At 57.7% G+C, this 112,379-nt stretch carries 111 protein-coding genes and 1 pseudogene (2 of these 112 only partly in view); 62 read left to right on the top strand and 50 right to left on the bottom strand.

The annotated features are described in order from the left end of the window. A protein-coding gene (locus K5K95_RS26060; protein WP_222586757.1) for an SDR family NAD(P)-dependent oxidoreductase crosses the window boundary here: on the top strand, positions 1-177 show its end. 567 nt of this gene lie to the left of the window's left edge; only the last 177 of its 744 coding nucleotides appear in the window; the start codon falls outside the window, past its left edge; it ends in the stop codon at positions 175-177. 184 nt (positions 178-361) lie between these two features. Here K5K95_RS26060 and K5K95_RS26055 read toward each other — a convergent pair whose 3' ends face one another. From K5K95_RS26055 to K5K95_RS26005, 11 genes are all read right to left on the bottom strand, one after another. Next, on the bottom strand, positions 362-1,855 hold the full coding sequence (locus tag K5K95_RS26055) for a nitrite reductase (protein WP_222586756.1): 1,494 nt from the start codon (positions 1,853-1,855) through the stop codon (positions 362-364). Then, positions 1,852-2,691: a uroporphyrinogen-III C-methyltransferase gene (gene cobA / locus K5K95_RS26050; protein WP_222586755.1), complete on the bottom strand. Its 840-nt coding sequence runs from the start codon at positions 2,689-2,691 to the stop codon at positions 1,852-1,854. Before cobA ends, K5K95_RS26055 begins: the two co-directional genes overlap by 4 nt. Before the next feature lie 70 nt (positions 2,692-2,761). Next, positions 2,762-3,940: a heme d1 biosynthesis radical SAM protein NirJ gene (gene nirJ / locus K5K95_RS26045; protein WP_222586754.1), complete on the bottom strand. Its 1,179-nt coding sequence runs from the start codon at positions 3,938-3,940 to the stop codon at positions 2,762-2,764. A gap of 26 nt (positions 3,941-3,966) precedes the next feature. Then, positions 3,967-4,470: an Lrp/AsnC family transcriptional regulator gene (locus K5K95_RS26040; RefSeq protein ID WP_222586753.1), complete on the bottom strand. Its 504-nt coding sequence runs from the start codon at positions 4,468-4,470 to the stop codon at positions 3,967-3,969. Further along, complete coding sequence (locus K5K95_RS26035) at positions 4,445-4,888, bottom strand: Lrp/AsnC family transcriptional regulator (RefSeq protein WP_222586752.1); 444 nt, start codon at positions 4,886-4,888, stop codon at positions 4,445-4,447. Before K5K95_RS26035 ends, K5K95_RS26040 begins: the two co-directional genes overlap by 26 nt. Then, entirely contained in the window at positions 4,881-5,396 is a 516-nt protein-coding gene (locus K5K95_RS26030; protein ID WP_222586751.1) for an Lrp/AsnC family transcriptional regulator, read from the bottom strand. The genes K5K95_RS26035 and K5K95_RS26030 overlap by 8 nt, the downstream gene beginning before the upstream one ends. Continuing rightward, positions 5,393-5,851, bottom strand: a complete 459-nt coding sequence (locus K5K95_RS26025; RefSeq protein ID WP_222586750.1) for an Lrp/AsnC family transcriptional regulator — start codon at positions 5,849-5,851, stop codon at positions 5,393-5,395. Before K5K95_RS26025 ends, K5K95_RS26030 begins: the two co-directional genes overlap by 4 nt. A 1-nt stretch (position 5,852) precedes the next feature. Further along, complete coding sequence (locus tag K5K95_RS26020; RefSeq protein ID WP_222586749.1) at positions 5,853-7,031, bottom strand: cytochrome D1 domain-containing protein; 1,179 nt, start codon at positions 7,029-7,031, stop codon at positions 5,853-5,855. Then, the gene (locus K5K95_RS26015) at positions 7,028-7,351 is read right to left on the bottom strand and encodes a c-type cytochrome (protein ID WP_222586748.1); all 324 of its coding nucleotides are present in this window, start codon (positions 7,349-7,351) and stop codon (positions 7,028-7,030) included. Before K5K95_RS26015 ends, K5K95_RS26020 begins: the two co-directional genes overlap by 4 nt. A gap of 16 nt (positions 7,352-7,367) precedes the next feature. After that, positions 7,368-7,682 carry a c-type cytochrome gene (locus tag K5K95_RS26010; protein WP_222586747.1) on the bottom strand — a complete coding sequence of 105 codons (315 nt, stop codon included), beginning with the start codon at positions 7,680-7,682 and terminating at the stop codon, positions 7,368-7,370. Between the two features lie 24 nt (positions 7,683-7,706). Beyond that, complete coding sequence (locus tag K5K95_RS26005; protein ID WP_222586746.1) at positions 7,707-9,395, bottom strand: nitrite reductase; 1,689 nt, start codon at positions 9,393-9,395, stop codon at positions 7,707-7,709. Positions 9,396-9,594: 199 nt separating this feature from the next. Here K5K95_RS26005 and K5K95_RS26000 point away from each other — a divergent pair, with 199 nt between their 5' ends. The 6 genes from K5K95_RS26000 to K5K95_RS25975 all read left to right on the top strand — a co-directional run bounded on the left by K5K95_RS26000 (position 9,595) and on the right by K5K95_RS25975 (position 15,255). Continuing rightward, the gene (locus K5K95_RS26000) at positions 9,595-10,398 is read left to right on the top strand and encodes a CbbQ/NirQ/NorQ/GpvN family protein (protein ID WP_261398073.1); all 804 of its coding nucleotides are present in this window, start codon (positions 9,595-9,597) and stop codon (positions 10,396-10,398) included. Continuing rightward, positions 10,382-10,969 carry a cytochrome c oxidase subunit 3 gene (locus K5K95_RS25995; protein WP_222586745.1) on the top strand — a complete coding sequence of 196 codons (588 nt, stop codon included), beginning with the start codon at positions 10,382-10,384 and terminating at the stop codon, positions 10,967-10,969. The genes K5K95_RS26000 and K5K95_RS25995 overlap by 17 nt, the downstream gene beginning before the upstream one ends. Positions 10,970-10,979: 10 nt before the next feature. Beyond that, a complete protein-coding gene (locus K5K95_RS25990; RefSeq protein ID WP_222586744.1) occupies positions 10,980-11,237 on the top strand; it encodes a cytochrome C oxidase subunit IV family protein in 258 nt (85 codons plus the stop codon). Positions 11,238-11,462: 225 nt separating this feature from the next. Further along, complete coding sequence (locus K5K95_RS25985; protein WP_033062194.1) at positions 11,463-11,903, top strand: c-type cytochrome; 441 nt, start codon at positions 11,463-11,465, stop codon at positions 11,901-11,903. A gap of 3 nt (positions 11,904-11,906) precedes the next feature. Then, complete coding sequence (locus tag K5K95_RS25980) at positions 11,907-13,334, top strand: cbb3-type cytochrome c oxidase subunit I (protein ID WP_222586743.1); 1,428 nt, start codon at positions 11,907-11,909, stop codon at positions 13,332-13,334. 79 nt (positions 13,335-13,413) lie between these two features. Beyond that, positions 13,414-15,255: a nitric oxide reductase activation protein NorD gene (locus K5K95_RS25975; protein WP_222586742.1), complete on the top strand. Its 1,842-nt coding sequence runs from the start codon at positions 13,414-13,416 to the stop codon at positions 15,253-15,255. Between the two features lie 166 nt (positions 15,256-15,421). Here K5K95_RS25975 and K5K95_RS25970 read toward each other — a convergent pair whose 3' ends face one another. Both K5K95_RS25970 and K5K95_RS25965 read right to left on the bottom strand, forming a co-directional pair. Continuing rightward, positions 15,422-15,622, bottom strand: coding sequence for a protein DnrP (locus tag K5K95_RS25970; RefSeq protein WP_222586741.1), 201 nt, complete (start codon positions 15,620-15,622; stop codon positions 15,422-15,424). Further along, on the bottom strand, positions 15,619-16,302 hold the full coding sequence (locus tag K5K95_RS25965; RefSeq protein ID WP_222586740.1) for a Crp/Fnr family transcriptional regulator: 684 nt from the start codon (positions 16,300-16,302) through the stop codon (positions 15,619-15,621). The genes K5K95_RS25970 and K5K95_RS25965 overlap by 4 nt, the downstream gene beginning before the upstream one ends. Before the next feature lie 483 nt (positions 16,303-16,785). On the opposite strand from K5K95_RS25965, the gene K5K95_RS25960 reads away from it, so the two are divergent. After that, complete coding sequence (locus tag K5K95_RS25960; RefSeq protein WP_222586739.1) at positions 16,786-17,976, top strand: NnrS family protein; 1,191 nt, start codon at positions 16,786-16,788, stop codon at positions 17,974-17,976. 25 nt (positions 17,977-18,001) lie between these two features. Continuing rightward, positions 18,002-18,442: a hypothetical protein gene (locus K5K95_RS25955; RefSeq protein WP_222586738.1), complete on the top strand. Its 441-nt coding sequence runs from the start codon at positions 18,002-18,004 to the stop codon at positions 18,440-18,442. Positions 18,443-18,517: 75 nt separating this feature from the next. Here the strand turns inward: K5K95_RS25955 and ytfE are convergent, their stop codons facing one another. Beyond that, complete coding sequence (gene ytfE / locus K5K95_RS25950) at positions 18,518-19,192, bottom strand: iron-sulfur cluster repair protein YtfE (protein WP_222586737.1); 675 nt, start codon at positions 19,190-19,192, stop codon at positions 18,518-18,520. A gap of 155 nt (positions 19,193-19,347) precedes the next feature. On the opposite strand from ytfE, the gene norR reads away from it, so the two are divergent. From norR to K5K95_RS25915, 7 genes are all read left to right on the top strand, one after another. Then, a complete protein-coding gene (gene norR / locus K5K95_RS25945) occupies positions 19,348-20,877 on the top strand; it encodes a nitric oxide reductase transcriptional regulator NorR (RefSeq protein ID WP_222586736.1) in 1,530 nt (509 codons plus the stop codon). 72 nt (positions 20,878-20,949) lie between these two features. Continuing rightward, the gene (gene pdxH / locus K5K95_RS25940) at positions 20,950-21,597 is read left to right on the top strand and encodes a pyridoxamine 5'-phosphate oxidase (protein WP_222586735.1); all 648 of its coding nucleotides are present in this window, start codon (positions 20,950-20,952) and stop codon (positions 21,595-21,597) included. A gap of 173 nt (positions 21,598-21,770) precedes the next feature. Continuing rightward, on the top strand, positions 21,771-22,325 hold the full coding sequence (gene moaB, locus K5K95_RS25935) for a molybdenum cofactor biosynthesis protein B (RefSeq protein WP_149629722.1): 555 nt from the start codon (positions 21,771-21,773) through the stop codon (positions 22,323-22,325). Beyond that, positions 22,322-23,557, top strand: a complete 1,236-nt coding sequence (gene glp, locus K5K95_RS25930; protein WP_222586734.1) for a gephyrin-like molybdotransferase Glp — start codon at positions 22,322-22,324, stop codon at positions 23,555-23,557. Before moaB ends, glp begins: the two co-directional genes overlap by 4 nt. Positions 23,558-23,633: 76 nt before the next feature. Then, positions 23,634-24,629, top strand: a complete 996-nt coding sequence (locus tag K5K95_RS25925) for a peptidase U32 family protein (RefSeq protein ID WP_149629724.1) — start codon at positions 23,634-23,636, stop codon at positions 24,627-24,629. Between the two features lie 10 nt (positions 24,630-24,639). Beyond that, positions 24,640-25,530 carry a U32 family peptidase gene (locus K5K95_RS25920; protein WP_222586733.1) on the top strand — a complete coding sequence of 297 codons (891 nt, stop codon included), beginning with the start codon at positions 24,640-24,642 and terminating at the stop codon, positions 25,528-25,530. Then, entirely contained in the window at positions 25,524-25,994 is a 471-nt protein-coding gene (locus K5K95_RS25915; protein ID WP_222586732.1) for an SCP2 domain-containing protein, read from the top strand. The genes K5K95_RS25920 and K5K95_RS25915 overlap by 7 nt, the downstream gene beginning before the upstream one ends. A gap of 181 nt (positions 25,995-26,175) precedes the next feature. Here K5K95_RS25915 and K5K95_RS25910 read toward each other — a convergent pair whose 3' ends face one another. The 4 genes from K5K95_RS25910 to K5K95_RS25895 all read right to left on the bottom strand — a co-directional run bounded on the left by K5K95_RS25910 (position 26,176) and on the right by K5K95_RS25895 (position 29,856). Further along, complete coding sequence (locus K5K95_RS25910; RefSeq protein WP_222586731.1) at positions 26,176-26,574, bottom strand: putative zinc-binding protein; 399 nt, start codon at positions 26,572-26,574, stop codon at positions 26,176-26,178. A 74-nt stretch (positions 26,575-26,648) separates the two neighbouring features. Further along, positions 26,649-27,323, bottom strand: a complete 675-nt coding sequence (locus K5K95_RS25905; RefSeq protein ID WP_222586730.1) for a Crp/Fnr family transcriptional regulator — start codon at positions 27,321-27,323, stop codon at positions 26,649-26,651. Between the two features lie 86 nt (positions 27,324-27,409). Then, complete coding sequence (gene narL, locus K5K95_RS25900) at positions 27,410-28,057, bottom strand: two-component system response regulator NarL (protein WP_046047384.1); 648 nt, start codon at positions 28,055-28,057, stop codon at positions 27,410-27,412. Then, positions 28,054-29,856 (bottom strand): HAMP domain-containing protein, encoded by a 1,803-nt coding sequence (locus tag K5K95_RS25895; RefSeq protein ID WP_222586729.1) that lies wholly within the window; start codon positions 29,854-29,856, stop codon positions 28,054-28,056. Before K5K95_RS25895 ends, narL begins: the two co-directional genes overlap by 4 nt. 305 nt (positions 29,857-30,161) lie before the next feature. Between K5K95_RS25895 and K5K95_RS25890 the strand changes: the two genes are divergently transcribed. The 13 genes and pseudogenes from K5K95_RS25890 to K5K95_RS25835 all read left to right on the top strand — a co-directional run bounded on the left by K5K95_RS25890 (position 30,162) and on the right by K5K95_RS25835 (position 46,545). Continuing rightward, positions 30,162-31,466 carry an MFS transporter gene (locus K5K95_RS25890; RefSeq protein WP_222586728.1) on the top strand — a complete coding sequence of 435 codons (1,305 nt, stop codon included), beginning with the start codon at positions 30,162-30,164 and terminating at the stop codon, positions 31,464-31,466. Further along, complete coding sequence (locus K5K95_RS25885) at positions 31,444-32,841, top strand: NarK family nitrate/nitrite MFS transporter (protein ID WP_222586727.1); 1,398 nt, start codon at positions 31,444-31,446, stop codon at positions 32,839-32,841. Before K5K95_RS25890 ends, K5K95_RS25885 begins: the two co-directional genes overlap by 23 nt. A gap of 69 nt (positions 32,842-32,910) precedes the next feature. Then, a complete protein-coding gene (locus K5K95_RS25880; RefSeq protein WP_222586726.1) occupies positions 32,911-36,684 on the top strand; it encodes a nitrate reductase subunit alpha in 3,774 nt (1,257 codons plus the stop codon). Position 36,685: 1 nt separating this feature from the next. Then, positions 36,686-38,224: a nitrate reductase subunit beta gene (gene narH / locus K5K95_RS25875; RefSeq protein WP_046047388.1), complete on the top strand. Its 1,539-nt coding sequence runs from the start codon at positions 36,686-36,688 to the stop codon at positions 38,222-38,224. A 2-nt stretch (positions 38,225-38,226) separates the two neighbouring features. Beyond that, positions 38,227-38,982, top strand: coding sequence for a nitrate reductase molybdenum cofactor assembly chaperone (gene narJ, locus K5K95_RS25870; RefSeq protein WP_222586725.1), 756 nt, complete (start codon positions 38,227-38,229; stop codon positions 38,980-38,982). Then, positions 38,975-39,655, top strand: coding sequence for a respiratory nitrate reductase subunit gamma (gene narI / locus K5K95_RS25865; RefSeq protein ID WP_222586724.1), 681 nt, complete (start codon positions 38,975-38,977; stop codon positions 39,653-39,655). Before narJ ends, narI begins: the two co-directional genes overlap by 8 nt. A 10-nt stretch (positions 39,656-39,665) precedes the next feature. Continuing rightward, complete coding sequence (locus K5K95_RS25860; protein WP_222586723.1) at positions 39,666-40,625, top strand: peptidylprolyl isomerase; 960 nt, start codon at positions 39,666-39,668, stop codon at positions 40,623-40,625. Between the two features lie 25 nt (positions 40,626-40,650). Next, positions 40,651-41,643, top strand: a complete 993-nt coding sequence (gene moaA, locus K5K95_RS25855; protein ID WP_222586722.1) for a GTP 3',8-cyclase MoaA — start codon at positions 40,651-40,653, stop codon at positions 41,641-41,643. 281 nt (positions 41,644-41,924) lie between these two features. Next, positions 41,925-43,940, top strand: a complete 2,016-nt coding sequence (locus K5K95_RS25850) for a ribonucleoside triphosphate reductase (protein WP_222586721.1) — start codon at positions 41,925-41,927, stop codon at positions 43,938-43,940. A 32-nt stretch (positions 43,941-43,972) separates the two neighbouring features. After that, on the top strand, positions 43,973-44,140 hold the full coding sequence (gene nrdD, locus K5K95_RS25845) for an anaerobic ribonucleoside-triphosphate reductase (protein WP_017338867.1): 168 nt from the start codon (positions 43,973-43,975) through the stop codon (positions 44,138-44,140). Beyond that, the gene (locus tag K5K95_RS25840) at positions 44,137-44,832 is read left to right on the top strand and encodes an anaerobic ribonucleoside-triphosphate reductase activating protein (protein ID WP_222586720.1); all 696 of its coding nucleotides are present in this window, start codon (positions 44,137-44,139) and stop codon (positions 44,830-44,832) included. The genes nrdD and K5K95_RS25840 overlap by 4 nt, the downstream gene beginning before the upstream one ends. Positions 44,833-44,883: 51 nt before the next feature. After that, a pseudogene (locus tag K5K95_RS33680) lies at positions 44,884-45,399 on the top strand (MCP four helix bundle domain-containing protein); the annotation flags it as partial. Positions 45,400-45,408: 9 nt separating this feature from the next. Next, positions 45,409-46,545, top strand: coding sequence for a methyl-accepting chemotaxis protein (locus K5K95_RS25835; protein WP_409999738.1), 1,137 nt, complete (start codon positions 45,409-45,411; stop codon positions 46,543-46,545). A gap of 33 nt (positions 46,546-46,578) precedes the next feature. On the opposite strand, the gene K5K95_RS25830 is transcribed toward K5K95_RS25835, so the two are convergent. The 5 genes from K5K95_RS25830 to K5K95_RS25810 form a co-directional block, all read right to left on the bottom strand. Further along, positions 46,579-47,958 carry a 4Fe-4S binding protein gene (locus tag K5K95_RS25830; protein ID WP_222586718.1) on the bottom strand — a complete coding sequence of 460 codons (1,380 nt, stop codon included), beginning with the start codon at positions 47,956-47,958 and terminating at the stop codon, positions 46,579-46,581. Further along, entirely contained in the window at positions 47,946-48,800 is an 855-nt protein-coding gene (locus K5K95_RS25825) for an FTR1 family protein (protein ID WP_222586717.1), read from the bottom strand. Before K5K95_RS25825 ends, K5K95_RS25830 begins: the two co-directional genes overlap by 13 nt. 22 nt (positions 48,801-48,822) lie before the next feature. Beyond that, positions 48,823-49,155, bottom strand: coding sequence for a cupredoxin domain-containing protein (locus K5K95_RS25820; RefSeq protein WP_150636922.1), 333 nt, complete (start codon positions 49,153-49,155; stop codon positions 48,823-48,825). Continuing rightward, a complete protein-coding gene (locus K5K95_RS25815) occupies positions 49,156-49,686 on the bottom strand; it encodes an iron transporter (RefSeq protein WP_222586716.1) in 531 nt (176 codons plus the stop codon). It abuts the gene before it with no gap. Positions 49,687-49,773: 87 nt separating this feature from the next. Further along, positions 49,774-50,121 (bottom strand): hypothetical protein, encoded by a 348-nt coding sequence (locus K5K95_RS25810; protein WP_222586715.1) that lies wholly within the window; start codon positions 50,119-50,121, stop codon positions 49,774-49,776. A gap of 151 nt (positions 50,122-50,272) precedes the next feature. On the opposite strand from K5K95_RS25810, the gene K5K95_RS25805 reads away from it, so the two are divergent. Continuing rightward, positions 50,273-50,512, top strand: a complete 240-nt coding sequence (locus K5K95_RS25805; protein ID WP_222586714.1) for a DUF3079 domain-containing protein — start codon at positions 50,273-50,275, stop codon at positions 50,510-50,512. Here K5K95_RS25805 and K5K95_RS25800 read toward each other — a convergent pair. Continuing rightward, positions 50,500-50,658 (bottom strand): hypothetical protein, encoded by a 159-nt coding sequence (locus K5K95_RS25800; protein WP_222590501.1) that lies wholly within the window; start codon positions 50,656-50,658, stop codon positions 50,500-50,502. The two genes, K5K95_RS25805 and K5K95_RS25800, sit on opposite strands and share 13 nt — an antisense overlap. Positions 50,659-50,708: 50 nt before the next feature. Here K5K95_RS25800 and K5K95_RS25795 point away from each other — a divergent pair, with 50 nt between their 5' ends. Next, positions 50,709-51,143, top strand: coding sequence for a CHAD domain-containing protein (locus K5K95_RS25795; protein WP_261398072.1), 435 nt, complete (start codon positions 50,709-50,711; stop codon positions 51,141-51,143). On the opposite strand, the gene K5K95_RS25790 is transcribed toward K5K95_RS25795, so the two are convergent. The 6 genes from K5K95_RS25790 to K5K95_RS25765 form a co-directional block, all read right to left on the bottom strand. Beyond that, a complete protein-coding gene (locus K5K95_RS25790; RefSeq protein WP_222586713.1) occupies positions 51,075-53,096 on the bottom strand; it encodes a nitric oxide reductase activation protein NorD in 2,022 nt (673 codons plus the stop codon). The genes K5K95_RS25795 and K5K95_RS25790 overlap by 69 nt on opposite strands. Further along, positions 53,097-53,912, bottom strand: a complete 816-nt coding sequence (locus K5K95_RS25785) for a CbbQ/NirQ/NorQ/GpvN family protein (RefSeq protein ID WP_080942983.1) — start codon at positions 53,910-53,912, stop codon at positions 53,097-53,099. Further along, positions 53,912-55,282, bottom strand: a complete 1,371-nt coding sequence (locus tag K5K95_RS25780) for a cbb3-type cytochrome c oxidase subunit I (protein ID WP_046027852.1) — start codon at positions 55,280-55,282, stop codon at positions 53,912-53,914. The genes K5K95_RS25785 and K5K95_RS25780 overlap by 1 nt, the downstream gene beginning before the upstream one ends. Before the next feature lie 15 nt (positions 55,283-55,297). Continuing rightward, positions 55,298-56,158, bottom strand: coding sequence for a c-type cytochrome (locus tag K5K95_RS25775; protein WP_222586712.1), 861 nt, complete (start codon positions 56,156-56,158; stop codon positions 55,298-55,300). A 537-nt stretch (positions 56,159-56,695) separates the two neighbouring features. After that, on the bottom strand, positions 56,696-56,911 hold the full coding sequence (locus K5K95_RS25770; RefSeq protein ID WP_222586711.1) for a hypothetical protein: 216 nt from the start codon (positions 56,909-56,911) through the stop codon (positions 56,696-56,698). 405 nt (positions 56,912-57,316) lie between these two features. Then, the gene (locus K5K95_RS25765) at positions 57,317-57,667 is read right to left on the bottom strand and encodes a hypothetical protein (RefSeq protein ID WP_046027251.1); all 351 of its coding nucleotides are present in this window, start codon (positions 57,665-57,667) and stop codon (positions 57,317-57,319) included. Between the two features lie 102 nt (positions 57,668-57,769). Between K5K95_RS25765 and norW the strand changes: the two genes are divergently transcribed. The 6 genes from norW to K5K95_RS25735 all read left to right on the top strand — a co-directional run bounded on the left by norW (position 57,770) and on the right by K5K95_RS25735 (position 65,695). Then, a complete protein-coding gene (norW, locus tag K5K95_RS25760) occupies positions 57,770-58,597 on the top strand; it encodes an NADH:flavorubredoxin reductase NorW (protein ID WP_315903127.1) in 828 nt (275 codons plus the stop codon). A gap of 589 nt (positions 58,598-59,186) precedes the next feature. Further along, positions 59,187-60,185: a helix-turn-helix domain-containing protein gene (locus K5K95_RS25755; protein WP_222586710.1), complete on the top strand. Its 999-nt coding sequence runs from the start codon at positions 59,187-59,189 to the stop codon at positions 60,183-60,185. 81 nt (positions 60,186-60,266) lie between these two features. Beyond that, a complete protein-coding gene (ucpA, locus tag K5K95_RS25750) occupies positions 60,267-61,061 on the top strand; it encodes an SDR family oxidoreductase UcpA (RefSeq protein ID WP_017338336.1) in 795 nt (264 codons plus the stop codon). 82 nt (positions 61,062-61,143) lie between these two features. After that, positions 61,144-62,550 carry an APC family permease gene (locus K5K95_RS25745; RefSeq protein WP_222586709.1) on the top strand — a complete coding sequence of 469 codons (1,407 nt, stop codon included), beginning with the start codon at positions 61,144-61,146 and terminating at the stop codon, positions 62,548-62,550. Positions 62,551-62,896: 346 nt separating this feature from the next. Continuing rightward, a complete protein-coding gene (locus tag K5K95_RS25740) occupies positions 62,897-64,873 on the top strand; it encodes a primary-amine oxidase (RefSeq protein WP_222586708.1) in 1,977 nt (658 codons plus the stop codon). A 57-nt stretch (positions 64,874-64,930) separates the two neighbouring features. Beyond that, entirely contained in the window at positions 64,931-65,695 is a 765-nt protein-coding gene (locus K5K95_RS25735; protein ID WP_222586707.1) for a cytochrome c oxidase assembly protein, read from the top strand. Here the strand turns inward: K5K95_RS25735 and K5K95_RS25730 are convergent. Next, the gene (locus tag K5K95_RS25730) at positions 65,640-66,557 is read right to left on the bottom strand and encodes an AraC family transcriptional regulator (RefSeq protein WP_222586706.1); all 918 of its coding nucleotides are present in this window, start codon (positions 66,555-66,557) and stop codon (positions 65,640-65,642) included. The genes K5K95_RS25735 and K5K95_RS25730 overlap by 56 nt on opposite strands. A 31-nt stretch (positions 66,558-66,588) precedes the next feature. Beyond that, positions 66,589-67,173 (bottom strand): TetR/AcrR family transcriptional regulator, encoded by a 585-nt coding sequence (locus K5K95_RS25725; protein ID WP_222586705.1) that lies wholly within the window; start codon positions 67,171-67,173, stop codon positions 66,589-66,591. A 160-nt stretch (positions 67,174-67,333) separates the two neighbouring features. Between K5K95_RS25725 and K5K95_RS25720 the strand changes: the two genes are divergently transcribed. The 4 genes from K5K95_RS25720 (at position 67,334) to K5K95_RS25705 (ending at position 73,249) form a co-directional block, all read left to right on the top strand. Further along, a complete protein-coding gene (locus tag K5K95_RS25720) occupies positions 67,334-68,500 on the top strand; it encodes an ATP-NAD kinase family protein (protein WP_222586704.1) in 1,167 nt (388 codons plus the stop codon). A 36-nt stretch (positions 68,501-68,536) separates the two neighbouring features. Next, entirely contained in the window at positions 68,537-69,940 is a 1,404-nt protein-coding gene (gene gcvPA / locus K5K95_RS25715; RefSeq protein ID WP_031318813.1) for an aminomethyl-transferring glycine dehydrogenase subunit GcvPA, read from the top strand. Then, positions 69,937-71,493: an aminomethyl-transferring glycine dehydrogenase subunit GcvPB gene (gcvPB, locus tag K5K95_RS25710; protein ID WP_222586703.1), complete on the top strand. Its 1,557-nt coding sequence runs from the start codon at positions 69,937-69,939 to the stop codon at positions 71,491-71,493. The genes gcvPA and gcvPB overlap by 4 nt, the downstream gene beginning before the upstream one ends. Before the next feature lie 133 nt (positions 71,494-71,626). Then, positions 71,627-73,249: an acyl-CoA synthetase gene (locus K5K95_RS25705; RefSeq protein WP_222586702.1), complete on the top strand. Its 1,623-nt coding sequence runs from the start codon at positions 71,627-71,629 to the stop codon at positions 73,247-73,249. 51 nt (positions 73,250-73,300) lie between these two features. Here K5K95_RS25705 and K5K95_RS25700 read toward each other — a convergent pair whose 3' ends face one another. The 3 genes from K5K95_RS25700 to K5K95_RS25690 all read right to left on the bottom strand — a co-directional run bounded on the left by K5K95_RS25700 (position 73,301) and on the right by K5K95_RS25690 (position 75,442). Beyond that, on the bottom strand, positions 73,301-73,591 hold the full coding sequence (locus tag K5K95_RS25700) for a hypothetical protein (protein ID WP_222586701.1): 291 nt from the start codon (positions 73,589-73,591) through the stop codon (positions 73,301-73,303). A gap of 210 nt (positions 73,592-73,801) precedes the next feature. Then, the gene (locus K5K95_RS25695) at positions 73,802-74,902 is read right to left on the bottom strand and encodes an NADH:flavin oxidoreductase/NADH oxidase (RefSeq protein WP_222586700.1); all 1,101 of its coding nucleotides are present in this window, start codon (positions 74,900-74,902) and stop codon (positions 73,802-73,804) included. Positions 74,903-75,025: 123 nt separating this feature from the next. Continuing rightward, positions 75,026-75,442 carry a winged helix-turn-helix transcriptional regulator gene (locus K5K95_RS25690; RefSeq protein ID WP_222586699.1) on the bottom strand — a complete coding sequence of 139 codons (417 nt, stop codon included), beginning with the start codon at positions 75,440-75,442 and terminating at the stop codon, positions 75,026-75,028. Between the two features lie 101 nt (positions 75,443-75,543). Between K5K95_RS25690 and K5K95_RS25685 the strand changes: the two genes are divergently transcribed. After that, entirely contained in the window at positions 75,544-76,479 is a 936-nt protein-coding gene (locus tag K5K95_RS25685; RefSeq protein ID WP_222590430.1) for an aromatic alcohol reductase, read from the top strand. Between the two features lie 31 nt (positions 76,480-76,510). Here the strand turns inward: K5K95_RS25685 and K5K95_RS25680 are convergent, their stop codons facing one another. Next, positions 76,511-77,458: a LysR family transcriptional regulator gene (locus K5K95_RS25680; protein ID WP_222586698.1), complete on the bottom strand. Its 948-nt coding sequence runs from the start codon at positions 77,456-77,458 to the stop codon at positions 76,511-76,513. Positions 77,459-77,634: 176 nt separating this feature from the next. Between K5K95_RS25680 and K5K95_RS25675 the strand changes: the two genes are divergently transcribed. From K5K95_RS25675 to K5K95_RS25640, 8 genes are all read left to right on the top strand, one after another. After that, positions 77,635-79,161 (top strand): efflux transporter outer membrane subunit, encoded by a 1,527-nt coding sequence (locus K5K95_RS25675; RefSeq protein ID WP_222586697.1) that lies wholly within the window; start codon positions 77,635-77,637, stop codon positions 79,159-79,161. Next, on the top strand, positions 79,161-81,338 hold the full coding sequence (locus K5K95_RS25670; protein ID WP_409999737.1) for an FUSC family protein: 2,178 nt from the start codon (positions 79,161-79,163) through the stop codon (positions 81,336-81,338). Before K5K95_RS25675 ends, K5K95_RS25670 begins: the two co-directional genes overlap by 1 nt. A gap of 3 nt (positions 81,339-81,341) precedes the next feature. Beyond that, the gene (locus K5K95_RS25665) at positions 81,342-81,542 is read left to right on the top strand and encodes a DUF1656 domain-containing protein (RefSeq protein ID WP_222586695.1); all 201 of its coding nucleotides are present in this window, start codon (positions 81,342-81,344) and stop codon (positions 81,540-81,542) included. Between the two features lie 10 nt (positions 81,543-81,552). Then, a complete protein-coding gene (locus K5K95_RS25660) occupies positions 81,553-82,443 on the top strand; it encodes an HlyD family secretion protein (protein WP_222586694.1) in 891 nt (296 codons plus the stop codon). A gap of 11 nt (positions 82,444-82,454) precedes the next feature. Further along, complete coding sequence (locus K5K95_RS25655) at positions 82,455-83,072, top strand: nitroreductase (RefSeq protein WP_222586693.1); 618 nt, start codon at positions 82,455-82,457, stop codon at positions 83,070-83,072. A 59-nt stretch (positions 83,073-83,131) separates the two neighbouring features. Continuing rightward, the gene (gene panB, locus K5K95_RS25650; protein ID WP_222586692.1) at positions 83,132-83,953 is read left to right on the top strand and encodes a 3-methyl-2-oxobutanoate hydroxymethyltransferase; all 822 of its coding nucleotides are present in this window, start codon (positions 83,132-83,134) and stop codon (positions 83,951-83,953) included. A 165-nt stretch (positions 83,954-84,118) separates the two neighbouring features. Beyond that, positions 84,119-84,541, top strand: coding sequence for a hypothetical protein (locus K5K95_RS25645; RefSeq protein ID WP_222586691.1), 423 nt, complete (start codon positions 84,119-84,121; stop codon positions 84,539-84,541). Positions 84,542-84,569: 28 nt separating this feature from the next. Then, entirely contained in the window at positions 84,570-85,052 is a 483-nt protein-coding gene (locus tag K5K95_RS25640; RefSeq protein ID WP_222586690.1) for an MEKHLA domain-containing protein, read from the top strand. Positions 85,053-85,068: 16 nt separating this feature from the next. On the opposite strand, the gene sodC is transcribed toward K5K95_RS25640, so the two are convergent. Next, positions 85,069-85,584, bottom strand: a complete 516-nt coding sequence (sodC, locus tag K5K95_RS25635) for a superoxide dismutase family protein (RefSeq protein ID WP_222586689.1) — start codon at positions 85,582-85,584, stop codon at positions 85,069-85,071. Between the two features lie 40 nt (positions 85,585-85,624). Then, positions 85,625-87,058, bottom strand: coding sequence for a PLP-dependent aminotransferase family protein (locus tag K5K95_RS25630; RefSeq protein WP_222590429.1), 1,434 nt, complete (start codon positions 87,056-87,058; stop codon positions 85,625-85,627). A 251-nt stretch (positions 87,059-87,309) separates the two neighbouring features. Between K5K95_RS25630 and K5K95_RS25625 the strand changes: the two genes are divergently transcribed. After that, positions 87,310-87,750 (top strand): carboxymuconolactone decarboxylase family protein, encoded by a 441-nt coding sequence (locus K5K95_RS25625; protein WP_222586688.1) that lies wholly within the window; start codon positions 87,310-87,312, stop codon positions 87,748-87,750. On the opposite strand, the gene K5K95_RS25620 is transcribed toward K5K95_RS25625, so the two are convergent. The 3 genes from K5K95_RS25620 to K5K95_RS25610 all read right to left on the bottom strand — a co-directional run bounded on the left by K5K95_RS25620 (position 87,715) and on the right by K5K95_RS25610 (position 93,134). Further along, positions 87,715-90,891, bottom strand: a complete 3,177-nt coding sequence (locus K5K95_RS25620; protein ID WP_222586687.1) for an efflux RND transporter permease subunit — start codon at positions 90,889-90,891, stop codon at positions 87,715-87,717. The two genes, K5K95_RS25625 and K5K95_RS25620, sit on opposite strands and share 36 nt — an antisense overlap. Continuing rightward, positions 90,888-92,057 carry an efflux RND transporter periplasmic adaptor subunit gene (locus K5K95_RS25615; protein WP_222586686.1) on the bottom strand — a complete coding sequence of 390 codons (1,170 nt, stop codon included), beginning with the start codon at positions 92,055-92,057 and terminating at the stop codon, positions 90,888-90,890. The genes K5K95_RS25620 and K5K95_RS25615 overlap by 4 nt, the downstream gene beginning before the upstream one ends. Positions 92,058-92,183: 126 nt before the next feature. Beyond that, the gene (locus K5K95_RS25610) at positions 92,184-93,134 is read right to left on the bottom strand and encodes a LysR family transcriptional regulator (RefSeq protein ID WP_222586685.1); all 951 of its coding nucleotides are present in this window, start codon (positions 93,132-93,134) and stop codon (positions 92,184-92,186) included. A gap of 186 nt (positions 93,135-93,320) precedes the next feature. On the opposite strand from K5K95_RS25610, the gene K5K95_RS25605 reads away from it, so the two are divergent. The 4 genes from K5K95_RS25605 (at position 93,321) to K5K95_RS25590 (ending at position 97,074) form a co-directional block, all read left to right on the top strand. Further along, positions 93,321-94,346: a zinc-dependent alcohol dehydrogenase family protein gene (locus K5K95_RS25605; RefSeq protein WP_222586684.1), complete on the top strand. Its 1,026-nt coding sequence runs from the start codon at positions 93,321-93,323 to the stop codon at positions 94,344-94,346. Then, positions 94,343-95,353 (top strand): LLM class oxidoreductase, encoded by a 1,011-nt coding sequence (locus tag K5K95_RS25600; protein ID WP_222586683.1) that lies wholly within the window; start codon positions 94,343-94,345, stop codon positions 95,351-95,353. The genes K5K95_RS25605 and K5K95_RS25600 overlap by 4 nt, the downstream gene beginning before the upstream one ends. Beyond that, positions 95,350-96,549, top strand: coding sequence for an MFS transporter (locus tag K5K95_RS25595; protein ID WP_261398071.1), 1,200 nt, complete (start codon positions 95,350-95,352; stop codon positions 96,547-96,549). The genes K5K95_RS25600 and K5K95_RS25595 overlap by 4 nt, the downstream gene beginning before the upstream one ends. Positions 96,550-96,720: 171 nt before the next feature. Continuing rightward, positions 96,721-97,074, top strand: coding sequence for a transporter (locus K5K95_RS25590; protein WP_222590427.1), 354 nt, complete (start codon positions 96,721-96,723; stop codon positions 97,072-97,074). A gap of 407 nt (positions 97,075-97,481) precedes the next feature. Here the strand turns inward: K5K95_RS25590 and K5K95_RS25585 are convergent, their stop codons facing one another. After that, positions 97,482-97,898, bottom strand: coding sequence for a DUF6010 family protein (locus K5K95_RS25585; protein WP_222586682.1), 417 nt, complete (start codon positions 97,896-97,898; stop codon positions 97,482-97,484). Positions 97,899-98,238: 340 nt separating this feature from the next. Next, the gene (locus tag K5K95_RS25580) at positions 98,239-99,069 is read right to left on the bottom strand and encodes an AraC family transcriptional regulator (RefSeq protein WP_222586681.1); all 831 of its coding nucleotides are present in this window, start codon (positions 99,067-99,069) and stop codon (positions 98,239-98,241) included. 81 nt (positions 99,070-99,150) lie between these two features. Between K5K95_RS25580 and K5K95_RS25575 the strand changes: the two genes are divergently transcribed. Together K5K95_RS25575 and ispC are read left to right on the top strand one after the other, a co-directional pair. Next, the gene (locus K5K95_RS25575) at positions 99,151-99,675 is read left to right on the top strand and encodes an AraC family ligand binding domain-containing protein (protein WP_222586680.1); all 525 of its coding nucleotides are present in this window, start codon (positions 99,151-99,153) and stop codon (positions 99,673-99,675) included. A 34-nt stretch (positions 99,676-99,709) separates the two neighbouring features. Beyond that, positions 99,710-100,933 carry a 1-deoxy-D-xylulose-5-phosphate reductoisomerase gene (ispC, locus tag K5K95_RS25570; protein WP_222586679.1) on the top strand — a complete coding sequence of 408 codons (1,224 nt, stop codon included), beginning with the start codon at positions 99,710-99,712 and terminating at the stop codon, positions 100,931-100,933. Between the two features lie 47 nt (positions 100,934-100,980). Here the strand turns inward: ispC and K5K95_RS25565 are convergent, their stop codons facing one another. Together K5K95_RS25565 and K5K95_RS25560 are read right to left on the bottom strand one after the other, a co-directional pair. After that, on the bottom strand, positions 100,981-101,463 hold the full coding sequence (locus K5K95_RS25565; protein WP_222586678.1) for a hypothetical protein: 483 nt from the start codon (positions 101,461-101,463) through the stop codon (positions 100,981-100,983). A 181-nt stretch (positions 101,464-101,644) separates the two neighbouring features. Next, positions 101,645-102,388, bottom strand: coding sequence for an SDR family NAD(P)-dependent oxidoreductase (locus K5K95_RS25560; protein ID WP_222586677.1), 744 nt, complete (start codon positions 102,386-102,388; stop codon positions 101,645-101,647). A 308-nt stretch (positions 102,389-102,696) separates the two neighbouring features. Here K5K95_RS25560 and K5K95_RS25555 point away from each other — a divergent pair, with 308 nt between their 5' ends. The 5 genes from K5K95_RS25555 to K5K95_RS25535 all read left to right on the top strand — a co-directional run bounded on the left by K5K95_RS25555 (position 102,697) and on the right by K5K95_RS25535 (position 107,887). Beyond that, positions 102,697-103,458, top strand: a complete 762-nt coding sequence (locus K5K95_RS25555) for an SDR family oxidoreductase (RefSeq protein WP_222586676.1) — start codon at positions 102,697-102,699, stop codon at positions 103,456-103,458. A 113-nt stretch (positions 103,459-103,571) separates the two neighbouring features. Continuing rightward, complete coding sequence (locus K5K95_RS25550) at positions 103,572-104,531, top strand: GlxA family transcriptional regulator (protein WP_222586675.1); 960 nt, start codon at positions 103,572-103,574, stop codon at positions 104,529-104,531. 85 nt (positions 104,532-104,616) lie between these two features. After that, the gene (locus tag K5K95_RS25545; protein WP_222586674.1) at positions 104,617-105,774 is read left to right on the top strand and encodes a DJ-1/PfpI family protein; all 1,158 of its coding nucleotides are present in this window, start codon (positions 104,617-104,619) and stop codon (positions 105,772-105,774) included. A 49-nt stretch (positions 105,775-105,823) separates the two neighbouring features. Continuing rightward, positions 105,824-106,744 carry a LysR family transcriptional regulator gene (locus tag K5K95_RS25540; RefSeq protein ID WP_222586673.1) on the top strand — a complete coding sequence of 307 codons (921 nt, stop codon included), beginning with the start codon at positions 105,824-105,826 and terminating at the stop codon, positions 106,742-106,744. A gap of 90 nt (positions 106,745-106,834) precedes the next feature. Then, complete coding sequence (locus K5K95_RS25535; RefSeq protein WP_261398070.1) at positions 106,835-107,887, top strand: hypothetical protein; 1,053 nt, start codon at positions 106,835-106,837, stop codon at positions 107,885-107,887. Between the two features lie 55 nt (positions 107,888-107,942). Here the strand turns inward: K5K95_RS25535 and K5K95_RS25530 are convergent, their stop codons facing one another. The 5 genes from K5K95_RS25530 to K5K95_RS25510 all read right to left on the bottom strand — a co-directional run. Beyond that, a complete protein-coding gene (locus K5K95_RS25530; RefSeq protein ID WP_222586672.1) occupies positions 107,943-109,493 on the bottom strand; it encodes a flavodoxin domain-containing protein in 1,551 nt (516 codons plus the stop codon). Between the two features lie 6 nt (positions 109,494-109,499). After that, positions 109,500-109,919 carry a PAS domain-containing protein gene (locus K5K95_RS25525; protein ID WP_222586671.1) on the bottom strand — a complete coding sequence of 140 codons (420 nt, stop codon included), beginning with the start codon at positions 109,917-109,919 and terminating at the stop codon, positions 109,500-109,502. Between the two features lie 235 nt (positions 109,920-110,154). Next, positions 110,155-111,033 (bottom strand): alpha/beta hydrolase, encoded by an 879-nt coding sequence (locus tag K5K95_RS25520; protein ID WP_222586670.1) that lies wholly within the window; start codon positions 111,031-111,033, stop codon positions 110,155-110,157. A 39-nt stretch (positions 111,034-111,072) separates the two neighbouring features. Beyond that, positions 111,073-112,080 carry an amidohydrolase family protein gene (locus K5K95_RS25515; RefSeq protein WP_222586669.1) on the bottom strand — a complete coding sequence of 336 codons (1,008 nt, stop codon included), beginning with the start codon at positions 112,078-112,080 and terminating at the stop codon, positions 111,073-111,075. Positions 112,081-112,110: 30 nt separating this feature from the next. Continuing rightward, positions 112,111-112,379, bottom strand: the 3' portion of a protein-coding gene (locus K5K95_RS25510) for an outer membrane beta-barrel protein (protein ID WP_222586668.1). Its footprint extends 1,093 nt past the window's final position; the window shows 269 of its 1,362 coding nt (coding positions 1,094-1,362); the start codon falls outside the window, past its right edge; the stop codon is at positions 112,111-112,113.

Here is a 112,379-nt window from a genome sequence, read left to right as displayed (position 1 = left end):
GGGTTGAGCGAGGGGGAGCTTGGCGATGTTGCAGACACGCTTGGTAAACGTCTGTTGCCGGGGCATTTTCTCGATGCGGCGGCAGTGGCCAATGTGATTGTTTTTCAGCTGTCGCAGGGTGCTCGGGGTGTTTACGGGCAGGACTGGAAAGTCGATAACGGATACGCCTTGGGTTAAAGGGCGAAGACAAACCTGTGGCGAGGGAGCTTGCTCCCGATCGGCTGCGTAGCAGTCGTAAAACCAGCGCCTGCGTTTAATCTGAATGTACCCAGTGACGGATTGTAGGGGCGCTGCGCGCCCCAGCGGGAGCAAGCTCCCTCGCCACAAGTGCGATGTATATTTCGGTATTGGGGCACAAGGCCTAATGCGAAGTCCCCTCGGCAAACTCAATCTTGTTCCCCACGTTGTACTTGCCCGAAGGCTTGTTCATTGGAATGCGTTTGATCTCCTTGAGGGTGTCGCTGTCGTACACAATCAGCGCGCCATCGGTGGCCCAGATGCTCAGCAGCAGGTAACGACCATCACGGGTGAACTCAACGTGTGCGGCGGTCTTGCCGGGCATCGGGCGCAAGGTGTGGGCAATTTCCAGGGTCTGTTTGTCGATCAGGTGGATCGCATCGTTGTCGGGCCCGAAGAACACGTCGGTCCAGGCATACCGTGAATTGACGTGACTACGCATGAAGAAACCCGGCCCCAGGGTCGGGATTTCCTTGATCAGTTTCCAGGTCTTGAAGTCGATGACTGAGATCAGCCCCTTGCTGATATTCGGCGTGGCGAACACCCACTCGCCGTTGCGTTTCCAATAAGTCCCCGAGCCCAGATGCGGCATGCCCGGCAGCGGGATGTCGGTGACCACCTTGCCGCTGTCGAGGTCGATGACCTGGCCGCCCTGGGCCTTGCGCGACGTGGCCAGCAGCTGTTTGTAGTCCGGTGAAAAAGAGAAGTCGTCGAGAAAATCCCCGGCCGAGATCCGCCGTGGTTGGATATCCGGTGTGCCGGCCCAGGACAGTTCCCAGACTTCCTTCACGTCCTTGAGCGCCACGATAAAACTGTCGCGCGGCGGGGCGGAGTAGACCGCGCTGACCCGTGACTCGGTACCGTCCTCACCGATGGCGGGAATGGTTTTGACCAGCGACAGATCGCGGGCATCGAGCACTACAAGATTGCCGGGCAAATAGTTGCCCACCAGCACCCAGCGTCCATCCTTGCTCACCGCCAGGTTGCGGGTATTGAGGCCGGCGCGGACTTCGGCGATCAACTTCAGGTTGTGCAAGTCATACAGGCTGATCCAGCCGTCACGGGAGGCGAAGTAGACGAAGCGTCCGTCCGGCGAGAACTTCGGCCCGCCATGCACGGCGAAGTGCGAAGCAAACCGCGCCAGCACTTCAAAGCGGTCGCCGTCGAGGATGTCGATGTGATGGTCGCCGGCTTCCACCACCACGAACAGGTTCAGCGGGTCGGCGCCATGCTGGGGCGTGGTGGGCAGCTTGCTGAGGTCCGCGAGAATCGAGTGACTGCCGCGAATGTCGTCATTGCTCCAGGTGGGCGGGGTGGCGGGCGGTTGCTGAAGGTAGTCCACCAGTGCGTCGATCTGTGCGGGGCTGAACACAGTGGCATACCCGGCCATTTGGCTCGCGGGGCGGCCGTTCTGGATCACGCTGCGGATTTCATCAGGTTTGATCCGGCTGAGGCTCTCCGGCAACAACGCCGGCCCCGCACCGCCGAGACGGTTAATGCCGTGACAGCTCTGACAATGTTGCTCATAGTTTTCCGCCGCTTGTTCAAGCGCCGGAACCACTGCGCCGGCCTGAGCCGCGCTGATCCATAACAGGTGGGCAAGGAGCATGCGCCTCATATCGCCACCTTGGCGCGGCGTTGCAGTGCTTGGGCCGGGTAAAGCCGCGCCGGGTATTCCAGCTGTTCTGCGGCAAACAGATCGACCACTGTGCCGATCACCGTCAGCGTCGGAATCCCCGGCGGACAATCCAGCGCCAGGGTCGGCAATTGGTGCAGCTTGCCACGGGCGACGTGCTGGTCGGGGCGCGTGCCGTTGCTGATCAGCGCCGCGGGTGTATCAGCCGACATCCCTGCTTCGATCAAGCGTTGAGCGATGATCCCCAGGTTCGACAAGCCCATGTAAAACACCAAGGTCTGGCTACTGTCGGCGAGGCTGCTCCAGGGCAGCGACAACTCGCCATCACGCTGCAAATGGCCGGTAATGAACCGGCAGGAATTGACCAGGTCGCGGTGGGTCAACGGTATGCCTGCGTAAGCGCTGCAGCCCGACGCGGCGGTAATGCCCGGCACCACCTGACAGTCGATGCCGCGTTGCAGCAGGTACTCCAGCTCCTCGGCACCGCGACCAAAAATGAACGGGTCGCCGCCCTTGAGCCGGACCACGCGCTGCCCTTGATCGGCGAGGTCGGCCAGCAGTTCGTTAATCTGTTCCTGGGGCAGGCTGTGGCAGCCGCTGGCCTTGCCGACGTAATGGCGGGCGCAGGTCAGGGGAATCAAGGTCAGCAGTTCGGGGCTGATCAGCCGGTCGTAGACCACGGCGTCGGCCTGCATCAACAGGCTCCAGGCGCGCAAGGTCAGCAGGCGTGGGTCGCCGGGGCCGGCGCCGACCAGGGCAACTTCGCCCGGCCGGAACGGTGACTCAAGTGAGGCCGGTATAGCAATCGATGGAGGCATGGGACGTCCTTGGTGCTTCATCAGGTTGCCCGGCTCCAACCTTTGTCAGGTGGTTGGCCGGACGGGCTATTCAGTGGGTGATGCAAGGGATGGTGGGTAATGGCGGCAGACCGATTTCGTCATCGCTGAGATGGCACCCGGGGTCCTGGCCCCATAGATCACCCTCGGCCCAGGCGCGTGTGCGGGTGTTGCCATTGCAGATGGGCAACCAGCGACATTGCGCGCAACGACCGCCGACGGCGCGGGGATGTTCACGCAGGCGCAATAGCAAGGCATCCGGCCGATCCAGCCACAACGCGCGGAACGGCGTGCGCCGGACATTGCCCACCGAGTGCTGCCACCAGTAGGTGTCCGGGTGCACTTCACCGGTGTTGTCGATGTTGGCAATGCCGCTGCCCGACGCGTTGCCACCCCATGCGCGGAGCATTTTTTCCAGTCGTGGGTAATGCTCCGGAAGACGAAGTCCTGCCCATTGCAGCAGCAGAATGGCGTCGGCATCGTTGTTGCCGCTGACAAAATCGCTGTCGCGGCCCTGTTGAATGTCTTCCCAGGCGCGCTCGAAGATCAACGTCATCGCCTCGCGGCTCATCTGCTGGTGCGCGTCGAGTTTGCGGCTGCGTTTACCGCGTCCGCTGTAGTTGAGGTGCGACAGGTAAAACTTTTGCACGTCGTACTCGCGCATCAGCGCGAGCAGTTGGGGCAGTTGCGGGTGGTTCTCCTGGGTGAGGGTGGTGCGCAGCCCGACGCGAATGCCCTGTTCGCGACAGAGCCGGATCGCGTGCATGGAGCGGGCGAAGCTGCCCTTGAGTTGTCGGAAGGCGTCATGGGTGGCTTCCAGGCCATCAATGCTGATTCCGACGTAGTCGAAATTCGCCGCGCTGATCTGTGCGATGTTCTGCTCATCGATCAGCGTGCCGTTGGTGGACAACGCCACAAAGAAACCCTTGGTCCGGGCGTAGGCGCTGAGCACAAACAGATCCTCGCGCAGCAGCGGTTCGCCACCGGAAAGAATCAACACCTTGACCCCAGCATCGTGCAGGTCGTCGATCACGGTCAGCGCGGCGGCCGTATCCAGTTCGTCGCGAAAGACGCTGTCGGCCGAGGTGGCGTAGCAATGTTTGCAGGTCAGGTTGCAGCGTCTGAGCAAGTTCCAGATCACCACCGGCGCCCGATTACTGCCCGGTGGACTGGTTCTCGGCGCAGGCGACTGGCCGGCCAGTGCACGCAGGTATTGGCTGATCCTCAACATGCCACTCTCCTTGAGTCAGGGTGTGTTCAGCGCGAAGCGGGCGGCAGGCGCAAGCCGGTTTTTTTCAGGATGCGGCTGCTCACCAGCATTTCGTCGGCCCCACAGGCGTCGCCCAGCAAGTAGCGCAGGTGCTCGCGGTAGCCGTTGATTTCATCGCTGCTGCGGCCATGAACCATGGCGAACAGGTTGTAGCGCCATTCGGTTCGGCGCGGACGGCGATAGCAGTGGCTGACAAAGGGTTGCGCGCCGATCAGCGCGCCCAGGCGCGGCATGTCGGTGTCGCGCACATCCCAGACCGTCATGCCGTTATGGCGATAGCCCAGCCGGTAGTGATTGGGCACGGCAGCGATACGCCGAATCGCGCCCTCGGCCTGCAAGCGTTTGAGCAGATCCAGGGTGGCTTCGATGTTCAGCCCTAGCTGTTCGGCGAGCCACGCCCACGGGTCGTCCAGCAGCGGCAGACCGGCCTGGGTCAACACGATCAGACGCTGGACGAGGGTATCTTCAGGCCGGGAAATACAGACCAACATGGTAGGTCTCCTCTTTGGGCAGGTTGAGCAGCGGCAGGCCGGTCAGGGTTTCTATGCGAAGAAGGGTCTCGGTCAGGTCATGTTCAGTTGCGCAGGCGAGCACGAACCACATGTTCCAGGCGTGCTCGCGTCGATAGTTGTGCGCCACTTCCGGCAGGCCCTGCAGTTGCTCGGCGACGTCTTCAAAACGTTCTTCCGGGACCGCCAGCGCGGCGAGGGTGAAGGCGCCACCCAGGCGTTCGATGTCGAACATCGGGCCGAAGCGCGTGAGCATTCCGTCATCGAGCAGGCTATGCAGCCGGCCGAGTAGTTCAGTGCTGCTGGTTTCCAGTTCGGCCGCCAATACCCGCCAGGGGTGGCGCACCAGCGGCAGGCCCAGTTGCAAGCGGTTGATCAGGCGACGGTCGAGGTCATCCATGGGTCGGTGCTCCTGTTCGCGACGGCGCAAAGCGGCCGCCGCACTGCTTGAAGACCTGGGTGCTGAACAGCAATTGATGGGGTAGGTCGCTCAGCAGATGCTCTTCAAGCAATGCCTGAATCTGCGCCTCCACCTGGTCACGTTGACGCCCGTGCACCATGCAAAACAGGTTGTATCGCCACTGCGGCAAGCGCCGGGGCCGTTGATAGCAGAGGTTAATACCGGGGGCTTGCCCCAGGCGCTGGCCGACTTCGTCGATCAGCGCATCGGGAATATCCAGCACCAGCATGGCGTTGGCGGTAAAACCCAGCGCGCGATGGTGCAGCACCAGGCCGATACGGCGAAACAGCCCTTGATCGGTCCACTGGCGCATTTGCTCGAGCACCTGGGTTTCGTCAGTCTTTATCCGCTCGGCAAGGGCCTGATAAGGGCGCGGTACCAGCGGCAAACCGGCTTCCAGGTGCCGACGCAACGCCAGCGCTTGTTGGGGGCTCAATCCGGGTTTCATGGGTTGTCTCCAAGGTCAAAGCCCAGGTCGATGCGGTAAGCGGTCAGCATCGGCAGGTCCAGCGGCATGAGACCGGTGTCGTTCTCAAGTTCCTTGAGCACACGGTCGATGTGTTGGCGATCAGGGCCGGTCAGCACAAACCACAGGTTGTAGAAATGCTCCCGTGCGTAATTGTGATTGACCTCGGGGTACTGACTGACACGATCGGCCACCTGTTGCAGACGTTCGGTCGGGACGGCGAGGGCGGCGAGGGTGCTGGCACCGGCGCGGCTGTGTTCGAACACCGGGCCGATCCGGGAAAGGGTGCCGGCCTGATCCATCTCTTGCAGGCAGTCCATCACTTGCGATTCGCGGCAACCGAGGATCCGCGCCATTTCCTTATAGGGAGCCGCGCACAGCGGCATGCCGTGCTGGAAGCGTTCGATGAGTTGGCGGCTGAGCAGTTCAAGGTTCATTTCAGTACCCCATTTTCTGCGCGCGACTGCTGAAGAAGATGCCGCTCGGCGCACTGGCGGGCAGGGTACTTAGCAACTTCAGGCTGTACGGATCCCAAACCTGAACCTGATCGCCGTCGCGTAACGACAGCCACAGTTGGTCACCGCGCGCGGTGAACTCCATGTGCAGCACCGCCGGCCCCGGCTTCAGATCCGCGACCACGGCATGGGTTTCGGTGTCGATGACCTGAACCCGGTCGTTGTCCGGGTAGGCGAAGTTGACCCATAGCTGCCGACCGTCCGGGCGCGACGTGACGAACACCGGTTGACCGGCCACCGGAATCACAGCGGTCTGCTGCCAGGTACGTGAATCCATCACCAATACCTGATGACGGCCGACGGCGGGCACGAAGGCCTGGTTGTCGGCGACGGCCCAGCCCTCCAGGTGCGGCATCTTGTAGACCGGGAGTTTCGCCTGGCCGCGTCCGTAGTCGCCGAGTACTCGCTGCACACCGCGCTCTGGATGCCAGAGGTCGAGTTGCGCCATGCCGTCTTCACCAAACAGGCCGGCCATGTAATAGCGCCCATCGGGGGTAATCAGGGCGTCGTAGGGTTGCTCGCCGATGCCGGTGAAACGGCTGATCTGCGGTGTGTTGCCGTGACTGAAATCGGCGGTCCAGATCTCGCCGGTATCGAACAGGCTGAACACAAAACGTTGTCCCGGCGCGTCGACCAGGCCGACCACCCGGGAGCGCTTGGTGCCATCGGCCAGGGGCGTCGCCGGAATATCGGCCACCTGTTGCAGGGTGTCGGCGTCGAACACCTTGACTCCGCCAGGCACGTAGTTGGACACCGCGATCAACTTGCCGTCCTGACTGATGGCGCCGCCAATGCTGTTGCCACCCTGGATGACTCGATGATCGATACGGCGGGTCAGCAAATCGATTTTGCTCAACCCGCCGTCGCGCCCGAACACATAGGCGAAACGCTGGTCACGGGAGAACACCACCGAGGCATGGGAAAGGTCGCCTAAACCCTTGAGTCGGGCCAGCGCTGTGTGGGTGTCGCTTTCGATGATTTGCACGCTACCGGTGGCGCGCTCCACGACCACGCCCAAGTCGCCGGTGCCGCGCAACGGTGGTTGAACGCAAGCGGACAACAACAGTCCGGTCGCTGCTGACAGCAAGATTGAACGGATCATGGTGCGGGATATCCCTGGAGAAGATCGACCAGCCAACGGATGTCGTCGGGGCTGAGCAACGGAGCCCAACCGGGCATCGCGGTGCCGGGCCGGCCTTGGGTGACGGTGGCAATCAGGCTGTCCCGTGACTTGCCGGCCAGCGCTGCGCGCGTCAGTTCGGGGCCCAGTCCGCCGGTCAGGTGCAGCCCATGGCAGGCGCCGCAGTCCTGGGTCAGCAGGTGTTCGAGTTGCGCCTGACGCTGGGCGTCAGGCGCCGCAACCGCGGTTGCGCAAATGAGGAGGAGGGCCGCCAGAATCACAGCGTGTCGATAAACCATCATGGCGCCCTCCAGGCGGTTATTTGAGTGTCAGTACCCAGGTCGCGAGAATTTTCGCTTCTTCTTCAGTCACCGGGTTTGCCGGCATTGGCATCGGGCCCCAATTGCCTTGTGTGCCGTTCTTGATGTGGCCGGCCAGGGTGTCCACGGCCCCGGGTACGCCACCGTTCTTGGCCGCTACATCCTTGAGCGCCGGGCCGACAATCTTGGTGTCGATGGAGTGACAGGCTGCGCAGGGTTTGCTCTTGAACAGCTCCAGCGCGTCTTGGGCCATGGCCGGCTGCGCGCTCAGCGCAGCGGTCAGGGCGAACAGTGAGAACAGAGTATTTTTCATGGTGTTTCCTTGCATTGATGGAGCTCAATAGATGTCGTGTTGGGTGTTGTAGACGTTGAACTTCCCGGTGGGTGTGATCAGTCGTTTGTCCTTGATGACTGACTTGAGCTTCAGTGTTTTGTCGTCGATCACCACCAGCGCAGATTCGTCTGCCTGACCACTCCAGACGGAGAACCAGACTTCATCGCCGGCCGTGTTGAATTCCGGTTGCACTACGCGCATGGCGCCTTGCTTGATGCCCGCGTATTCAGCGATGGGCAGCACGGTGTAGCCGGCGTCGAGTTTGTCGATGTTGAACACCGCCACCGACTGGCTGAGCTTGGCGTCCGGGTTGAGGGTGGTGTCGACGTACAGGTGACGAGACTTGGGATGGGTTTTGATAAACAGCGATCCGCCGCCCTGGCCCTTGAGTGAGCCGACTTGCTTCCAGGCGTATTGCGGGTGTTTGGTCGGGTCGGTGCCGATCAGCGAGATGCCGTCATCACCCAGATGGCTGGTGGCCCAGACCGGTCCGTAGGTCGGGTGATTAAAGTTGGCGCCGCGACCCGGGTGAGGGGTTTTGCCGACGTCCACCAGCGCGGTCAACTTGCGCTCCTTGGAGTCGATCACGGCGACCTTGTTGGAGTTGTTGGCGGCGGTCATGAAGTAGCGGTGCGTGCTGTCCCAACCGCCGTCATGCAGGAAGGGCGCGGCGTCGATGTAGGTGACGGTGAGGTTTTTGATGTCCTGGTAGTTGACCAGCATCACCTTGCCGGTTTCCTTGACGTTGACGATGAACTCCGGCCATTCGTGGGAGGCGATGATCGCCGCGACCCGGGGTTCCGGGTGGTATTCCTGCTTGTCGACGGTCATGCCGCGGGTCGAGACGATCTGTTTCGGCTCCAGGGTTTCGCCATCCATGATGGTGAATTGCGGAGGCCAGTAAGAGCCGGCGATGGTGTACTTGTCCTCGTAGCCCTTGAACTTCGAGGTCTCGACCGAGCGCGCCTCGATGCCCACTTTGACTTCGGCGACCTTGGTTGGCTCGACCGGCCACAGGTCGATCATGTCGATCCGCGCGTCTCGACCAATCACCAGCAGGTAGCGACCTGAGGCAGAGATCCGCGAGATGTGCACCGCATAACCGGTCTCGATGAGTTTGACGATTTTCTTGCTGTCACCGTCGATCAGGGCGATCTTGCCGTCATCGCGCAACGTCACCGAAAACAGGTTGGGCAGGTTGAGTTTGCTCAGCTGCTTCTTCGGACGGTCCTCGGGTTTGACCAGCACCTTCCAGGTTTTCAGCGTCTCGGCCATGCCCCATTCCGGCGGAGTCGGTGGCGTGTGCTGAATGAACTTGGCCATTGAGGTGATCTGATCCTTGGTCAGCGCATTGGAGGTCCCCCAGTTCGGCATGCCCGCCGGAGAACCGTAGGTAATCAAGGCCTCCAGATACGGCTGTCCGCGGCTCTGGGTGATGTCCTGTGTCAACGGTTTGCCCGTGGCCCCTTTGCGCAGCACACCGTGGCAGCCTGCGCAGCGCTGGAAGTAGATTTCCTTGGATGAGTCGAACTCGGCCTGGCTCATGTCGGGAGCACCCGCGGTTTTGACCATGGGCGGGGTAGCCGCGGCGGCGGGCTCTTCAGCGCTGGCGGCATGACTCACCGACAGGGCCAGTGCCGAACAAAGCGTGGTCAGGGTCAGGGCAAACGTTTTTCTATTGCTGATCAGCATTCCATTTCTCCTCAGGCAAGACCTTTGCGATGTGCTGAAACGGCAGCGCAGAACGCAGGTTCTTAGTGCCGTGCAAGGCTATGCCCGAGCAGGCCAATGTTCGCTTGACGACGATCAAGTTTGCCGGCCATCTCACTTGCCAGGTTGTCGCAGGGGCCCGTAGCGTGTTCCTTGAATCCGCTTTTGGAACAGGCAGCCCATGGACCGTACCCAGTCTTGCGAACACCCGATCGAACCCTTCTACCAACCGCTGAATAATGAGGAGGCGCTGTTCGAACAAGCCTGGAGACATGGCATGCCGGTGCTGATCAAAGGCCCGACGGGCTGCGGCAAAACCCGTTTCGTCCAGCACATGGCCCATCGGCTGAAACTGCCGCTGTACACCGTGGCTTGCCATGACGATCTGAGCGCGGCCGACCTGATCGGCCGTCACCTGATCGGTGCCCAGGGCACCTGGTGGCAGGACGGACCGCTGACCCGCGCGGTGCGTGAAGGCGGCATCTGTTACCTCGACGAAGTGGTCGAGGCGCGCCAGGACACCGTGGTGGTGTTGCATCCACTGGCCGATGATCGTCGCGAGCTGTTTCTGGAACGCACCGGCGAAGTGTTGAAGGCGCCGCCGTCCTTCATGCTCGTGGTGTCTTACAACCCCGGTTACCAGAACCTGCTCAAAGGCATGAAACCCAGCACCCGCCAACGCTTCGTGGCGATGCGTTTCGGCTATCCGCCGGTGGCCGATGAGGAACGCATCGTTGCCCGCGAGGCTCAGGTGGACAGCGCACTGGCGGTGCAAGTGGTGCGGCTGGGCCAGGCACTGCGCCGGCTCGACCAACATGATCTGGAGGAGGTCGCCTCAACGCGACTGCTGATTTTTACCGCGCGCATGATCCGCTCCGGCATGAGCCCCCGTGAAGCGTGCATGGCCTGCCTGGCCGAGCCGCTCAGCGATGATCCGCTGACCGTCGCGGCGCTGATGGACGTGGTTGATGTCCACTTCGGCTGAGTCCACGGGCGTTACGCAACGCCACTTGCCGGGCGATCTGGCGATGTGGTTTTTCATTCTGGCCGAGCTGTCGGTGTTCGCCATCCTGATCCTGGCGTTCGCCGTGACCCAGGCGCTCAAGCCGCAGATGTTCAGTGAAAGCCGTCTGTTGCTGAACACCTCCACCGGGCTGGCGATGACCCTGAGCCTGCTCACCGCGGGCCTGTTCGCCGCGCTGGCGCAGGAGCAAGTCAGGCGCTCACGATCCCGTCACGGCGCCGTCTTCCTGCTGATGGCGTTGCTCGCCGCCAGTGTCTACGTGGTGCTGAAGCTCACGGAATACCGACACTTGCTGGCCTCGGGGCTGGGCATGGAGCACAACACCTTTTTCACCCTGTACTGGATCGTTACCGGTTTTCATTTTCTCCACGTCTTGCTCGGCATGTTCATTCTCGGATGGCTGGCCGAGCGCTGTCGCCGCGGCCTGTACGACGCCAACACGCGCAGCGGGTTTGAATCCGGCGTGCTCTATTGGCACATGGTCGATCTGATCTGGGTCATGTTGTTTCCGCTGGTCTATGTGCTGAGTTGACGAGGTTCTCATGACTGTTTCCAGGGTATTGCTCGTCTGTTGGGCAGCGCTCGCCACGTTAAGCGTGTGCACCGTGGTGCTGGCGCACGTTGGCGCGACATCGCTGCTGTCGATTGCCATTTTGCTGGTGGCGGTGGGCAAGGCCTGGCTGATCACCGACGGTTTCATGGAGATGCGCCACGCGCCGCGGCTGTGGCGCCGGTTGATGTTGAGCTGGGCGCTGGTGTTGGCGACGGTGGTAGGCCTGACGCTGGTGTCGTTCCGTTAACCAATCCCTGTAATTGGATGGACTCGCCCAAGCCGAGGCGTCAATGCGCCACGGTGGCAGTCTAAACAGCCAACGACAGCGAGGGCGAGTCCATCCAATTACATGGACCGAGTAGGGCTCAAGTGTAATACCCGACCAAAACCATCTGACTTTCTTGATCGCCATCAAGCAGGTTTCAACCCTTCGCTTCCTATGATGGACGGGCCTAGCAAAGAGGAAGCGACCATGTCAGACACCTTCACCAAAGGCATGGCCAGGAACATCTACTTCGGAGGAAGCATTTTCTTCTTCCTGATATTCCTGGCTTTGACCTATCACACGGAACAGACCTTTCCAGAGCGCAGCAATGAAGCGCAGCTCACCGAGTCAGTGGTGCGCGGCAAGTTGGTCTGGGAGCAAAACAATTGCATCGGCTGCCACACGCTGCTGGGCGAGGGCGCCTACTTTGCGCCTGAGCTGGGTAACGTGTTCCAGCGGCGCGGCGGGGAGGCGGGCTTCAAACCCTTTCTGCATGCCTGGATGAAAATGCAGCCACTAGGCGTACCAGGCCGGCGCGCGATGCCTCAGTTCAAGTTGAGTGACCAGGAGGTGGATGACATCGCCGAGTTCCTCAAATGGAGCTCAAAAATCAACACCAATGGCTGGCCGCCAAACAAGGAGGGCTAAGCGATGAGCATTGCTAATCCGCATCTGAAATTCGCCTCGCAAGCCGTAGCCAAACCGTACTTCGTATTTGCCCTGATCCTGTTTCTCGGCCAGGTGCTGTTCGGTTTGATCATGGGCCTGCAATACGTGATAGGGGACTTTCTGTTCCCGGTCATTCCTTTCAACGTGGCGCGGATGGTGCACACCAACCTGCTGATCGTCTGGCTGCTGTTCGGGTTCATGGGCGCCGCCTATTACCTGATTCCGGAAGAAGCCGACCGCGAACTGCACAGTCCGAAACTGGCGATCATCCTGTTCTGGGTATTCGCCGCCGCGGGTGTGTTGACGATCCTCGGCTATCTGCTGGTGCCGTATGCCGGCCTGGCCAGGCTGACCCACAACGAACTGTTGCCGACCATGGGCCGGGAGTTCCTGGAGCAGCCGACCATCACCAAGATGGGCATTGTGGTGGTGTGCCTGGGCTTCCTCTACAACATCGGCATGACCCTGCTCAAAGGTCGTAAGACCACCGTCAGCATGGTCATGATGACCGGGTTGATCGGGCTCGCGGTGTTCTTCCTGTTCTCCTTCTATAACCCCGGCAACCTGGCCCGCGACAAGTTTTACTGGTGGTGGGTGGTGCATCTTTGGGTGGAAGGCGTGTGGGAACTGATCATGGGTTCGATGCTCGCTTTCGTCCTGATCAAGATCACCGGGGTAGACCGGGAAGTCGTGGAGAAATGGCTCTACGTGATCATCGCCATGGCGCTGATTACCGGGATCATCGGCACCGGTCACCACTTCTTCTGGATCGGTGCGCCTGAGGTCTGGTTGTGGGTCGGTTCAATCTTCTCGGCCCTCGAACCGCTACCGTTCCTGGCCATGGTGATCTTCGCCTTCAGCATGGTGAAGAAACGTCGGCGGCAACACCCGAACCGCGCCGCGACCCTGTGGGCCAAGGGAACCGTCGTCACAGCATTCTTCGGCGCTGGCGTCTGGGGTTTTCTGCATACCCTGGCTCCGGTCAACTTCTACACCCACGGTTCGCAGCTGACCGCGGCTCACGGTCACCTGGCCTTCTACGGTGCTTACGCGATGATCGTGATGACCTTGATCAGCTACGCCATGCCACGCTTGCGGGGTTTGGGTGAAGCCGGTGACGAGCGTTCGCAGACCCTCGAAATCTGGGGCTTCTGGTTGATGACGCTGTCGATGGTGATGATCACGCTGTTCCTCACCGCTGCCGGTGTCGTGCAGGTCTACCTGCAACGCTGGCAGGTCGATGGGGTTGCTTTGCCGTTCATGTCCACGGTCGAACACCTGCAGGTGCTGTTCTGGGCCCGTTTTGGTGCCGGTCTCGGTTTCCTCGCAGGACTGCTCTGTTACCTGTTCAGCTTCAAGCAACGTGGCCGCGCAGCCTTGCGCGCTCCGGCTGCCGTGGTTCCTTCATGAGCCGGTGTAACGGCTAGAAAAGGTCGGCCCGGCTGATACAGCGGGCCGTTTTTTTGGTTTACAGAAAAGGGCAAATGTCATGGCCTTTACCGTCGAACTGGAAGAATGGGTGGGCAGTGTCTGGCACCGTTTCATCACCCGGCGCGCCAGCCCGGATTTCCCCGAGGCGCGTGTCGAACTGGCCAGCCAGCAACGTCCGCTGGCGCTGCTGTTTCGCGCCATGGGCGGCGCCAACGGCGTCGGTGTCGAAGCCGCCAGCGACCGCGATCTGCTGCTGCGGCGCAACGTACTGCAGCAGATCGCCGGCACCTGCAAGCAAGTGCCCCTGGCGTGGTGCGATGAGACCAACCTTCGTCTGCCGTCGAGCCTCGCGGTGTTTCCTGAAGTCGCACTGAACGAGGAACTCTATCGTTGGCTCGCATTGCTCGCGGCGCAGGCCGGGCAGATGCGGCATTGGGGTCGGGACAATCAACGCTGGACGCAACAGCTGTTGCGGCGCTATCCCGCGTTGCGTGCCCGGTACAAACGTTTGGTCGATGCTCATCTGCAACTTCGCCCGGATCCGGCCACATTGAACTCCGGCGAAGCGGCCCTGGAACGGGCGTTATGTCAGGCGTTGCGCGACCCAGGCAGTGTCGAACATTTCCCCCGCAGCGAACGGGCCGCCTGGCCGCTTCCGCTGTGGTTGTACCCGCCGCAAAACCTCGCGAGTCCGCAGGCTGCAGACCTGGGGGACGAGTCGGAAGAGACGCTGACGACCCCGCCCGGTGAGCAGAAAGGCGCAAGCAAACGCGCCAAGCGGATCGATGAAGGCAGCCGCGACGGTGGGTTGTTGATCGTGCGTCTGGAGAACCTGTTCAGTTGGACCGAACACGTGGACCTGGATCGCTGGTCAGACGACAGCGAAGACCCGGACGCGGCCAGAGTCGCCGAGGACCTCGACGAGTTGAGCTTGTCGCGCACCCGTCTGCGCAAGGGCGGCGGCCTCAAGCTGCACCTGGATTTGCCGCCGGCCGATGTCGACGATATCCCCTTGGGTGAGGGCATCAAGCTGCCGGAGTGGGATTACCGCAAACAGCAGATGCAGGACAGCTTCGTCAATCTGCAAATGATGGTGCCCCGCGACTGTGAGGCGCAGCCACTGCCGCCACGGCTGAAAGCCTCGGCGCACCGTCTGCGCCGCCAGTTCGAGCACCTGCGCAATGATCGCCAATGGTTACGCCAGCAACCCCAAGGGTCTGAACTGGACATGCAGGCCTGGCTGGATTTTCACGTTGAACGCGAGCATGGCCAATGTGCGGAACGAGGTCTGTTCATGGAGCAACGGCAGACGCGTCGCGACCTGGCGTGCCTGTTACTGGCCGATGTGTCGATGTCCACCGACGCGCACTTGAACGATGAGCATCGGGTGATTGATGTGATCCGCGACAGTTTGCTGCTGTTCGGCGAAACCCTGTCGATGCTGGGTGATGATTTCGCCCTGTACGGATTTTCCTCGCTGCGTCGTCATCAAGTGCGCATGCAGGAACTCAAGTCCTTCACCCAGCGTTATGACGACAACACCCGCGGTCGCATTCAAGGGCTCAAACCGGGTTATTACACCCGCATGGGCGCCGCCATCCGCCACGCCACCCAACTGCTGGGCAAGAGCAAACGACGCAGCAAACTGTTGCTGCTGCTCACGGATGGCAAACCGAATGATCTGGATTTGTATGAGGGGCGCTACGGCGTTGAAGACACCCGCGAGGCGGTGCTGGAGGCGCGGCGTCAGGGGTTGACGCCGTTCTGTATCACGATTGATCGCGAGGCCGGGGATTACCTGCCTTACATGTTCGGTGCCAATGGCTACACCTTGATCCGCCAGCCCGAGCAATTACCCCTGCGCTTGCCGCAGTTGTATCGGCAGTTGACCCAGCCTTGACCGACACGGTCTGTAGCAGCTGCCGAGCGTGCGAGGCTGCGTCCGGCTGCGCAGCAGTCGTAAACCCAGTCCCCGCGGTGTGTTAGGTAAAAAGGGGACTCAGGATTTACGACTGCTGCGCAGCCGAACGCAGGCTTCGCCAGCTGCTACAGGGGACTGTGTGTCTTCAGGAGATGCTGCGTGGCAGCCAGAAAAACATCGTCACGCAGAAAATCGTCAGGCCGATGCAGAACCACATGAATTGGCGCAGCCGGCGTTCCCCCGCCTGTGCGGCGAATGCCGGCAGGGGCATGCCGCATTGGCGGCACTCGGTTTCTTGTGCGGGGTTGGCGTGTTGGCAATACAAACAGACGGGCATGGCACTCACTCGAACTGTTCCAGACGCAGACGATCGAGAATGGCGATCAGGCGGCCGTCCTGGGTGATGATTTTTTCATCGATCAGGCGACGGATGATCCGCGAAAAGGTTTCCGGCTGGATCGACAGATGTCCGGCAATCAATTGCTTGGCCATCGGCAGTTCGAATTGGCTGTCAACGGTTTGCTGGCGCACCAGTTGCGTCAGCAGATAGCGCACGACCCGGTGGGTGGCGTTTTTCAGGGACAGGGTTTCGATTTCGTTGACCCGTTGGTGCAGGCGAACGCAAAGCTTGCCGAGCAGTGCAAAGGTCAGCCGGCTATTGCTCTGCAGCAGGCGCATGTAGGTGTTGTTGGATAACCGATAGAGCTGAGTCGGGCAGATCGCTTCGGCCGAGGCCACATAGTTCGGGGTGTCCATCAGCATCATCGCCTCGGCAAAGGTTTGCCGATCACCAATGACCTCAAACACTTTCTCCTGCCCATCCGGTGTCAGGCGGTAGATTTTCACCGCCCCGGCAATCACGAAATAAAACGAGTCTGCCGGCTCGCCCTGGCGGAACAACGGTTCGCCTTTGTCGATGCTCAACAAGTGGCTGGTACTCATCAATTCATCCAGCTGTTCTTCGTTCAACGGCTCGAACAAGTGATGACTGCGCAGAATCTGGTGATGGACGCGATGAAGCACCATAAGAATTCATCCTGAAGATTGAGGAGGGGATGGCGGTCAAGTCAAACGAGGCCCAGCGAGACGCCGCTGGCCAACGCCAGAACCGAGGTCAACACCACAAACCAGGCCAGTGGCTGGATGACTTTTTTCATGACGACTCCTGGGGATCGAGAGGGATCAAGGTTTCTTTGATTGCTGAAAGCTTGAGCAAGACGCGGGCCATGCCCGGAGGCCTTTGTTTATTAGGCTTGTCAGATAGGAGGGTAAAAACGACCACGAAGTTTAGGGTTTAAAAGACCATTAAGGGGTCATTTATACCCTGAATGGATTTCATCGGCGGCACGCGAGGCTTGCTACTGGCGCGGATCAGCATCGGGGCACGCCCCTTGCACACTTGATCTGCGACAAAGGCAATTGATCGTCAATACCCGATGATTGCCCCCGGACTTACCTTGACGCGTACGGGTTGGAGTCAGGTCAGCAGCAAGGTAAAGGAGTGGCTTTATGCAAGTGCTTGACCGCCGTAAAGCGATGGCTATCGCGCCGCTGTTACGTTTGGCCTTTCGGCCATTTTTCCTGGCTGGCTGCCTGCTGGCGGTGCTGGTCATTCCGCTCTGGCTGGCCGCCTTCAGTGGTGGGCTTTCCGGCTGGCAGCCGGCGGGTGGCTGGTTGGGCTGGCATCGACACGAATTGTTGTTCGGGTTCGGCTTGGCGATCATCGCGGGCTTTCTGCTGACGGCGGTGCAGACCTGGACCGGTCGTCCCGGCATCAGCGGGCGACCACTCGCCGCGCTGGCGTTGCTGTGGTTGTTGGCGCGCGTGGCCTGGCTGGTCAATGCACCGTTGCCCGTGCTCGCGGTGCTGGAATTGGCGTTCCCGCTGGCGGTGGCCGCGCTCATGGGTTTCACCTTGTGGAAGGTGCGGCAGAAACGTAACTACCCGATTGCGGTGGTGCTGCTGTTGTTAACGGCGGCCGACGGGTTGTCCCTGTACGGCCTGGTCGAAGGTCATGAAGGCTTACAGCGTCAAGGCGTACTGACCGGCCTCTGGCTGGTGGCGGCGATGATGGGCTTGATCGGCGGGCGCGTCATTCCGTTCTTCATCCAGCGCGGCCTCGGCAAGGTCGAAGGCGTTACTCCTTGGCCCTGGCTGGATTGGCTGCTGCTGATTGGCTCACCGATGGTGGCGTTGTTGTACGCCGCCGGACCTGCGCTTGACCCCAATCTAGGGGTGGGCCTGTTGTTCGCCGTGTTGGCCGCCGGGCATCTGGTACGCCTGGTTCGCTGGCATGATCGCGCCCTCTGGCGTGTGCCGCTGCTGTGGTCGTTGTACCTGGCTTATGCCTGGTTGGCGGTGGCCTGTCTCGCAATGGCGCTGTGGCATTTCGGTGTGCCGATTAACCCGAGTCTGGCGGTGCATTGCCTGACCATCGGCGCCATGGGTGGCTTGGTGCTGGCGATGATCGCGCGGGTCAGCCTGGGGCATACGGGCCGCTCGCTGGAGCCGCCGTCGGGCATGACTCTGGCGTTCATTTTGCTCAACCTGGCGTGCTTGAGCCGGGTCGTGTTGATCTTGTTCTTTCCCTTGCCTGCGTTGTGGCTGGCCGGTCTGTGTTGGGCGCTGGCGTTTGCGCTGTATGCCTGGCGCTATGGGCCGATGCTGCTGCGGGCCCGGGTGGACGGTCATCCAGGCTAAGCAAGTGAATTGATGGAGGCTGCCGGTGTTATATCCCTTTTTACTGGTCACCCACTTGCTGGCGGCGATTGCCTTCATCGGCACGCTGTTTTTCGAGGTGGTGATCTGGCACAACGCCCGCCAGCAGGTGGCGGTTACCGCGCAAACGAGCGCCGATCAAGCGATTGCAGTGCGTTCACGCAAGGTGCTGCATGGCGTGGTGTTGCTGTTGTATGGCGCCGGCATCAGCTTGGCGTGGCAACACCGTGGTGTATTGAGTCAGCCGCTGGCGAGCAGTTTTGGCATGTTGCTGAGCCTGAAGATCTTGCTGGCCCTGAGCATCATCGGCCATTACTTCCTGCTGGCGTATTGGCTGAAAAGCGCACGACTGACCACGACCCGCGCCAGCTGGATTCGCCGCAGCATCCTCGGGCACATGGTGTTGATCGTGATCCTGGCCAAGGCCATGTTCTATTGGCACGGTTGATCGCCCGACATCCCAGACAGACAAAACCCGCGTCAACCGATGGGCTGGCGCGGGTTGGGTGTGAGCGGCAATCGATCAATGGCGAGGTTTAAGGGCGTTGACAAACAACACGTTGTTTTCCAGATGGATGTGTTGCATCAGGTCATCACGAAACTCCAGCAGCCCACGATAAAGGGCGCGCCAAGTGTTACAGGCATCGGCCGGCGGGGTGATGTTGTTGGTCAGCGCGAGCAACCTCTCCAATGCTTCGCCATGTTGATCATGTTCAAAGCGCAGCACCTGGATCGGCGGGGCAGCTTGAGGGCCGATGCCCTGTTGCAGCATCGGGAAGAGCACTTGTTCTTCCTTGAGCATGTGGCCTTCGAGTTCTTGTTGCATGTCGGTCAGCAGATCGGCCAGGCCGTTGGGGCAGCTGCTGCGCGCACCGTGGACCTGCTCGACGCGACGGGCCAGGCGAATCAGTTCCGGCAGTTGCTCGCGATGGCGGGCGTGGTAGCGGGCCAGAAGATGGGCGATCAACAGTTCCGACGGTTCGTTGCGCCAGTCGTGTTGGGTTTCGCCGGTGTCTTGCAGTCGGTGCAGCGCATCGGCGATCAGGGCCGGATCGAGGTCTTTGCCAGCGGCTGCTTCGCGCAGGCTTTTATGCCCGCCACAACAGAAGTCCAGTTTGAAGGTGTGGAAAATCCGCGTGGCGCCGGGAATGTCGCAAGCCAGTTGGCCGAGGCTTTGTTCCAGTAGGGTCAGGCTCATCAGGGGTTCCTTGTTTGGATTTCAACGGTTCCCCAAATTCATTGCACCCGGCATGCCATATTTAACGTGTTGAAAAATATCACTTATTTTTTAGTTGTGGTGATAGGCACCCGGACGCATTAGGGTGAATCCAACCATAGAGGGTAATAACTACCATGCTGCGTGAAAGCCTGGCGGCCGACCTGATTGTCGAGTTGCCCAATGCTGTGCGGTTGCAACGACTGGTCCAGACCCTGCGCGAGTACTTCAACAGTGGCGCCGTGGGATTGCTGCGTCTGGATGACGACAGCCTCAGGCCGGTCGCGACGGTGGGGCTGGTGCATGAAGCGTTGGGCCGCCGGTTTGTCATCGCCCAGCATCCGCGGCTGGCGGCGATCATGGCGTCGCGCGAACCCACCTGGTTCGAACCCGACAGTCGCCTGCCGGACCCCTATGACGGCTTGCTCGACAATCACGCCGGCGAACCGATGCCAGTGCATGACTGCATGGGCGTAAGCCTGTATGTGGAGGGGCGGATCTGGGGCGCTATCACCCTTGACGCGCTGCACGCCGGGACCTTCGACAGCCGTGCGCGGGAAGAACTCAAGCGCTGCACCTTGCAGATCGAAGCCGCCGTGCGAGTCACCCGGCTTGAGCAGGAAAACCGCAGCCTGCGCTTGTCCCGCAGCGATATTCAAGACGTGCGGCGGCCAGCGGATGAGGGCGAAATCCTCGGGCAGAGTGAGGTGCTGCATCAGTTGCTCAATGAACTGGACGTACTGGCCGATTCCGAGCTGCCGGTATTGCTGCTGGGCGAGACCGGCGTCGGCAAAGAATTGTTCGCAAGGCGCTTGCATCGTTTGTCGCGCCGCAGTCATAAGCCGCTGGTGCAGGTCAACTGCGCCGCGTTGCCGGAGTCTCTGGCAGAGAGTGAATTGTTCGGCCATGTCAAAGGCGCATTTTCCGGCGCCACCAGCGACCGTGCCGGACGTTTCGATGCGGCCAACGGTGGCACGCTGTTTCTCGACGAAGTCGGTGAGTTGCCATTGGCCGTGCAAGCGAAGCTGCTGCGCACCCTGCAGAACGGCGAGATCCAGCGCCTCGGCGCCGACAAACCGTTGCATGTCGATGTGCGAATCATCGCTGCGACCAACCGGCACCTGCCGGACAGCATCCGCGACGGCTTGTTTCGGGCCGATCTGTATCACCGGCTCTCGGTGTACCCGGTGCCGATTCCGCCGCTGCGCGAGCGCGGTAACGACGTGTTGATGCTGGCCGGGCATTTCCTTGAACTCAATCGGACGCGGCTCGGCCTGCGCGGTTTGCGTCTGTCGCCGGCGGCCGAGCGAGTGCTGCTGACTTACAGCTGGCCGGGCAACGTGCGCGAGCTGGAGCATGTAATCAGTCGAGCCGCGTTGAAGCAGCTCAGTCGCGGCAGCAGTCGCACGCTGATTATGACGCTGGAGCCCGAGATTCTGGACCTCGACAGTGCCATGGCCGGGCAGGGCGCGGTCGTCGAAAGTCCCCTGGACGTGACGGCGGATGAGCCGTTCCAGCCCTTGGGTGAAGCGGTCGACGATTACCAGCGCAAAAAGATTCTCCAGGCCTTGAGCCTGTCCGGGGAGAACTGGGCCAGCGCCGCGCGGATTCTGGAAGTCGATCCCAGCAACCTGCACAAACTGGCTCGGCGTCTGCGTCTCAAATAAGGTTGATGGTGGTCAAGGTGGTCTTGCGCAGTACATCGCACACTGGGCAGAACATTTTTGGAGATCACCGTCATGCCCCTTTCCCTGGCACAGATGCGCCGCAACTACACCCTTTTTGGCCTGCAAGACGAGTCGGCGCTGGACGACCCGATGGCGATGTTCCGGCAATGGCTGCAACTGGCCCGCGACACCGAGCGCGCGCCTGTCGAAGCCAACAGCATGGTGTTGGCGACGGTTGACAGTGAAGGGCGCCCGCACTGTCGCGTCCTATTGCTCAAGGGGTTTAGCGATGAAGGCTTCACCTTTTTCGGCAATTACCAGAGTGACAAAGGCGAGCAACTGGCCGTTAACCCGCATGCGGCCATGACCTTTTTCTGGCCGGGGCTGGAGCGTCAGGTGCGCATCGAAGGCCAGGTCTCCAGGCTCGACCCGACGCTATCGGATGCGTACTACGATTCCCGCTCACAGGACAGTCGCCTGGGCGCCTGGGCTTCACCGCAAAGCCGGCCGCTGGCCAATCGGGCCGAGCTTGAATCGCTGTTGATACAAACCACCCAGCGTTTTGCCGGCAAGACCGTTCCGCGGCCCGAGCATTGGGGCGGTTACTGCCTGCACCCTGAACGTCTGGAATTCTGGCAGGGCCGTGCCGACCGCTTGCATGACCGTCTCGATTACCGTTTGCGCGATGGCGCATGGCAACGCAACCGCTTGGCGCCTTGAATAGATCGAGTAGCAATGGAGAACAATGTGGGAGCAAGCTCGCTCCCACAGGTTTTGTGTGCGCTACACAATCTTCTTATGTCCCTGACGAGGTACCTCCTTGGAGGAATAGGCTCACTGCGGATTCCGGTTCAGGCTTTGTCCCATACCCTCATTTACGGGAAGGCTTGGATATGGCCCATCTGGCGCAACGCACGTTTGAACCCCTGAACATTGCCGTGCTGACCATCAGCGATACGCGCACCTTTGACACCGATACCTCGGGGCAGACCCTGACGGATTTACTGCAAACGGCCGGGCATGTGTTGATCGATCGTGGTCTGGTCAAAGACGACATTTATCAGATCCGCGCCAAGGTCTCTCACTGGATCGCCGACCCTCAGGTTCAAGTGATACTGATGACCGGCGGCACCGGCTTCACCGCGCGCGACAACACACCGCAAGCGGTTTTGCCGTTGCTGGACAAACACGTGGAAGGCTTCGGTGAACTGTTCCGTCAGGTGTCCCTGGCGGAAATCGGCATGTCCAGTTTGCAGTCACGGGCATTGGCCGGGATGAGCAACGGCGTGCTGGTGTGCTGCGTGCCGGGTTCGCCGGGCGCGTGTCGAACCGCCTGGAACCAGATCCTGCTCGAACAATTGGACAGCCGCACAGGCCCGTGCAATTTCGCCCCGCATTTGAAACCGCAAGGGCAACGGGTCATCGACGCCTGCGAGACACGCTCATGACTGGCCGGGTGTGTGACCTTGGCAGCTTGATGCCGGTAGACGAGGCCATCAGCCGCTTACTGAATCAGGCACCGCCGCCTCCCCTGGCGCAAAAGATCGGACTGGAGCAAGCCTTGGGGCGGGTGCTGGCAGCGGACATTCATTCCCCTGTCAACCTGCCGGCCTGGGACAACAGTGCCATGGACGGTTATGCCCTCAGGGCCGCAGACCTGCCACCGGACGGTGGCTATTTGTCGATTGGCGGACGAATTGCAGCGGGGGATCAGGCGTGCTCGCCCTTGCTCGCGCAGCAGGCGGTGCAGATCTTTACCGGCGCGCCATTGCCGCCGGGTGCCGACACGGTGGTGCCGCAGGAGCGCTGCCGGATCGATGGCGAGCGCGTCTGGTTCCCGCCCGTAACCGCGGGCGATCACGTACGCAAGGAAGGCGAGGAGGTTCGCCGGGGAGACCTGTTGCTCCAGACCGGCAAACGCCTGCGTGCGCAAGAAGTGGGGTTGCTGGCCGGCGCTGGCATTGCGCGGGTCGAGGTCTATCGACCGTTGCAGGTGTGCTTGCTCAGCAGCGGCAATGAACTGCGTGAGCCGGGCGATCCATTGGCGCCCGGGCAGATTTACAACAGCAATCGTTACTGCCTCGCGGCGTTGTTGAGCGGTTGGGGCGTCGAAGTGCATGACTATGGCGTCATGGCCGATGAGTTGGCGACCAGCCGGCATGCCTTGAGCCTGGCGTCCTCGGAATGCGACCTGTTGTTGAGTTCTGGTGGCGTCTCGGTGGGCGAGGAAGATCACCTCAAACAGGCCATCGAGGAACTCGGCAGCCTGGACTTCTGGCGGCTGGCGATTCAGCCGGGTAAACCGCTGGCCTTTGGCGAAGTGGCCGGCAAACCCTGGATCGGCATGCCGGGCAATCCTTCGGCAGCGCTGATTACCGCGTTGGTGGTGGTGCGTCCGTTCCTCCTCAGGGCCCAGGGCGTGCAAGACGTGTTGCCGGTGCCATTGGCCGTGCCCGCCGGGTTTGACTGGTTGCAGCGCAACAAACGTCGGCAGTACCTGCGGGCACGGTTGACGCCGGGTGCTGACGGCCAGCTCAGTGTGGAGCTGCACCCTCAGCAAAGCTCGGCGATGTTGACGGCCGCGTGTTGGGCCGACGGGCTGGCGGTGATCGAGTGCGAGCAGCAAGTGCTCAAGCACGACAACGTGATGTTCCTGTCCTTCGCCGACCTGATGCATTGATGGCAATTGATTGCCGTCAAGGCTCTGCCTGCCGGTCTCGCTAGACTGGCAGCGCGTTTTTCCATGAGGATTACCCATGCAACTGGTCTGCCCGGCAGGGAACCTGCCTGCGCTGAAAGCGGCGGTGCGCGAAGGCGCCGATGCCGTCTATGTCGGTTTTCGCGATGACACCAATGCCCGGCATTTCGCGGGGCTGAACATGGACGACAAACAGTTCGACGCGGCGGTCGCTCACATCCGCCAGCATCAACGCAAACTCTACGTCGCGGTCAACACGTACCCGCAACCCAAGGGCTGGGAACGCTGGCAGCGGGCGGTCGATCGTGCCGCCGATTACGGCGTGGATGCGTTGATTGCCGCCGACCCCGGGGTGCTCAACTACGCCAGCCAGCGCCATCCGCAATTGGCGTTGCATCTGTCGGTCCAGGGTTCGGCAACCCACGCTGCGGCCCTGGAGTTTTATGCGCAACGCTACGGGATTCGTCGCGCGGTGCTGCCGCGGGTGTTGTCGTTGGCGCAAGTGCGTCAGGTCGCCGCGAGCAGCCCGGTGCCCATCGAAGTCTTTGGCTTCGGCAGCTTGTGCATCATGGCCGAAGGGCGTTGCCATCTGTCGTCCTACATCACCGGCGAGTCGCCGAACCTGTGCGGCGTCTGTTCTCCAGCCAAAGCAGTGCGCTGGAGCGACGACGCCGACGGCTTGAGTGCACGGCTCAGTGAAGTGCTGATCGACCGTTACACCCCTGATGAGCCCGCCGGTTACCCAACCCTGTGCAAAGGCCGTTTCCTGGTCGGCGGCAAACGCTTTCATGCGCTGGAAGAACCCACCAGCCTCGACACCCTGGATTTGCTGCCGGAATTGACGGCCATTGGCGTTGAGGCGGTCAAAATCGAGGGCCGGCAACGCAGCCCGGCCTATGTCGAACAAGTCACCCGCGTCTGGCGCGCCGCACTGGATGCCCATCGTGGCTCGCCGGGCAGTTTTCGGGTCAAGGAGGAATGGCGCCGGGTGCTGGCCGGTTTGTCCGAAGGCAGCCAGACCACCCTGGGTGCTTACCATCGATCATGGCAATGAGGGAGGCGACATGAAGCTCAGCCTGGGACCGGTCCTGTTTTATTGGGACAAAGAGCAACTCAGCAATTTTTACGCCGAGATGTCGGCTTTACCCCTGGATGTGATTTATCTGGGGGAAACCGTGTGCTCGAAACGCCGGGCCTTTTCACTGGATCAATGGCTGGGGCTGGGGCGCGAGTTGCAGGAATGCAGCCAGGCACAGTTGGTGATCTCCAGCCTGACGCTGATCGAAGCGGCGTCCGAGCTCTCCAGCCTGCGGCGGCTCTGCGACAACGGCCAATTGCTGGTGGAGGCCAACGACATGGGCGCGGTGCAGTTTTTGGCCGAGCGCAAGTTGCCGTTCGTGGGTGGCCCGGCGCTGAATGTGTACAACGGTCATACGCTGGCGCAACTGCTGGACTGCGGGATGACCCGTTGGGTGCCGCCGGTGGAATGCTCGGCGGCGTTGATTGGCGATGTGCTTGATCAGGTGCGCGAACTTGGCCGTGAGGTGCCGGAAGTCGAGATCTTTGCCTATGGGCATTTGCCCTTGGCTTATTCCGCACGCTGCTTCACGGCCCGAGCGGAAAACCTGCCCAAGGACGATTGCCGGTTTTGCTGCCTCAACTACCCCGACGGCCTGCCTCTTACCAGTCAGGAGGGGCAGGCGCTGTTTACCATTAACGGAATACAAACGATGTCGGCCGAGGTGACCAATCTGCTGGCGGACTACGCCGGGTTGGTGGCCTGTGGGGCCGATGTGTTGCGTCTGAGCCCTCGCGCTCAGGGCATGGCCGAGGTCATTGGCGCCTATCAACGGGTTCGTCTGGGCGAGACACCGCCGCTGTTCGTCGACGGTTGTAATGGCTACTGGCATGGCCAGGCCGGCTTGTTGCGCGTCGAGGAGGTCGGCCTGTGTTGAACCGAAAAAAGTGGCTGCTGAAAGGCGCCGACCGGTTACTGCCGCTGGTGCGTCGAGTGCCCTTTGCGGTGCAGCGCCTGGCGTTGCAGCAGGCGCTCAATCGCTGCCTCGCCGAGCCTTTGCGCGATGGTGAATTTGAAGTGTTGCGCGGGCGTTGGTTGTGCCTGCGGATCCCGGACCTGGGGTTGACCTGGTTCTTGACGCTGACCCGTCAAGGGTTGCGAATTGCTGAACACGCCACGGCGCATGTGACTATCAGCGGTAACTGGCGAGAGTTTTTATTGCTGGCGAGTCGTCAGGAAGATCCGGACACGTTGTTCTTTCGCCGGCGTTTGGTGATCGAGGGTGATACGGAGTTGGGGTTGGCGTTGAAGAACCTGATCGACAGTCTTGATCCTGATGTATTGCCGGTGTGGTTGTGGCGCAATCTGGAGCGGGCGGGGAAGGGGTTGGCGGCGGGATGACCATAGATGTGGGAGCGAGCCGCCTCGCTCCCACATTTTGATGAGTGTGTCCGCAATATTTGTGCCCAACGCATAACCCTGTGGGAGCGGGCTTGCCCGCGATGGCGGTTGTACATTCAACATTGATGTCGGCTATTCCACTGCTATCGCGGGCCCGCTCCCACAGGGTTTTTGTTGTTCTTCAGGCCATCGTTTCCTGGCGGTTTTCATGCTGCCGAGCATCACTCGCAATTCGTTGCCTGATCTCTTCAAACAACTCATCACTCTCTGCCTGCGTGCAGTCCTCGCCATAGCGCTTACGCAACCCGTAATGGCTAAGAATCAAATGCACATCCGCGTGCAGACCATGCTGCTTCAAGCAGTTTTCAACGCATTGCAGCGGGCAACCGTCCAGCGCAAAAATCCGCCGTCCCGAGCGTGCCTTGTTGACCAACGCCGCCACATGCCCGCCGACCCCGACGATGCAGGACATTTCCGCCAGGCCGCTGCGATCAAGCCGCACGGCCAGGGTATTGGCCAGTTGGGCGACGTTGGAGCAGCCTGAGCAGGAGTAAATCAGGGGCAAGGTTGAACGGGACATGAGCGCTCTCCATGGGTGGACTTCTTCAGTGTGCAAGGCCGGTGGCATTGCGCATTGACTGCGGTCAATTCCGTCTATTGGAAGGCCGCGAGATCCTCTTCGGCGAGGATGCTGATGTTGCGTCGTTCCATCGCGATCAGACCGCTGTCCACCAGGCGGTGCAAGATCCGCGAAAAGGTTTCCGGCTGAATACCCAGCTTCGAGGCGACCAGGCGTTTGGACACCTGCAAGACAATCAAACCGCTGACCGGGTTGCGCTCCTGGAGCAGAAAATTGATCACCCGCCGGCTCGCGCTGGCCATGGTCAAGGTGTCGATGTCCCGCAGACGCAGGTGCAAGTGCACACTCATGCTCGCCAGGATCGCCAGGCAGACTTTCGGCTGGTCTTCCAGGGCGTTGCGGTAATGGCTGCCTTCGATACTCACCAGCACGCTGTCCTTCAGCGCCGTGGCGCTCACCGGGTAGAGACGGGCCTGGCTGAACAGCAACGCTTCGGCAAAGGTCTGGCCGGGCTGAATGATCTCCACCAGGTTTTCCTGACCTTCGCCGGTAAGCCGGTACAACTTGATCTGGCCGCTGACCAGCAGGAAAAAGCGCTTGGCCGGATCCCCTTGGTGCATGAGCGTGCTGTGACAGCTCAGGCGCTTGAGCATCGCCAGGCCGCAGACTTCCTCGAAGATTTTCTCCGGCAGTTGGCTGAACAGATGGTGACGACGCAACGTTAAAACGATGGAAGGGTGGGTCAGCATGGCGTACCTCCGCTGACGCTCATAGTAGAGAGCGCGAGCCGGATGACCTATGCCTCTGCCGGCCTACCTCTAAAGAGGCATGCTCCTCAGCCCGCATTGCGCAAGTGCTCCATGGCCCACACCGCCGCCTCAACCCGAGAGCGCAAACCGAGTTTGTGCAGCAGGTTTTTCACGTGAACCTTGACCGTGCCTTCGGTGATGCCCAGCTTGTGCCCGATAACTTTGTTGCTGAAGCCGCTGGCGATGGTTTTCAGCACCTGACGTTCACGCTCGGTCAGTTCCACCACGGTCTGGCGCTGTGGTGAACGCAGTGCCTGGGCCATGACTTGGGTCAGACCCGGACTGATCACCAATTCGCCGTTCAAGGCATTGCGAATGTACTGAATCAACAGTTCGGGTTCCATGTCCTTGAGCAGGTAGCCGTCGGCATCCAGACGCAATGCGTCGCGAATATCGTCTTCGGCATCCGAGACCGTAAACAGCAGCACCTTGCCGGTGTAGTGCATCGCCCGTAATTGGCGCAGGGTTTCAATGCCATTCATCAGCGGCATGTTGTTATCGAGCAACACCAGATCCGGTTGCAGCGGCTCGATCAGACTGAGTGCTTCTTCGCCGTTGTTGGCTTCACCGACGATCAGGAAATCATCTTCGAGTTCGAGCATCTGGCGGATGCCGTGACGCATCATCGGGTGGTCGTCGACCAGCAGGATGGTGTGTTGCAGGGACGGGTTCATGTGGCGCTACCTTCTGTTTGCTGCCCGAGAAACTCCGGTTGGAATTCCAGTTGGACGAGGGTGCCTTGCGGCTCCCTGGACATTATTTTGAGTTGACCGCGCAAGCTGCGGGCCCGCTCATCCATGATTTTCAGGCCGTGGTGTTCGCGCTGGTCGACGTCGCCGCTGAAGCCACGCCCGTCGTCTTCGACGACGAGCCTCACGGTTTCACCGTCCTGACGCAGTTGCAGCCAGGCGTTTTGCGCGTGGGCGTGGCGTAGGCAGTTGGAGAGCGCTTCGCGGGTGATCTGCAAGATGTGGATTTGCTCGCTGGCCGATAACTGAAAGGCCAGCGCGTCGACGTGCAGGTGTACCTGGAATTCCCCGCGCCTGGAAAACTCCTCGGCGGTGTCCTTGAGCTCCTGCACCAGTCCCGCATCGTGAATCTGCAGGCGAAAAGTGGTCAGCAACTCGCGTAACTGACGGTAGGCATTGTTCAGCCCTTCGCGCAGTTCGGCGGTGACGTTTTCCAGGGTTTCGATCGGTTCGCCACGGCGCATCAGGGTTTGCAGGCGGCTGACTTGCAGCTTCATGTAGGACAGGGCCTGGGCCAGTGAGTCGTGCAGTTCGCGGGCAATGATCGTGCGCTCGTCGAGCAGCAGCAGGCGATGATCCTGTTCCCGTTGGCGTTTGAGCGACAGCGAGGTGCCGATCAGATTGGCCAGGGCCTGGATCAATTGGGTTTCCCAGGCTTGCGTCGGGTGCCCGTCGACAAAGTGCGCCTTGAGTTCACCCAGTTCACTGCCCTGATTGCTGATGCTGAACGTTTGCGGGCTGGCTTTATGGTGCTTCTGACACGTGGCGCAATCACTGCTGGCGCAGACTTCCCGGATGTTCGCGCCGTGGAGGGCGAGCAACTGCTGGGCCGGTGCCTGCATTTGTCCTTGCAGGCACAGCGACAGACGCAAGCCGGGCAAGCGTTGCTGGAAGCGTCGGATCAACTCATCCAGCCCTTCGGCATTGGCCAGGCGTGTGGCCAGGCTTCGACTGCTTTGGTACAGCAACTCGAGGGCGGCATTAGCTTGTTGCAGGTTCAGGGTTTTTTGCTGGACCTGACTCTCAAGGGTGCGATGCGAGTCTTCGATCGTCTCGGCCATGGCGTTGAAGCTCGTGGCCAACTGGCCCAGTTCGTCCTGGGACTGATGATTGACCCGCACCTTGAAATCGCCGCGACGAAAGCGCTGGGTCGCGTCCACCAACTCTTTCAAGGGCATGACGACCCCGTACTGCAATTCGTAGAGGCCAATCAGCAGGACGAACAGGGTGGTGAACAAGGCCAGGCCCTGGATCACCTGTTGCCAGCCTTGCTTCTGTTCGCTTTGGCGCTGCAACAGGTTGACGAACTGGTTCAGTTGTTCAACGAAGGGCAGGGCCTGGACCTGAAAGTAGGCGGCATCGCCGCGCTCCAGTGCCGGGTGCAAATCCTCGTCCCATTGCTGCTGGATTTGCCCGTAGCTGATTTGCAGGGCGGCGCTTGGGCCATCCTCCAGCACCGCCTTGAGTGACTGGCTGGTGAGTCGGGTTTGCAGGCTGTCGGTGATGGCGGCGATTTCTTCGTCGGTTGCCCCCGCGGCCAGTTTCCAGCTCAGGTGGTAAGTCTCCATGCGCACCGAGCCTGCGGTGTTGATGGCGGCCGCATCGCCCTGGCTGAACCAGGCGATCAGTCCGGCGCTCAACGAACTGGCGAGAGCGAGCACGGCGATCAGGATCACGGCTAGCCCGGCGCGAGCGGGCAGGGAGCTGCGCAACCAGCGAATCATCAGCGCAGGTCCCGGAAAAAATCAGGAAAACAGAGCACGTGGAGCTCCAGGAAGGGGTTTTGTCGCCGATCCCGGGCGCGCTACCTCTAAAGAGTTGTCGACTGATCCTTGTCAGCAAAAACCTTGGCAGAAAACCTTAAGACGCTGATAAACAAACGGTTTTAGGGTTTTCCTGTACTACCTCCTTAGAGGTAGACCGCACAAGCATAGGCCTATGCCCCCTAGGGCTTCGTTGACATGGATCAAGTTTTTGCGGGGTTCGCCTCTCTAGTCTGCCGCCATGGCTAATTGATTGGAGAGCATTTGTGAACCAACCGCGTGTACGACAAGGCTTGGTGCTGGGCATGAGCACGCTGGCCTTCACTATGTGTTTCATGGTCTGGATGATGTTTGCCGTGCTCGGTGTACCGATCAAGGACCTCCTCCAGCTCAACGAAACTCAGTTCGGCCTGCTGGCCGCGACCCCGGTCCTGACCGGCTCGCTGGTGCGGTTGCCACTGGGCCTGCTGACCGACCGCTTTGGCGGGCGCAGTGTGTTCTTCCTGCTGATGCTGGCCTGCGTGACGCCGCTGTACCTGATCAGTCACGCCACCGCCTACTGGCAGTTCCTGGTGCTGGGCTTGTTCGTCGGCCTGGCCGGCGGCTCGTTCTCGGTCGGGATCGCCTACGTCGCCAAATGGTTCGACAAAGAGAACCAGGGCTTCGCGATGGGCATCTTCGGCGCCGGTAACGCCGGAGCTGCGGTGACCAAGTTTCTCGCCCCGGCGCTGATCGCTGCTGGCAGCTGGCAGCTGGTGCCGAAAGTCTTCAGCGCGATCCTCTTTATTACTGCGTTGTTGTTCTGGTTCCTCAGCGCCGAAAACAAGGACCACCGCAGTGCTACCGGCGCCACCTTGCGTGAGCAACTGAGCTCGCTGAAGGACCCGGCGGTGTGGCGCTATTGCCAGTACTACTCGATCGTCTTCGGTGGTTATGTCGCCCTCGCGCTGTGGATGACCAAGTACTACGTGCAGGAATACGGTTTCAGCCTGCAAAGCGCGGCGTTGCTGGCGGCCTGTTTCTCCCTGCCTGGCGGCGTGCTGCGCGCGGTCGGCGGCTGGATGTCGGATCGCTGGGGTGCGCAAAGCGTGACCTGGTGGGTGTTGTGGGTCAGCTGGATCTGCCTGTTCCTGCTCTCGTATCCGCAAACCCAACTGCAAGTGCAAACGATCAACGGCCCGGTGGATTTCCACATCGGCCTCAATCCCGCGCTGTTCACCGTGCTGCTGTTCGTCATGGGCATCGCCTTCGCGTTCGGCAAGGCCTCGGTCTTCAAGTACATCGCCAACGACTACCCGAAAAACATGGGCGCGGTGTCCGGCATCGTCGGCCTCGCCGGTGGCCTGGGCGGGTTCGTGCTGCCAATCCTGTTCGGCGCCCTGGTGGACCTCACCGGCGTGCGCTCTTCCTGCTTCATGTTGATGTACGGCGTGGTCTGGGTCTCCCTCACCTGGATGTACTTCAGCGAAATACGCAAAAGCGCGGTGCTGGGTAAAACGCCGCTGCTGACCCCGTCCCCGATTTCCAGCATTGCCCTAGGAGAAGAACATGTCCGTTCTGCAAAAGCCTGACAAAGGCCCGGTCATTCATGACTGGCGCCCCGAGGACCCAGCGTTCTGGGGACGTAGCGGCAAACAGACCGCCACGCGCAACTTGTGGATTTCCATTCCTGCGCTGCTGCTGGCCTTTGCGGTGTGGATGGTCTGGAGCACGGTGATCGTGCGCTTGAACGCCATCGGTTTCACCTTCACCACCGACCAGCTGTTCTGGCTGGCGGCGTTGCCGGGGCTGTCCGGGGCGACTTTGCGCGTCTTCTATTCCTTTATGGTGCCGATCTTCGGTGGCCGTCGCTGGACCGCCCTGAGCACCGCGTCACTGTTGTTGCCCTCTATCTGGATGGGCTTCGCCGTGCAGGACCCGAGTACCTCCTACAGCGTGTTCGTGTTGATTGCCTTGCTCTGCGGTTTTGGCGGCGGCAACTTCGCGTCGAGCATGTCCAACATCAGTTTCTTCTATCCCAAGTCGCAGCAGGGCACGGCCCTTGGCCTCAACGCCGGGCTGGGTAACCTGGGCGTCTCGGTGATGCAGTTCTGTGTGCCGCTGGTGATTACCTTTGGCGTGTTCGGTTTCATGGGCGGTAAGCCTCAAGCCCTGCCGAACGGCGGTCAGTTGTGGTTGCAGAACGCCGGTTTCATCTGGGTGCCGTTTATTGTCCTGGTGACGGTGCTGGCCTGGTTCGGCATGAATGATTTGTCCAGTGCCCGCGCTTCTTTCAGCGAGCAGGCGGTGATCTTCAAACGCAAACACAACTGGCTGATGTGCTGGTTGTACCTGGCGACCTTCGGTTCGTTCATCGGTTTCTCCGCCGCGTTTCCGCTGCTGATCAAAACCTCGTTCCCTGATGTCATCGCTTTGAAATTCGCCTTCCTCGGCCCGTTGGTCGGTGCGCTGGTACGCCCATTGGGCGGCTGGCTGGCGGACAAGCTTGGCGGCGCGAAAGTGACCTTGTGGAACTTCGTGCTGATGATCGTGATGGTCTTTGGCGTGTTGCACTTCCTGCCGCAAAACGGCACAGGCGGCAACTTCTACGGCTTCCTCGGCATGTTCATGCTGCTGTTCATTACCACTGGCATCGGCAACGGCTCCACCTTCCGCATGATCCCGGTGATCTTCCGCACCCAGCATGAAAAAGCCTCGGCCGGAAAACCACCCGCCGTGCGCGAACAAGCGCTGAAAAATGCCGGTAAAGAGTCAGCCGCGGTCCTGGGCTTCAGTTCGGCCATGGGCGCCTTCGGTGCGTTCTTCATTCCCAAATCCTTCGGCACTTCGATGGCCCAGACCGGCGGCCCGGAGATGGCCTTCTACATGTTCGTCGGCTTTTACCTGAGCTGCATCGTCGTGACCTGGTGGTGGTACGCGCGCAAAGGCGCCGCGACACCCTGCTGAGTCGAACCGAATCTAACCATTGCGTGGGCGGGGCACAGACTCCGCGACAAAGCCTGAGAGGACTACACCGTGAGTCATTTACTGGATCAATTGCGGTTTTTCAATCGCAAGCAAAACGAGTTTTCCGACGGTCATGGCGAGACCCGCAAAGAGTCTCGCGACTGGGAGAACGTTTACCGTTCACGCTGGCAGTACGACAAGATCGTGCGCTCCACCCACGGGGTGAACTGCACCGGCTCCTGCTCGTGGAAGATCTACGTCAAGAACGGCCTGATCACCTGGGAAACCCAGCAGACCGATTACCCGCGTACCCGCAACGATCTGCCGAACCATGAGCCCCGTGGCTGCCCGCGTGGTGCCAGTTACAGCTGGTACATCTACAGCGCCAACCGGCTCAAGTACCCGAAAATTCGCAAGCCGTTGCTCAAGCTTTGGCGCGATGCGCGGCAAACCATGGCGCCGGTGGAAGCCTGGGCCAGTATTGTCGAGGACAAGGTCAAGGCCGACTCCTATAAAAGCAAACGCGGCATGGGTGGCTTCATTCGCTCCAACTGGGAGGAAGTCAACGAGATCATCGCTGCGTCCAACGTCTATACGATCAAGCAATACGGCCCTGACCGGATCGTCGGCTTCTCGCCGATCCCGGCCATGTCGATGGTCAGCTACGCCGCAGGGTCGCGTTACCTGTCGCTGATCGGCGGCGCCTGCCTGAGCTTTTATGACTGGTACTGCGACTTGCCACCGGCCTCGCCGATGGTCTGGGGCGAGCAGACCGACGTGCCGGAATCGGCCGACTGGTACAACTCCAACTACATCATTGCCTGGGGCTCCAACGTCCCGCAGACCCGTACCCCCGACGCGCACTTCTTTACCGAAGTCCGTTACAAGGGCACCAAGACTGTGGCGATCACCCCGGATTACTCGGAAGTCGCCAAGCTCACCGACCTGTGGCTGAACCCTAAACAAGGCACCGATGCGGCGCTGGCCCAGGCGTTCAACCATGTGATCTTCAAAGAATTTCACCTGGACAAACCGAGCGCCTATTTCACCGACTACGCCAAGCGCTTTACCGATTTGCCGGTGCTGGTGCTGCTCAAGCAAATGGTCGACAAGGCACCGGGCGCCGGTTACCAGCCGGACCGCTTCCTGCGCGCCAGCGACCTGACCGACAACCTTGGCCAGGAAAACAACCCGGAATGGAAAACCATCGCCCTGGATGTCAGCGGCGAACTGGTGTCCCCTCAGGGCTCCATCGGTTATCGCTGGGGCGAGAAGGGCAAGTGGAACATCCTGCCTCGTGAAGGCGGCGAAGGCCGTGAGATCGATCTGAAACTGAGTCTGATTGGCGATGACGTCGCCGAAGTGGCGTTCCCGTATTTTGCCGGCGAGTCCCACGAGCACTTCCAGCACGTGGCCGGCGATGCTGTGCAATACCGTCGCGTGCCGGTGCATAACGTGGTGCTGGCGGACGGAAGCGTGGCCAAAGTGGCCACCGTGTTCGACCTGTCGGCCGCCAACCTGGCGATCGATCGCGGCCTCGGTGGCGAAAACGTCGCCAAGGATTACGACGACGCCTCGGTGCCTGGCACCCCGGCGTGGCAGGAGCAGATCACCGGCGTCAGCCGTGAGAAAGCCATTCAGATTGCCCGTGAGTTCGCCGACAACGCCGACAAGACCAAGGGTCGCTCGATGATCATCGTCGGCGCGGCGATGAACCACTGGTACCACATGGACATGAACTACCGCGGGCTGATCAACATGCTCATGCTCTGCGGGTGTGTCGGCCAGACCGGTGGCGGTTGGGCGCACTACGTTGGCCAGGAAAAACTCCGTCCGCAATGCGGCTGGCTGCCATTGGCGTTCGGCCTGGACTGGAACCGTCCGCCTCGCCAAATGAACGGCACCAGCTTCTTCTACGCCCACAGTTCGCAGTGGCGTCACGAGAAAATGAGCATGCACGACGTGCTCTCGCCATTGGCCGATAAATCACAATTCCCCGAGCATGCGCTGGACTACAACATCCGCGCCGAACGCGCCGGCTGGTTGCCCAGCGCACCGCAACTCAACACTAACCCTTTGCACATTTGTCGCGACGCGGCTGCGGCCGGCATGGACCCGAAAGACTACGTGGTCAAGTCGTTGCAGGACGGTTCGCTGCGTTTTTCCTGCGAACAGCCGGACAGCCCGGTCAACTTCCCGCGCAACATGTTCATCTGGCGTTCCAACCTGCTGGGCTCCTCGGGCAAGGGCCACGAGTACATGCTCAAGTACCTGCTGGGCACCAAAAACGGTGTGATGAACGAAGACATCGGCCAGGTCGGCGACTGCAAACCCGAAGAAGCCGAATGGGTGGACGAGGGCGCCATCGGCAAGCTCGATCTGGTCACTACGCTGGACTTCCGCATGTCCTCGACCTGCGTCTATTCCGACATCGTGTTGCCGACCGCAACCTGGTACGAAAAAGACGACATGAACACCTCGGACATGCACCCGTTCATTCACCCGTTGTCGGCTGCCATCGACCCGGCGTGGGAATCGCGTTCCGACTGGGAAATCTACAAAGGCATCGCCAAGGCGTTTTCCAGTATGTCCGAAGGGCACCTGGGTGTTGAGAAGGACCTGGTGACCATCCCGCTGATGCACGACAGCGTCGGCGAATTGGCCCAACCGTTTGGCGGCACCGACTGGAAAAGCGCCGGCGTGGCACCGGAGCCAGGCAAAAACGCGCCGAATCTGCATGTGGTCGAGCGTGACTACCCGAACATCTACAAACAGTTCTCGTCCCTCGGGCCATTGCTGGAGAAACACGGCAACGGCGGCAAGGGCATCAACTGGAACACCGAAGACGAAGTGAAATTCCTCGGTGAACTCAATCACAAAGAAGGCGATGCCGGTATCAGCCAGGGTCGGCCGAAAATCGACACGGCCATCGACGCAGCTGAAGTGATTCTGTCCCTGGCGCCGGAAACCAACGGCCAGGTGGCGGTCAAGGCCTGGGCTGCACTGTCGGAATTCACTGGCATCGATCACAGCCACCTGGCGCTGTCCAAGGCCCACGAGGCCATCCGGTTCCGCGACATTCAGGCACAGCCGCGCAAAATCATTTCCAGCCCCACCTGGTCGGGTCTCGAAGACGATCACGTCAGCTACAACGCCGGCTACACCAACGTTCACGAAGGGATCCCATGGCGCACCATCACCGGTCGCCAGCAGTTCTACCAGGATCACCCGTGGATGCAGGCGTTCGGCGAACAACTGATGAGTTATCGGCCGCCGGTTAACACCCGCACCATTGAAGGGGTGAAAGGCAAGCGCAGTAACGGCCACAAGGAAATCGTCCTGAACTGGATCACCCCGCACCAGAAGTGGGGCATCCACAGCACCTACAGCGACAACCTGCTGATGCTGACCCTCAGCCGTGGCGGGCCGATTGTCTGGCTCTCGGAGAACGACGCGAAAAGCGCAGGCATCGAGGACAACGACTGGATCGAGTGCTTCAACATCAACGGTGCACTGACTGCCCGTGCGGTGGTCAGCCAACGGGTCAAGGACGGCATGGTGATGATGTACCACGCCCAGGAACGGATCGTGAACGTGCCCGGTTCGGAAACCACCAAGACCCGTGGCGGGCACCACAACTCGGTCACCCGAGTGGTGCTCAAACCGACCCACATGATCGGCGGCTATGCCCAGCAAGCCTACGGTTTCAACTATTACGGCACGGTCGGTTGCAACCGCGATGAATTCGTCGTGGTGCGCAAAATGTCCAAAGTCGACTGGCTCGATGGTTCAAGTGGCGATGACTTGCCGCGTCCACTGCCGACCGATATTGAGGAGAACTGAGATGAAGATTCGCTCACAAATCGGCATGGTTCTGAACCTGGACAAATGCATCGGTTGCCACACTTGTTCGATCACCTGCAAAAACGTCTGGACCAGCCGCGAAGGCATGGAATACGCCTGGTTCAACAACGTCGAATCGAAACCCGGGATCGGCTACCCGAAAGAATGGGAAAACCAGGACAAGTGGAAGGGTGGCTGGATCCGCAATGCCAACGGCACGATCAACCCGCGCATCGGCGGTAAATTCCGCGTGTTGGCGAACATTTTCGCTAACCCGGATCTGCCGAGCCTCGACGACTACTACGAACCGTTCGACTTCGATTACCAGCACCTGCACACCGCGCCGCTGGGCGAGCATCAACCCACCGCGCGCCCGCGTTCGCTGATCTCCGGCAAGCGCATGGAGAAAATCGAGTGGGGCCCGAACTGGGAAGAAATCCTCGGCACCGAATTCGCCAAGCGTCGCAAGGACAAGAACTTCGACAAGATCCAGGCGGACATTTACGGCGAGTACGAAAACACCTTCATGATGTATTTGCCGCGCCTGTGCGAGCACTGCCTCAACCCGACGTGCGCAGCGGCTTGCCCGAGCGGGGCGATCTACAAACGTGAAGAAGACGGCATCGTCCTGATTGACCAGGAGAAATGCCGTGGCTGGAGGATGTGCATCAGCGGCTGCCCGTACAAGAAGATCTATTTCAACTGGAAAAGCGGCAAGTCCGAGAAATGCATCTTCTGCTACCCGCGTATCGAAGCCGGGATGCCGACCGTTTGCGCGGAAACCTGCGTTGGGCGCATCCGCTACCTCGGTGTGCTGCTGTATGACGCCGATCGCATCAGCGAAGTGGCAAGCACCGCCAATGAGCAGGACCTGTACGAGAAACAACTGGAGATCTTCCTCGATCCAAATGACCCGGCGGTGATTCGTCAGGCTCTGGCCGATGGCGTCCCGCAGTCGGTGATCGATTCAGCCCAACGTTCCCCGGTCTACAAAATGGCTGTGGATTGGAAACTCGCACTGCCGCTGCACCCGGAATATCGCACCTTGCCGATGGTTTGGTACGTACCGCCGCTGTCGCCGATCCAGAACGCCGCCACTGCTGGCACCGTCGGTATGAACGGGGTGATCCCTGACGTCGACAGCCTGCGTATTCCACTGAAGTACCTGGCGAACCTGTTGACCGCGGGCGATGAAAAGCCGGTCAAGCGTGCGCTTAAACGCTTGCTGGCGATGCGCGCCTACAAACGTTCCGAGCAAGTCGACGGCGTTCAGGACCTGCAAGTGCTGGCGGATGTCGGCTTGAGCGTGGCCCAGGTCGAGGAGATGTATCGCTACCTGGCAATCGCCAACTACGAGGACCGCTTTGTTGTACCGAGCGCCCACCGTGAAGACGCCATGAGCGACGCCTTCGCTGAGCGTTCCGGGTGTGGTTTCAGTTTCGGCAGCGGCTGTAGCGGCAGCTCCGACACCAACATGTTCGGCGCCAAGAAAGCCAACCGCCGCGACATCCTGAAAACCGTCCAGTTGTGGGAGGAATGAGCATGCAAATTCTCAAAGTGATTTCGCTGCTGCTCGATTACCCGACCGAAACACTGATTGGTGGTCGCGACGAACTGGAGCAAGCGATCATCCAGTCACGGGAAATCAGCCCGACGCAGCGCGGTGCGTTGTTCGAATTGCTCGAGCTGATCTGCGCCAATGACCTGATGGACGGGCAGGAGCACTACGGTGCGCTGTTCGGTCGGGGGCGCTCGCTGTCGCTGCTGCTGTTTGAGCATGTGCACGGTGAATCCCGCGACCGTGGTCAGGCGATGGTCGACATGATGGCGCAATACGAAGAAGCCGGTTTTGCCATCGGCGTCAAAGAGCTGCCCGATTACATCCCGCTGTACCTGGAGTTCCTCTCCACACGCGAAGACATCGAGGCCCGCGAGGGCCTGGCGGATGTTTCGCATTTGCTGGCCTTGCTCGCTGCACGTCTGGAAGAACGCGAAAGCGCCTATGCCAGCTGCTTCCGGGCGCTGCTGCAAATTGCCGGGGCCGAGCCGCATCAAGTGGTCGCCGACCTGCGGGCGCAGGTCGCGGCGGAACCTCGCGACGACTCCCTCGAAGCCCTCGACAAGATCTGGGAAGAGGAGGCCGTGGACTTCCTCCAGGCTGAACAGCAGGACCGTTGCAGTTCGCTGCCAAGCGCACCGGGCAAGGCCCGTGAGGAAAGCGCGGTGCCGTTGCATTGGGTGGATTTTCAGCATGAAGAGTTGGCAGCCGTGCCAGCCAAGGAGGTAGGCAATGTCTAAATGGAACCTGTTGTTGTTCGGGGTCTATCCCTACGTCGCCCTGGCGATTTGCCTGATTGGCAGCTGGGCGCGCTTCGATCTGTCGCAGTACACCTGGAAGGCGGGCTCCAGCCAGATGCTCAATCAGCGCGGCATGCGCGTGGCGAGCAACTTCTTCCACATCGGTGTGTTGTTCGTGCTGGCGGGGCATTTCGTCGGCCTGCTGACCCCGGCGTCGATTTATCACCACGTGATCAGCACTGAGAACAAGCAGTTGCTGGCAATGGTCTCGGGCGGGCTCTTCGGTTTGTTATGCCTGATTGGCTTGCTGATGCTGGTTAACCGGCGGCTCAGTGATCCTCGGGTACGCGCCACCTCCAGTCCTTCGGACATCCTGGTGCTTCTGGTGTTGCTCGCGCAATTGCTGCTCGGTCTGCTGACCATCGTCGCGTCTACCGGGCACATGGATGGTTCGGTGATGGTGATGCTCGCCGATTGGGCGCAGAACACCGTGCTGTTGCGTCCGGTGGAAGCAGCGGCGTCCATCGAGCCGGTCGGGCTGATCTACAAGTTGCATGTGTTTCTCGGTTTGACCCTGTTTGTCCTGTTCCCCTTCACCCGTCTCGTACACATGATCAGCGCACCGATCTGGTACCTGGGGCGTCGTTATCAAATCGTTCGTCAGAAGTACTGAGGAGACAATCATGTCAGGTGGATGTGGATGTGGTGGTGGTAACGGGGGCAGCGGTGGCTGCGGTTCTTCAAAAAAAGCGGAGGCTGCTCTCGACATCGCGCCGGTCGCACAGGCGCAGTTTGAAGCCCTGCCGGTTGAGCCCGCAGGGGCCGATGACGCCCCGGCGCAGTTGATCGCCAGCAGTGAACAGGAGTGGCCGATCATCAGCGTCAACGAGGTGTCGATCACCCCGGAAGCGATGGCCCAGGAGCTGCAATATCACCCGGCCGAAAGCCGCGAGGAGGCGGTCTTCCTGGCCGCCAGGGCGCTGGTGATCCGCGAGTTGTTGCAGCAGCGCATCACCGAACTCGGCGTGTCGCTGGAAATCGGCGCCGGTGAAAACGAAGAAGAAGCGGCCACTCGCTTGCTGCTCGAACGTGAGGTGAAAGTGCCTCAGTGTGACGAGGAGTCGAGTCTGCGTTACTACGAAAACAATCGCGGGCGCTTCCACAGCGCGCCGTTGCTGGCGGTGCGGCACATCCTGCTCGAATGTGCACCAGACGATGTCGAGGCCCGCGAGCTTGCGCAGGGTCAGGCCGAAGTCCTGCTGCAGCAACTGGATGAGTTTCCCGGCAGTTTCGCCGAGCTGGCCGTGAAATATTCGGCCTGCCCGTCGAAGGCTCAGGGCGGTTCTCTGGGGCAGATCAGCAAGGGCCAGACCGTGCCTGAACTGGAACGTCAGCTGTTCACCTTGGCACCGGGCCTGGCCAGCAAACCGCTGGAAAGTCGTTACGGCTGGCATGTGATCAGTGTCGATCAGCGAATCGAAGGCATGCCGTTGCCCTATGAAGTGGTGTCGACGGCGATCCGCACACAGTTGCAGCAAGGCGTCTGGCAGAAAGCGCTGGTGCAGTACCTGCAAACCCTGATCGGTGCTGCGGATATTCGCGGCATTCACTTGCAGGGCGCCGACTCACCGCTGGTGCAGTGAGCATCGAGGCAAACCGGGAGAAGTGATGAACGCTGTGATGCAGGATGGTTTTGGACGGCAGATCGATTATCTGCGGATGTCGGTGACGGACCGCTGTGATTTTCGCTGTGTGTATTGCATGGCGAAAAACATGACGTTCCTGCCGCGGCAGCAGGTGCTCACACTGGAGGAATTGCAGCGCTTGGCGACGCTGTTCGTTGGCCTGGGTGTACGCAAAATCCGTCTGACCGGCGGCGAGCCGCTGATCCGTCCCGGCATTGTCGGACTGTGCCGCAACATCGCCGCTTTACCCGGTTTGCGCGAACTGGTGATGACCAGCAACGGCTCGCAACTGGGCCGTCTGGCCCGGCCATTGGTCGACGCCGGGGTCAAGCGGATGAACATCAGCCTCGATAGCCTGGACGGACAGAAGTTTCGGGCGATCACCCGTAACGGCGATCTCGACCAGGTGCTCAACGGCATTGAAGCGGCGCGGGACGCTGGGTTCGAGCGGGTCAAACTCAACTGCGTGGTGATGAAGGGGCGCAACTTCGATGAAGTCCCGGCGTTGGTGCAGTACGCTATCGACCAGCGCATCGACATCAGTTTTATCGAAGAAATGCCTTTGGGCGACGTCGGTCGTTCCCGGGGCGAATCGTTCTGTTCCAGCGACGAAGTGCGCACGCTGATCACCAGCCAGCATCGGTTGCTCGACAGCACCGAAAACAGCGGCGGACCGGCGCGTTATGTGCGTCTGGAACGCCATTCTGATACCCGGATCGGTTTCATTTCGCCCAACAGCCACAACTTTTGTGGCAGCTGTAATCGGGTGCGGATGACTGTTGAAGGGAAGTTGTTGCTGTGCCTGGGGCAGGACGATGCTCTGGATTTGCGGGGATTGCTGCGGCGTTATCCACTGGATGACCAACCGGTGATCAATGCAGTCCAGCGGGCCCTGCGTGGCAAGCCACTGCGCCACGATTTCAGTCCCGACGGGGAGGTACAGATTGTCAGATTCATGAACATGAGTGGCGGTTGATCCCTAAAACACAGCAAATCAAATGTGGGAGCGAGCTTGCTCGCGATAGCGGTAGACCAGTCGACATCACTGTTGAATGTGCTGCAGTCATCGCGAGCAAGCTCGCTCCCACATTTGATTCTCGCTGGCCCAAGTGTTTTTTATCCACCCTGCATTCGGGCGTTTCTTTCGCCGGTAAATCTTGATATCGATCAATTGCAGATCAGCACTTTGTCCGTAGCCTTTACTGCATGTTGTGGTTTTAAGTTTGATCAAGTCTATATGTAGTGTCTGGAGGCCAAATGCAGAGCACGCTGATCGCAGTAGGATGTAACCGCTTGCACAAACGCGATGGCAGTCAGGTCGCCTTCGATGCCGACAAGATCCGTCAGGCATTGATCGCCGCCGGCAAGGCGACAGGGGAGTACGGCGAGGTTGAGGTTGAAGGCTTGCTTCAGGCGGTATTGGCCAGGCTCGAAGGGTTGCCAAGACTCCATGTCGAGCAAATCCAGGACCGTGTTGAACGGGTGTTGATGGACGCCGGTTTTTTCCTCGCCATGCGCGCCTACATCGTCTACCGCGAGCAGCACGGGCGCTTGCGCCGCGACCGCCGGACCATGGTCGAAGTGGCGACCTCGATGAACGAATACCTGGACCGTGAAGACTGGCGGGTCCAGGCCAACGCCAATCAGGGTTACTCATTGGGCGGACTGGTGTTGAACGTGTCGGGCAAGGTCACCGCCAACTACTGGCTGGACGAGGTGTACAGCGAGGCCATCGGCCAGGCTCACCGCGAGGCGGATTTGCATGTGCACGACCTGGACATGCTCGCCGGTTACTGCGCCGGCTGGTCGCTGCGCACCCTGTTGCACGAAGGGCTCAACGGTGTGCCGGGGCGTGTCGAAGCCGGTCCGCCGAAGCACTTGAGTAGTGCCCTGGGGCAAATGGTGAATTTCCTCGGTACCCTGCAAAACGAATGGGCCGGCGCCCAGGCGTTCAGCTCGTTCGACACCTACCTGGCGCCCTATGTGCGCAAGGATCAGCTGAGTTTTCAGGAGGTACGCCAGGCGATTCAGGAGTTCATTTATAACCTCAACGTGCCTTCACGCTGGGGCACCCAGACGCCTTTCACCAACCTGACCTTCGACTGGGTGTGCCCGCAGGATTTGCGTGACCAGATACCCGTCATCGGCGGTGAGGAAATGCCGTTTGCCTATGGTGACCTGCAAGTCGAAATGGAGCTGCTCAACCGCGCCTACATCGAGGTGATGCAGGCCGGCGATGCGAAAGGGCGGGTGTTCACCTTTCCGATCCCGACCTACAACATCACCCACGACTTTCCATGGGACAGTGAAAACGCCGACCGCCTGTTCGAGATGACTGCGCGTTACGGCCTGCCGTATTTCCAGAACTTCCTCAATTCGGACCTGCAACCCAATCAGGTGCGCTCGATGTGCTGCCGTTTGCAGCTGGATGTCCGCGAGTTGCTCAAGCGGGGCGGCGGCTTGTTCGGCTCGGCGGAGCAGACTGGATCGCTCGGCGTCGTGACCATCAACTGCGCGCGGCTCGGCTATGTGTTCAAGGGTGATACCAGCGGTTTACTGCAGCGTCTGGACACGCTGATGGAACTGGCGATGGAAAGCCTGGAGGTTAAGCGCAAGGTGATTCAGCACCACATGGATGCCGGTTTGTACCCGTACACCAAGCGTTACCTGGGCACCTTGCGCAACCATTTTTCCACCATAGGCCTCAACGGCATGCATGAAATGCTGCGCAATTTCACCGGCGACGAGGAGGGCATGCACACCGAGCACGGCCGGCAGTTTGCCCTGAAGATGCTCGATCATGTGCGTGCCACGTTACTGCGTTTCCAGGAAGAAACCGGTCACATGTACAACCTGGAAGCGACGCCGGCCGAGGGCACGACCTACCGCTTCGCCAAGGAAGACCTCAAGCGCTACCCCGACATTCTCCAGGCTGGCAGCGTGCAAGCGCCGTATTACACCAACTCCTCGCAACTGCCCGTGGGCTACACCGAAGACCCCTTCGAGGCCCTGGAACTTCAAGACGAGCTGCAATGCAAATACACCGGCGGCACGGTCTTGCACCTGTACATGGCCGAGCGGATTTCTTCGACCGAGGCCTGCAAGCAACTGGTGCGCAAAGCCCTTGGCCGCTTCCGCCTGCCGTACCTGACCGTGACCCCGACATTCTCCATCTGCCCGGTGCACGGCTACCTCGATGGCGAACATGAGTTCTGCCCGAAATGCGACGAGGTCCTGCTACTGCAAGAACAGAAGCTCGGCACCGTTCATTGATTTCGATCCACTCAACTGCAAGGAGCTTCACCATGACTGCATCGCAAACATTGCCCCAGGCTCAACGTCAACGCTGCGAAGTCTGGACCCGGGTGATGGGCTATCACCGCCCTGTGTCGGCGTTCAACCCGGGTAAACAGTCGGAGCACCGCGAGCGGGTGCACTTCACTGAAAGCGCGGCGCTGGCCGGGCGCCAATGAGTCGAACGCTTCGGGTCGGGGGCATGGTGCCCCTGACCACTATCGACTATCCGGGACAGCTCGCCTGCGTGTTGTTTTGCCAGGGTTGCGCCTGGCGTTGTCGTTACTGCCATAACCCGCAGTTGATCCCGCCTCGTGGCACAGACGAAGTGGATTGGCGGCGGGTGTTGGCGTTTCTGCAACGGCGTCAGGACCTGCTCGATGCGGTGGTGTTCAGTGGCGGCGAGCCGACCTTGCAGGACGGTTTGCTCGGCGCCATGGATGAAGTGCGGGCGATGGGATTTCGCATCGGTTTGCACAGCGCCGGCATCAAGCCCGCAGCGTTCGCCAAGGCACTGGCCGGGGCCGATTGGGTTGGTTTCGATGTCAAGGCGTTGCCCGAGGATTGCCAGGCGATCACCCGGGTCGAGGGCAGCGGAACGGCCAACTGGCGCAGCCTTGAGCATCTGCTGGCCAGCGGTGTCGACTACGAATGTCGCACCACGGTGCATTGGCATCTGTTCGAGCCGGCGCGTCTGCTGATCCTCGCCAAGCGCTTGAGCGAACTCGGCGTCAAACGCTTCGCCGTGCAGTTGGTTCGCACCGAGCGGATGTTCGATCCGCTGCTGCCGAGTGTTTCGGCACAAGCCTTGCTACCAGAGCTGTGGGAGGCCATGCGCGAGTTGTTTCCAGCCTTCGTGTTACGGGGGTAACAGAGGCTGAGGTTAAACGTTTAGCGGTGAGATCCACCATTAGGTTTTCAAATGCGCTGCCAATCGGCAGGTATCAAACGGGGAGCATTTGATATGGCCAAATTAACGACAGCACAACGTATCGTCATCGGCTTTGCCATTGCGCCGCTGGCATTGATGGGCATGGCGTTTTACGCGTTGCACGATCTGGCAACGCTCAAGGATCAGGCAGTGGTCATCGTCAAGCAGGACTGGCCGAAGATCGATCCGATCATGGTCATCGCCACCGGCGTGCGTGATAACGCCAGGAACACCCGGGATTTGCTGATCGATAAAGACAATCAGCAAGTGCAGCAATCGATCGACACCACCAAGAAACGGATCACTCAGGCACTCGAAACGCTCGAGCCGTTGTTCTATTTGCCCGAGGGCAAAACCGCTTATGCCGCGCTGAAGAAGAATCGCGAAGCCTACGTGGCGGCGTTCACTCAAGTGCAGGTTTTGATCCGGCAAGGTGCCTTCGATGACGCCATGGCACAACTGAAACAAAAGGTCGTGCCGGCCGAGCGCGAGGTTTATGGCAGCCTGGATCAGTTGATGGCGCTGCAAGGCAAAATATTCGCCGACCGGGAACAGTCTGCGCAGGAACTGTACAGCGATGCCCGACGCAATATGCTCGGGTTGTTTTTGTTCTGTGTGGCGCTGGTTATTGCTGCTGCGGTGATCGTCACGCGCAGTGTGACCCGTCCATTGGGCGGCGAGCCGGATGATGCCGCACGGTTTTTGAGTCAAATCGCTCAAGGTGATTTGACGATTCAGGTGCCCGTGAACTCAAGTGTTGGCGGCAGCGTGATGATGAACATGCATCAGATGCAGCAAAGTCTGAATGCCATGGTCAGGCACATCGCGATATCGGTGGACCAGGTGGCCAACTCCTCCGAAGAACTGAGTGCGGTCAGCAGCCAAACCAGCAGTAACCTGCAATTGCAGGGGCTGGAGATCGAGCAGGCGGCCACCGCAGTGAACCAGATGACCGCGGCGGTCGATGAAGTGGCGCGCAATGCGGTAAGCACCTCCGAGGCCTCGCGGCAGTCCGAGCAAACCGCGCAACGCGGGCGTGAGCAGGTTCAGGAAACCGTGGTTTCAATCGGCGCACTGGCCGATGGCGTCACCGACACCTCACAGCGCATCGAGCAACTGGCGGGCCGGGTGCAGGACATCAGCAAGGTGCTGGACGTGATTCGCAGCATCGCCGAGCAGACCAATTTGCTGGCCCTCAACGCCGCCATTGAAGCGGCCCGTGCCGGTGATGCCGGACGCGGTTTTGCCGTGGTCGCCGATGAAGTGCGCGCCCTGGCGCATCGCACTCAAGAGTCCACCCAGGAGATCGAGCAGATGATCGGCAACATTCGCCTCGATACCGGCCATGCGGTGACTGCCATGCAAAGCAGCAGCAACCTGGTTCGGGCCACCCTTGAAGTGGCGAAACGGTCTGGGGATGCACTGGATGAAATCACCCGGTCAATCTCACAGATCAACGAGCGCAACATGATGATTGCCAGTGCTACGGAAGAGCAGGCATTGGTGGCGCGGGAGGTGGATCGTAATCTGATGGGGATTCGCAACTTGTCCGAGCAGGTCTTGCTGGGGGCCCAGCATACTCACACGGCGGGTCACGATTTGGCGCAGATGGCCGGGGCGCTGCACCAGACGGTGGCGCGTTTTAAGGTCTAGGTAATTCGGGCTGGTGGTTGTGGATGAGGGCGCTCAGGACCAGCCCCAGAACTGCAACCACCAGCCGAACCCTACCAAGCCGATGGCGAGTAACAGGCAAGTGCTGCCAGCGCAGCGACGAGCCTGGGACAGGCCTTCGCGGTTAAGCCGTTTCCATCCCAGCAACAAGCTCCAGCCCATCGCGGCCAGTAACAGGCAGGCCCTGGCCGGTTGTACCCATTCCAGCAGCAGACCTTCGTAGCGCAGCAATTTCACCGTCGTGGCCGACAGCCCGAGAAACAATCCCGCACCACCCAAGGGCGTCAGTGTCAGCGCCAGGGGCCAATACAGTGCAGGATCTTGCGCCAGTCGCGCCGTCAGGCGCAGAAGGATCATCAACGCCGTGCCCAACACCATCGAACTCAAACTCAAGTAAGCGACGATGCTGAAACCGTCGAGCCAGCTGAAGCTGTCGTTGAGCTGTGGGTAATGGGTGAGCAGCCACCAGGGCGCGTTGTCTTGCAGCGTCCAGAGTTGGTCGTGCTCGACCAGCCATTCGGCGAGGGTTTGTTTGAGGACGACGAACCATGGGCTGACCGTCCACTGAAAGGCGCCCATCGCCAAGCCGATCACACCGAACAGCAATAGACGCGCGTCCCACGGTGAAAGCGTTTGCGCCGTTGCGTGAAGAATCTCCTGATTGCCGGAGCGGGCGATCAGTTGAACGGCACCGCGTTGGCCGCTGCAGCGTCCGCAGGCATGACAGTCACTTGCGCCTTGCATGCGACGAATATCGAGCAAGGGGGCGCAGTTGGGCGGCGGCAGGCGTGGTGCGGAGTTTTCCATCCAGCGTTGTTCGTCTACCTGAAAATGCACGGGCGCCAGACGGGCGAGCAGGGCGAAGACGCCGCTGACCGGGCACAGGTAACGGCACCAGACCCGCTTGCCCCGGGCGAACAGCAACCCGACGACGACTGCCGCGACCGTCGACCCGCCCAGAATCAACAGCGCCGCTTGAGCGTAGTCATAGACGCTGATCAATTGGCCGTAGAGGGTCGTCAGGCAGAACGCCAGGGTTGGCCAGCCGCCCCAGCGCAACCAGCGCGGTACACCCAAACCTTTGCCGTAATGGCTGGCCCATTCGCTGAGTGAGCCTTCCGGGCACAAAACGCCACACCAGAGTCGGCCGAATAGCACAATCGACAGCAGCACGAACGGCCACCAAATGCCCCAGAACAAAAACTGCGCGAACAGGGTCAGGTTGTCGAGTAGCCGTGCCTGGCTGTCCGGCAGCGGCAACACCGCCGGGATCACCAACAGCAACGCGTAGAACAGTACAACGGCCCACTGCACGGCACGAATGACGGGCGCGTGACGACGCATGCCGTCGCCCAGGCGTTGCAACCATCGATTGTGGCGACTCAGCTCAGGCATGGGGCTTTTTCCGCAGTACGTTGACGCAGCCAACCGCCGACGGCCAGCCAATAACCTGCCAGCACCAGTAACGTCATGCCGCTAGGTGTTGCTCGATAACCGGCGAAACCGGCTAGAAAACCACCCAACCCATGGCTGTCACTGAGCAAGGCACTGCTGTCCCAAAGCGCATCACCTACGAGGCTGTACATCACCTCCGGTAAATCCATGGCGAGTAATTGGCCGCCGATTCGCTCGGTGCCGCTGACCAGCAATGCCGCGCCGAGCACCAGCAAAACAGCTTCGCTGATGGCAAAGAATCGTTGCCACGAAATGAACCGGCGACTGCTGTGCAGCAGGGCAATGGTCAGCGCCGACAGTACCAGTCCCATTGCGCCACCGATGGCAAACCAACCGAGCTGCGGACCTCGCAACTGAGCACCGGCGCCATAGAGAAACACCACTGTTTCACTGCCTTCACGGCTGACGGCGAGCATGGCCAGCAGTAACAGACCTGCGCCACCTTGCCGGGCCAGGTGGCTATCGGCGTGTCGTTGTAAGTCGTGCTTGAGCGTGCGTCCGTGGCGGTGCATCCAGCCGACCATTTGCACAATGAGCAGGCTGGCCACCAGCGCGAGCGCGGCCTGGAACCATTCACTGGCTGAGCCGCTCATGGCCTCACCGGCAAACAGAATCAACACCGCCAGCAGGCCCGAAAGCATCAAACCCAGCACCACACCCGCCCACAAATACTTGGCCAGACGAACGCCCTGACTCTGCTGACTGAGCCAGGCCTGGAGAATGCCGATCACCAGCAGCGCCTCGACGCTTTCGCGCCAGACAATGAACATTGATTGATTCATGAAAACTCCGTGTTTGAACGGGTTATTTCGCGAGGATGCCGCCCTCGGGCAGTTGCGGATTGAACTCGTCGAAGAAGGGGTAGTGACCGGGCCTGAGGGGGTGAATGACCACGAAGGTCGTCACACCCGGCGACAGTACTTTTTCAACCCGCAGTGGCGTGCTCTCGAACTCGGCTGGCCCTTGGCCGATATTTTTGAGGACGATTTTGAAGCGCTGTCCGGCTGGAACCTCCAACAGGGCGGGGGAGAAGTGGCCATCGCTCAGGCTCAGCTCGTAGCTGGGTAACTCGGCATGAACCGTCAATGGCACCACTGCTCCGGCCAGCATCAGCCAGGCTATGTGCAGGCGCTTCATTCAATAACCGCCTTTTTTACCAATGCCGGCGTAGATGAACTCATAGTGCAATTCGCAGCGTTCAAACCATGGGGCTACGCCGGTTTCCTTATCGGTATGGCGGCCAAGGGACCCATGATCGCCGGGTGGCAGGACGGTGAAGGTCAGCTGATATTTGCCTGGGCCGAGCAGTTTTACATTGTCGCCATAGTGCGGACCGTCATTGGCGACCATGGCGTGGAAATCGCCTTTGAGTTCGTTCTCGTTGCCCTGTTTTTTCAGGTTGAACGAGACATTGAGGTAAGGCACGAAACTGCCTTCCTGAAAGCCCTGTCGATTGTCCGCCGTGGCGCGAATGTCGGCTTCCAGATGCACATCGGAATCCGCGGTGGCGCGCATCATGCCGGCAGGCGCCATCTCGATCGGCTGCAAATACACCGCCCCGACTTCCAGCCCCGGACACAACTGGGGTTCCCCGATCGGGTATTCCTTGGCCTGAGCCAACGGTGTGAGCAAGAGCAGGGCAAGCGAAAGCGACAAGGGGGTACGCATAATTTCTTCCTGGGCATTGACGAGTAGGAGCCCGAGTCTAGGAAGCTTTGCTGCGAACAATAATGATTAGTATCAAGTTTCGAGCAATTAAACCGATGGCTCGTCACGTTGGCGAAATCGCTGGGCGCGCTCGACGCTGTAGATCATCTGTTCGGCTGCGTGAATGGTCAACGGATGCTGAGTAAAGCCGGGTCTGGGGGAAATGTAGGTGGCCATCTCCCGGGCAACGGCGAGCTGGTGTTCCGAGCCTTCGGCCAGCAGGGCGATGGCCAGGTTCTCCAGGGCAATCACTCGGACACGCAGATGAACCAGTTCGGCGTTCGTCAAGGCTGGCGGAGCGGCAAAAACTTCGTCATCGAGAGATGTTGCGGCGTTTTGGTTGTCCCAGGTCGACAGGGTTGGATGGCCGCTTGGGAAAGGATTTTTATTGAGCATGAGAAACGTCTCCAAGTTTATTCAGCCGTTAGCTTAGCCCCGGGATTACGAAGGAGGTAGTCGCCCGATGTCGATTCTTGATGTGTATCAAGGCTAGCTTTGCGCAAGGGCTGTAGGTTGGAAGAACGCCTCTCAATGATCGGAGATCGGCATGGCCAAGAACTTCCCCGTCAACCCCAAGCACCCCGAACGGATCTGTTGGGGGTGCGACCGGTATTGTCCGGCGAAGTCCCTGGCCTGCGGCAATGGCTCCGACCGTACGATGCATCCGGCCGAGCTGTTCGGCGAGGATTGGTATCTGCCTGGTGACTGGGGCCTCGAGACGCTCATCACTACAGACAAGCCGACGGAGGACGTAGCGGACCCCTCGACTGGCAGTCAGAGCGAGTAGCTGGTTGCTTGTCCGGGGTGGTTGTCCTGCACGCCGGCGATGAGCTGCAGTGGCATCTGTTGCGTATCAATGGACGGGACTTCCAGACTGCCCACAATTTGCAGGTGTCGCTCCCTCAGTTCGGCCGACTCTTCTGCCTTTGCCATAGCCATACTCGCGTGGTTCGCTGCGATTTCATTGAGTGAAGATGGAATCGATGCGGATCATCGCAACAGGTTTCGCAGGAAAGCAGAACACGCCGCCGCATTCTCTGCAGATCGACCGCTTGAATACTGCCGTGGATGACACTGGATTTGATCGACACGAGTTGAGAATCCTGGTCAAGCGGACTCGCTACCTCACGGAGGCTTTTCCCGAAATTTCACCGCTTTCGCGCAAAGCGGCGAGTTCTCTGAAAGCACTTCAATCGGCTTTAGGTTCCTGGCATGACCATTATAAATGGTGCCAAAAGGTGCTGATCGAATCTGATCTGCGTTCGTTGGAAAAAAATTGGCAGAGCTGCGCAGCTACTGGTTTCCTGTTGCCAACATCATCAGGCAAAAAAAAGCCGTCTGAAGGGGGATCAAGCCATCACCAGCCTCTTGATCCATTCCAGCAGCGCGCTGGGCAACAGCTCCGGCCTGGGCAGTAAGACGTACTGCCGCAATCCGAACACTGCTGGTAGATAGTTCGCTGCCTGGCGGTCGATGGTCAAACAAAAAGGGTGCATGCCTTGTAGCTTGGCTTCGGTCACGGCTTGACGCATGTCTTCCACGCCATAGCGACCTTCGTACTGGTCAATATCGTTCGGCTTGCCGTCGGAAAGTAGCAACAGGAGCCGGTGTGTGGCCGCTTCGCGCATCAGCAATGTGCTCGCGTGACGAATGGCAGCGCCAGCCCGGGTATAACGTTCCGGTTCGAGTGCGGCAATGCGCCGGCCGACTTCACTGCTGTAGCACTCATCGAATGCTTTCAGGGTGCGTATCGTGACACTTTGTGGCCCCTCGCCGGAAAACGCCAGCACGCTGTAAGGCTCGCCCAGGCTCTCCAACGCCAGACAGACCAGCAGCAACGCCTCGCGCTCGACATCAATGACCCGGCGATGGCAGGACAGCCAGCTGTCAGTGGAGCCGCTGACGTCGATCAGCAACATGATCGCCATGTCGCGCCGGCCCCGGCGCTGGGTCTGATACAGCGCCTGCGGCATGCTCAGGCCGGCGCGGGCCTCGGCGCAACCGTCGATATACGCCTCCAGATCGATATCGTCGCCCTCCCATTGTTTGCGCAGCCTGACCCGTTGGGCCCGCAGGCTTTCGAATTGCCGGCGGATGGCATCGAGCACCGGACGGTGAGTCTCGAGGGTTCGCTCGACCCACTGCTGTGGGCCTGCCAGGGCGGGACACAGTTGCAGGGTTGCACCCGGATCACGGTAGACCTGCCGGCGGTAATCCCACTCGGGGTAGCTGATTGCGTTGCTGGCAAGATCCTGTGCACCGTGCTGAGCACGGGTCTGTGGCAGATCGTCAGACAGCAGCACTTCTTTCGTGGGGCCGGCCGTGACCACCAGTCGGGCTTCCTCGAGTTCGGCCAATGACTCGGCAAAATCAGCCGCCGGGGTGTCGGTATCCCGGTCGGCAGGGCGCTGCATTCCCATGGGGTCTTCGGCCTTTTCCAGCGGCTCGGCGGGCTGCACCATCCACAGGCCTTGTTCCTGATCGTCGTCCTCGTCGGCATAGGCTGCACGCACATTTGGCTGGCGTTCAAGACGTGCGCTGCGTGGCTGGGTGTCGGCGGTGTCGATTTCGCCGGGCAGCGTCGGGACCGCCCGTCGCGCCGACGGCTCGCGCAGATCGCCGGTCCAGGCATCGAGCAACAGCCAATTGGCACCGAGCTTGCGAGGTTCTTCGGCGGACATGAGGCGTGCCGCGAGGGTTGCTGAATGGCGCAGCGAGTCGGCCGTTTTGGCAGGTATCACCAGTCCCTCCAGAGGCTTGCCGCATTCACTGCTTAGCAGTAACCGAAGGAAGTTTTCCAGGGGCTGTCGCTGGCGGGGAAATGCGTGAAGAGGGGGGCGCATGGCAAATGCATGTTGACGCAACCCTTGGATCGATGCGGCCAGTCCCGGCAGCACTCGCACCAAATCGGTATCGGCAGCCCAGGCTTCGAGGAGCAGATAGACGCTGCGCTGCATCGGGTTGGCAAGGGTCGGCAGGGCGGCGGCGCTGCCTCTTTGCGCGCGCATCGCTTGTTGCAAGGCGAGGGTTCGATAACGTTCCCGCATGAGTGGAACATCATCGCTGCCCAGGTGCTCCGGCAGCCAGATAGACACACCATCGGTAGCCGGGATCGCGCTTTGCCGACAAGGTATTTCGCTACGCTGTAAAAGCCTTTTTAACAATGTGGGTGGCGAGGGTGGTTGCGCGACACGCAGCGAATAGTGGGTGTTGAACACCGCCTTGATCAGTAAGTCGAGGTGTTGTGCGACATCCCCTAGGGTGACGATTTTTGCAGGGGGCGAGGGTGCCTGGTGACGACGCCACAACGCATGTGCATACACCGTTGCGTGGCGTGCGACATCGGTGATGAGGTCCTCGGCTTCGGCCATCTAGATAAACGTCAGGTCGACGAGGTCGCGCATGGCCGCGACCAGTATCGCGTCATCGGACAGCGGCGAGATCAACGCGACCCGGCACGCGACGGGCGCAGCAATGCCGTGGGTGATCAGCCGCGCAGTGGCGATCAGCAGACGGGTACTAGGGACTTCCGCCAGGCCTCGGTCCTGCAAGGCACGTAGCCGCTGGGCGAGGGTGACTAAGGCGTGGGCGGTGGCGTAGTCGGTTCCACCCTCATGGATGATGATAGAAATTTCGCGCTCGGGCGGCGGGAAGTCAAAATCCAGCGCCACAAAGCGCTGTCGGGTACTCGGTTTCAAATCCTTGAGAATGCGTTGGTAGCCGGGGTTGTAGGAGACCACCAGTTGAAAATGTGGTGAGGCTTCGAGGATCTCGCCGATTTTGTCCAGCGGCAGAATGCGTCGGTGGTCGGTCAGCGGGTGCAGGACGACAATCGTGTCTTGCCGCGCTTCGACCACCTCGTCCAGGTAACAGATAGCGCCTTCGCGCACCGCTCGAGTCAGTGGGCCTTCCGTCCAATGGGTGCCCTGGTGACCGATCAAGAAACGCCCGACCAGGTCGCTGGCACTCAGATCGTCATGGCAGGAAATGGTGATCAACGGGCGTTTGAGGCGCCAGGCCATGTGTTCGACAAAACGGGTCTTGCCACACCCGGTGGGTCCTTTGAGCATGACGGCCAGTTGCTGCGCATGGCATTGCTCGAAAATCGCGACCTCGTCGCCGCTGGGCTGGTAATAGGGTTCAGCTTGCAGCGGTGCGGGTTCGGCGTGCATCAGCGAACGTTCCATCACAGCGCCGCGCCTGAGGCATGAGGTGTGGCCTGGACCGGATCGGCTTCATCGACATTGAAGTCCGGCGCATGGCGGAAAAACTCGAAGATGAACAGCCCCGCACCCAGGCTGAACATCGATGCTGTCGCCACCAGCATCAGGAAGTGCACCTGAATTTTCAGCTGCACGTCCAGGTAGCCCAGGCCGAGAATGCGCTCCAGGTACACCTGACCAATGCCCGCGGTGGCAAATGACAGGGTCATGCCGAACATGCCTCCCAACTGCAGCCAGAACGCCCAATAGCCGATACTGCTTTCCTCCACGGGACGACGGGTCAGGCCCGGCAGCGCATAGGTGATCATCGCCAGGACAATCATGGCGTAAGCACCATAGAAGGCTGCATGGCCATGCATGGCGGTAATCAGGGTGCCGTGGGTCCACTTGTTGACGTCGGGGAAGGTGTGAGCCAACCCCAGCAGGCCGGCACCGAACATGGTGAACACGGCACTGCCCAAGGTCCAGTGCAAGGCCAGTTTGTTCGGGTGAGACAGGCCCGAGCGGCGCATCGCGTTGTAGGCATAGATCGCCATGCCGATCAGCGCCAATGGCTCTAGCGCACTGAAGAAGCCGCCCAGTGGCAGCCAGTAATGGGGAACGCCGATCCAGTAATAATGGTGTGCGGTGCCCAGAATGCCGGCAATAAACACCAGGCCGACGATGACGTACAGCCACTTCTCCATCACCTCGCGGTCAGCGCCGGACAGCCGGATCAGCAGATAGGCAAGAAAGCCGCCCTGGATCATCTCCCAGACACCTTCGACCCACAGGTGGATGGTCCACCACCGGTAATAGATCGACACCACGTAATTTTCATAATGCAGCAGCGCTGGCAGAAAGAGCACGGCGGCGCTGGCCAGGCCTAGCAGCAGAACGCCCTCGGTGGCGGTGAAACGCCCGGCTTTCTTGATCGTCATGCCGATGTTGTAGAGAAACATCAGCATGCAAATCACGATCACGATTTTGTGGGGCAGCGGCTGTTCGAGCAACTTGTTCCCGGTGCCATAACCGAACAGGTAACCCAGAACGGCGGTGACGCCCATGGCCGTCCACAACCCGAGCTGGATGTAGGCCAGTTTGGTGCTGTGCAACTCGCCACGGGACTCGTCCGGCACCATCCAGTAGGTCGCCCCCATGAACCCGGTCAGCACCCAGACGATCAACAGATTGGTGTGAATGGACTTGGTGACATCGAATGGCAAGAGGTTCAGCAGCGGATCCGGCCCGAGGTATTTCGCCGCCGAGAGCAGGCCGAAAACCAATTGCAGGCCAAACAACACCATGGCAACGGCGAAATACCAATAGGCGACGGATTGAGATCTGTAGCGCATGGTCATCCCCTGCGGTTACTGGAACGACGCCAGATAGGCGACCAGTTGATCGATCTGTTCGGGCGTTAGCGATTTGGCGAAGGTGTCCGGCATGAAGGACATACCGTTGGCGGAAAACATGTCGCCCGGATGCAGGTAGGCACTCGGCGTAACGATGGATTCGCGGATGAAACCTTCGGCATCCTTGGCCTTGCCCTTATAGTCAGGCGAGGCGATGACCTGCTTGGCCCGATTGGCCAACCCGGCCAGCGATGGCCCTGCGAGGTTGACGCCCGGCGCAATCGAGTGACAAGCGCTGCACACCGGGGTGGCGGTTGTTCGAAACAACGCCTCGCCCAGGGCGATCGGGTCTTCCTTGCCGGACATTGGGCGGGCGGCGGGAGGGGGTTGGTCGCCACCGGTCGCATTCTGCTGTGCCACGGTGAGGTCCATGCCGGGGATCGACGCACCGGTCACCAGAATCGGGCGCGGCGGCCAGCCTTGATTGTCGACCTTGCTCACCCAGTCGAGGAAGGCGATCAAATCGGCGATTTCCTCATCGCCGAGTTTCAGGTTCGGCATCAGTCGGCGATGGCGTTTCTCGTCATAGAACTTTGAGGGGTCTTTGAGGAACGCAGTGAGGTAAGGGGCGCCGCGCTGCTGGGTGATTTTCGTCAGGTCCGGGGCGTAATAAGCACCCTCGCCGAACAAGGTGTGGCAATTGATGCAATTGTATTGATGCCAGACATCCTTGCCGCGAGTGACCTGGGGCGTGATCTGTTGAGCGTTGGTCAGTGTGGGAAACTGCCGGTGACTATCAACAGTCATGCCCAGAAACACCACAGTGGCGATAGCCGTCGATATCAGCGCGAATGAGCGTGTCTGGCGTTTGTTCATTGCGAACTCCCTATACGCCGATGCCGGTCCAATAGGTGATGCCGATCACTCCGGCATAGACGACCGCGCTGGCCATCAGCACGAGCACTGCATAGCTGACAAGCTTCAAGACTTTTTGCACGACTGCCTCCCAATGTGAAAATGCAGGTGGAAAGTTCCTGGGATAACGCTCTGCCGGGTGGGTATTAATCAACAGGAAGAGTGTTAGGCGCACGCACAGCGGCTTTGCGGTGCTCGGAACAAGGCAGGCGACCTCGACTTCTGCTGCACTGACGATTGCCTGAGGTCAGGATTCAAATAGCCGAGAACAGGCACTAATTATTAACAATACCAAGCGCTGCATATTTGAGTGCCGTGGTTCAAGTTGGGAAGTTGAATGATCTTGAGGGTAGTAGACTTCGCATAGCTGTCAAGAAATTGAATAAAATTTTAACCAGTCGTAGTGGCGGTCACACAGAAGAAATTGAAATAATCGAGGCTAAGTAAATAATCAAATTATCTCTATTGAGGATGGAGGCGCATGGTATTCAGTCATGATCAACCGTAAGTGCTTGATGGCGTCAGGATATTTGAGATCGGTATTTCGTCTCTTCTCATGATACTGGCTGAAAATTTCCAATCCAGATAGAGCCGATCGAGAAGATCAAGGGCGGCGCAGCTCAAGCGATGTGCTTCGCTGAACAGCTGGTTGTTAGGTTCAAGCATCAGCTTTAGACATACTTCGGCTTGACCGGAAATCCTCGTGTCGTTCATTGCTGTGCCTTCTTGCTTGACCTGTTCTTATTTTTTTGCGCCCAATCCTGCTCTCTGATTTGGAGGCTGGCTGGGCGAGAAACGTCGAAGTACACGCAAAGCTACTTCAAAGTTGTGCCACGAAGCAGGGCTTCTCGATTCCACCTTTGCATACTGAATGCGTTTACCGATTGATCTTGTCTTTGGTGTTGAGCCATTGTTGGCGGTATTCAAGTTACTTGTTGTCTGCTCCGTTTTGAGTTCCGAGAGCTCATGAAGTACCATGCATCAAAAATCGCTCACTATTAGAAAGCTGATCGATCATCGAATTCGTTAATAATACATTTCAAAAAACGACTTAAAAAAAGACCCGCAAGCGGGCCTAAAAAGCAGTTCTATTTAGTCACATGAAACTGTTTCAGCTTCTTACTCCTCAGATGCCACCAGTCGCGCACCTTTACGCGTGACCTGCTGCCCGACTTCAAAAATCGCATTGGGTGAGCGCACCGTACTAATCTCGCCTTGCGCGTTTTTCACTTCATAAGCGGCTTCAGACTTGCCAATGCCTGCTTGCACCGCACTGCCGGCGAAAAAACCGCCAGTTGCGCCGATCAGTGCACCAATCGGGCCGCCTGCCGCGCCAACCATCATTCCGGTCAAGGCGCCGAAACCCCTGCCAGCGGTTGTGTCGGGGACTTCACGGATTATCTGGTCTGCCTGGCATAGCGGAGACAGCAGTGTACACAGGGTAAAACTGAGCACGATTGAACGAGTCATGACATTGTCCCTTTGGGTTTGCGTTAAGTTCGCTATTCAATACACAAAACGGGCCAATAATTTTATTGATTAATATCAACAACATAAGTATACGACGACAAACTGATTCTTGCCACGGGTGCGCAAGCCATCGTTCCGCCGATTCCTGGACGGGAGTGGATGGTGACTCTGAACAGTCAGCAAGAATACCGTCATGCACAACATGCTCTGAGAGCGGCAGAGCGCGTACTAATTCTGGGGGCCGGCTTGATTGGCAGTGAACTGGCCATGGATGTCAATCGTGCCGGAAAGCAAGTGGTACTGATGGATAAGTCCTGCAGCCTGCTGGCCTCGTTGCTGCCTGTTGAGGTGAGTAGCCGCTTGCAGCATCGGCTATGCCAGATGGGTGTGGAAATGGTGTTCAACCAGGCTTTGGAATCCATTGAAAGGAGAGACGATAGCCTGTTGGCGACTTTGTCCAATGGCCGGCAAATCTCCACCGATGTGATCCTTGCCTCAATTGGGTTGAAACCTGATACGACGTTGGCGGCGCAGGCTGGTTTACGGGTGGATCGTGGCATTGAAGTTGATGAACGCATGTGCACCTCTGACCCACACATATTTGCCGTCGGCGATTGCGCGCAAATCGAGGGCAAGCTGCTGCCGTTTCTGCAACCCATTCAGTTAAGCGCCATGACCCTGGCTCGTAATGTGCTGGGTGGCGATGAGCAAGTGAAGTTCCCGGCGATGCTGGTGAAGATCAAGACCCCGGAAATGCCACTGCACCTGGCCGGAGAAACCAACCGGAAGGACTTGCAATGGCAGATCAGCCTTGAGTCACAGGGGCTGGTAGCCAAAGGGCTGGACATGGCAGGGCAGCTACGGGCGTTCGTCGTCAGCGAAGACCAAATGAAGCAGGCCTTTACATTACTACGGCAACTCTCGTTGTAAATCACATTGGCAGAGCTCACCCGGATCGACCAATCGAATCGCACTATGCAGAAGACTTTTGCGAGCTGGAGTATGGCTACCCATGTGAACCTCATCTGGCCCTAGGGTTTTCCAGCAACCGTCAACGCTTGCGGGTGGGGAACAGCTGATGAGGTGAGCGGCTGACCTGTCGCCAATGCTCCAAAGGAATCTGCCGTGTCGATGTAGCGTATGGCGGATTTCATGTCCTTCCAACCGACGTAGGTCATCAGTCAAGGTGAGTTCAAGCGATTCGGGTTTTACACGTTACTGGGGGAGGTACGGATTTTCCCACGCTAGACGATGCCGTTGGCAGGTATGTGCAGAGTCATCCGGTTGATCTGGCGGATTGGGAGAACGAGGGGACAGTGAGTGGTGCCGCCGTTGCAACCGGATGACGCGGCTATCAAAAAAATGCGCAATCTCGGGCCCCTTGCCCCCCGGCTCAATAAGCATCGTGTAAATTTGAAACTGTAGCCATTGAGCATAGGACGCGAGGCACAGGCTCGATAGTCGGTAAAGCCGCCATTCGAATAATAAAAGGAACACTGATGCGCCCAGGAGATATGCCATGAGATCGCAACCGGTCCAGCAAAAATCTCAGCAAGCAGGATTACAGAGCGTTTCTGTCACCGACGCCAATGTGCTGGCGAACTCTTTGTCGGAGTGGCAGCAAGAGTACCTGCAGATAAGCCCGGGGCAATTCGCAGGTTCGGTCACTGAAATTTCCGTGGGTGTGGTGCAGATTTTCCGTGAGGTGATGAATCAAGCGGTGGATCAACATGGGCAAACCCTGCCTGGCAAGTTTGCCTTGGGCATTCCCATCGCGTTGCGCGGCCACGGTTACTGGTGCGGTAAAGAGCTCGATTGCATTGATTCCGTGTTCTTTCTCCGGCCGGATTCCGAACTCAAATTCAAGACCCCCGGCTATTCGGATATTTATGGTGCATCCGTCGATGTTGAAGCCTTCAGGAAATACTCGCTGGATGATGAGTTTGATGACAAGAGTGTCATCGCGCTGACCAAGGAAGTCAGTGCACTGGCGCCCGAAAAATGCGCAGCCTTTCGGCAAGGCTTTGATAACTTTTTCCGTGCCGTCGAGGACAATCCTTCAATTCTCGAATCGGCGTCAGCCAAAAAACAACTCACCTTCGACATCATGCAATTGCTCCTTGGCATGACAGCAGACTTGCCCGTATCGAAGAAATCTCACGCAGAGCAGTTCATTCATCGCCATGTTGTAGACAGTGCACGCAATTATATTCTTTCAAGAAAAAGTGAAGCGTTAACGGTGACCGATTTGTGTGAGGGGCTGCGCACCAGTCATCGTTCGCTGCATTATGCCTTCAACAAAGTCTTGGGTATCAGCCCCGTGACTTATCTGCGCTACATACGTTTGAACGGCGCCAGGGCGGAACTTGTCTCCAGCGATAAGCCAACCTTGATTAGTGAAGTGGCCGCCAATTGGGGTTTCTGGCATATGGGCATGTTCAGCGTCTACTACAAACATCTGTTTGGCGAACGGCCGTCCGAAACACTTAAAAACCATCGGTCGACGGTAATTACTTAATACCTGATTGTGAAACAGCATGCCCGGGGACACGACCCGGGCATGACGGGATTTTTTTGTTCAAAAAAACCGGAGGACATCATGAGTAAGTTGAACGGGAAAGTGGCCTTGATTACCGGGGCTTCAAAAGGAATGGGAAAATCTCATGCCAGCATCTACGCAAAATATGGGGCCAGCTTGATCCTGGTTGATCTTGATGAGTCGATCCATGAAGTGGCAGCAGAGATTCAAAATACCTACGGCGTGGAAGTACTTGCGCACGTCGGTGATGTGACCGATCCGCAGGCCATGCGCCTGATTGCCGAAAAAGGCATGCAGCGTTTTGGCCGCTTGAATGCGCTGGTCTGCAATGCCGGCGTTTGCCGACTGGCGAAGTTTCTGGATTCCAGCGATGCCGATCTCGACTTGCACATCAACGTTAACGTCAAAGGTGCATGGCATACCGCCCGGGCGGTTCTGCCGCACATGATCAACTCCGGCGGCGGTGCGGTGGTCGTCATGTCGTCCGTCACCGGTGACCTGACGGCCGATCCGGGTGAGGTGGCCTATGCCTTGTCCAAGTCCGCGCTGATTGGCTTCACCAAGGCGCTGGCGGTGGAAATGGCTCCCCATCACATTCGGGTCAATGCCATTTGCCCGGGCTTCATATGGACACCGATGGCGGAGCAGGTCGCCAGGCAAGTCAATCCGGACGATCCGAAGTCGGTTCTTGATGAACTGGCCACAGCCATTCCCATGAAACGCCTGGGCAGGCCCGATGAAGTCGGTGAGTTGTCGGCATTCCTCGCGTCCGACGAGTCCAGTTACATCAACGGTGCGCAAATCGTGATCGATGGTGCCAGCACGCTGCCTGAGACAGTCAGCATCGGGATGTAACCCACGTTGAGTTTTCAGCAAGGACGCTACTGCATCGACCCATTGGCGTGATCCATAACAATAAAAGAGTGGAGCTTTTGTGATGACAGAGCTAACCGAATCCCTGCATGAAGAGGCGCCTATAGTCAGTGAAAAGCTGAAGGGCAACCTGGGTACTTATCAGATCGCATTGTTGGTGATTGCCGCCGCTGCACCTTTGGGCGCTGTTCTCACAGCCGCGCCCATCGGCTTTCAACTCGGCAACGGTCCGGGGCTGGCCGGAACATTTTTGGTGGCCGGATTCTTGATGGTTTGTTTCTCGGTCGGCTATGGCGAGTTAATTCGCGCGATCCCGGGTGCAGGCGCGTTTTACAAGTATCTATCGGTGGTGTTTGGCCTGCGAGTTGGCGCGGGCGCGGCATGGGTAGCATTGGCGTCCTACCTGGCAATTACCATTGCCCTGGCCATTGTGTCGGGCTACTACACCAATTTGACCTTGCAAACATTTGGCGTGGATATTGGCTGGACGTCATGGACATTGTTGCTCATGGCGCTGACATCTTATCTAGGCCGGGCGAACATTGATTTTGCCGCGAAGATCCTGGTGCCATTGGTGCTTGCTGAGTTCTTCATGCTGTTTCTGCTCGGTATCTCCATTTTCATGGATAAAGGCCTCGCTGCGTTTCCAGTTGAAGCGGTATCGATTGATGCAATAACGTCGCCCGGCCTCGGGGTCGGAATGATGGTCGCGCTGGCAGCGTTCCTCGGTGTCGAGTCCGCAGCGCTGTATGCGATGGAAGCCAAGCGGCCGGAAAAATCCATTCCGGGTGCCACGCGTCTCGCAGTAGCCTTGGTGGCTGTCGCTTACTTTGTGATTATCTGGCTGATTGTAGGTGGCATCGGGGTAGAAGCGATCAAGGGCGAAGCGGCATCGACGCAAGGCGAACTGATCATCAACCTGTTCTCGACACGCCTGGGAGGCACAACGGCCACCCTTGTTTCGATCATGCTGTGCACCAGCAATTTTGCCTGTTTGTTGTCGCTGCACAACGCGGCCACTCGCTACGTGCATGTGCTGGCCAAAGATAAACATTTGCCGCGTGTGCTATCGAACATTCATCCGCAAAAAAACTCCCCGGCCAATGCGAGTCTTCTAGTAACGGTGGTGGTTGCAGTCTGCATCGCCGTCCCATCGTCGCTGGGTTACGACGCGTTTGTCTTCCTTTTCCCGGTGACGCTGGCTTTGGGAACGATTGGGCTCATCGGGCTTCAGGCATTCATTTCGCTGGCGGTGGTTGCCCATTTCAAGAAAGTCAGCTCTCGCAAGTATCTCAAAGTCTTGGTCAGCCCACTGGTTGCACTGGCGGGGCTTAGCGTGGCGGTTTACTTGATCTATGAGAACTACGGGCTGCTGACCGGCAGTGAATCCGCTTGGGTGAACGGAACGCCATTACTTCTGGTGGTGCTGTTTTTTTACGGCGTGATTAAAGGCCATTCAAATAACAATTAATTCAACAGTCCGTCGGACGCTGTAAGCACCGCATTAGTGCAGGTTGCTCTTTGATAGTGCGAAGTGATGACTAAAGTCTGGATAGCTGGAACGCGCAGGAGGGTTGCCGACCTGACCGCAGCGTTGCCGGATCATTTATCCGCTGTGCCTTGAGCGATTAAAAAGCCAGAAACATGCCAGCTCTTTTAGTTTGGCGAGTGCCCGCTATGTTTCTGCCAATTTGTGTTAATGCGCCTGCGGTAGTTGGTCGTAGTCTTTATAGGCCGACTTACCGCAGTGCTGCAGTTTCTTCATCGTCTGAATGCCTTTAAACCCAAAAGCACATTTGACTGGAAGAGTACGAAGCATGAACGTTAATCTTAAAATAACCACCGCGACCCACCCGCTTGACCCGCTTTCGCTAGAGGAGCTTGCTTTGGCGAGCAGCATCCTGAAACGGGAAAAAAACCTTCACGACAAATGCCGCTTCCCGTACCTGCATCTCGCCGAGCCGGATAAGCGTGAGGTATTGGCCCATGTGCCAGGCCAGGCATTTTCCAGGCGTGCATTTGCCTTGGTGCTGGACAAATTGACGGGCAACACCTTCGAAGCGCTGGTTGATTTGAACAGCCAAACCCTTGTCGATTGGCAAGCGGTCGACATTGAAACCCAGGGTCATGCACCGATCATGATTGAGGAGTTCGACCTGTGCGTGGAAGCTGTGCAAAACGACCCCGCGTGGCGTGCGGCTGTCAAGCGCCGGGGCCTCACCGATGCCGATATTGAAAACGTACAGATCGATCCCTGGTCATTCGGGCATTTCGGCGATGATGAACGTTATCAGGGCAAGCGGTTGATGCGCGGTGTCGCGTTCTACCGTGACAAGCTGACCGACAACGGCTACGCCCACCCGATCGAAGGACTGGTTGCTATCATCGACCTGAACAAAGGCGAGGTCATCGAGCTGTTGGACGACGGTCGCCTGACGCCGATTCCCAAAGCCACGATCAACTACGATTCCGCGTCCCTGGGCCAGCCGCGTGACGGACTCAAACCGTTGCACATCACGCAGCCTGAGGGCGTGAGCTTCACCGTCGATGACTGGAAAGTGAGTTGGCAGAACTGGGAGTTCCGCGTCGGCTTCACGCCGCGCGAAGGTCTGGTTCTGCACCAACTGGGCTACAAGGACGGCGACGTCGTGCGCCCGATCCTCTATCGCGCCAGTGTCACCGACATGGGCGTTCCCTATTCGGACAACGAGCTCAATCATTACTGGAAATGCGCGTTCGATGGCGGCGAATACGGGCTCGGTCGTCTGGCCAACCAACTGGAGCTGGGCTGTGATTGCCTTGGGGCGATTCGTTATTTCGATGTGCCTTCGGTCAATGATCAGGGCGAACCTTTTGTCATGAAGAATGCTATCTGCATGCACGAGGAAGATTACGGCACGCGGTGGAAACACTATGAGTTTCGTACCGGTGTGTTCGAAATGCGTCGCTCCCGGCGCCTGGTGATCAGCTTCTTCTGCACCGTGGCCAACTACGACTACGGGTTTTTCTGGTACCTCTATCAGGACGGTACGATTCAACTCGAAGCCAAGCTGACCGGGATCATCCAGACCGCCGCGTTGGCTCCCGGTCAACGCCCCGCCAGCGGTGGCGGCATGGTCACACCCGAGTTCTATGGCCCGACCCACCAGCATTTTTTCAGTGCGCGTTTGCACATGATGGTGGATGGCGAGCACAACTCTGTGACCGAAACCAATTTCCAGTCGCGCCCGCAAGGCGAGGGAAATACCTGGGGCAACGTCTTCGACAGTGTGACCACCACGTTTACCCATGAGCTGGACGCCGCCCGTGAGGCCAACGGCCAGACCGGGCGCTTCTGGAAAATCATCAATCCGAACGTCAAGAACGCCGTCGGCAATCACCCCGGCTACAAGCTGATGGCCGAGCACAATCCGGTCATGCTCGCCCAACCCGACAGCTCGTTTGGTCGACGTGCAGGGTTTGCCAGCAAGCACCTGTGGGTGACGCCTTACGCGCCCGGCGAGCGTTACGGCTCCGGCGATTACCCCAACCAGCATCGGGGTGACGGCCTCCCGCTGTACACGCAGAACAACCGCGAGATCCAGAACCAGGATCTGGTGGTATGGCACACCTTTGGCCATACCCACATCTGCAAACCGGAGGATTTCCCGGTGATGCCGGTGGAATACGTCGGGTTCAAACTCAAGCCCAATAACTTCTTCAACGGCAACCCGGCCATGGACTTGCCGGCGAGCAGGGACCACGCCAGTGTCCAGGACGGTCAGCCGGCCAGTTGCTGCAAACACAACGCCTGATCAGGTCTCTATCGATGAATGCCCAAGCGCTCTGCGCTTGGGTCGAGGGTGGTTGTCATGTCTGGATTTTCGAGTTGGGCCTGGCTGGAGTTATTGCCGATAGCCGTGTTTGTTTGCTGGGTGAGCGGAGGGCCTAAGGGTTGGAAGCGTCAACCGTTGTTGCTGGGCGGTGCTGCGCTGGTGTTTTTGCTGGGCATGCAGCCGGCGCTGGACGCCGCTGCGCGCCACAGCGTATGGCTGCACTGCCTGCAAAGTGCCTTGATTCATCACCTGGCGCCGATCCTTTTACTGTTTGCCGTCGCCCGGGAGCCGGCCAGTGAAGCGGGTTTCACAAAGGAAGGGAGGGCGGTGCGAATTTGGGTGGTGATCGCGTTTGGTGCAATGAGCGGCGTATGGATGCTGCCGCAATTGCATCAACGATTGATGGACGATGCCACGCTGTATGCGCTGATGAAATGGGCCATGGCCGTGAGTGGGTTGTGGTTGTGCCGGGTAATGGGGCGTTATTGCCAGCGCGCGGATGTTCCCTTGCGCAAGCAGTGGAGCTTCAGCCTGGGGGTGGCGCTACCGCAAGTGCTGGTCGGTGTGATGCTGCTGCTCAGTCCACCTCTGTATCCCATGCACGGTCACTCGATGATGCACATGCACGATGTCGGGAACATGGGTGCTCAACTGGATCAGTTTTTGGGGGGCGCGCTGGTGTGCCTGTCGGCGTTGCTTCTGCTGTGGGTCGATCGTGTTATGCATCGCAAACCTGTGCCGACTATCAACGCCGTTGGGCCGAGGGTGAATGGCCAAACAGGCGTTTGTACTCCTGGCTGAAATAGCTTTGATGGGTGAACCCCCAGCGGTACGCCACATCGGCGACGCTGGGGTCCGGGTGCTCGGTAAGGCTGCGCTGGGCGGCGTTCAAACGGACGGCGCGCAGATACGTCAGAGGCGAGCTGCCGGCGATTTTTTCGAAGCTGTAATGCAGCGTGCGGCGGGGGGGCTTCAACTCCCTGCACAAGTTCAGGATCGACAGCGATTCCCCTGCAGGGCTTTGCAGCACGCGCTCATGGCAGTATTTGACAATGTGCTGGCGGCTGCCGCCCAGTCCCTGTAAGCGCACCGGGTTTTGCGGCTCCAGCAAGTCGAGCAGCGTATCGAGTACGCAGTTCTGAAGGGTTTGATCATTGAGGTCGTCAAGGGTTTGGAGCTGATCAAGCAGGCCGGTCATGGCAACCTGGGCACCTTGTAGACCCCCGGCACACAGCTTCATCCCGTAACCCCTGGGTCGACGGTAGAACAGTTCAACGTCCTCAGCGACCAACAGTTGTTCAAGCACCTGGCAATTTAACGAAATCACAACGTAGTCAGTGTCCGGCGGTGTGACGAAGAAAAAATCGTCGTCGTAGGGCAGGAAGTTCAGCCCGTCGGCAAGAAGGCTTCGATTCGGCGCCACGTCGGGCTGACTCGGCAGGTTCACCGGCAGCAGCAGGTTTATGCACTGGGCAGGCGTGTGCGTGTGCTGGGCAACAGCGCTGCTCAGGGTTTCACGGAACAATCGGACGCCGTTCAGTTGCACGTCCTGCAGGGCACCGTGAAAAGCACCGGGCGTCAGCTTGTCGTAGTGTTGCGACCAGTGCGCCAGTGATGCGGCGTGTTCGATGATTTCGTCGAAGTGTTGAGTCTGCCTGTGCATCGTGCGGCACGGCTACGCCTGTCGCTTGTCCTTACAGCAGCAATCCGGACGCCAATGCCCGGAAACTTTCGGCGGCTTTTTCAGAGGCGGTCTGGGGATCCTCAGCATGTGCAATCCACAAGGAAGCGCCGAGCAGGGCACCCATGATCAGGCGCGCCGTCGCTTCGGTGTCGACCACGCGGATCGTTCCTTCGTCAATCAGCTTTTGAATGCTGCGTTGGGTGCTTCGGATGCACGCGTTCTGGCTCGGCCATTGCGACGGGTCGCCCAGTACCGCTGGCCCGTCGAGGAAGAGAATGCGCTGGATTTCAGGTTCCAGGGACATCTTGATGTAGGCGATGGACTCATCGATGAAGCCGTCCCAGGTTGTGCTGGCCTCTTCGATAATGACCGACAACCGTTCCATCATTTCTCCATCTATCTGGGCGATGACGGCCTGTAGCAAGCCCTTTTTGTCGCCAAAGTGATGGTACAGCGCACCCCGGGTCAGACCCGCTTGAGCGGTGAAATCGTCCATCGAACTTTCCGCATATCCCTTCGCAGCAAATGCGTCTCGCGCCGCCTTGATCAGTTTGCCGCGAGTCTCCGCAATCATGTCCGCACGCTTCTGCGCCATCGGTCGTGTTCCCTATAAAGAATTTAACATTCATTGCGTATGTAAGTTGACATACTTCGCGTATGTCGTATTGTGTATCACATACGAGGCGTATGCAATGAGTCTGAGCTGTGTGCTCTCAGCCTCGGGAGCCCCGCCATTTCGCACAGGATACCGAGCAATGCGTGAACAGCGCGATTCCGATATTTCACTGCACCCCGCAGGTCAGGGGAAAACCCTGGGATTTATCCTCAACCCGGTCGCCGGAATGGGCGGACGCGTGGGGCTAAAGGGCACCGACGGGGTCGAGGTTTTGCAGGAAGCAAGGCGCCGCGGTGCGCAACCCGTTTCAAGCGATCGGGCCTTGATCGCGCTCAAGCGTCTGGCGGCTTCGACGACGCCATTCCGGCTGATCACCGGCTCGGGTGAGCTGGGCGAAGATGTCGCGCGCGCCGCCGGTCTCGACCCGATTGTCGTCTATACGTCGTCGCCGGGAGCGAGCCGGCCCGATGACACCCGCAATGCCGCGCTCGTCATGGCGCATGCCTCGGTCGATCTGCTTTTGTTCGCCGGCGGAGATGGCACCGCGCGCGATGTGCTGGAAAAGGTCAGTGATCGTGTACCGATCCTCGGTATCCCTACGGGTGTGAAGATGTATTCCGCCGTGTTCGGCACTAATCCGCAGAACGCTGGACATCTTGCGGCACGCTTCGTTGCCGGCGACTCGTCGGTGCGCTTTCGCGAAGCCGAGGTCATGGACATCGACGAGGCTGCCATGCGCAACGATCAGGTGTCGGCGCGGCTGTATGGCTACGCCCGCAGCCCGCACCAACGTCACCTGACGCAAAACGCCAAGGCCAGTTCCTTGGCCAACGAAAACATGGCGCTCGACGCCGTGTCCCGACAGGTTGTCAGGGACATGAAACCCGGCTGCCTATACCTGCTGGGACCAGGCACCACCACGCGACGCATTATGACTGAGCTCGGCCTGCCGTCGACGCTGTTGGGCGTAGACGCGGTCATGGACGGTGCGCTGGTGGGTGCCGACCTCAATGAACACGCGTTGATCGGTCTGATGGAAGGGTACGAGACACGCATCATCGTTGGCGTTCTGGGCGGTCACGGCAGCTTGTTCGGCCGTGGCAACCAGCAGATCAGCGCCGAGGTCATCCGCCGGGCAGGGCGCGAACACATCATCGTGATCACCTCGATGGACAAGCTCCTTTCCCTCGATACCGGCTGCTTGCGCGTCGACACGGGTGACGCCGAAGTCGATGCCATGCTCAGCGGCCACATACGCGTGCACACAGGGCCTGACCGGTCCGTCTTCTTCAGGGTTCGATCCTGATCAATTGTTTCATCCGATAAAAACGAGGATAACCCCATGAGTAATCATGTCGCCCACCCCTACATGGCGAACTCTGTTCCTGCACTCAAACAGGAGATGCTCGACTCGATCGGTGTAGACAGCATTGAGGAGTTGTTCCAGCAAATTCCCAATGAACACCGCCTGCAACGTCCGATTGATTTGCCGCCGGCGCTCAACGAGAGCGAGCTGCGTCGGCATCTGCTCAGCACGCTGTCGAAAAACAAGACCTGCGAGCAAAACCTTAACTTCCTGGGCGCCGGCTGTTGGCAGCATCACGTTCCGGCAGCGTGCGACGAAGTCGTGCGCCGTAATGAATGGCTGACCTCGGTGTTTGGTGAGCCGAGCTCCGACCACGGTCGCAATCAAGCCTGGTTCGAGTTCTGCAGCCAACTCGGCGAGCTGCTGAACATGGATCTGGTCGGCCTGCCAGTGCGCAGCTGGGGTTGCGCTGCGGGTCACGCCATTCGCATGGCAACCCGAATTACCGGGCGCAGCGAAGTGGCGGTGGTCCGTGCCATCGATCCTGAGCGGCTTTCCATCATCCGCAATTACTGCGAACCCGTGGAAATGCCGGGCCACATCGTCGTGCGACTCGTCGACTTTGACCCGAAAACCGGCTTGCTCGATATTGATCACCTCCGTGCCTCGATCGGTGCGCAAACGGCTGCGGTCTATTTCGAAACACCGTCTTATTTCGGTGTGATCGAACAGCAAGGGGCCGAAATCGCCGCCATTGCCCATGCAGCGGGTGCCGAAGTCATCGTTGGGGTCGATCCGATCTCCCTCGGCGTGCTGGCCGCACCGATTGATTTCGGCGCCGACATCGTGGTGGGTACCACTCAGCCGCTCGGCGTGCATATGAACTGTGGTGGCGGGGTCAGCGGCTTCATTGCAACCCGCGACGAAGAACTGTACGCCCACCAATACCCGACGCTGTTCATCAGCATCGCCGAAACCACCAAGCCCGGCGAATATGGTTTTGGCCTGAGCTTGTTCGAACAATCGTCCTACGGCTTGCGTGACAAGGGCAATGACTGGACCGGTCATTCGGTCTACATGTGGGCCATCGCCAATGCCGTCTACATGGCGATGATGGGACCAAAGGGCTTCGAGGATGTAGGCAATCTCATCCTGCAACGTGCTCACTACGCGGCGAAGTTGCTGAGTGAAGTTCCGGGCCTGGCAGTGACATTCCCTTCTGGTTTCTTCAAGGAGTTCGTGGTGAATTTCGACGCCACCGGGCTGAGCGTGAAGGACATCAACAAGCAGTTGCTCGCGCTCGGAATCTTCGGCGGAAAAGATCTGACTCACGACTTTCCGGCGCTTGGGGCCAGCGCCCTGTACTGCGTCACCGAGATTCACACACAAGCCGATATTCAGCGCCTGACTGCTGCACTTAAAGAGGTAATCGCACAATGAGCACTCCACTCAAGGAATACCATGCTCCCGTCTGGAGCGAACCCGTCATTCTGGAGATGGGCTATCCCGGCCGTCGCGGTGTGATTTTTTCCGACGTTGAGGCTGACGTGCAAGCAGCTGTCGGCAGCGCCGTCGATTTGATTCCCGCGAACATGAGGCGCTCCAGCAGACCGGCGTTGCCGGAACTGTCCGAGCCCGAGGTGTTGTATCACTACTTGCGCCTGTCGCAGCAGACCCTGGGCATGATGAACATCAGCCTGTTCGGCACCTGCACCATGAAGTACAACGCGCAGATCAACGAGGCGATGGCATGGCGCCCTGAAATTACTCACGTGCATCCACATCAGGACGAGGACACCCTGCAAGGCGCGCTCGAAGTCGTGCATGGCATGGACACGATCCTGCGCGAGTTGTCCGGGATGGACCAGTTCATCTTCCAGGCAGGCGGCGGTGCTGACGCGGCGTACACCAGTTGCGCGGTGACCCGTGCCTACCATGCTTCCCGTGGCGAACTGGAGCAGCGTGACGAGATCATCACCACCATCCAGACGCACCCCAGCAGCGCCGCGACGGCAGCTGCCGCCGGGTTCAAGGTCATCACCCTGATGATCGAAGAGAACGGTTACCCGTCGCTCGAATCCCTGAAGGCCGCCGTGTCCAACCGCACGGCAGCGCTGATGGTGAACAACCCCGACGACATGGGCGTGTACAACCCGGAAATTCGTGAGTGGGTGCGCGTGGTGCATGAAGCGGGCGGTCTGTGCTTCTACGACCATGCAAACTTCAACGGCGCGATGACTAAGATTCGTGCGCGAGAGCTCGGTTTCGACGCGTGCATGTTCATGCTCCACAAGACGTTCGGCGCACCGAAAAGTGGAGTGGGAGGCCCGGCAGTGGGCGCCTATGGTTGTTCGGCAGAACTTGCATCGTTCCTGCCGGCACCGGTGGTGGCCTTTGACGGTGAACGATACAGCCTGGATTACGACCGTCCGCAGAGTGCCGGCAAGATCCGCGAGTTCTGGGGCAACGTTCCGGTCATCCTCAAGGCCTACGCTTGGTCCCGCGCCATGGGCGCAAAAGGGATGGCTGAGGCGTCGGACATTTCGGTACTGGCCAACAACTACATGGAAAAAGGCTTGCTGGCGATTCGTGGCGTGACTCGTTCACACCCTGAGGCTAAAAGCCACCGGATGGAGATGACGCGCTACAGCCTTGAGCAACTCAAGGAGGAAACCGGAGTCGACGTCCATGACGTGCAAAACCGCATGAGCGATTTCGGTATTGATCCAATGTGGAGCAGTCACCACCCGTGGCTGGTACCGGAGCCGATTACCCCCGAGGCAGGCGAGATGTACGGTAAAGAGGCGCTGGACACCTGGATTGCGGTGCTTGCGCACATATCCGACGAGGCTTACTCGAATCCGGCGATCGTCAAGACCTCGCCGCACAACCAGGCTATTCACCGCTTGAAGAGCGCACCGCTGGAAGACCCGGCTCATTGGGCCATGACCTGGCGTGCGCACCTGCGCAAAACCAAGCAACAGACTGCTTGAACCTGGCGTTTGCACGCAGCGGCCCCGTTGATCAGGCGGGGCCGTTTTGAAACCTGATCAGAGCTAACAATCAGCCATCGGAGGTTTCCAGCACAGTAAAACAGGCTGGTGATTTCCCCCACAGGATAACCTCATGTCGATTTTCGAAACGGGCCTGGCGCCCTCGGCAGTTAACCATATCGCCCTTTCTCCGCTGAGCTTCATCGAGCGCACAGCCTCTGTCTACGGTGAGTATCCCGCCGTGATCCACGGCGCCATCCGCCGCAACTGGCAAGAGACCTATGAACGTTGCCGGCGCCTGGCTGGCGCACTAAGCCAGAGGGGTATCGGCAAGGGCGATACTGTGGCAGTGATGCTCCCCAACATCCCGGCCATGCTCGAAGCCCACTTTGGCGTGCCGATGATCGGCGCTGTACTCAATACCCTGAACGTGCGGCTGGATGCGCGAGCTATTGCCTTCATGCTTGAGCACGGCGAAGCCAAGGTGTTGATCACCGATTGGGAGTTCCACGCTGTTATTCGTGAAGCCTTGAGCTTGCTCTCTCATCCGCCACTGGTTGTCGATGTGGACGACCCGGAGTACGGCGAAGGCAGCGCGGTTAGCACGCTGGACTATGAAGCCTTCCTCGCTGAAGGTGATCCACAGTTCGCCTGGCAATGGCCTGAGGATGAATGGCAAGCCATCTCGCTCAACTACACATCCGGCACCACGGGGAATCCCAAGGGGGTCATTTACCACCACCGCGGGGCCTATCTCAATTCACTGGGAAATCAGATGACTTGGGCCATGGGGCACCACCCGGTGTATTTGTGGACCTTGCCGATGTTTCATTGCAACGGCTGGTGCTATCCATGGACGGTGACTGCGTTGGCTGGGACTCATGTATTCCTGCGTCGGGTCGATCCGCAGAAAATCCTCACTTTGATTCATCAACATCGGGTCAGCCATTTGTGTGGTGCGCCGATTGTCCTCAATGCGTTGGTCAATCTGCCAGACTCGTCCAAGGCTGCCTTCGATCATCCGGTCGACGCCATGCTGGCGGGCGCCGCACCGCCGGCCAAAGTCATCGGTGCGGTCGAGGAGATGGGCATCAAGGTCACACACGTCTATGGGCTGACTGAGGTTTACGGCCCGGTGACCGTTTGCGCCTGGCATGACCAGTGGGACGAGCAACCGCTGAATGAGCGCGCAAGGATCAAGTCGCGCCAGGGCGTGCGCTATCCGACCCTGGAAGGGCTGATGGTTGCCGATCCGAAAACCCTTGAACCGGTCCCCTTGGACGGCACAAGTGTCGGCGAAATCTTCATGCGCGGGAACACGATCATGAAGGGCTATTTGAAGAACACCGAAGCGACAAGTGAAGCGTTCGAAGGCGGCTGGTTCCATACCGGCGACCTGGCGGTGCGTCACCCTGACGGTTATGTCGAAATCAAGGATCGCCTAAAGGACATCATTATCTCGGGCGGCGAGAACATTTCCACCATCGAGGTCGAAGACGTTCTCTATCGTCACCCGGCAGTACTGGAGGCCGCAGTGGTCGCCCGTCCGGACGAAAAGTGGGGCGAAACTCCTTGCGCCTTCATCAAGCTCAAAGTCGATTATCAGAACACCCGGGAAGCCGATATCATCCTGTTCTGTCGTGAACATCTGGCGGGCTTCAAATTGCCGAAAACCGTGGTGTTTATCGAGTTGCCGAAAACATCGACAGGCAAGATCCAGAAGTACTTGTTGCGCGATTGGGCCAAGGCACTCTGAAAAGAGTGCCCAAGTTTAGAGCGCGTTAGCTGGAGTAGCCGGCAAAGGCTATCAGCCTCTCTCCAGTTTAAATGGAGAAGGCTGATGGTTGGCTGAAGGCTTCAGCGTTTGCAGATCCTGTTCGCAGGTTTTATTGGCGTGGAGGACGCCAAGCTCGCCGACCTCTTCCTGCATCAACGTATCGCAGGCAAAAAAATCAGCGGGTCGGCAATACTTCTCAAGCGAAGCATTGTCGAGATGGAAGGCATAGGTTCTTAAAAAAGGCATCTGGGCCTCCGGTGCAATACCGATGGCAGGTGTTCCAACAATTATGGAGTTGAGGTGTTGGAAGGGCAGGTACATCTACCACGGGGCGAGTGCGCGTTTTTACGCCTTTGAACACATCCAGCAGTGCAGTCTTTGCTGTATGTATAGGCTCGCCATTGTGCAGGGGTAACGAAGAAGAGTAACGATCCGATATGACCTAAAACAACTAGTCCATTGAAGCGCAATAGTCCTGAAAACGAGTATTAACCGATTAAGACTGCATGCCATTAAGGGCCAAAAAAAAAGTTAGGAGAACCGGCTTTTTCGTCCGAGCCAATGGCCGTATTGAGTGGGTAGAACCTCTGCAGCATTTTCAACGCCGAGTTCGTATGCCGCGAAGCTGGCCCAGTGCGGATTGGCCAAGTGCGCACGTCCCACCATGACGAGGTCGAGTTGCCCATCGGCGATCACTTTTTCGGCAACGGTGGGTATGCCCATGCCCCATGCGGAGGCAACGGGAATGCCTGCTTCTTCGCGCACTCGCTGTGAGACATCGGCCAGGAAAGGAGTGCCCCAGGGAATGTCGATGTCAGGGATGGTAAAACCTATGCTGACGCTGAGCAGGTCCAACCCGTTGGCTTTGAATTGACGAGTCAGGTCGATGGCCTCGGCCAACGTCTGTTCGTCCCGTCCGTCATATTCGATGACGCCCAGGCGGATGGTCAGCGGCAAGTGTTCGGGCCATACATCGCGCACGCCGGCCAGCGTCTCGAGGAGAAACCGAGAGCGGTTTTTAAACGAACCGCCGTAAGCGTCATCGCGTTTGTTCGCGTAGTCGGACAAAAAACTCTGCGCCAGGTAGCCGTGGGCAAAATGCAATTCTAGCCATTCGAAACCCGCTTCCAGCGCCCGGCGTGCGGCACTGACAAAATCATCGCGAACGCGGGCAATCTCCGTGACCGACATGGCCATCGGAGGGGAGGGCATGTTGGCGCCGAACGCAATGGCCGAGGGACCGATGGTTTGCCAGCTACGCGGATCTTCTTCGGGCATCTGCCCGTAACCCTCCCATGGAAGCATCAGGCTGGCCTTGCGTCCGGCGTGTCCAAGCTGAATGCCAGGGACGGCGCCGGCAGCCTTGATTGCCTGCACCACGGGCACAAGCGCCTGAGCCTGTTCGTCATTCCATAGGCCCGTACAAAACGGCGTAATGCGCCCCTCCGGCGAAACCGCGGTGGCTTCCACAATCACCAAAGAAGCGCCGCCACGGGCCATGGACGCCAGATGGACGAGATGCCAGTCGTCGACGACTCCGTCATTGGCCGAATACTGGCACATCGGGGCGACTGCGATGCGGTTACGCAGGGTTATACCCTTGAGGGTCAACGGCTGGAATAGTGCGGACATACTGAGTTATCTCACGGGACAAAACGCTAGGTTAGGGGCCCCGCGTTGGCGGAAAAAGCGGCTCTGGCTCCGTATTCCACGGAGCTAAACTTCCGCAATCAGCGATGAGTAACAGTATTGCAATCATTCTTCAGTGAGCGCGTTCACCTGGAGGTCATAGGACTGGCGCGCATTGCGAAAACCCTCGGCGTTTTCAATGACCCACGTCCATAGCGGAATCATCTGCACCAAGAGGCCCATCCCGATTTCCGACAATTCATATTCAACGCGTGGTGGAACCTCGTGATGGTCATGACGCACCACCAAACCGTCGCGCTCGAGTTGACGAAGCGTGCGTGTGAGCATCCGTTGTGTGACACCGTGCATGCGCCGGCTGATTTCTGCATGTCGCAACTTGCCCGCTACGCCCAGCGTATGAACAACACCCAGAGACCAGCGATTTCCGGCATGTGTCAGCACTTCGCGCTTCAACCCGTCATCCTCTGCGCTCAGGGCGTCACAGGCGGCTTGAGAGCGTTTTAATACCTCTGATCTGTTCAATTGTCCTCCGGTATCACCGGTGTGCCTTCTTATGAGCGAACTCCTAGTGTGCCAGCATCGGCAGCGCCTCAGAGGGGGCAAATCAATAAGGGGAGATGGTTATGCAAGATGACACACGTACGACGGATCGCGGAATCCTTGTCCTTGGCGCAGGTGAATTGGGTATGTGCGTTCTTCGTCAGTTAGCCAGACTGGCGGCGACGCCCAACGGTACACGCGTGACGGTTCTGTTACGTCCTTCCACGCTGGAGTCCAACGAGTCGAGCAAGAAAGCGTCCATCGACGAGCTACGTGCCTTGCGCATCGAATGTCTGCCGGGTGACTTGATGTCTGCTTCGATTTCCGAGCTCAGCGCGTTGTTTGCCGGTTTCGATACGGTGGTCAGTTGCATCGGTTTCGCGGCGGGCAAGGGGACGCAAGTCAAACTGACCCGCGCGGCAATCGAGGCCGGCGTCCGGCGTTTTGTTCCGTGGCAGTTTGGCGTCGATTACGACGTCATCGGCCGGGGCAGCGCTCAGGATTTGTTCGATGAACAACTTGATGTGCGAGATATTTTGCGCGGGCAGGAACGAACCGAGTGGCTCATCGTTTCCACCGGAATGTTCACCAGCTTCCTGTTTGAACCGGTATTCGGCGTGGTGAACCTTGCTGAAAATACCGTCAACGCACTGGGCAGTTGGGACACCGCTGTTACCGTCACCACCCCCGAAGACATCGGCTTGCTCACCGCGGAAATTCTCTTCGCGAAACCGCGTTTGAAAAATCAGGTGGTGTACACCGCCGGTGACACGCTGACGTATGGCGAGTTGGCTGACAAAGTGGATAAGGTGCTTGGACGCCATGTCCTGCGAGTGGAGTGGAGCGTTGCCAAGTTGAACGCAGATCTGGCATTCGACTCCGATGACGCCATCAAAAAATACAGGGCTGTGTTCGCGCAAGGGAAGGGCGTCGCCTGGGATAAAAGCTGCACGTTCAACCATCAGCAGCATGTTGAAGTTATGGATGTGGAGCGATGGATGCGCCTTAACCTCAGCTAAGGCGTTCACCTGACGCAGGGTTTCCCTGCGCTCAGTTGAAGTGGACCAAGTCGCGAATTTTCAATACGGCCTTATGGTCGGCAAGTACTTCGGGTAACGAGTTTTTCAGGTATTCCACCCAGGTTTTTATCTTGGCATCCAGAAAATGCCGAGACGGGTAAATGGCATACAGACCCAGCTCTTCCAGACGATACCTGGGTAACACGCGTACCAAGGTGCCATTGCTCAACCCTTTGATGGCGGCATGCACCGGCAGTATTCCGATCCCCATGTCGTTGCTGATTGCAGTTTTCATCGCGTCCACGGAGTCCACCAAAAAAGGAGAGGAGGTGATAGTCACCTCCTCGTGCCCGTTCGGACCGTCGAAGGCCCATCGTTCCAGAGGAATAACCGGGCTGACCAAGGTTAAGCAGGCGTGATTGAGCAGGTCTTGAGGCCTGTACGCTGCGCCGAATGCTTTCACGTACGAAGGAGAGGCACAGACAATGCTGTAAGTCTCACCCAGCTTTTGCGAAACGTTTGTGGAGTCTGGCAAGTCGATGGCCAAGATAATCGACACATCGAAACCTTCGTTGACCAAGTTGGGAATCCGATTGCTCATACTCAGGTTAAACGTGACATCGGGATAATTTTTCCGATAACGGGCGATCGCGTCCACCACATAGTGCTGACCTATGCCGGTCATCGAGTGCACATTCAGCTGTCCCGTAGGTTGCGTGTGGGCATCACCCGCTTCGACCTCAGCCTCTGCCACCGATTTGAGTATCTGTTCGCACCTGAGCAAATACCGCTTGCCGGAGTCGGTCAGCGCGATTCGCCGCGTGGTGCGATTGAACAGGCGAGTTCGCAGGTGTTTTTCGAGCTGCGAAATCCCGCGAGAGATATTTGCGGTGGTGGAGTCAAGCTGTACCGCGGCGGCAGTGAAGCTGCCCGCTAACGCCACGCTTCGGAAAATTCGCATGTTTTGCAGGATGTCCATTGGGACTCTCCGAGTAGTCGAAATTTAGTGTGGCATAAAGTAACAGGGCGCCGTAAACCCTATTTATTGTCTTTTTTAAAGCAACAATCATTCGCTTTTCTGATGACTTATCGGTGTATTTATTAGCCTCTAGACTCCCCGGCCCTTAGCGCTATTCAAGTCGGGAGTCATTCACGGTGCCGCGATTCATCAGCCAAAATTTCAAGTTCCAATGCGTCCTCTGGTTAGGTTTGGCTACCAGCGGCTGCATCGGAACCCAAGGCATTGCTCCTCAAATGAAAGCGCTTCACGCCAACGACCTAGACTCGGGCAAGGCAATTGCTCGAGCAGCAAAGGAAGCCAATTGGCCGTCATTTCAATGGTGGCGTGACTTCGGTGACGAGCAACTCAATCAGTGGCTGGAGCTCGCCCTGATGGACAGCCCGAGCCTGGCTGCGGCATCTGCGCGTGTTCGCCAGGCCAGGGCGATGGCTGAGATCGCTGAGTCTGCCGAGTCATTGCACATTGACGGCAATGCCTCAATTAAACGTCACCATTGGCCAGCCGACCCGTTTTACGGCCCCGGCGACTTGTCCAATAACAGCACGTGGGACAACAGCTCTTCGCTGGGACTTAGCTACCCACTGGATATATGGGGGCTGGAAAGCAGCAGGACCGAACAAATGCTGGACAGTGCCCACATGAGCGCAGCCGAAGCACGTCAGGCTCAGCTGGAATTGCAGAATAATGTGGTGAAGGCCTACATACAATTTTCACTGAATTTCGCTCAGCTCGATATCGCCAATGAAGTCCTCGCTCAACAGACGCAAATTCTGGAACTCGCGCAGCGTCGATTGAAAGGCGGAATTGGCACTCATTTCGAGATCAGTCAGGCGCAAACCCCGCTGAGTGAAACACATCGACAAATCGATTCGCTGGAAGAAGTCATCGCACTGAATCGCAATCAGTTGGCCATGCTGGCGGGGAAGGGGCCGGGTGCGGGGGCCGTCCTGCGACGGCCGGTTTTGTCGTTACAACAAGCCATAAAGTTGCCCGCTGTGCTGCCTTCCGAACTGATCGGTCATCGCCCGGATGTGGTTGCCAGTCGATGGCGGGTGGCAGCGAATGCGCGGGGTATCGATGTGGCGCACGCAGCCTTCTACCCTAACGTCGATCTCGTCGGTGGCATTGGTTACATGGCCAGCGGCGGCGGGATGCTTGAGTTTATCGCCGGCAGGAAAATCAACTACAACGCAGGTGCCGCAGTTTCCCTGCCGATATTTGATGGCGGTCGCTTGCGTTCCGAATTGGGTGAAGCGTCGGCGGGCTATGACATAGCTGTTTCGCACTACAACCAGTCCTTGGTCCACGCACTGAAAGATATTTCTGATCAATTGATACGCCGGGCATCGATGGATCGCCAGCAGGTGTTTGTCACCGAGTCGGTGGCATCAGCCAAGCGTACTTATGACATTGCACTAACCGCCTATTCTCGCGGTTTGACCGACTACTTGAACGTTCTGAATGCACAAACCGCGTTGTTTCACCAAGAGAGCATTCAGCAAAAGGTCGAGGCTGAACGGTTGACGGTGCATGCCGCATTGATCGTGGCGTTGGGCGGAGGGGTTGCCAGCCAGTTGGATACCCCTGTCGAACAACAGATGACTCCTCGCAAGCCCCAGGCCGTACTGCACGCCCTTGATCAATTGATGAGCCAACCATGATGGCATTACTTCAATTAAAACGACGGCTCGCTTCGCTGGAACCTCGTAGAAACCTCGTCGAGTGGATCAACAATGAAGGGTTTACCGCGATCTATTTGTTCAAGGTGCTGGTCGCTTCTTTCCTGACCTTGTGGCTTGCCATGCGCCTGGAACTGCCGCAACCGAGTACGGCAATCACCACGGTTTTCATTGTCATGCAGCCACAAAGCGGGCACGTCCTGGCCAAGAGTATCTATAGATTTATCGGTACGTTAGTCGGCTCCGCATTCATGGTTTTTTTAATGGCCATGTTCGCGCAGCAGACGGATTTGTTTCTGGCCGGGCTGGCGATTTGGGTCTGCATTTGTTCTACAGGCGCTGCGCGAAATCGCAATTTCCGCGCCTATGGTTTCGTGCTTGCCGGGTACACCGCAGTAATGGTTGGCTTGCCGGTGGTTTCTCATCCTGACAAGGTCTTCATGGCCGCCGCATGGCGGGTGCTGGAAATCACGCTTGGGATTATCTGCGCCACACTGGTCAGCGCCACACTGTTGCCCCGCACCGCGAGCGCCAGCATGCGCAACACGTTGTATCAGCGCTTTGGCAATTTTGCGGAGTTTGTCGTTGCCGGCATTCGCAGTACCATCGACCAAAAAGCATTCGAAAGCGGTAACGTTCGATTTATCGCCGAAGCGGTCAATCTGGAGGTTCTGCGCAGTATCACCATCTTCGAAGACCCACACATGCGTCGGCGCAACGGTCGACTGAACCGACTGAATAGCGAGTTCATGGCAATCACCACTCGCTTCAACGCGTTGCATCAGTTGATCGAGCGGTTACGTCATCGTGGTGGCGAGTCTGTGGCGCTGGCAATCGACCCAGGGCTACGAGAATTGGCAGATGCATTGGAGCAGTTTGCGGGACACTCACTGACACCCGCCGATGCCGAGTTACTGGCCCTGCGTGCGCAAACCTATAAGGCAGGCTTGCCCGAGCACGTGCGTCACCAGCGTTCGGCGTTAATGCAGATCAATCCTGGTGCGAACGATTTACTCGATTTCCATACCGCCTATGAGTTGCTGTATCGCTTTGTCGATGAACTTCACAGCTACGCCTTGACCCATTCGTCGCTTGCTGACCACTCCCACGCGAGGGAAAAGTGGGACGAACCGTTCATGCCGCAAACCAACTGGATGGCAGCCATTGCAGCGGGTCTGCGCTCGGCATTTGTGTTGCTGTTCCTCAGCACGTTCTGGATCCTCACGACATGGCCCAGTGGCGCGGCCATGACGTTGGTGTCCGCACTGACGGTTGGCTTATCAGCGTTCTCTACAAACCCGAAACGGATGTCTTTTCAGATTGCTTGCGGGACGCTACTGGCGGCAGCCATTGGTGTGTTCCTGGTATTTTTCGTGTACCCGCTCATCGACGGATTCCCATTACTGTGCTTGGTCATTTCACCGGTGATCGTCTTGGGTTCTTATTGGCTGGTCCGCCCGCAATGGGCCGGATACGGACTGGGAATGCTGGTGTTCTTCGGGACCAGTTCAATCCCGGACAACATGACGCTTTATAACCCCTACGGGCTGATCAATGACTACATCGCGATGGTGTTCGGCATGTTGGTATGCGCGGCGGCAGGGGCGATTATCCTGCCTCCAAACAGCCCATGGTTGTTGCATCGGCTTGAGCATGACCTGAGACGACGGATCACTTTCGCTATCAACGCACCGTTGAAAGCGCTGGGTTCCAGTTTTGAAAGCGGTAGCCGGGACTTGTTAAACCAGGCTTATGGCCTCGCGGCAGGCAAGCCACTGGTGCAGCGAAAATTGTTGCGATGGATGTTGCTGGTGCAGGAAATCGGTCACGCAATCATCGAGCTTCGGCGGGAGCAGGCAGTGCTGCCGATACATCCCAGCTACGCCGAGTCACAACCATGGCGCCAGGCCATTCGAGCGATGGGGCGAGCCCTGACACGACTGTTCCTTAAACCGACTCAGGGTCATTTCAACCGAGGTCTCGCCGCCGTCGAACACGCGATCGACTGTGCGCAACGAACTGAAGAACCATTCGCTTCGCATTTCGACACTTCAGTCCTCCGTCGAATAGGGAGCTATTTGCACTTTATTCGCACCTCACTACTCGATCCGCAATCCCCTTTGTCCGAATACGCCTCTCTCGTCGAGAGCAAGGAGTGAACCATGTACAGAGAAATAGCGTTCCACGGCGTCTACGTACCCACCATGACGTTGATCTTTTTTGTCGCGGCAGTTCTGGCGTGGGCACTGGGTGCTTTGTTTAACGGCGTCGATCTGTATCGATTTTTCTGGCACCCGGCGCTGCTGCGCCTGAGTGTCTTTACCTGCATTTTTGGCGCCTTAGCGCTGACTGTTTACCGTTGAGAGTGCTCGGATGAAAAAGCTTTTCAGTTTGATCGCGACGTTGACAGTGCTGGCCTTGGCGCTGTGGCTTGGCCGGATTCTTTGGGCTAATTACATGGACACACCCTGGACGCGGGACGGCAGAGTACGCGCTGACGTCATCAATGTTGCCGCGGATGTGGCGGGTGTCGTTGTTGAGGTGCCCGTGCGCGATAACCAGGTGGTAAAAAAAGGTGATGTGCTCATGCTGATTGACCCCGAGCACTACCAATTGGCCGTCAAGCAAGCCCAGGCGCTGGTGGCTTCGCGCAAGGCAACATGGGAAATGCGCAGACTGAACGCCAATAGACGCGCCGACATGGATAACCTGGTCATATCCAGCGAAAGCCGTGAAGACGCCAGCAACATCGCCGGGGCGGCCATGGCCGATTATCAACTCGCTCAAGCTCAATTGGAGGCTGCTGAGCTCAACCTAAAACGTACCCGAGTGCTTTCGGCGGTCGATGGCTACGTCACCAATTTGAACGTTCATCGCGGCGATTACGCCAAGATGGGCGAGTCAAAAATGGCTGTGGTTGATCGTCACTCTTTCTGGGTTTATGGCTTTTTCGAAGAGACCAAACTACCCCATATCCGTGTGGGTGATTCCGCGGACCTGCAGCTGATGAGTGGCGAACTGCTCAAAGGCCATGTCGAGAGCATTGCCCGCGGTATCTACGACCGAGACAACCCTCAGAGCCGCGATCTCATTGCCGATGTCAATCCGACCTTCAACTGGGTTCGCTTGGCTCAACGCGTGCCTGTGCGCATTCACCTGGACCAGGTGCCAGACGACCTGGTGCTGGCGGCCGGCATTACCTGCACCGTCATCATCAATCCTCAACCCGAATCGGGTGATAACACCGCACTCATTGAAAAATGAAGGAGTCTTCCATGAATTTTCCTGATGCTACAACTTCAAGCAATCGCGAACTACTGGGCAGTCTACTTAACCGCCAGTCGCAATGGCCATTGGGGCTGCCTATTCCCGACGCCGACGAATTGAGCCTTGTTTTTCAAGTAGCAATGCGCGCGCCGGATCATTCAAATCTGAAGCCGTGGCGATTCATTACGGTCCGGAATCCGGCCACCCATGAGCTCGGCGAAGTGTTTGCCGCGGCAGCTTTGAAGCGCAATGCACAGGACCAGGGAAAGGCATCGAGGTCGCAGGCGACTGCCGCGCCGATGTTGATCGCCGTTGGCGTAAGGATCTCGGTATCAGACAAGGTTCCGGAGATTGAACAAATGTTGTCGGTGGGTGCTGCAGCCATGAACATTTTGAACGCGCTGCACATCCTGGGTTACGGCGCTTACTGGGCATCGGGACAGAATTCTTACGATCCGGACGTACGTCGTGCACTGGGGCTGACAGGTGATAACGAGCGTTTACTCGGGTTCATTTATGTCGGTACGCCGAGCAAGATCTCTCGTCTCAAAGCTCGGCCATCTGCTGCCGAATTTGTTACTGACTGGCTTGGTCCCGTACCGGACAGTGTGGCTTCGCGCGGTTGAAGTTCCCGGAGTGGGCAGCGTTCGCCAACCCGTTCAATCTTTAGAGTTCTAGGAAAAATATGTCTCTTCGCATTCGTTCAACGCGTTTGACTGTCCCGCAGATTGTCAGTCGCAAGGGTAAAGACAAAATCGTCTGCCTGACGGCCTACAGTGCACCTATGGCGGCGCTTCTCGATGCGCATGTCGACTTGTTGCTGGTAGGCGATTCCGTCGGCATGGTGGTGCACGGTCTGCCAAGCACAGTCGGCGTGACGCTGGAGATGATGATCCTGCATGGCAAAGCGGTGATTCGAGGTTCGGAACGAGCGCTGGTGGTGATCGATATGCCTTTTGGCAGCTACGAGCGAAGTCCGGCGCAAGCTTATGACTCGGCCGTAAAGATCATGCAGGAAACAGGTTGTCAGGCCGCAAAGGTCGAGGCTTGTGAAGGGATCGCTGACACCGTCGCTTTCCTTGTGAAACGTGGCATCCCCGTGGTCGGCCATGTCGGGATCAGGCCACAGGCTGTGCATACCGATGGTGGCTTCAAAACGAAAGGGCATACCATCGATGAACGACAGCAGATTTTGGCGGATGCCAGGCAAGTGAGTGACGCCGGTGCATTTGCCATAGTGGTCGAGGGAGTTGTCAGTGAACTCGCCGATGAAATTACCCGGGCGGTGAGCATTCCCACCATCGGTATCGGTGCCTCCAGCGAATGCGACGGACAGGTTTTGGTGGTCGATGACATGCTGGGTCTATTCGAATGGACACCCAGGTTTGTCCGTCGTTACGCCAGCCTTCACACCCTCATTGACGAGTCGGTAGCGGCCTATGCGATGGATGTCAGAAATGCAGTGTTCCCCAATAGTTCGGAAACCTATGCCGCGCGCAAAACCTAGCCGCGGAAGGCGCGCTTTGGGCTAGGAGAAATAGCCGGAATTGGCGGTGGGTTATTCCAGGGTTGTCAGATAGTTTTGGATGACGTGGCGAATGCATCGACCACCGTTATGTTGTGTTTCGCAGTCTGTTTATGCCTGGGAAACACGATGGGAGTCTGCAACCTTATGAGTAAACACACGATAAGTTTTGCGACCATGGCAGTGTTTGCTGTGGCCGGTCTGTTAAGCATCAGCATGTTCGCCAACGGCGTGTTCATGATCGTCAATCCAGCGCTGTGGTACACGGAAGTCCCGGGAGTCGCCAGGACCGGTGCATTCAACCAGCACTTCATCCGTGACATCGCGATTTTATACATGATCATTGGCGGCGCCCTGTTGGGCGGTGTTCTTCGCCGAGAATCCAGCGTGATGTTGTGGGGCACGACGGCGCTGTGGCTTAGCGGCCACGCGGTTTTTCATGTATGGGAAGTGATGGCAGGACTGTGCGGTCCCGAAACGCTGATCGGCGATTTTCCAGCCGTGACATTACCGGCCCTGATCAGTCTCGGCTTGACTGTATGGGCGTGGCGCAATCCTCATGCCAAATGATTCCAGTCTCAGGAACTAAGGGTATTCCATGAACAATACTGAAGGGGGTGATCAGACCCCGGTCTCGATCATTCAATTGCTGGATCAATCCTACCGTCGGTGGACCGGTGAAGGGCTCCCGTGTCCGTTGTCGAACACGGGGCTGCGTGAGGAGTGGTTACACAATCGTGCGCCGTACAGCCTGGTGTCCCACAACGACGACGAGGACCCGCATTTCATTTACGCCAATGAGTGTGCGTTGGCCTGTTTCAAATACAGCCGGGAAGTGTTTTACGGCATGCCGTCACGGTTCAGCGCTTCAAGCCTCGACAGGGTGGCACGACAAGCACTGCTGGAGGTCGTCACGGCCAAGGGCATTGCCGCCGGATACACAGGCTATCGCGTCGACCGTCATGGCGAGCCGTTTATGATTCACGATGGCATCGTGTGGGAAGTACTGGACGAGGCGGGTGTGCGAAAAGGGCAGGCCGCCTTGTTCTGGCCAAACGCTGCGCCCTTCGGCAGGCTCTAGGGCTGGATCGATCCTGTCAGATCGCGCCACAGGCGATCCGTGAACTTCCACCACCGTATTTTACCGGTGTGTCCGCATAGTTATCGCTGCCGGCATGAATGATCAGTGCGCGCCCCTTGATCTGTTTCAACTGTTTCAACCTCGGTGCCAGTAACGGCTCCGAAGCGGTGCCTTGTGGACTGACCAGCATCAGCGGCAGGTCACCGAGGTGGCCTCGACCGTTCGGCCCCGAATGCTTCAAGGTTTGCCCCGGGTCCATATGTCCACCGGCGGCCATGGCCGGTGACTTTACACGGCTACCTGTCGCGCAATTCCCGCTGTCATGTACATGAAAGCCATGGGGACCGGAAGGGAGCAGCTTCAAGTCCGGGGTAAACAACAGTCCGTCGGGTGTTTCCTTGATAGTGATGGTTCCTATAGGAATCGGTGCCTTAACAAGGCTCATCAAACTCATGGGTACGGATATGGAATCCGCTTGGGCGATGCCCGCTGTCATCACGCCAAACAATCCCAGCAAAATACGTCGTTTCATAGGTCAACCTGAAGGGTAACGGTTTGTAGCAAATCGCACGTCAGGCGATCTGCTGAAGAATGTCTCGCACCCGGTTCAGGGCAATATCGATATCCAGTGTTTCAATGGCGCCGAAACCCATGAACAAGCCTTGCTTGGGCTTTTGCATGTCGAAAAAACCGTTGATTGAATAGAGCCCCACCTCCGATTTCCTTGCCAGCTCGATCAGCAACTCAATGTCGATCGGCACCTTGCACAACAAGGTCATGTGAAAGCCTGCACTGCTGGGTATGGCTTCGAACCAGGGTGAGAGGTCGTCGTTGACTCGTTCCAGCAGACGCTCACGCCTGGCGGCATAAATGCCGTGGCAGCGGCGGATATGTTTGAGCAAGCAGCCTTCGGCAATGAATTTGGCCAATGTCCACTGAGGCAATGTCGAGGTGTGCAGATCGGTCAGTTGTTTGGCCCTGATTACCGCTTCCAGAATCGTTGGCGGCAGGATCATGTAGCCGAGGCGCAATTGCGGCAGCAGCGTTTTCGAGAAGGTCCCGACGTACGCGACGATGCCGCAGGTGTCCATGCTGTGAAGTGAGTCGGTGGGTCGTCCTTCGTACCGAAACTCGCTGTCGTAATCATCCTCGATGATGATCGCCCCCAAGGTTTTTGCCTTTTCCAACAGCGCCTGGCGACGAGCCGGACTCATCGGCATACCGAGGGGGAACTGATGGGAGGGGGTCACATAGATCAGACGAGTACCTTCAGGTATCAAGTCAATCAGCATCCCTTCCTCGTCCACCGGGATACCGACGACGTTGGCGCCGTAGGAGCGGAACAGCATACGGGCGGGCGGGTAGCCGGGATCCTCCATGGCGATGGTGCCGCCGTCGCGCGTCAGCACGCGGGATATCAGGTCCAGCGCCTGTTGTGCGCCATTGCACACCACCACTTCATTGTCCTGACAATTGACGCCACGGGAGAACGCGATGTGTCGGGCAATGGCGTTTCGTAACGCCGGCAGACCCTCTGGAGAGCCATACAGCCCCTTGGACTGGGAAATCTGGCGCAGGGCGTTTGATGAGCAGCGACGCCACTCGTCTTGTGGGAATAGACCTTGGCTGGTGGCGCCGCCGATGAACTCGTAACGTAACGCGCCGTCCAGTTCCGGGTGTCTCAAAAACGTCGGCATTGCATCCCAACGTTCAAGACTCTGTGCGCTGGCCAAATCAAGATGGGTTTGTTTAATTGTCGTTTTTGTCGGGCGGGCGTTTACGTAAGTACCTTTGCCCACTTTGCCCGCGAGCAGATTCTCATAAGTCAGTTGCGCATAGGTGTCTGAAATGGTTTTGCGGGAAATACCCAATTGTTGAGCCAGCAAGCGACTCGGAGGAAGCTGAGTGCCAGGCGCCAATTGGCCGGTTTCAATCGCGTTGTATAACTGGTTGTAGAGCTGCCCCGCCAGGTTCTTATGGCCATCGATGACAATATGAAATTCCATGAGGCGTGACTCCAGCGCAGATTTGGATTTTGAAACACTCATTGAGAGGTTTAAGACTACCGCAATGGTTATCGCTGGAAAGTTGCGTGCAGGTAATTCAGAAAATTGGCCTAGTCCAATGCAGAGCGATTGTTTACTCACGTGCTTGAGATGGACTTCTTTAAATAGCCGGTATTGGAGGTAGTTGAAGTGTCTTTCGATGGTTAGGCTGGCGTGACAAAAAATATAAATTAGCCGCCTGGAGATTGATCATGAGTGCACGTCTGGATTATTACGCCGCTTCACCTAAAGCCATGAAAGCGATGATGGCGATGGAAGCATTGACCAATGGTTTGAGCATCGAACCGGCACTGCTTAACCTGGTCAAGGTTTTCGCCTCGCAACTCAATGGCTGCGCCTTTTGCACGGACATGCATTCGATTGATGCACGTCGGCTCGGCGAAACGGACCGGCGTTTGTATTCCGTCGTTGTCTGGCGCGACAGTGTTTTTTTCACCCCCCGTGAAAGGGCGGCGCTGGCCTGGACGGAAGCCGTCACCTTACTGTCCCAAAGCCATGTGCCAGATGACGTTTGGGAACAGTTGAAAGGTGAGTTCAATGACACTGAGATGGTCGACCTGACGGTGGCTATCAACACCATCAATAGCTGGAACCGCTTAGCTGTGAGCTTTCGTCAAAAGCCCAGCGTGTGAACGATTGTTCTGGGCCAGGTTGCGCACAAACACGTAAAAAACCGGTGTGAATACCAAGCCGAACAGGGTGACGCCGATCATCCCGAAGAACACAGATGTGCCCACCGCCTTGCGCATCTCTGAGCCAGCGCCTGGCGTCGTCACCAGGGGGAGCACACCAAGGATGAACGCGAACGATGTCATGAGAATCGGGCGTAACCTCAGCATGCAGGCTTGCGTGACCGCCTCAAGGCGGGCCTTTCCTTCCTGTTCCAGTTGCACCGCGAACTCGACAATCAAAATGGCATTCTTTGCCGCCAATCCTACCAGCACCACAAAGCCGATTTGCGTCATGATGTTCATTTCCAAACCCATCAGCCTTAGCCCTGCCACGGCAGCAAGCAGGCACATGGGGACGATGAGCAGAATCGATAGCGGTAGCGACCAGCTGCCGTATTGCGCAGCCAGCACCAGATAAACGAACAGTACGCACAAGGGGAATATCAGCAACCCGGTGTTGCCAGCGCTTGTCTGTTGGAAGGTCAGGTCCGTCCATTCGAAGGCGATGCCAGGTGGCAGTACTTGCTTCGCTAGCTCTTCCATCGTTGCGCTAGCGAAGGCAGCCCCCTTGCCGGGCAAGGTATCACCGCTTATTTCGGTGGCCGGGTAGAGGTTATAGCGGGGCACGCGTTCAGCACCCAGAACATCGCTGAGTTGAGTCACGCTACCGATCGGGACCATTTCACCGTCGGTATTGCGGGTTTTAAGTCGAGACAAGTCTTCGGCGGTTGCGCGGTACGGCAAATCTGCTTGCGTCGTTACCCGATAAGTGCGTCCGAGAATATTGAAGTCGTTGATGTACGCGGAACCAAAGTACGTTTCTATCGCCTCATTGATACCTTGTGCGGGGACGCCCAGCATTTCTGCGCGCTCTCGGTCCAGATCGACTTTGATTTGTGGCGTTGCCGCTGAGTAGGTGGTGTAGACCCCGACCATACCTGGGGTTTTATTAGCTGCCACGACCAAGTCCGCGGTGGCCTTTGCCAACGCTTCGGAACCGACGCCACCGCGATCTTCGAGGCGCATGGCGAAACCTCCGGTGTTGCCAATGCCTTCGACGGGAGGAGGGGAGACGACGAGAATCGAAGCACCGGCAATCGATGCAACGCGTTCACGCAACTGCTCGATGATTCGTTCGGCCGTTTGCCCTTCCTTTATCCGCTCGGGGAATGGCTTGAGTACGACATACAGCGCTGCGGCATTCGACGAGATGGTCTGAGTGGCCCCGGAAAAACCGGAGAACACCGGAACACGTGAAACACCGGGAACATTCTTGGCTATCGACTCGATCTCCCGCGCCACTTTTGTCGTGCGTTCGAGGGAAGCTCCGCCGGGAAGTTGTGCAATCACCACTAGATAACCGCGATCCATGGCCGGTATGAAGCCTTTAGGGGTGTTGATCAGCAAGAAGGCGGTTGCGCCAATCAGCAGTCCGTAGAGCACCAGCATCATAGGTGTCAGCGAGATCAATTTTCGCACCAGTCTTCCGTATCCATCGGACAGCGCACCAAATTCATGATTGAACCCAGCAGCCATTCGTTCGATGGCCCTACTGAATCTCTCAAATCGTCGAGCCGGTTTCAACTTTTCATGGCGCGCGTGAGGGCGCAGGATCATGGCCGCCAACGCGGGAGATAGCGTCAGCGAGTTGAAGCAGGAAATAGCGGTGGCGATCGCGATCGTGATACCGAACTGGCGGAAAAACTGACCGGAAATCCCGCCAATGAAAGCCGTCGGCACGAACACAGCACAAAGCACCAGCGTGATGGAGCACAGTGCGCCGCTGACTTCGCGCATAGTCAACAGCGTTGCTTCTTTCGGGGCGCGGCCATCACTGAGGTGCCGTTCGACGTTTTCGACAACCACGATAGCGTTGTCAACAACGATGCCAACCGCGAGCACCAGGCCGAACAACGTCAGGTTGTTGATCGAAAATCCCAAGGCCATCATGGCAGCGAGTGTTCCCACCAACGAGATAGGGATGGCCAGAATCGGAATGATCGAAGGCCGCCAGCCTTGCAGGAAGACCAGGATCACCACGACCACCAGAATCACCGCCTCAAAGATGGTCTTGACCAGTTCACTGACGCTGTCGGCAATGAATTCGGTTGGGTTGTAGGCAATGCTGTAGTCGATTCCCTTTGGAAATTCCTTCTTGAGCTGCTCCATGGTCTGTTCTATTTCACGTGTCGTCTCCAAGGCGTTTGCACCCGGGCGTTGCAGGGCTTGAACCGCTACGGCGGGCTTACCCTGCAGATAGCTGTCCGTGGAGTAGGACAGCGCACCGACTTCAATACGCGCCACATCCTTGAGATGGACGATCCGTCCTTCAGCGCCTTTTTTTAAGATGATGTTGTCGAAGTCGGCCGGGGTTTTCAAACGGCCTTCAAAGATCAGGTTAGGTTGGAACGATTGATTTTCCACCGGGGGCTGAGCAACTGTTCCACCTGCGATCTGGGTATTTTGCGCGCGCACCGCGGCAATGATTTCGCCGGGCGTCAAATCCAGTGCGGCTGCCCGTTCAGGATCAAGCCAGACACGCATCGAATACTCACGGGCGCCAAAATACTGAATGTCACCTACGCCATCTATGCGCTTGATGACGTCTGTGACACGACGGATCAGAAAGTTGGAAACATACAGTTGGTCATAGCTTTCATCGGGAGAAAACAGAAAGATGGTGCAGAACTGCGTGGGGGAAGATTTGCGCACCGAAACACCATTGCGCTGCACCGGCTCGGGCAGACGCGGCACCGCCAATGCCACTCGGTTTTGTACCTGGACTTGGGCCTTGTCCAGATCTGTGCCGGGTTTGAAGGTGACTGTCAGGTTGAGCCCGCCATCGGAGGTCGCCTGGCTATACATGTAGATCATGTCTTCGACGCCGTTGACCTCTTGCTCAATTGGCGTGGCGATCGTTTCGGCGACGGTTTGCGCTGATGCACCCGGATAGGTTGTCGTGACAATAACGGTCGGCGGGACGATGTTTGGGTACTCGGAAACGGGAAGCATGAGGTAGGCGAGCGCACCGACAATTACGGTGACGATCGACAGGACGATGGCGAGTACCGGCCGTTCAACGCTGACACTACCGAGGCTCATTGAGTGCGCTCCACGGTGGCCAGGCTTGCATCAACAGGTTTGAGCTGAACAACAACTTTTTCGCCGACTTGTGCGCGCTGAAGCCCGTCGACGATCACACGATCCTGAGGTTCCAGGCCTTGGGTGATTTCCCGCAACTTGCCATATAGACGACCTAGTTGAACGGTCCGCACGGCGACGCGATCCTCATGATCGACCACGTTCAATACGCGCCGGGTTGCATCAGTGGTCAGCGCAGCGTCAGGGACGAGTAATGCGCGATGCGCACCATCGCTGATGAGCTGTACACGAGCGAACTGCCCCGGGTTCAGCGAGTGGTCTTTGTTATGAACGCTGGCACGTCCGCGCAACGTTCCGGTCGAACGATCAAGGCGATTCTCGATGAAGTCGAGCGTGCCTTTGCGTGTCGGTGTGATTTCACCGGGCAAGGCAATCAATACCTCGCTGCCCAGATTATCGGCAGAAGGCCTTTTACCCTCGACGACCAACCGCCCATAACGAAGGTAGGTTTGTTCATCAATGTCGAAGTAGACGTCAATCGGGTCAATGGATACGACGCTGGTCAATAGCGTCGCACTGTTGTCTCCTCCTGCTATCAGGTTACCGACGCTGACAAGCTTGCGGCTGATCCGGCCATTCATGGGCGAGCGGACCTGGGTGAAAGACAAATCCAGTTGCGCACGATCAAACACACCTGACGCCGTGGCGACGGCCGCACGTGCGGTCTGCTGTTCGTGGACGCGCTGGTCATAAATGTTTGCAGCGATTGCACCGGAAGGAATCAGGCGCTTGGCACGAGCCAGTTCAATCTCGGCCAGTTCAAGTCGCGAGCGTGCCGACGCCAGTTGGCCTTGCGCCTGAGTAAAAACAGCTTGATAGGGCCGAGGATCGATGACGAACAACAAATCGCCCTTGCGCACGATTGCCCCATCGATGAACGCAACCTGATCGATATAGCCGCTCACACGAGCTCGTATGTCCACCGAGTCCGTGGCTTCGAGCCGACCTGTGAAACTGTCCCGGCCTATCACGTCGCGTTGGACGGGAGGGCTTGCGATCACGGTGGCTGCCGAAGCGGCCGGAGGCGGTGGCTGATTGCAGGCGGCAAGGATGAGTAACGTCGGGAATACCGCCGCAACGCGTAGGGGATGTGCAACTCGTAGCATCGGAGGTCAGCCTTGAATGTCTGAGAGGATAGGCGCGGCCAGCGGAATCTGGCTCGAGGGCTCGCGCATCTGGCGGTGGCTACGATAGGTAGCTTCTCTCTCAGGATTAAGTAGGCTGGAGTTCCGCTATGCGCGGAAGTTTTGCTCCGTAGTTGCCGATTTTTTTTCGAGTGCTCGGCGGACGGGGGTGGCGGCTTCGGGAAACAGGTGCACGTTCAGGAAGTCGATAAACACGCGCAGTTTGGGGGCGGGGTGTCTGCCCGATGGCCACATGATCTGAAATACGCCCGCCTGAGAGCAGTCCTCCAGTATGGGAACCAGTTTTCCGCACTCAAGCCATTCCTTGATGGCGAAATCGGGCAAGTAGGCGATACCGATACCTTGCACCGCAAAACAGATACGCGCCTCGAGGTTGTTGCAGACCATTGAAGTGGGAAGGTTCAGTTCACTGTCACCATCGGTCAGACTCACTGGCCAGCTTTGTAACTTTCCGGTATTCGGGAAGCGAAATTGAATGCAGGAATGCTTTACCAACTCGTTGGGATGCAGCGGAACGCCACGCTCTGCAAAATACTCGGGAGCGCCGACCAGAATCATTCGGTAACTCCCCAGTCGTCGCGAGGTCAAGCGTGAGTCTGGAGAATTACCACTGCGCACAACAGCGTCATAGCCTTCCTCGACTACATCGACTCGACGATCCGAAAATGTCAGGTCGAGGTCGACATCGGGGTAGGCTTTTTTAAATTGTGCCATGACAGGGAGAAACGGCTCTCCAACCAGTGGGAGGCTGACCTTGAGTCGTCCACGGGGCGCCAGTACCGTTTGCGTCAATTCCGCTTCTGCCGCTTCTATCTCCGCCAATATCCTTCGACACCGTTCGAGGAAAAGCGCGCCTTCCGCAGTTAACGTGATGCTGCGGGTGCTGCGATGAAACAGGCGTACACCCAGGCGCTCTTCAATTCGGACAATACTTTTGCCGACCGCCGAGGCGGAAACGCCTAGCACACGGCCGGCCGCTACGAAACTGCGCGTGTCGGCGACCTGCACGAAAACGTTCAAGGTGTTGAGGCTGTCCATCAGGGCTCCAGATTGCGTGAGGGATGGTTCCTGATAGTCGGGAACGTCATCTACCTTATCCGATTTCAACGCGTGCGGCGCTCGATTGCGGAACTGAACTTCCGCACATAACGGAACTGCCCCCTACTTAATCCACTGCATGGCCTCTCATATCCTCTCGGTACATTGTCTTACCGAGGAATCACCATGACCGACATGATCAATCGCTGGGAAATACCTTCTCTGGGCCTGGAAAAACTGGCACTCGCATCGGTGCCGCTACCAGTACTCAAAGCTGGGGAGGTGCTGGTGAAGGTCGAGGCGGTATCGTTGAATTACCGCGACGGTGAAGTCGCTGAAAACGGGATGGGCGTCCCGTTGACGTTCCCATTTACGCCCGCATCGGACATGGCGGGCACGATAGTCGCCGTCGGTGAGGGTGTCACCCGGTTTACCGTGGGTGAGCGGGTGATCTCGATCTGCATTACCGGATGGGTCGATGGTGCACCGCTGTCCTGGGCCGTCGCGCCCACCCAGGGCGGCCCGATACCCGGCATGTTGGCCGAGTATGTCGCGACACCTGCCGAATGGTGTGTGCGTGCGCCGAAGTCGTTGACGCCAGCGCAGGCCAGCACGCTGCCGATTGCCGCGCTAACCGCTTGGATGGCGCTTATCGAATTGGGCCATGTGCATGCTGGTCAGACGGTCGTCGTGCAGGGGACCGGTGGAGTTTCACTGTTCGCGGTGCAACTGGCAGCGGCGTGTGGCGCAATGGTCATTGTTACGAGCAGTAGCGATGAAAAAATCCAGCGTGCGATCAAGCTCGGCGCCACCCACGGGATCAATCGCCGCCGCGAGCCCGAATGGCAATCGGCAGTGCTGGAGTTGACAGATGGCAGAGGCGCCGATCACATCCTGGAAATGGCAGGCGGCGACAACGTGCGGCGTTCGCTTGAGGCCGTCGTGAACGGTGGCAGGATTTCAGTGATTGGGCTTCTTGAGTCGGATAAATTCACGGCCCCGATCCTCGCCTTATTAGGAAGCCGGGCATCGATCACCGGTATCTCGGTGGGTCCTCGCCGCGCGCTGGAGGATCTGGTTCGAATGATTGATCAGCACTTGATCAAGCCTGTCATCGATCACATTTATACCTTTGCCGAGGTGCCGCAAGCCTTTGCTCACCTCAATCGTGGTGCGTTCGGCAAAGTCGTCATTGAGGTCAGCCGCTCATGACCGTGAATGACATTTCCAAGGGAGAACGCGTTCGATCTCTACCTGTCGACCTGGCGAGTCATCGCGGTTTCGGTCGGGTATTTCAACCGGGCAAGCTGACGCTGGGGCTCATCGCACCTCTGGAGGGATATCCCGACAGCGTGGCTCCCACCCTCGACAATCATGTGGAGATGGTGCGCAAGGCCGATGAAATCGGCATTGCTGCACTCTGGCTCCGAGACGTGCCTTTTTACGATCCTGGCTTTGGAGATGTCGGCCAGATCATTGATCCAATGGTATATGCAGGTTTTCTGGCGGCGCATACCCGCCAGATTGCTATTGGCAGCGCCGGGATCGTCCTGCCATTACGCGACCCTCTGATCGTGGCGAAACAATCGACCAGCGTCGACCAGTTACTGGGCGGTCGTTTTATTCTTGGGCTTTCAGGTGGGGATCGAGCAGAAGAGTTTCCGGCGTTCGGTGTTTCTTTCGACGACCGTGCAGAGCGGTACCGTGATGCATACGCAATGATCCGGGCCGCGGTCGGTAATGAATTTCCAACCTGGCAAAGCGAGTTCTACGGTGAGTTGAGGGGCACGCTGGATCTGATTCCCAAGCCGGTCGCCCCGGGCTTTCCCGCGGTTGCAATTGGCCGCTCGGGCCAAACGCTGGACTGGCTGGCCGCCAATATGGATGCGTGGATCTGGCACGGAGCGGACGCTCGGCACATGGCGGATATTTTGCCAAAGTGGAGGCAGGCAACGGCGGACAAGCCCTTCAAGCCTTATGGTTATGGCACCTGGTTCGATCTGGCGGAGGACCCGGACTTGCCTATCCAGCCAGGTCGGATACTGAAGGGAGGGCGTCATGCTCTCACGGCACTCTGGCGCGAGCAGGAAGAGGCCGGGGTGAACCACGTCGTGCTCAACATGAAACAAACCCGGCGGCCTGTCACCGAGATTCTTGATGAGTTGGCGGAGTTTATCTTGCCGCAATTTCCCACTCACACAGTGGAAATGTCGTCATGAGTACTGCAACAGCGTCTGGTAAATCCATGCCCTACATCATTCTTGGTTTGTTCGGGCTTTACACGCTGGAGTTTGGCGTCGTTGGAATCTTGCCGATGATCGTCGCGCGATTTGAGGTCAGCGTGTCGCAAGCGGGCCTTTTGATGGGGTTGTTCGCCTTAATCGTGGCAGTGCTGGGACCTTTTCTGGTCCTGCTCTCTTCCCGATTTGAGCGTAAGAGAGTCCTGATCGTTGCGCTGTTCGGGTTTTCCGTTTGCAGCGTGCTGTCAGCCTTTGCACCCAACTTCGCGACATTGATGGTGTTGCGCATTGTCCCGGCGATGCTCCATCCGATATTTTTCGCGGCTGCCTTTTCCACCGCAGTCTCGCTTTATCCGAAAGAGCGAGCAGGGCATGCGACGGCGCTCGCGGTGGTCGGTACAACCCTGGGCCTGGTGATTGGTGTGCCGCTGACCACGTGGGTGGGCGCCAGCATTTCCTACGAAGCGTCGTTTTTCTTTTGTGCCCTAGCCACTGCGCTGGCCGGTCTGGGATTGCTTTTCAAGTTGCCCCATCACGAACGCGCCGCGCGCATTACCTTTGGCAAGCAACTGGCCGTGCTGCGCAGCCCGGCAATGTGGTTGGCTGTTGGCGCGACCGTGTTGGTCTTCACCGCGATGTTTTCGGTCTACAGTTACGCTGCCGAGTACCTGAAGACCCAGACCGGCATGGATGGGCAGACCATCAGCGAAATGCTGGTAGTTTTCGGGATTGGCGGCGTGTCAGCCAATCTGATCGTGGGCCGGCTGTTGGGTAGGCATCTGGTCGTGACCGCCATTGTCTATCCCATTGTGTTGGCGGTGGCGTACCTGATTCTTCTGTCCTTCGGCAGCGCATCGGTGACATCGATGACAGTAATCGTGCTGCTCTGGGGCGCCGCTCACACAAGCGGCCTGGTGATCACCCAGATGTGGCTGACTTCCGCGGCGCCTGACGCTCACGAGTTCGCTACCAGCCTCTACGTCTCGTCCGCTAATGCCGGTGTGGTCGTTGGTTCGTCGGCCGGTGGGTTGTTCATCAATACGTTCGGTATGACAGGCGCCATCTGGTGCGGGCTGCTATTTGCGGTTCTGTCGCTGGCGGTGATCGCGTTGAAAGCGATATTTTATGGCGCCTCGGCCGAGGCAACTGGGCAGGGCGTAGTAGAAGCAAGTTGATCGAAAAGCTTCAGAGCTGAACAGTGTTCGGGTTCCTTTCCTTGGGAGGGAACCCGAACTGCCTGACGAGGCTCGACGTAGTTGTTGCTCGTTTCCGAATCCACATTCCGGGGCGATTTGCTTGAGTGAAATGTCCGCGTCGCAAAGCCGAAGACTACCGTTTCCTGGCGCCTGCACTACCTGTGGAATGGCAAGAACAATGACCCTTCGCCGGGCTCCTACTGTGTCGATGTACGTGACATGCAAGCAGGGCAGGCGATGCATGTGAACTTTAACGTGCTGTATGCCCTTCGACCGGATTTTCAGATTGGGATCAACGGTTATTGGCTTAAGCAGGTCACCGATACCCAGATCGAGGGTCATGATGTTTCGGGTCGCAAGGAACAGGTGTTTGCCATCGGACCTGGTGCCGTATACAGCTTCTCTAAAGACAACATCGTAACGGCCAACCTGTACTTCGAAAGCGAGGCAGAGAATCGTCCGGAAGGTAACCGCTTCGTACTTCGCTGGCTGCACAATCTCTAAGCGTGGGTGCTTTGGAACGGGTGTGAACAAAGGGGCGCTCAGCGCCCCTTTTTCTTACAGAGTGTTCCGTCGTGAATTCAGGAGTGTTGAACCACGGCGTCGACATGAGCACTGTCGACCAATTGAACATTGCACAGTATTTGCGCGGTGGCTGGGTTTCGTAATTTTTGAATGCTGCTGGGCACCTGTGTTGTCATGCACTCGTCCATGAACGTTCCATATCCCAGGGCGAGGAACGCGCCGACACGGGCGAGTCTTTCTATGGTGGGGGCGTGCGCATGAATTTACTCCTCAAGAAGGGAGAAGGGTACGTTTCAAAGCGGTGCCGGTCTTGATTGTGCATGTAGACCGCGCATGACTCTGAATGCCAATCCTCGTGAAACCGCCGGCGTACCGATTAATCGTTTTCAGGTCGTGCGAAGGTCCGTTTTTTTAAGGCGTATGCCAAGCCACAACACGTAAAACCCGATCACGAAATCCACACTGGCGCAAAACACCGGATACCAATCTGGTGCTCCGGGGTTGGTAAAAAACAGTTCGTGGGTCATGTCATACATGCCGTGAAGGAGCCACAGTCCCCCAACGACATACCCGGACGTTGGCAGGCTGGCGAATGCGAACAGAAGCCCTCCAAGCAGAAAGGGAATCCCGACCATCAACTCCTTTAATCCTGTTGCCCGATCACCGGCGTACAATGCGAAGAGGCAATAAATGGCCGGTAACGTAACGAGGCATGCCGCGTACATCCACCGCTCACCGCTGAGTTGTTTTGCCAAAAATATCGAGGCCACGCCGACCAACAAACCCGTTATGCCTTCAATCATTCTTCATCTCCCTGCTTGCCATCATTATTCTTCGAGCGATTGTCAGCCATAACGAAAGCGTTGTGAAACGCTCCAGTTTTGCGTGAGCCAGTTGCTTCAGCTCAAGGTCGATTTTGTTACTACGTTGAGCGTGGTCCCTGCGCTGTTCAGCCAGGCTGGCTATTCGGGTAACTTAACAATTCACTTCGTCGACGACCTGCCTTGCTCCTCGATGGCCGCAGCCAACTGCAAACTTATTCCGGTTATCTCGCCAACCTCAAGAGCTCGATCAAGGCAGCCGCAAGTAAAGCGAAAACGGCAAAAATCCTAGGCGATGAATAACTCGCAACTATTGCCGGTTTTATTGCGGTTGAGTGTTAGCTGGCAGCAGGAGTGCTTTCCTTGAAGTGCCCAGTTGTTCGAGGAAATACCCCGGCGTCACGCCCATGATTTCGTGAAAGGAAGCAGTAAAGGAGGCGGTGCTCGAGAAGCCAAGTTGCGCGGCTATCTGTTTGATGCGTGCCCCTTCCCGACTCAACGCATTGATTGCGGCCATCATCCGCGCGCGCTGACGCCACTTCTTGAACGTCAGGTGAGTTTCGGCTGCAAAAAGACGTGTAGCGGTTCTCTGTGAAACGCCAACTTCATGGGCCAGGGCTTCAAAGCTGCGCAGCCCCTTGGGGTCTTTCATCGCCAGTTCTGCGATGCGTCGAGCCCGGACGTCCCTTGGCATCGGTATGAAGGTTGTCGAGTCTGTCGCTTCCACCAGCTCAAACAAAACCAGTTTCGCCGCCAGTTCAACTTTTTCGGGATGGGCTTCACTGTTGAACAAAGTCAGCACAAGGCCACGTAACAGTGGGCCGACACCCACGACAAACTCCTGGTGCAGATTCAAGGCCTGCGAATGCGGACGTATCCACTCGGACTCAATGTACAGCGTGCGCATCTCAACATCGGTCAGCATCAGGATCGCATGAGGCACGCTTTGAGGAAGCCATACGGCGCGCTGGGGTGGTACGAGCCATCGACCCGCTGGAGTGGTGACTTCCATCAGTCCGTGTGTGGCGAAGAGCAATTGAGCCTGGTCATGGGCATGCAGTGGCAACTCACCACCCGCCTCATAACGACGTGAAAGTGTCTGAAAGGCCCCGGTGAGTTTTTGCAAATGAGGTGAGGTCTGAGGGAATGGCATCTTGGCTATACTTTTTGTCTGCACGTCGATGAGCGGTTAGCTTACCCTTAAGTCTCATGTTCAGTTAAGGGAACACGACGTTTGACAGACAGCCAGAGCAACCCGACCGCAAATACGATCGACAGCTACGCACGCGATCACAGCGTCAGCCCTCTCGAAGAATCGCTCAAATTACGCGTCCTTTTTGATACCGCGCAATGGGCGCGAGTGCATCCGATGCACGGTCACAGTATCGAGTACCGCAAGCCGCAGCTTTTCTCCCCTCACCAACACCGTGAGGGGAAGCTTATTTACGCCGACATGGGTGCTGCGGTAATTGCGACTGAAGATCAGCGCTGGGCTATTGCTCCGGGGAGAGCGTTGTGGATTTGTCCTGGTATTCGACACTGGACACGCACCGTTCACCACGTGCGTATTCGCTCGGTGCTGATAGATCGTGCACTTGAAGATTTTTTACCCACCACATGCCGCTACATAAGCATATCGCCCCTCTTGGCAGAACTGATCAAGGCCGTATCCGTTAATTCGGAGGAAGGTCTTGTCAGTGATCGAGATAAGGCTCTGGCGGCACTTCTGATCCATGAGCTCAACTGCGCTGCCGCTTGATAATTAGACCGCCAACAATTTTTGAGAGGCCCTAATGCCTACCGATCAACCGATATCATCCATCCCTCCTGTGGAATCGCAGAACATAACCATACTGGGTGCAACCGGGTCAGTAGGGCTCAATACGCTGGATGTCATAAGCCGCCATCCTGAGCGTTATCGGGTTTTTGCGCTGAGCGGCATGACCCAGCTTGAATTACTGACAAAACTCTGTGTAGTTCACCGCCCATTTTATGCTGTTGTTGCGCACGCGAAAGAGGCGCGGGCCATGCAAAATTGGCTGTTGGAAGCCGGCTCCGACACCTTGGTGCTGTATGGGGAACGTGGGCTTGAAACCGTGGCTGCTCACCCGCAGGTGGATACTGTCGTTTCGGCAATCGTGGGCGCAGCAGGGTTGAAGCCGACATTGGCTGCGGTGAATGCAGGCAAAAAAATCCTGCTGGCCAACAAAGAAGCGCTCGTCATGTCTGGCGCGCTTTTTATGGAGGCGGTTAGCCGCTGCGGCGCAATATTGCTGCCGATCGATAGTGAACATAATGCGATATTTCAATGTTTGCCGGTCGGGTATGGCGGTGTACTGGCAGATGCAGGAATTCGCCGGATTGTGCTCACCGCATCCGGTGGGCCTTTGCGCGAAATGCCTCTCTGTGCATTGTACGACGTCACTCCCGACCAGGCTTGTGCCCATCCGAACTGGCCCATGGGGCGAAAAATTTCGGTCGACTCCGCCTCGATGATGAACAAAGGCCTGGAGCTGATTGAAGCCTGCTGGCTATTTGGCGCGACCCCCGATCAAGTCGAGGTGGTGATTCACCCGCAGAGCGTTATCCATTCTTTGGTCGACTATGTTGACGGTTCGATGCTGGCGCAGTTGGGCAATCCCGATATGCGTACACCTATCAGTCATGCGCTTGCGTGGCCTGAAAGAATTGACTCAGGCGTGACACCGCTAAACCTTTGCGCTGTGGCGCGTCTGGATTTTGAGCCGCCCGATGACACCCGTTTTCCGTGCCTAGCCCTGGCTCGCCAAGTGGCCAAAACGGGTGGGACTGCGCCCGCCATGCTTAACGCGGCAAATGAAGTGGCTGTGGCAGCATTTCTTGCTCAGCGGATTCGGTTTACACAAATTCCGGACGTGATTAACACTGTTCTCGACGACAAACCGGTAGAGGCTGCAAATGACTTGGAGGTGGTCTTGATGGCTGATACATCGGCACGCCTGCTGGCTGAGCAATGGTTGGCGCGACGCGCAAACTAGTGTGGTTGTTTGGGGCGCAGCGAAATCGTTGCAGCGCCCCTGATTATTCATTTACCTCGTGGTGCCATCAGTGCGTTTACGAGTCTGAGATCCGGAGCTTGGAGTTTCAACTCCACTTCTTTTTGGCGTAAATCGTTAGTAATGGAAGTGAGAATGCCGCTCAGGACCGACAGCTCAAGTTGAATTTTGCTGATTTTTCCCTGGCGTTCTTTATCACTCAACGAGTGATCGCTCATGGCGGCTTGTAACTCTTCCATTTTTTTATCTATTTTTTCCTGAATTTCCCTGATTGACTTCAAGTATTTTTTGATGCTGTCCGGAAGTTTGCTCGCGTCAATGTCCGCATTCTTTTGCTGCTCCCCAGCAAGCTTTTCTTTACCTTCAGCAGATATCGTGACGATGACGGGCTTTTCCAGCGGCGAAGGGGCTTGCGGCGATATAGCGTCTGTGTTTTCAATTTCAGCAGGTGCGCTTGCCGGCACCTGCAAAGGAAGTGTGTTAACGGCGGGGATGCTACTAATAGCTGACATTATAATTCCAAAAGAGAGGTTGTATAACTGTCTCGGCCGCCCTCGTGGAGTCTTAAATAAATTCTGGACTTAAAGTGATAATATTCTCTGTATTAACATTTTGTTAAATAACTCGATTCAATTGGTTAAAAAAGCGCGAAAGATTCACGCTTTTTTATCCCTATATAGTCGGAGAAATTTTCTAGCGAGTGGTGTAACCGCTGTCCACGATCCAGTCCTGACCGTAAACGCTTCTCGCGCCCTGACTTAATTGAAACAGAATGACGTCCGCGACCGCCCCGGCATCTAAAAATTGGCCCTCTAAAAGTCGCGCGTTGACTTGGGTGGCGACAGTGGCCAAATCATGATGAGTAAGCCCTAATGTTGACCAGATCGGTGTCGCAGTAGGGCCGGGGGAAACCATGTTGATTCGTATCCCATGCGGTGCCAACTCCACTGCCAGCGTACGGGCGTGCGCTTGAAGTGCCGCCTTGGAAGCAATATAAGCAGCGAGGCCCGGGAACGTAATCTTAGCCAAAAACGTTCCAATGAATACTACGGAGGCTGGTTGAGCCAGATGGGCGCGTAAGCAAGCCAGCGTATTCAATGCCCCCGCACCGTTGACCGCCCACTGACGATCAAAGGCTTGAGCGTCAAGTCCATCAGCGAGTTCAGCAATACCTGCATTAGGCACAAGAAAATGAACTGGACCCAAGCGTGAAGCATGCTGCTCTAGTTGATCCAAATCTTCTTTTCTAGTGACATCACCTGCGATCCAGATCAATTGATCTGCAAATTGTCGAGCCAGTTCTTCCAGTCCACCCATTTGGCGCGACATGGTAAGTACCCGAGCGCCTTGCGAAAGTAGACGCGTAGCAACTGCCAGACCTATACCAGAACTAGCGCCGGTTATCACGGCCAGACGCCCTTCGAACTCATTACTCATCACGCTTTATCCTTTTTGGTTTTGGATCGGTTTGATATTCAAGTATCGGTCATTCAAAAAACGGGCCAGACGCAATGCCCATGAAAAGCATGGGAATAGTCCCTTGCGCAGTCTTTATGACTACCAAATGTAGCGGTCAAAAAGACTGCACATGGTCATTTGGACACGTTTAATGGACTGTCCATAAAAATGAAAATTGGAAACTTATTTTTATGAGAAAGATGCACTAAGGTTGACTGCACGTTGGATCAGTTTTGATCACACGAAATAGGTATACGATTGCCCTGAGGTTAAGAAGGCGAAGAGTGATGAGTTGCAGCGAAGAGCGAATTCTGGTGACGGGTGCAAGCGGCGTACTCGGAAGTGCCGTAGTTGATAACCTTGTTTTGCGCAGAGTGAAAGTGATCGGCTGTGGGCGCCAATCAAAACCAATGGGGTCCAGCAACGATTGGCGAAAGGTCGATTTACTGACCGGCGACGGCCTTGACGCAGCGATAAACGACACCACCTGCATCATTCACTGTGCGTCAAACCCTTCTTCACCGCGTGAAGACATTGGGGCACTGGAAAATTTGATAACGGTAGCCAGGGAAAAGGGCCGACACATTGTCTACGTCAGTATCGCCGGAATTGAACAGGCGGCTGATGACTATGAGTGTTATCGGGTCAAGCTGGAGTGCGAGCAGCGCCTCGCCAGGTCCGGTTTTGGTTATACGATTACGCGCGCCACACCGTTCCATCCGTTCGTTAGTCAAATGCTCAAGCGGCTGACATTGGGGCCGTTTTTGATGGTACCGAAGATGACGTTACAGCCAGTCGATCCTTCATTTATCGCTCAGCGTCTGGTGACCTATGCGCTGGATCGCTATCAGGGAAGAACTCCTGATCTTGCTGGGCCGGAGGTCATTGACCAGAGAAAACTTACCGCCGAATGGATGAAATCAAGGCGCACGACAAAAATGCGAATACCTGCTCCTCGCTTCCGTTCAGTCAGGGCTATCGAAGGATTGAGCAGAGTTACGGGCGAGAAGGGTGGGCGATCGTGGCGAGAGTGGTTAAGTAATCTCTAACGGCGTTCAATTAGCTTGGTTATTACAGACGGCATGCTGAAAAATGAGAAATGGAGCCGGGACATTACCGTGCTCCTAGGTAGTGCGGACTCTTATCAGCAATGGTCATTCTAATGAGCCTTTCCATAGTTTTTTACATAGTGCCCGGCTTCGAATTGCTGGACCTCAGTGGCCCGATTTGTGTATTCAATATGGCGGCAAAGAAAAAAGATGAAAGCTATTCCGTTAAAGTTGTCTCCGCCGACGGCGGTTATATCAAGAGCTCATCCGGAATTGTGGTGGAAACTCAACCGTTCCACGCAGTCGCGTGTGATAGCTTGATATTGATCGGAGGTTCTGACGAAATAGCTCGATCCCAAGGCCCCTCTAAGTCCAGATTGATAGGTGTGGCTAGTAAAAAAACGAGAAGGCTGGCCAGTGTTTGTACCGGAACTTTTTTACTGGCCGAAGCAGGACTGCTTGATGGAAAACGAGCCACCACTCACTGGCGGTTCACTGAACGTTTGCAAGCGGCTTACCCGACTTCTGAGATCACATCAGACAGAATCTATGTACAGGACGGGCAGTTGTGGACTTCAGCTGGTGTCACAGCGGGTATCGACATGGCTCTAGCGTTTGTGCAACAGGACTATGGTGTTGAATTGTCCAGGGAGATCGCCCAGGACATGGTCCTCCAACAACGCCGTGAAGGCGGACAATCGCAGCGTCAGGGGGACATGCAATTCGATCCGCCATCTGGTCGCGTGGAGCAAGTGCTGGTTTATGCTCGCAGCCATATCAAGGAAAATCTTTCGGTCAATAGGCTTGCCCAAGCCGCGAATCTTAGTGAGCGTCAGCTAAGCCGAATTTTCAGGGTTGAACTCGGTGTCACACCGGCCAAAGCAATCGAGCAGATGCGCGTTGAGTTGGCATTGCCATTGGTTGACGGCTCTACTCGGTCAATGGAGCGTATTGCTCGCGAAGTTGGTTTCGCCGATGCAGTAACAATGCGCCAAAGTTTTATCCGCATGTTGGATATCACCCCGCAAGCGTTGCGTAACTCTATGAATAAAGTGGCGAAAACGCCATCGTGAGCGTTTGATCGTCAAATGCGTTTGAGATGTCTGAATTCCATCGTTTGTTGTCCTTTACGCAATTTCAAGTTGCGGTGATAGTGAATTGAACAAATCCAGTGAAAACATTTCTATGCTCAGCTATCAACGCTTTGTTACCCCCCTCACTCTTTTGAGCACGCTGTTAATGTCGTGCACGGCATCTGCGGTGTCTCCTTCAGTCGTTGTTGGCGCGGAAGGGAAGGCGGGCAATGAACTGATTGATCCGTATCAACGGCGTTTTGATCGACCACAGCCTGTAGTGGTAATTGTGGGGGACAACGGTGGGACCGAACTCACCGATTTTGTAATTCCTTTTGGCGTCCTTGCATCATCGGGCGTGGCGACAGTGGTGAGTGTGTCCACTGCACCAGGGGCCATGCAGATGTTTCCCGCGCTTAAAGTGCAGGCGCAGTACACCCTCCAACAATTCGACGAGGCCTTTCCTCAAGGCGCTGACTACGTGGTTATTCCAGCCATCAAAGACCAAGATAACGTTGATTTGATCAACTGGCTGACGACGCAATCGGGCAAGGGCAGCAGCCTGGTCAGTATCTGTAATGGGGCGATCACTCTGGCAAATACTGGGTTGATGAATGGTCATCGCGCCACGGCCCATTGGGCCAGCGAAAAAAGTCGGGCGTTAAATTTTCCAGATGTTTTTTGGCAGAAAAATACACGTTATGTCGCGGATGGAAAGATTATTTCAAGCGCCGGCATCAGTGCGTCTTTACCCATATCAATTGCATTGGTTCAGGCCATTGCAGGATTAGATAAAGCCAACGCGGTGGCCGCAGAGCTGGGCGTAACTGACTGGAGTTCCAACCACAGCAGCGATGCCTTCCAGCAGCTCAACGACGACCCTTCGATGTCTTGGCGGGTACAACACAAAGAGCCCGCCCGTTTGAATATTCCGTTGAACGATGGCACGGACGAAATTGCGTTGGCGTTGAGGGCTGAAGCCTATACGCACAGCGGAGCGGCACGGGTCATCTCGGTGTCTGACAGTGTAAAAGCGATCACAACCCGCCATAACTTATTAATCGTTCCAGATAAACAGATCGTGATCAGTACTCCATCTGCAGCATTAAATTCCAAATCCAGAACACTGCCTTCAGCAAAAGCGCTGGATGAGGCCCTTGATGAAATTGCCAATGAATATGGTTCCCCGGCCGCCGTACAGGCAGCACGCGTCATGGAGTATCCCAGCCTTTACCTGAAGTGAATCAACCGAATACCAAATGCTCTGCGCCCACGTGTAAAAGGAGTTTCAAATGTCGATCGGTAAAAATTTTGCCGGTGTAATTGCCTTTATGAAGGTCGCCGCCAGTGAAAGTTTTAGCGATGCCGCCCGAGAGCTGGGCATTTCTGTGCCAGCGGTTAGTCGGAGCGTCAGTCGACTGGAAGCACAGCTCGATATCAAGCTTTTGGAACGCACTACGCACCGAGTCGCAGTAACACCCGAGGGGCGTTGTTTTTTTGAAAGTTGTTTGCCCAGCGTCGAGCATCTGCTCAAGGCAACCGCAGAACTGAAGAACTCGACGCAGCGACCTGCCGGAACGGTACGTATCAGCTCAACTGTAGGCTTTGGGCGAAATAGCATCGCTCCGTTATTGCACGGTTTTAAGAAACTCTATCCTGACATACAGCTGGAGTTCGATCTGAATGATCGACAGGTTGATTTTTCCGAAGGGCAGGTGGATGTAGCAATTCGCAATGGACGCTTGGAAGATGCTGACATCATTGCCCGGCAGTTGCTGCCAATGCAGCTGATTACTTGCGGGGCACCGGACTACCTGAACGCTGCGGGACTGCCCGCCACTCTTGATGATTTGCAACGCCACGACATCATCGCTTTTCGCCGGGAGAAGACCGGGAGACCCTATGATTGGGAGTTTGATGTTGATGGGGTGTTTACTCAGCTGTCTCTACCTTACACGCAGCTGTTCAACGATCCGGAATTGATAGCGCTAGCCACAATTGCCGGTGGCGGATTGGCGCAAATCGGTAGTTATCACGCCGAGCACTGGATCGCACAGGGGCTGCTTGTGCCGGTGATGCCTCAGTACATTGCGCAGGGTAGAGGGCATTTCATTTGTTATAGGCGACGGGAAAAGACGCCGCTGCGGGTCAAGCTTTTTGTCGATTACATTGTTGATGCATTCACGCCGGCGGAGCTCGCCAGGTTGGCGTAGCGGGGGTTAACAACCTTTTACCTCGCTGTCTAATTGTGGTCAAAGTAGTCCAGGTCCACTATTCACCTTCTTAAATTTATACAGGAATTCATGATGTTAACGGCGAATCCGGCTGCCCGGAATTTGGTTGAAACTGAATCTGTCAGCGTGCTTTTCGAATGGTTATGGTTGCTCCCCTTTGCAGCTGCCCTTTATTACCCGTGGGCACTTTCATGGAGTAATCAGGCGCACCTCTCGGGCGCCAGCCCCCTTGTAACTGTGGCGATTATGCTCACAGCTTACGCGGTACCGGCGATGGCATTTATCTGTGTTTACTTGACAGGTGCGCAACCCGTGATCAGCGGTCGAATGGTGCTTGCAAGGCGTTTGGCTTGCCTGGCAGTTGCGGCGCCGCCGGCTTATACGTTGTTAGGTGTATTGCTGTATTTGATGAAAATATACGGTCACGATATCGCGGTCTGGACGGGGCTTTGGCTGGCCCTCATTGGTTATTTCACGATGCATTCGTCTACAAAACCGGTCGTCAGCTTCCCGGCTTCCGACAGTGCCTATCGACGTCTTCGTGTTGCGCATGGCATCTCTTCACTGGCGATCATGGTCGCCTTCCTGGCACCTCACTTGTTTAACCATTTGTTAGGCGTGTTCGGTGCCGATGTCCATCGCGCAGTCATGGAGGCGCTGAGGGTGGTCTACCGTAATGCAGTGCTGGAACCCATCATAATCGTCGCGTTTTTCTTTCAAATTCTGAGCGGGTTGGTGCTGATAAGACCTAAAACTATCAGTCGTGCCGACATGCTCGATGCACTGCAGACTGCATCCGGGGCGTACCTGACGTTGTTCATCGCATCGCATATCAACTCCGTCTTCACCTTGGCCCGCTATTTCGGAACGGAGACAGACTACAAGTGGGCCGTTGCAGACCCCGTGGGTTTAGTGGCTGATGCATGGAGCATCCGTTTGCTGCCACACTATTCCCTGGCCGTGTTTTTTTTGATCGCGCATCTTGCCTGCGGTATGCGGGTGGTAATGCGCAATCACGATGTTCGGCCCGCGGTGTACTCCGCATCGACGTGGGGTGTGATTTTAGTTGGCGGGCTAGTGACCGCTATTATTACCGCAGGGATGATTGGCGCCCGCCTGTAACCCCCCACAATAAAATGCCCCGGTCCGGGGCATTTTTTATGACAATTAACGTGTTTCAGTACAGCTCTTTGTGCAATCTGTTGTCGGCCTCCAGATCTTCGACGAACAAACCGGCGGCTTCCTCAGTCAGATGGCCGAAGATGATGGCGATGGTGGCAAGCGCCTGATTGATTGAGCGTTCGAGGTTGCTTTTGTTACCACACAGGTACAAATGAGCACCTGCTTCAAGCAAGCCCCAGATATACGCACCATGCTCGACAATGGCGTCCTGTACGTAATAGCGCGACTCGCCATCACGCGAGAACGCTGTCAGCACTTTGTTGAGTATTCCTTTCTCCTTCCAAAGATCGATTTTCGGCTTATACAGAAAATCCGACGCTCGTCGTCTGTCACCAAACACCAGGCATGTTTGGGGCGTGTGATTTTCCTGCCCGAGTTGCTCTAAAAGTGCGATCAGTGGCGCAATGCCTGTGCCGGTTCCGATCAACACTAACGGATGATCAACGCCCTTGGGTAGGTGAAAACGCGGATTGCTGCGGGCGAAGATTTTGACCGTAGGATTCTGACTGGTCAGAAAGCCGGTGGCAGCCCCTTTGCGCTGTCGCCCTGACAGTGAGTAGTTAATTTCCCTGAAACACACATCCACATAGGTCGTATTGTCGTGAGAGGCAATGGAATAGGCGCGGGGCAATAGTTGAGGTAACCACTGCGCCAGGTCTTGAGGCGTGAAGCTGTGTGGGTCGCAGAAGTCCGTCAATATATCGAGGATGTCCTTGCCATAGAGGTACTCCTCGAGTGCTTTGCGCTGACTGACTTTCAACAAGCCTTTAAGGTCTTCATTTTGGGTCGTCCTGGCTATTTCCCGTAGCGTGGATTTGCTCACTTGCCGTAGCTCCCGGTTCTCCAGCAGCGCCTTTACGTCTGTATTGTCGAACCATTGAACGAGGTGGCTCAACAAGTCCGGTTCGTTCGGTGCGAGCACGTACAAGTTATCGCCGGCGCGGTATTTGATTCCGCTTCCCTCGATATCGAGTCGTAGATGAAAAGCAAAGGGGGGGCTCTGGTTCAGTTGGGTTCGAGCGATTACGCGCGCAGGATATGCGGCGTGCTCGCCGTAGGCTTTGACTTGCAGTCGTAACGTGGTGCCCGCGCGCGGGTTTCCTTGCAGTACGGCGTGGAACGCAGTGCACCAAGTCTCGAAGAACGCTTCGAAGTCGGAGTCAGCGTCAACGCGATTCATGAAAGGTACAGCGTTGCCTGCGAGCAGCGCGGCATCTACCGCTTTGGTGAACCCACAGAAAGTCGGATAGGCCGTATCGCCGAGTCCGAAGATCGCATAACTAAGATTGCGCAGTGTGGGGGTATTGGCGATGCGCTCAATAAAGCATTCAGCGTTAGCCGGAGGATCGCCATCGCCAAACGAACTCGATACGATGATCAATCGATCCTTGGGTGTCAGCGTGTCGAGCATCAGCGCGTTGAGGTCTTGCACGGCCAGTTCGAAAGGCTGCAGGAAGGGGAGGTGCAACAGTCGTTGCACCAGCCCTCGCGCGTTGCCAGATTCGGAACCATAGCCGATAACAATTCGATCAATTGTCTCTGGCATGGCTGACTACCTGTCGTAATATTCGTCGAATTGCTCCTTGGAGAACTCCAGAGCTTCGAAGTCACTCATCAGGTCGTTTATCACGCGGCGGATACTGATGAACTCGACAATGCTGCCTTCTGAATCGAAGACGGGCTGGACGGTTGTGTCAACGACATAGAGCCCGCCGTTCTTTCCTACGTTGGGGATGACGCCCGTCCAGATTTCGCCTTTTTTGATGGTGTCCCACATCTGTTTGTAAGTGCTTTTTGGAACCGATGCGTGACGAACGATGCTGTGTGGTTTTCCGAGCAATTCATCCTGTGAGTAGCCGGTCAATTTGCAGAATAGATCGTTGACGTAGGTGATATTTCCTTGCAAGTCCGTCGTGGAAATCACCATGACGTTTTCAAGCGCGCTCAAAACTTTTTGGTTCAAGCTTTGCATATTGACTGCTTCCTTTTGATTTTAAAATTATCTGGCTAATGACCGATAGCAAATGGGTTCTTGTTTGTTTAGAGCCATCAATACTCATGCCATAAATAATTATTAATTAAATCAACAAGATAATATTTAAATAGTCATAATGACCAGTAACAATTGATGTCAATGTGACAACTTTAGTTGTCAATATGACATCAATGCTGGTCTTGTAATCGATGCGGTAGCAGTAGTTCGTTGGTTATTTGCAACGCAACGCGAAAGCAAGCTGCTCAAGTTGAAAAGCTTCACCTGCATGGTGAAAGTCAATGCAGTGCCCAGCGTCCTTGCACCAGTTCGCATCGACGGAAGGCGCCTGAGTAAACGCCGCTGCAAAGCGCTGAATCTGTTCGTCATCAACGACCCACAACTTCTCAAATTCAGGCTGCCTGTAATGGACGGGCACGCTGACGCGGCTGGCGAGCGCCTTGACCTGCTCCGGCCACCCTCCCACGATGTCGATCAGCTCACTCCGAGGGCTGGGCGCATTGGCGGCATGACTCGCCAGGGGCATGACTCGCTGATCGTAGGTAGAAGGTGGGCCGAAGCAAAAATTGTCCATCACTTCACTGGGCACTTCTATCAACGGCAAGTCTGGCAACGTCGCCCAATTGTCTTTAGATTCTTGAACAGGTTCGAGCCCAATGCCTGAAATCGCCAGGCCCAGCAGCGGCCATTTCGGATGTAGGGCCGCGATGGCGGTAGCCACTGCGCCGCCTATGGAATGGCCGATCAAGACCACACCGCGTGCGCCGTTGTGATGGGTGTGCCAAATTGCTTCAATCGCCAGACTCAATAGTTCTGCGTTGACCTGGATGGTGGTCTGAGGGGTGGCGAACGCGCTACTGGCGCCATAGCCCAATCTATCGATGGCGACGATCGGGATACCATTCGCCTGCGCCCGATCCAGCAGGGAATATCCACTGATATCAAAGTAAGAAGATCTGTAGGTACCTCCGTGTATGGCGATAATTAACGGACGCCCTTCGAAGCTGCCGGAAGGGAAGCGAGTCAAGCCGGAAATCGGCACGCCATCGGCGTGCGTCAATACATTGAATGGGGTTTCGTGTTGTTGAGTCATGTTCACCTCAGCTGTCGAAAAAATGGAAAGTCCGCATGATTACCGGCGTGCAAATCGGGAGAAGAGTGAGTGGGCGTTCTGTGAAAATATCTTACGTTTGAAGGCTTCATCGAGCTGATCGGTTTCGGCTAGTTTTTGAATCAGCGATTCGACGATGGCATTGGGTGTGAACGGCCAGTCGCTGCCGTACAAAAGTTTGTCCGGATCGGCAATCGACAGTAGTGCAGGCAGAAGGCGGGGAACGGGGAAGCCCGCCAAATCAAAATACAGCTTGCGCAGTTGACCAAACACCTCATCAGGCGCAACGGGTTCGTCCAGTCCCAGCGCAGGTGAAAGTCCAATGATCCTGTCTACCAGGATGGGCAATGCTGCACCGGCATGCGGAATAATCAGCTTGATATCAGGGTGTTTTTTCAGCACACCTTTCAACAATAAATTGCTGACCGCTCGGGTCGTCTCGAACATGAATTCCACCATCGGCCGAGGAAAGCCTAAGGAGGGATTTTGGCAGCAGGTGCAGTTGGGGGAGGTCGGGTGTATGAACACCACTGCTTTGCGGCGATTGAGTTCCGCAAACACGCTATCGAATCGATCATCTCCTAAATAAATACCGTGGTGATTGGTTTCCAGTACGACGCCATCCGCATGCAGTACGTCGAACGCAAACTCGATTTCAGCCAACGCCCCTTGAACATCTGGTAATGGCAGACTGGCGAAATGGCCAAATCGCTCAGGATAGGCGCGGACGGCAGCGGCAGCCTCTTCGTTGACACTTCTGGCGAGTGCTCTGGCGGCATCGTCATCGCCAAAGTGAACGCCGGGCGAAGACACCGACAACATTGCTGTTGAGATGCCAAAACGATCCATTGACTGCAAGGCCAATTCAACGCTCCAGACCGGGAGGCCGGGCATTCCATCTGGCTGTGAATGCCCGGCGGCACTGGCTTCAGCCCGATAGCGATCAGTCAGGAAGTGAGCATGGACGTCGAACCTTCCGTCGTTTAGGGGGACGATCGGTTGTGCAGGCGAAGATGAGTTGTGGTTCATTGATAGCTTCCAATGACTAGGGTGAGGGCGTCAGAAGTAGAAGAGTGCTTCTACAGTGCTCGTAACTTGCTTCGTTTCACGACCGTTACCGAATGGCCGTTGGTCGTCGTTACCGTCGAACCAATCCGAGCGTATTTCTGGTCGAATCGAGATGTACTTGTTCAGGTCCCAACGCAGGCCTGCTGTAAGCGCTTTGTAGGTGCCTTTTGCTGCCGACGCCGGGAAAAGAATGAAGGCATCCGGATCACTGAAGCGTTCGGCACGTACCGAAAATGAAAGATCGGGCTGATATTGGTAGC

The organism is Pseudomonas sp. DR48, from assembly GCF_019823085.1.
In the GTDB taxonomy this organism is placed as follows: Bacteria; Pseudomonadota; Gammaproteobacteria; order Pseudomonadales; family Pseudomonadaceae; genus Aquipseudomonas.
This window is presented reverse-complemented; position numbering and strand designations above follow the sequence as displayed.

Excerpts from the sequence above, each read along its gene's own strand:
- panB (WP_222586692.1), top strand. The coding sequence starts at position 83,132 with ATGTCTCTTCGCATTCGTTCAACGCGTTTGACTGTCCCGCAGATTGTC.
- K5K95_RS25895 (WP_222586729.1), bottom strand. The coding sequence starts at position 29,856 with ATGATTCGCTGGTTGCGCAGCTCCCTGCCCGCTCGCGCCGGGCTAGCC.
- ucpA (WP_017338336.1), top strand. The coding sequence starts at position 60,267 with ATGAGTAAGTTGAACGGGAAAGTGGCCTTGATTACCGGGGCTTCAAAA.
- K5K95_RS25535 (WP_261398070.1), top strand. The coding sequence starts at position 106,835 with ATGATGTTAACGGCGAATCCGGCTGCCCGGAATTTGGTTGAAACTGAA.
- K5K95_RS25595 (WP_261398071.1), top strand. The coding sequence starts at position 95,350 with ATGAGTACTGCAACAGCGTCTGGTAAATCCATGCCCTACATCATTCTT.
- K5K95_RS25655 (WP_222586693.1), top strand. The coding sequence starts at position 82,455 with ATGAATTTTCCTGATGCTACAACTTCAAGCAATCGCGAACTACTGGGC.
- K5K95_RS25785 (WP_080942983.1), bottom strand. The coding sequence starts at position 53,912 with ATGGAACGTTCGCTGATGCACGCCGAACCCGCACCGCTGCAAGCTGAA.
- K5K95_RS25685 (WP_222590430.1), top strand. The coding sequence starts at position 75,544 with ATGCAAGATGACACACGTACGACGGATCGCGGAATCCTTGTCCTTGGC.
- sodC (WP_222586689.1), bottom strand. The coding sequence starts at position 85,584 with ATGAAACGACGTATTTTGCTGGGATTGTTTGGCGTGATGACAGCGGGC.
- norR (WP_222586736.1), top strand. The coding sequence starts at position 19,348 with ATGCTGCGTGAAAGCCTGGCGGCCGACCTGATTGTCGAGTTGCCCAAT.
- K5K95_RS25960 (WP_222586739.1), top strand. The coding sequence starts at position 16,786 with ATGCAAGTGCTTGACCGCCGTAAAGCGATGGCTATCGCGCCGCTGTTA.
- K5K95_RS25530 (WP_222586672.1), bottom strand. The coding sequence starts at position 109,493 with ATGCCAGAGACAATTGATCGAATTGTTATCGGCTATGGTTCCGAATCT.
- K5K95_RS25665 (WP_222586695.1), top strand. The coding sequence starts at position 81,342 with ATGTACAGAGAAATAGCGTTCCACGGCGTCTACGTACCCACCATGACG.
- K5K95_RS25815 (WP_222586716.1), bottom strand. The coding sequence starts at position 49,686 with ATGCGTACCCCCTTGTCGCTTTCGCTTGCCCTGCTCTTGCTCACACCG.
- K5K95_RS25830 (WP_222586718.1), bottom strand. The coding sequence starts at position 47,958 with ATGCCTGAGCTGAGTCGCCACAATCGATGGTTGCAACGCCTGGGCGAC.
- K5K95_RS25805 (WP_222586714.1), top strand. The coding sequence starts at position 50,273 with ATGGCCAAGAACTTCCCCGTCAACCCCAAGCACCCCGAACGGATCTGT.
- K5K95_RS25920 (WP_222586733.1), top strand. The coding sequence starts at position 24,640 with ATGAAGCTCAGCCTGGGACCGGTCCTGTTTTATTGGGACAAAGAGCAA.
- K5K95_RS25645 (WP_222586691.1), top strand. The coding sequence starts at position 84,119 with ATGAGTAAACACACGATAAGTTTTGCGACCATGGCAGTGTTTGCTGTG.
- K5K95_RS25540 (WP_222586673.1), top strand. The coding sequence starts at position 105,824 with ATGTCGATCGGTAAAAATTTTGCCGGTGTAATTGCCTTTATGAAGGTC.
- narI (WP_222586724.1), top strand. The coding sequence starts at position 38,975 with ATGTCTAAATGGAACCTGTTGTTGTTCGGGGTCTATCCCTACGTCGCC.
- K5K95_RS25835 (WP_409999738.1), top strand. The coding sequence starts at position 45,409 with ATGGCGCTGCAAGGCAAAATATTCGCCGACCGGGAACAGTCTGCGCAG.
- K5K95_RS25520 (WP_222586670.1), bottom strand. The coding sequence starts at position 111,033 with ATGACTCAACAACACGAAACCCCATTCAATGTATTGACGCACGCCGAT.
- K5K95_RS25810 (WP_222586715.1), bottom strand. The coding sequence starts at position 50,121 with ATGCTCAATAAAAATCCTTTCCCAAGCGGCCATCCAACCCTGTCGACC.
- K5K95_RS25800 (WP_222590501.1), bottom strand. The coding sequence starts at position 50,658 with ATGGCAAAGGCAGAAGAGTCGGCCGAACTGAGGGAGCGACACCTGCAA.
- nrdD (WP_017338867.1), top strand. The coding sequence starts at position 43,973 with ATGACTGCATCGCAAACATTGCCCCAGGCTCAACGTCAACGCTGCGAA.
- nirJ (WP_222586754.1), bottom strand. The coding sequence starts at position 3,940 with ATGTTGAGGATCAGCCAATACCTGCGTGCACTGGCCGGCCAGTCGCCT.
- ispC (WP_222586679.1), top strand. The coding sequence starts at position 99,710 with ATGCCTACCGATCAACCGATATCATCCATCCCTCCTGTGGAATCGCAG.
- K5K95_RS25525 (WP_222586671.1), bottom strand. The coding sequence starts at position 109,919 with ATGCAAAGCTTGAACCAAAAAGTTTTGAGCGCGCTTGAAAACGTCATG.
- K5K95_RS25565 (WP_222586678.1), bottom strand. The coding sequence starts at position 101,463 with ATGTCAGCTATTAGTAGCATCCCCGCCGTTAACACACTTCCTTTGCAG.
- K5K95_RS25700 (WP_222586701.1), bottom strand. The coding sequence starts at position 73,591 with ATGTACCTGCCCTTCCAACACCTCAACTCCATAATTGTTGGAACACCT.
- K5K95_RS25910 (WP_222586731.1), bottom strand. The coding sequence starts at position 26,574 with ATGTCCCGTTCAACCTTGCCCCTGATTTACTCCTGCTCAGGCTGCTCC.
- K5K95_RS26005 (WP_222586746.1), bottom strand. The coding sequence starts at position 9,395 with ATGCTGATCAGCAATAGAAAAACGTTTGCCCTGACCCTGACCACGCTT.
- gcvPB (WP_222586703.1), top strand. The coding sequence starts at position 69,937 with ATGAGCACTCCACTCAAGGAATACCATGCTCCCGTCTGGAGCGAACCC.
- K5K95_RS25660 (WP_222586694.1), top strand. The coding sequence starts at position 81,553 with ATGAAAAAGCTTTTCAGTTTGATCGCGACGTTGACAGTGCTGGCCTTG.
- K5K95_RS25850 (WP_222586721.1), top strand. The coding sequence starts at position 41,925 with ATGCAGAGCACGCTGATCGCAGTAGGATGTAACCGCTTGCACAAACGC.
- K5K95_RS25600 (WP_222586683.1), top strand. The coding sequence starts at position 94,343 with ATGACCGTGAATGACATTTCCAAGGGAGAACGCGTTCGATCTCTACCT.
- K5K95_RS25740 (WP_222586708.1), top strand. The coding sequence starts at position 62,897 with ATGAACGTTAATCTTAAAATAACCACCGCGACCCACCCGCTTGACCCG.
- pdxH (WP_222586735.1), top strand. The coding sequence starts at position 20,950 with ATGCCCCTTTCCCTGGCACAGATGCGCCGCAACTACACCCTTTTTGGC.
- K5K95_RS25560 (WP_222586677.1), bottom strand. The coding sequence starts at position 102,388 with ATGAGTAATGAGTTCGAAGGGCGTCTGGCCGTGATAACCGGCGCTAGT.
- ytfE (WP_222586737.1), bottom strand. The coding sequence starts at position 19,192 with ATGAGCCTGACCCTACTGGAACAAAGCCTCGGCCAACTGGCTTGCGAC.
- narH (WP_046047388.1), top strand. The coding sequence starts at position 36,686 with ATGAAGATTCGCTCACAAATCGGCATGGTTCTGAACCTGGACAAATGC.
- K5K95_RS25705 (WP_222586702.1), top strand. The coding sequence starts at position 71,627 with ATGTCGATTTTCGAAACGGGCCTGGCGCCCTCGGCAGTTAACCATATC.
- K5K95_RS25980 (WP_222586743.1), top strand. The coding sequence starts at position 11,907 with ATGAGCATTGCTAATCCGCATCTGAAATTCGCCTCGCAAGCCGTAGCC.
- K5K95_RS25795 (WP_261398072.1), top strand. The coding sequence starts at position 50,709 with ATGCGGATCATCGCAACAGGTTTCGCAGGAAAGCAGAACACGCCGCCG.
- K5K95_RS26040 (WP_222586753.1), bottom strand. The coding sequence starts at position 4,470 with ATGTTGGTCTGTATTTCCCGGCCTGAAGATACCCTCGTCCAGCGTCTG.
- K5K95_RS25610 (WP_222586685.1), bottom strand. The coding sequence starts at position 93,134 with ATGGACAGCCTCAACACCTTGAACGTTTTCGTGCAGGTCGCCGACACG.
- K5K95_RS25755 (WP_222586710.1), top strand. The coding sequence starts at position 59,187 with ATGAGATCGCAACCGGTCCAGCAAAAATCTCAGCAAGCAGGATTACAG.
- K5K95_RS25620 (WP_222586687.1), bottom strand. The coding sequence starts at position 90,891 with ATGAGCCTCGGTAGTGTCAGCGTTGAACGGCCGGTACTCGCCATCGTC.
- K5K95_RS25790 (WP_222586713.1), bottom strand. The coding sequence starts at position 53,096 with ATGGCCGAAGCCGAGGACCTCATCACCGATGTCGCACGCCACGCAACG.
- K5K95_RS25615 (WP_222586686.1), bottom strand. The coding sequence starts at position 92,057 with ATGCTACGAGTTGCACATCCCCTACGCGTTGCGGCGGTATTCCCGACG.
- glp (WP_222586734.1), top strand. The coding sequence starts at position 22,322 with ATGACTGGCCGGGTGTGTGACCTTGGCAGCTTGATGCCGGTAGACGAG.
- K5K95_RS25990 (WP_222586744.1), top strand. The coding sequence starts at position 10,980 with ATGACTGTTTCCAGGGTATTGCTCGTCTGTTGGGCAGCGCTCGCCACG.
- narL (WP_046047384.1), bottom strand. The coding sequence starts at position 28,057 with ATGAACCCGTCCCTGCAACACACCATCCTGCTGGTCGACGACCACCCG.
- K5K95_RS25625 (WP_222586688.1), top strand. The coding sequence starts at position 87,310 with ATGAGTGCACGTCTGGATTATTACGCCGCTTCACCTAAAGCCATGAAA.
- K5K95_RS25820 (WP_150636922.1), bottom strand. The coding sequence starts at position 49,155 with ATGAAGCGCCTGCACATAGCCTGGCTGATGCTGGCCGGAGCAGTGGTG.
- gcvPA (WP_031318813.1), top strand. The coding sequence starts at position 68,537 with ATGAGTAATCATGTCGCCCACCCCTACATGGCGAACTCTGTTCCTGCA.
- K5K95_RS25905 (WP_222586730.1), bottom strand. The coding sequence starts at position 27,323 with ATGCTGACCCACCCTTCCATCGTTTTAACGTTGCGTCGTCACCATCTG.
- narJ (WP_222586725.1), top strand. The coding sequence starts at position 38,227 with ATGCAAATTCTCAAAGTGATTTCGCTGCTGCTCGATTACCCGACCGAA.
- K5K95_RS25985 (WP_033062194.1), top strand. The coding sequence starts at position 11,463 with ATGTCAGACACCTTCACCAAAGGCATGGCCAGGAACATCTACTTCGGA.
- moaB (WP_149629722.1), top strand. The coding sequence starts at position 21,771 with ATGGCCCATCTGGCGCAACGCACGTTTGAACCCCTGAACATTGCCGTG.
- K5K95_RS25860 (WP_222586723.1), top strand. The coding sequence starts at position 39,666 with ATGTCAGGTGGATGTGGATGTGGTGGTGGTAACGGGGGCAGCGGTGGC.
- K5K95_RS25725 (WP_222586705.1), bottom strand. The coding sequence starts at position 67,173 with ATGGCGCAGAAGCGTGCGGACATGATTGCGGAGACTCGCGGCAAACTG.
- K5K95_RS25995 (WP_222586745.1), top strand. The coding sequence starts at position 10,382 with ATGTCCACTTCGGCTGAGTCCACGGGCGTTACGCAACGCCACTTGCCG.
- K5K95_RS26030 (WP_222586751.1), bottom strand. The coding sequence starts at position 5,396 with ATGAAACCCGGATTGAGCCCCCAACAAGCGCTGGCGTTGCGTCGGCAC.
- K5K95_RS25680 (WP_222586698.1), bottom strand. The coding sequence starts at position 77,458 with ATGGACATCCTGCAAAACATGCGAATTTTCCGAAGCGTGGCGTTAGCG.
- K5K95_RS25580 (WP_222586681.1), bottom strand. The coding sequence starts at position 99,069 with ATGCCATTCCCTCAGACCTCACCTCATTTGCAAAAACTCACCGGGGCC.
- K5K95_RS26025 (WP_222586750.1), bottom strand. The coding sequence starts at position 5,851 with ATGAACCTTGAACTGCTCAGCCGCCAACTCATCGAACGCTTCCAGCAC.
- K5K95_RS25695 (WP_222586700.1), bottom strand. The coding sequence starts at position 74,902 with ATGTCCGCACTATTCCAGCCGTTGACCCTCAAGGGTATAACCCTGCGT.
- K5K95_RS25975 (WP_222586742.1), top strand. The coding sequence starts at position 13,414 with ATGGCCTTTACCGTCGAACTGGAAGAATGGGTGGGCAGTGTCTGGCAC.
- K5K95_RS25515 (WP_222586669.1), bottom strand. The coding sequence starts at position 112,080 with ATGAACCACAACTCATCTTCGCCTGCACAACCGATCGTCCCCCTAAAC.
- K5K95_RS25925 (WP_149629724.1), top strand. The coding sequence starts at position 23,634 with ATGCAACTGGTCTGCCCGGCAGGGAACCTGCCTGCGCTGAAAGCGGCG.
- K5K95_RS26010 (WP_222586747.1), bottom strand. The coding sequence starts at position 7,682 with ATGAAAAATACTCTGTTCTCACTGTTCGCCCTGACCGCTGCGCTGAGC.
- K5K95_RS25765 (WP_046027251.1), bottom strand. The coding sequence starts at position 57,667 with ATGACTCGTTCAATCGTGCTCAGTTTTACCCTGTGTACACTGCTGTCT.
- cobA (WP_222586755.1), bottom strand. The coding sequence starts at position 2,691 with ATGCCTCCATCGATTGCTATACCGGCCTCACTTGAGTCACCGTTCCGG.
- K5K95_RS25735 (WP_222586707.1), top strand. The coding sequence starts at position 64,931 with ATGTCTGGATTTTCGAGTTGGGCCTGGCTGGAGTTATTGCCGATAGCC.
- K5K95_RS25840 (WP_222586720.1), top strand. The coding sequence starts at position 44,137 with ATGAGTCGAACGCTTCGGGTCGGGGGCATGGTGCCCCTGACCACTATC.
- K5K95_RS26015 (WP_222586748.1), bottom strand. The coding sequence starts at position 7,351 with ATGATGGTTTATCGACACGCTGTGATTCTGGCGGCCCTCCTCCTCATT.
- K5K95_RS25780 (WP_046027852.1), bottom strand. The coding sequence starts at position 55,282 with ATGCGCTACAGATCTCAATCCGTCGCCTATTGGTATTTCGCCGTTGCC.
- K5K95_RS25965 (WP_222586740.1), bottom strand. The coding sequence starts at position 16,302 with ATGGTGCTTCATCGCGTCCATCACCAGATTCTGCGCAGTCATCACTTG.
- K5K95_RS25730 (WP_222586706.1), bottom strand. The coding sequence starts at position 66,557 with ATGCACAGGCAGACTCAACACTTCGACGAAATCATCGAACACGCCGCA.
- K5K95_RS25585 (WP_222586682.1), bottom strand. The coding sequence starts at position 97,898 with ATGATTGAAGGCATAACGGGTTTGTTGGTCGGCGTGGCCTCGATATTT.
- K5K95_RS25720 (WP_222586704.1), top strand. The coding sequence starts at position 67,334 with ATGCGTGAACAGCGCGATTCCGATATTTCACTGCACCCCGCAGGTCAG.
- K5K95_RS25640 (WP_222586690.1), top strand. The coding sequence starts at position 84,570 with ATGAACAATACTGAAGGGGGTGATCAGACCCCGGTCTCGATCATTCAA.
- K5K95_RS25630 (WP_222590429.1), bottom strand. The coding sequence starts at position 87,058 with ATGGAATTTCATATTGTCATCGATGGCCATAAGAACCTGGCGGGGCAG.
- moaA (WP_222586722.1), top strand. The coding sequence starts at position 40,651 with ATGAACGCTGTGATGCAGGATGGTTTTGGACGGCAGATCGATTATCTG.
- K5K95_RS26035 (WP_222586752.1), bottom strand. The coding sequence starts at position 4,888 with ATGGATGACCTCGACCGTCGCCTGATCAACCGCTTGCAACTGGGCCTG.
- K5K95_RS25670 (WP_409999737.1), top strand. The coding sequence starts at position 79,161 with ATGGCATTACTTCAATTAAAACGACGGCTCGCTTCGCTGGAACCTCGT.
- K5K95_RS26000 (WP_261398073.1), top strand. The coding sequence starts at position 9,595 with ATGGACCGTACCCAGTCTTGCGAACACCCGATCGAACCCTTCTACCAA.
- K5K95_RS25555 (WP_222586676.1), top strand. The coding sequence starts at position 102,697 with ATGAGTTGCAGCGAAGAGCGAATTCTGGTGACGGGTGCAAGCGGCGTA.
- K5K95_RS25770 (WP_222586711.1), bottom strand. The coding sequence starts at position 56,911 with ATGAACGACACGAGGATTTCCGGTCAAGCCGAAGTATGTCTAAAGCTG.
- K5K95_RS25775 (WP_222586712.1), bottom strand. The coding sequence starts at position 56,158 with ATGAACAAACGCCAGACACGCTCATTCGCGCTGATATCGACGGCTATC.
- K5K95_RS26055 (WP_222586756.1), bottom strand. The coding sequence starts at position 1,855 with ATGAGGCGCATGCTCCTTGCCCACCTGTTATGGATCAGCGCGGCTCAG.
- K5K95_RS26020 (WP_222586749.1), bottom strand. The coding sequence starts at position 7,031 with ATGATCCGTTCAATCTTGCTGTCAGCAGCGACCGGACTGTTGTTGTCC.
- K5K95_RS25885 (WP_222586727.1), top strand. The coding sequence starts at position 31,444 with ATGTCCGTTCTGCAAAAGCCTGACAAAGGCCCGGTCATTCATGACTGG.
- K5K95_RS25825 (WP_222586717.1), bottom strand. The coding sequence starts at position 48,800 with ATGAATCAATCAATGTTCATTGTCTGGCGCGAAAGCGTCGAGGCGCTG.
- K5K95_RS25550 (WP_222586675.1), top strand. The coding sequence starts at position 103,572 with ATGAGCCTTTCCATAGTTTTTTACATAGTGCCCGGCTTCGAATTGCTG.
- K5K95_RS25605 (WP_222586684.1), top strand. The coding sequence starts at position 93,321 with ATGACCGACATGATCAATCGCTGGGAAATACCTTCTCTGGGCCTGGAA.
- K5K95_RS25745 (WP_222586709.1), top strand. The coding sequence starts at position 61,144 with ATGACAGAGCTAACCGAATCCCTGCATGAAGAGGCGCCTATAGTCAGT.